The 115,343-nt window shown below is 61.4% G+C and carries 101 protein-coding genes, 3 tRNA genes and 3 pseudogenes (1 of these 107 cut by a window edge); 46 read left to right on the forward strand and 61 right to left on the reverse strand.

Going from position 1 to position 115,343, the window contains the following annotated elements; translation table 11 throughout:
- A protein-coding gene (locus FFS13_RS10925; RefSeq protein ID WP_137819128.1) for a LysR family transcriptional regulator crosses the window boundary here: on the forward strand, positions 1–780 show its 3' portion. It extends 141 nt beyond the left edge of the window; the window shows 780 of its 921 coding nt (coding positions 142–921); its start codon lies beyond the left edge, outside the window; the stop codon is at positions 778–780.
- Positions 781–799: 19 nt separating this feature from the next.
- Here FFS13_RS10925 and FFS13_RS10930 read toward each other — a convergent pair whose 3' ends face one another.
- Positions 800–1,183 (reverse strand): DOPA 4,5-dioxygenase family protein, encoded by a 384-nt coding sequence (locus FFS13_RS10930; protein WP_137819129.1) that lies wholly within the window; start codon positions 1,181–1,183, stop codon positions 800–802.
- A 181-nt stretch (positions 1,184–1,364) separates the two neighbouring features.
- Here FFS13_RS10930 and FFS13_RS10935 point away from each other — a divergent pair, with 181 nt between their 5' ends.
- Positions 1,365–1,646: a DUF2218 domain-containing protein gene (locus FFS13_RS10935; protein WP_137819130.1), complete on the forward strand. Its 282-nt coding sequence runs from the start codon at positions 1,365–1,367 to the stop codon at positions 1,644–1,646.
- Positions 1,647–1,651: 5 nt separating this feature from the next.
- Here the strand turns inward: FFS13_RS10935 and FFS13_RS10940 are convergent, their stop codons facing one another.
- The 6 genes and pseudogenes from FFS13_RS10940 to FFS13_RS10965 form a co-directional block, all read right to left on the reverse strand.
- Positions 1,652–2,428, reverse strand: coding sequence for an SDR family oxidoreductase (locus FFS13_RS10940; protein ID WP_137819131.1), 777 nt, complete (start codon positions 2,426–2,428; stop codon positions 1,652–1,654).
- Between the two features lie 66 nt (positions 2,429–2,494).
- Positions 2,495–3,865, reverse strand: a complete 1,371-nt coding sequence (locus tag FFS13_RS10945; RefSeq protein ID WP_137819132.1) for an aspartate aminotransferase family protein — start codon at positions 3,863–3,865, stop codon at positions 2,495–2,497.
- A gap of 12 nt (positions 3,866–3,877) precedes the next feature.
- Positions 3,878–4,693, reverse strand: a complete 816-nt coding sequence (locus FFS13_RS10950) for a molybdenum cofactor biosynthesis F family protein (protein WP_137819133.1) — start codon at positions 4,691–4,693, stop codon at positions 3,878–3,880.
- A 144-nt stretch (positions 4,694–4,837) separates the two neighbouring features.
- The gene (locus FFS13_RS10955) at positions 4,838–5,524 is read right to left on the reverse strand and encodes a helix-turn-helix transcriptional regulator (RefSeq protein WP_137819247.1); all 687 of its coding nucleotides are present in this window, start codon (positions 5,522–5,524) and stop codon (positions 4,838–4,840) included.
- A 216-nt stretch (positions 5,525–5,740) separates the two neighbouring features.
- A pseudogene (locus FFS13_RS10960) lies at positions 5,741–5,929 on the reverse strand (hypothetical protein); the annotation flags it as partial.
- 27 nt (positions 5,930–5,956) lie between these two features.
- Positions 5,957–7,294, reverse strand: coding sequence for an aspartate aminotransferase family protein (locus tag FFS13_RS10965; RefSeq protein WP_137819134.1), 1,338 nt, complete (start codon positions 7,292–7,294; stop codon positions 5,957–5,959).
- Positions 7,295–7,610: 316 nt separating this feature from the next.
- Between FFS13_RS10965 and FFS13_RS10970 the strand changes: the two genes are divergently transcribed.
- From FFS13_RS10970 to feaR, 4 genes are all read left to right on the forward strand, one after another.
- Complete coding sequence (locus FFS13_RS10970) at positions 7,611–9,098, forward strand: aldehyde dehydrogenase (RefSeq protein WP_137819135.1); 1,488 nt, start codon at positions 7,611–7,613, stop codon at positions 9,096–9,098.
- A 207-nt stretch (positions 9,099–9,305) separates the two neighbouring features.
- Positions 9,306–10,805, forward strand: a complete 1,500-nt coding sequence (locus FFS13_RS10975) for an APC family permease (RefSeq protein ID WP_137819136.1) — start codon at positions 9,306–9,308, stop codon at positions 10,803–10,805.
- A complete protein-coding gene (locus FFS13_RS10980; protein WP_256657872.1) occupies positions 10,786–11,370 on the forward strand; it encodes a DUF3156 family protein in 585 nt (194 codons plus the stop codon). Before FFS13_RS10975 ends, FFS13_RS10980 begins: the two co-directional genes overlap by 20 nt.
- 188 nt (positions 11,371–11,558) lie before the next feature.
- A complete protein-coding gene (gene feaR, locus FFS13_RS10985; protein ID WP_137819138.1) occupies positions 11,559–12,509 on the forward strand; it encodes a transcriptional regulator FeaR in 951 nt (316 codons plus the stop codon).
- A gap of 778 nt (positions 12,510–13,287) precedes the next feature.
- On the opposite strand, the gene FFS13_RS10990 is transcribed toward feaR, so the two are convergent.
- Positions 13,288–14,151, reverse strand: coding sequence for a competence protein CoiA family protein (locus tag FFS13_RS10990; protein ID WP_137819139.1), 864 nt, complete (start codon positions 14,149–14,151; stop codon positions 13,288–13,290).
- A gap of 105 nt (positions 14,152–14,256) precedes the next feature.
- Here FFS13_RS10990 and FFS13_RS10995 point away from each other — a divergent pair, with 105 nt between their 5' ends.
- Positions 14,257–14,766 carry a DUF1993 family protein gene (locus FFS13_RS10995; protein WP_137819140.1) on the forward strand — a complete coding sequence of 170 codons (510 nt, stop codon included), beginning with the start codon at positions 14,257–14,259 and terminating at the stop codon, positions 14,764–14,766.
- A 410-nt stretch (positions 14,767–15,176) separates the two neighbouring features.
- Here FFS13_RS10995 and FFS13_RS20355 read toward each other — a convergent pair whose 3' ends face one another.
- The 3 genes and pseudogenes from FFS13_RS20355 to FFS13_RS11005 all read right to left on the reverse strand — a co-directional run bounded on the left by FFS13_RS20355 (position 15,177) and on the right by FFS13_RS11005 (position 17,491).
- Complete coding sequence (locus tag FFS13_RS20355) at positions 15,177–15,488, reverse strand: hypothetical protein (RefSeq protein WP_371922949.1); 312 nt, start codon at positions 15,486–15,488, stop codon at positions 15,177–15,179.
- 133 nt (positions 15,489–15,621) lie between these two features.
- A pseudogene (locus tag FFS13_RS19775) lies at positions 15,622–16,737 on the reverse strand (hypothetical protein); the annotation flags it as partial.
- Positions 16,712–17,491, reverse strand: coding sequence for an insulinase family protein (locus FFS13_RS11005; RefSeq protein ID WP_137819141.1), 780 nt, complete (start codon positions 17,489–17,491; stop codon positions 16,712–16,714). The pseudogene FFS13_RS19775 and the gene FFS13_RS11005, both read right to left, overlap by 26 nt.
- 593 nt (positions 17,492–18,084) lie before the next feature.
- Between FFS13_RS11005 and FFS13_RS11010 the strand changes: the two genes are divergently transcribed.
- From FFS13_RS11010 to FFS13_RS11050, 8 genes are all read left to right on the forward strand, one after another.
- The gene (locus FFS13_RS11010; protein WP_137819142.1) at positions 18,085–19,287 is read left to right on the forward strand and encodes a site-specific integrase; all 1,203 of its coding nucleotides are present in this window, start codon (positions 18,085–18,087) and stop codon (positions 19,285–19,287) included.
- Positions 19,288–19,414: 127 nt separating this feature from the next.
- A complete protein-coding gene (locus FFS13_RS11015; protein ID WP_137819143.1) occupies positions 19,415–19,798 on the forward strand; it encodes a type II toxin-antitoxin system RelE/ParE family toxin in 384 nt (127 codons plus the stop codon).
- Positions 19,782–20,084 carry a DNA-binding transcriptional regulator gene (locus FFS13_RS11020; protein WP_137819144.1) on the forward strand — a complete coding sequence of 101 codons (303 nt, stop codon included), beginning with the start codon at positions 19,782–19,784 and terminating at the stop codon, positions 20,082–20,084. Before FFS13_RS11015 ends, FFS13_RS11020 begins: the two co-directional genes overlap by 17 nt.
- A 76-nt stretch (positions 20,085–20,160) precedes the next feature.
- Complete coding sequence (locus FFS13_RS20105) at positions 20,161–20,304, forward strand: hypothetical protein (protein WP_256657874.1); 144 nt, start codon at positions 20,161–20,163, stop codon at positions 20,302–20,304.
- Positions 20,305–20,780: 476 nt separating this feature from the next.
- On the forward strand, positions 20,781–22,328 hold the full coding sequence (locus tag FFS13_RS11035) for a TIGR02677 family protein (RefSeq protein ID WP_218568613.1): 1,548 nt from the start codon (positions 20,781–20,783) through the stop codon (positions 22,326–22,328).
- On the forward strand, positions 22,325–23,593 hold the full coding sequence (locus FFS13_RS11040; RefSeq protein WP_137819146.1) for a TIGR02678 family protein: 1,269 nt from the start codon (positions 22,325–22,327) through the stop codon (positions 23,591–23,593). Before FFS13_RS11035 ends, FFS13_RS11040 begins: the two co-directional genes overlap by 4 nt.
- The gene (locus FFS13_RS11045; protein WP_137819147.1) at positions 23,590–27,735 is read left to right on the forward strand and encodes a TIGR02680 family protein; all 4,146 of its coding nucleotides are present in this window, start codon (positions 23,590–23,592) and stop codon (positions 27,733–27,735) included. Before FFS13_RS11040 ends, FFS13_RS11045 begins: the two co-directional genes overlap by 4 nt.
- Positions 27,732–29,006 (forward strand): TIGR02679 family protein, encoded by a 1,275-nt coding sequence (locus FFS13_RS11050; protein WP_137819148.1) that lies wholly within the window; start codon positions 27,732–27,734, stop codon positions 29,004–29,006. The genes FFS13_RS11045 and FFS13_RS11050 overlap by 4 nt, the downstream gene beginning before the upstream one ends.
- Before the next feature lie 228 nt (positions 29,007–29,234).
- On the opposite strand, the gene FFS13_RS11055 is transcribed toward FFS13_RS11050, so the two are convergent.
- The 20 genes and pseudogenes from FFS13_RS11055 to FFS13_RS11150 form a co-directional block, all read right to left on the reverse strand.
- Positions 29,235–31,004, reverse strand: coding sequence for a hypothetical protein (locus FFS13_RS11055; protein WP_137819149.1), 1,770 nt, complete (start codon positions 31,002–31,004; stop codon positions 29,235–29,237).
- Positions 31,005–31,076: 72 nt separating this feature from the next.
- Complete coding sequence (locus FFS13_RS11060; protein WP_137819150.1) at positions 31,077–32,258, reverse strand: hypothetical protein; 1,182 nt, start codon at positions 32,256–32,258, stop codon at positions 31,077–31,079.
- Between the two features lie 133 nt (positions 32,259–32,391).
- Positions 32,392–32,605 (reverse strand): annotated as a pseudogene (locus tag FFS13_RS11065) (DUF2274 domain-containing protein).
- On the reverse strand, positions 32,602–33,882 hold the full coding sequence (locus FFS13_RS11070) for a TrbI/VirB10 family protein (RefSeq protein WP_137819151.1): 1,281 nt from the start codon (positions 33,880–33,882) through the stop codon (positions 32,602–32,604). The pseudogene FFS13_RS11065 and the gene FFS13_RS11070 overlap by 4 nt, the downstream one beginning before the upstream one ends.
- 2 nt (positions 33,883–33,884) lie before the next feature.
- Entirely contained in the window at positions 33,885–34,871 is a 987-nt protein-coding gene (gene trbG / locus FFS13_RS11075; protein ID WP_137819152.1) for a P-type conjugative transfer protein TrbG, read from the reverse strand.
- Positions 34,868–35,572 (reverse strand): conjugal transfer protein TrbF, encoded by a 705-nt coding sequence (trbF, locus tag FFS13_RS11080; RefSeq protein ID WP_137819153.1) that lies wholly within the window; start codon positions 35,570–35,572, stop codon positions 34,868–34,870. Before trbF ends, trbG begins: the two co-directional genes overlap by 4 nt.
- 12 nt (positions 35,573–35,584) lie before the next feature.
- Positions 35,585–36,769: a P-type conjugative transfer protein TrbL gene (gene trbL, locus FFS13_RS11085; protein ID WP_137819154.1), complete on the reverse strand. Its 1,185-nt coding sequence runs from the start codon at positions 36,767–36,769 to the stop codon at positions 35,585–35,587.
- Positions 36,766–37,089 carry a hypothetical protein gene (locus tag FFS13_RS11090; protein WP_137819155.1) on the reverse strand — a complete coding sequence of 108 codons (324 nt, stop codon included), beginning with the start codon at positions 37,087–37,089 and terminating at the stop codon, positions 36,766–36,768. Before FFS13_RS11090 ends, trbL begins: the two co-directional genes overlap by 4 nt.
- A gap of 11 nt (positions 37,090–37,100) precedes the next feature.
- Positions 37,101–37,865 (reverse strand): P-type conjugative transfer protein TrbJ, encoded by a 765-nt coding sequence (gene trbJ / locus FFS13_RS11095; protein WP_137819156.1) that lies wholly within the window; start codon positions 37,863–37,865, stop codon positions 37,101–37,103.
- Positions 37,862–40,312: a conjugal transfer protein TrbE gene (gene trbE, locus FFS13_RS11100; RefSeq protein WP_137819157.1), complete on the reverse strand. Its 2,451-nt coding sequence runs from the start codon at positions 40,310–40,312 to the stop codon at positions 37,862–37,864. Before trbE ends, trbJ begins: the two co-directional genes overlap by 4 nt.
- Before the next feature lie 15 nt (positions 40,313–40,327).
- Positions 40,328–40,597 (reverse strand): VirB3 family type IV secretion system protein, encoded by a 270-nt coding sequence (locus tag FFS13_RS11105; protein ID WP_137819158.1) that lies wholly within the window; start codon positions 40,595–40,597, stop codon positions 40,328–40,330.
- Complete coding sequence (locus FFS13_RS11110; protein WP_137819159.1) at positions 40,594–40,977, reverse strand: TrbC/VirB2 family protein; 384 nt, start codon at positions 40,975–40,977, stop codon at positions 40,594–40,596. The genes FFS13_RS11105 and FFS13_RS11110 overlap by 4 nt, the downstream gene beginning before the upstream one ends.
- Positions 40,974–42,002, reverse strand: a complete 1,029-nt coding sequence (gene trbB, locus FFS13_RS11115) for a P-type conjugative transfer ATPase TrbB (protein ID WP_137819160.1) — start codon at positions 42,000–42,002, stop codon at positions 40,974–40,976. The genes FFS13_RS11110 and trbB overlap by 4 nt, the downstream gene beginning before the upstream one ends.
- Positions 41,999–42,460, reverse strand: coding sequence for a ribbon-helix-helix protein, CopG family (locus FFS13_RS11120; RefSeq protein WP_137819161.1), 462 nt, complete (start codon positions 42,458–42,460; stop codon positions 41,999–42,001). Before FFS13_RS11120 ends, trbB begins: the two co-directional genes overlap by 4 nt.
- On the reverse strand, positions 42,457–44,463 hold the full coding sequence (locus FFS13_RS11125) for a conjugal transfer protein TraG (protein WP_137819162.1): 2,007 nt from the start codon (positions 44,461–44,463) through the stop codon (positions 42,457–42,459). The genes FFS13_RS11120 and FFS13_RS11125 overlap by 4 nt, the downstream gene beginning before the upstream one ends.
- A gap of 389 nt (positions 44,464–44,852) precedes the next feature.
- The gene (locus tag FFS13_RS11130) at positions 44,853–45,116 is read right to left on the reverse strand and encodes an EexN family lipoprotein (RefSeq protein WP_137819163.1); all 264 of its coding nucleotides are present in this window, start codon (positions 45,114–45,116) and stop codon (positions 44,853–44,855) included.
- A gap of 40 nt (positions 45,117–45,156) precedes the next feature.
- Complete coding sequence (locus FFS13_RS11135) at positions 45,157–46,038, reverse strand: LysR family transcriptional regulator (protein WP_137819164.1); 882 nt, start codon at positions 46,036–46,038, stop codon at positions 45,157–45,159.
- Positions 46,039–46,330: 292 nt separating this feature from the next.
- On the reverse strand, positions 46,331–47,701 hold the full coding sequence (locus tag FFS13_RS11140; protein WP_371922950.1) for a DUF1329 domain-containing protein: 1,371 nt from the start codon (positions 47,699–47,701) through the stop codon (positions 46,331–46,333).
- 217 nt (positions 47,702–47,918) lie between these two features.
- Positions 47,919–49,085, reverse strand: coding sequence for an alkane 1-monooxygenase (locus tag FFS13_RS11145; protein WP_137819166.1), 1,167 nt, complete (start codon positions 49,083–49,085; stop codon positions 47,919–47,921).
- A gap of 32 nt (positions 49,086–49,117) precedes the next feature.
- Positions 49,118–50,152, reverse strand: a complete 1,035-nt coding sequence (locus FFS13_RS11150) for a 2Fe-2S iron-sulfur cluster binding domain-containing protein (RefSeq protein ID WP_137819167.1) — start codon at positions 50,150–50,152, stop codon at positions 49,118–49,120.
- Positions 50,153–50,300: 148 nt separating this feature from the next.
- On the opposite strand from FFS13_RS11150, the gene FFS13_RS11155 reads away from it, so the two are divergent.
- From FFS13_RS11155 to FFS13_RS11175, 5 genes are all read left to right on the forward strand, one after another.
- On the forward strand, positions 50,301–51,311 hold the full coding sequence (locus FFS13_RS11155) for an AraC family transcriptional regulator (protein WP_137819168.1): 1,011 nt from the start codon (positions 50,301–50,303) through the stop codon (positions 51,309–51,311).
- 406 nt (positions 51,312–51,717) lie between these two features.
- The gene (locus tag FFS13_RS11160; protein ID WP_137819169.1) at positions 51,718–53,622 is read left to right on the forward strand and encodes a DUF1302 domain-containing protein; all 1,905 of its coding nucleotides are present in this window, start codon (positions 51,718–51,720) and stop codon (positions 53,620–53,622) included.
- Positions 53,623–53,653: 31 nt separating this feature from the next.
- Complete coding sequence (locus FFS13_RS11165) at positions 53,654–55,027, forward strand: DUF1329 domain-containing protein (RefSeq protein WP_137819170.1); 1,374 nt, start codon at positions 53,654–53,656, stop codon at positions 55,025–55,027.
- 284 nt (positions 55,028–55,311) lie between these two features.
- Positions 55,312–57,681, forward strand: a complete 2,370-nt coding sequence (locus tag FFS13_RS20260; protein ID WP_171006468.1) for a LuxR C-terminal-related transcriptional regulator — start codon at positions 55,312–55,314, stop codon at positions 57,679–57,681.
- Between the two features lie 180 nt (positions 57,682–57,861).
- Positions 57,862–59,442 (forward strand): GMC family oxidoreductase, encoded by a 1,581-nt coding sequence (locus tag FFS13_RS11175; RefSeq protein WP_137819172.1) that lies wholly within the window; start codon positions 57,862–57,864, stop codon positions 59,440–59,442.
- 48 nt (positions 59,443–59,490) lie between these two features.
- Here FFS13_RS11175 and FFS13_RS11180 read toward each other — a convergent pair whose 3' ends face one another.
- The 10 genes from FFS13_RS11180 to FFS13_RS11235 form a co-directional block, all read right to left on the reverse strand.
- The gene (locus tag FFS13_RS11180; protein WP_137819173.1) at positions 59,491–60,498 is read right to left on the reverse strand and encodes an AraC family transcriptional regulator; all 1,008 of its coding nucleotides are present in this window, start codon (positions 60,496–60,498) and stop codon (positions 59,491–59,493) included.
- A gap of 178 nt (positions 60,499–60,676) precedes the next feature.
- Positions 60,677–62,650 carry a relaxase/mobilization nuclease and DUF3363 domain-containing protein gene (locus FFS13_RS11185; protein ID WP_137819174.1) on the reverse strand — a complete coding sequence of 658 codons (1,974 nt, stop codon included), beginning with the start codon at positions 62,648–62,650 and terminating at the stop codon, positions 60,677–60,679.
- A 436-nt stretch (positions 62,651–63,086) separates the two neighbouring features.
- Positions 63,087–63,650 carry a S26 family signal peptidase gene (locus FFS13_RS11195; protein WP_137819176.1) on the reverse strand — a complete coding sequence of 188 codons (564 nt, stop codon included), beginning with the start codon at positions 63,648–63,650 and terminating at the stop codon, positions 63,087–63,089.
- Positions 63,647–64,180, reverse strand: a complete 534-nt coding sequence (locus FFS13_RS11200) for a DUF2840 domain-containing protein (protein ID WP_137819177.1) — start codon at positions 64,178–64,180, stop codon at positions 63,647–63,649. The genes FFS13_RS11195 and FFS13_RS11200 overlap by 4 nt, the downstream gene beginning before the upstream one ends.
- Complete coding sequence (locus FFS13_RS11205) at positions 64,177–64,428, reverse strand: chromosome partitioning protein ParB (protein WP_137819178.1); 252 nt, start codon at positions 64,426–64,428, stop codon at positions 64,177–64,179. Before FFS13_RS11205 ends, FFS13_RS11200 begins: the two co-directional genes overlap by 4 nt.
- Positions 64,425–65,063: a ParA family partition ATPase gene (parA, locus tag FFS13_RS11210; protein WP_137819179.1), complete on the reverse strand. Its 639-nt coding sequence runs from the start codon at positions 65,061–65,063 to the stop codon at positions 64,425–64,427. Before parA ends, FFS13_RS11205 begins: the two co-directional genes overlap by 4 nt.
- A 241-nt stretch (positions 65,064–65,304) precedes the next feature.
- Positions 65,305–66,138 (reverse strand): replication initiator protein A, encoded by an 834-nt coding sequence (locus FFS13_RS11220; protein ID WP_171006469.1) that lies wholly within the window; start codon positions 66,136–66,138, stop codon positions 65,305–65,307.
- 26 nt (positions 66,139–66,164) lie between these two features.
- Positions 66,165–66,461, reverse strand: a complete 297-nt coding sequence (locus FFS13_RS11225) for an AlpA family transcriptional regulator (RefSeq protein WP_137819182.1) — start codon at positions 66,459–66,461, stop codon at positions 66,165–66,167.
- 84 nt (positions 66,462–66,545) lie between these two features.
- Positions 66,546–67,331, reverse strand: coding sequence for a DUF2285 domain-containing protein (locus FFS13_RS11230; protein ID WP_137819183.1), 786 nt, complete (start codon positions 67,329–67,331; stop codon positions 66,546–66,548).
- Between the two features lie 338 nt (positions 67,332–67,669).
- A complete protein-coding gene (locus FFS13_RS11235) occupies positions 67,670–68,020 on the reverse strand; it encodes a DUF2958 domain-containing protein (RefSeq protein WP_137819248.1) in 351 nt (116 codons plus the stop codon).
- 316 nt (positions 68,021–68,336) lie between these two features.
- Here FFS13_RS11235 and FFS13_RS11240 point away from each other — a divergent pair, with 316 nt between their 5' ends.
- The gene (locus tag FFS13_RS11240; RefSeq protein WP_137819184.1) at positions 68,337–68,627 is read left to right on the forward strand and encodes a helix-turn-helix domain-containing protein; all 291 of its coding nucleotides are present in this window, start codon (positions 68,337–68,339) and stop codon (positions 68,625–68,627) included.
- A gap of 47 nt (positions 68,628–68,674) precedes the next feature.
- Here the strand turns inward: FFS13_RS11240 and FFS13_RS11245 are convergent, their stop codons facing one another.
- Positions 68,675–68,986 carry a DUF736 domain-containing protein gene (locus FFS13_RS11245; protein WP_137819185.1) on the reverse strand — a complete coding sequence of 104 codons (312 nt, stop codon included), beginning with the start codon at positions 68,984–68,986 and terminating at the stop codon, positions 68,675–68,677.
- Between the two features lie 661 nt (positions 68,987–69,647).
- Positions 69,648–70,952: a hypothetical protein gene (locus FFS13_RS11250; RefSeq protein ID WP_137819186.1), complete on the reverse strand. Its 1,305-nt coding sequence runs from the start codon at positions 70,950–70,952 to the stop codon at positions 69,648–69,650.
- A 300-nt stretch (positions 70,953–71,252) separates the two neighbouring features.
- Here FFS13_RS11250 and FFS13_RS11255 point away from each other — a divergent pair, with 300 nt between their 5' ends.
- Positions 71,253–71,450: a hypothetical protein gene (locus tag FFS13_RS11255; RefSeq protein ID WP_065985085.1), complete on the forward strand. Its 198-nt coding sequence runs from the start codon at positions 71,253–71,255 to the stop codon at positions 71,448–71,450.
- Between the two features lie 253 nt (positions 71,451–71,703).
- Here the strand turns inward: FFS13_RS11255 and FFS13_RS11260 are convergent, their stop codons facing one another.
- Positions 71,704–73,737 (reverse strand): ParB/RepB/Spo0J family partition protein, encoded by a 2,034-nt coding sequence (locus tag FFS13_RS11260; protein WP_137819187.1) that lies wholly within the window; start codon positions 73,735–73,737, stop codon positions 71,704–71,706.
- A gap of 80 nt (positions 73,738–73,817) precedes the next feature.
- Positions 73,818–74,648: a DUF932 domain-containing protein gene (locus FFS13_RS11265; RefSeq protein ID WP_137819188.1), complete on the reverse strand. Its 831-nt coding sequence runs from the start codon at positions 74,646–74,648 to the stop codon at positions 73,818–73,820.
- Between the two features lie 609 nt (positions 74,649–75,257).
- On the opposite strand from FFS13_RS11265, the gene FFS13_RS11275 reads away from it, so the two are divergent.
- The gene (locus tag FFS13_RS11275; protein WP_256657875.1) at positions 75,258–76,058 is read left to right on the forward strand and encodes a hypothetical protein; all 801 of its coding nucleotides are present in this window, start codon (positions 75,258–75,260) and stop codon (positions 76,056–76,058) included.
- A gap of 56 nt (positions 76,059–76,114) precedes the next feature.
- Here the strand turns inward: FFS13_RS11275 and radC are convergent, their stop codons facing one another.
- On the reverse strand, positions 76,115–76,624 hold the full coding sequence (gene radC, locus FFS13_RS11280; RefSeq protein WP_137819190.1) for a DNA repair protein RadC: 510 nt from the start codon (positions 76,622–76,624) through the stop codon (positions 76,115–76,117).
- Between the two features lie 447 nt (positions 76,625–77,071).
- On the opposite strand from radC, the gene FFS13_RS11285 reads away from it, so the two are divergent.
- Positions 77,072–79,738, forward strand: a complete 2,667-nt coding sequence (locus FFS13_RS11285) for an AAA family ATPase (protein ID WP_137819191.1) — start codon at positions 77,072–77,074, stop codon at positions 79,736–79,738.
- 882 nt (positions 79,739–80,620) lie between these two features.
- On the opposite strand, the gene FFS13_RS11290 is transcribed toward FFS13_RS11285, so the two are convergent.
- The 6 genes from FFS13_RS11290 to FFS13_RS11315 form a co-directional block, all read right to left on the reverse strand.
- Positions 80,621–80,694: transfer RNA gene (locus FFS13_RS11290), tRNA-Cys, on the reverse strand.
- Positions 80,695–80,737: 43 nt separating this feature from the next.
- Positions 80,738–80,813: transfer RNA gene (locus tag FFS13_RS11295), tRNA-Gly, on the reverse strand.
- Between the two features lie 65 nt (positions 80,814–80,878).
- Positions 80,879–81,439 carry a CDP-diacylglycerol--glycerol-3-phosphate 3-phosphatidyltransferase gene (gene pgsA / locus FFS13_RS11300; protein ID WP_137819192.1) on the reverse strand — a complete coding sequence of 187 codons (561 nt, stop codon included), beginning with the start codon at positions 81,437–81,439 and terminating at the stop codon, positions 80,879–80,881.
- Between the two features lie 33 nt (positions 81,440–81,472).
- On the reverse strand, positions 81,473–83,296 hold the full coding sequence (uvrC, locus tag FFS13_RS11305) for an excinuclease ABC subunit UvrC (RefSeq protein WP_137819193.1): 1,824 nt from the start codon (positions 83,294–83,296) through the stop codon (positions 81,473–81,475).
- Between the two features lies 1 nt (position 83,297).
- A complete protein-coding gene (gene uvrY / locus FFS13_RS11310; RefSeq protein ID WP_137819194.1) occupies positions 83,298–83,942 on the reverse strand; it encodes a UvrY/SirA/GacA family response regulator transcription factor in 645 nt (214 codons plus the stop codon).
- Positions 83,943–84,105: 163 nt separating this feature from the next.
- Positions 84,106–84,193, reverse strand: a tRNA-Ser gene (locus FFS13_RS11315).
- Positions 84,194–84,326: 133 nt separating this feature from the next.
- Between FFS13_RS11315 and FFS13_RS11320 the strand changes: the two genes are divergently transcribed.
- From FFS13_RS11320 to FFS13_RS11345, 6 genes are all read left to right on the forward strand, one after another.
- On the forward strand, positions 84,327–84,995 hold the full coding sequence (locus tag FFS13_RS11320; RefSeq protein WP_137819195.1) for a Bax inhibitor-1/YccA family protein: 669 nt from the start codon (positions 84,327–84,329) through the stop codon (positions 84,993–84,995).
- A 113-nt stretch (positions 84,996–85,108) separates the two neighbouring features.
- Entirely contained in the window at positions 85,109–85,501 is a 393-nt protein-coding gene (gene tusD, locus FFS13_RS11325) for a sulfurtransferase complex subunit TusD (protein WP_137819196.1), read from the forward strand.
- Position 85,502: 1 nt separating this feature from the next.
- Positions 85,503–85,862 (forward strand): sulfurtransferase complex subunit TusC, encoded by a 360-nt coding sequence (tusC, locus tag FFS13_RS11330; protein WP_137819197.1) that lies wholly within the window; start codon positions 85,503–85,505, stop codon positions 85,860–85,862.
- Complete coding sequence (gene tusB / locus FFS13_RS11335) at positions 85,862–86,161, forward strand: sulfurtransferase complex subunit TusB (RefSeq protein ID WP_137819198.1); 300 nt, start codon at positions 85,862–85,864, stop codon at positions 86,159–86,161. Before tusC ends, tusB begins: the two co-directional genes overlap by 1 nt.
- A complete protein-coding gene (locus tag FFS13_RS11340) occupies positions 86,158–86,493 on the forward strand; it encodes a TusE/DsrC/DsvC family sulfur relay protein (RefSeq protein WP_137819199.1) in 336 nt (111 codons plus the stop codon). Before tusB ends, FFS13_RS11340 begins: the two co-directional genes overlap by 4 nt.
- Before the next feature lie 11 nt (positions 86,494–86,504).
- A complete protein-coding gene (locus FFS13_RS11345) occupies positions 86,505–87,488 on the forward strand; it encodes a glycosyl transferase family protein (protein ID WP_371922951.1) in 984 nt (327 codons plus the stop codon).
- Positions 87,489–87,594: 106 nt separating this feature from the next.
- Here FFS13_RS11345 and cysG read toward each other — a convergent pair whose 3' ends face one another.
- The 6 genes from cysG to ftsK are packed head-to-tail and all read right to left on the reverse strand — an operon-like array spanning position 87,595 to position 95,106.
- Positions 87,595–88,989 (reverse strand): siroheme synthase CysG, encoded by a 1,395-nt coding sequence (cysG, locus tag FFS13_RS11350; protein ID WP_137819201.1) that lies wholly within the window; start codon positions 88,987–88,989, stop codon positions 87,595–87,597.
- Positions 88,990–90,270 carry a serine--tRNA ligase gene (gene serS / locus FFS13_RS11355; RefSeq protein ID WP_137819202.1) on the reverse strand — a complete coding sequence of 427 codons (1,281 nt, stop codon included), beginning with the start codon at positions 90,268–90,270 and terminating at the stop codon, positions 88,990–88,992.
- Positions 90,271–90,285: 15 nt separating this feature from the next.
- Positions 90,286–90,660 carry a fluoride efflux transporter CrcB gene (gene crcB, locus FFS13_RS11360; protein ID WP_137819203.1) on the reverse strand — a complete coding sequence of 125 codons (375 nt, stop codon included), beginning with the start codon at positions 90,658–90,660 and terminating at the stop codon, positions 90,286–90,288.
- The gene (locus FFS13_RS11365) at positions 90,657–91,982 is read right to left on the reverse strand and encodes a replication-associated recombination protein A (protein ID WP_137819204.1); all 1,326 of its coding nucleotides are present in this window, start codon (positions 91,980–91,982) and stop codon (positions 90,657–90,659) included. The genes crcB and FFS13_RS11365 overlap by 4 nt, the downstream gene beginning before the upstream one ends.
- Positions 91,983–92,001: 19 nt before the next feature.
- Positions 92,002–92,628 (reverse strand): outer membrane lipoprotein chaperone LolA, encoded by a 627-nt coding sequence (gene lolA / locus FFS13_RS11370; RefSeq protein WP_137819205.1) that lies wholly within the window; start codon positions 92,626–92,628, stop codon positions 92,002–92,004.
- 30 nt (positions 92,629–92,658) lie between these two features.
- Positions 92,659–95,106 (reverse strand): DNA translocase FtsK, encoded by a 2,448-nt coding sequence (gene ftsK, locus FFS13_RS11375; protein WP_171006471.1) that lies wholly within the window; start codon positions 95,104–95,106, stop codon positions 92,659–92,661.
- A 180-nt stretch (positions 95,107–95,286) separates the two neighbouring features.
- Here ftsK and trxB point away from each other — a divergent pair, with 180 nt between their 5' ends.
- The 4 genes from trxB to infA all read left to right on the forward strand — a co-directional run bounded on the left by trxB (position 95,287) and on the right by infA (position 98,072).
- Positions 95,287–96,240 carry a thioredoxin-disulfide reductase gene (gene trxB, locus FFS13_RS11380; RefSeq protein WP_137819207.1) on the forward strand — a complete coding sequence of 318 codons (954 nt, stop codon included), beginning with the start codon at positions 95,287–95,289 and terminating at the stop codon, positions 96,238–96,240.
- 58 nt (positions 96,241–96,298) lie between these two features.
- On the forward strand, positions 96,299–96,979 hold the full coding sequence (aat, locus tag FFS13_RS11385) for a leucyl/phenylalanyl-tRNA--protein transferase (protein WP_137819208.1): 681 nt from the start codon (positions 96,299–96,301) through the stop codon (positions 96,977–96,979).
- A 53-nt stretch (positions 96,980–97,032) separates the two neighbouring features.
- Complete coding sequence (locus FFS13_RS11390; RefSeq protein ID WP_137819209.1) at positions 97,033–97,740, forward strand: arginyltransferase; 708 nt, start codon at positions 97,033–97,035, stop codon at positions 97,738–97,740.
- 113 nt (positions 97,741–97,853) lie between these two features.
- Positions 97,854–98,072 (forward strand): translation initiation factor IF-1, encoded by a 219-nt coding sequence (gene infA / locus FFS13_RS11395; protein WP_002553999.1) that lies wholly within the window; start codon positions 97,854–97,856, stop codon positions 98,070–98,072.
- A 61-nt stretch (positions 98,073–98,133) separates the two neighbouring features.
- On the opposite strand, the gene clpA is transcribed toward infA, so the two are convergent.
- Both clpA and clpS read right to left on the reverse strand, forming a co-directional pair.
- On the reverse strand, positions 98,134–100,404 hold the full coding sequence (gene clpA, locus FFS13_RS11400) for an ATP-dependent Clp protease ATP-binding subunit ClpA (RefSeq protein ID WP_137819210.1): 2,271 nt from the start codon (positions 100,402–100,404) through the stop codon (positions 98,134–98,136).
- Between the two features lie 29 nt (positions 100,405–100,433).
- A complete protein-coding gene (gene clpS / locus FFS13_RS11405) occupies positions 100,434–100,796 on the reverse strand; it encodes an ATP-dependent Clp protease adapter ClpS (RefSeq protein ID WP_137819211.1) in 363 nt (120 codons plus the stop codon).
- Positions 100,797–101,028: 232 nt separating this feature from the next.
- Between clpS and cspD the strand changes: the two genes are divergently transcribed.
- Positions 101,029–101,292 carry a cold shock domain-containing protein CspD gene (gene cspD / locus FFS13_RS11410; protein ID WP_137819212.1) on the forward strand — a complete coding sequence of 88 codons (264 nt, stop codon included), beginning with the start codon at positions 101,029–101,031 and terminating at the stop codon, positions 101,290–101,292.
- Positions 101,293–101,363: 71 nt separating this feature from the next.
- Here cspD and icd read toward each other — a convergent pair whose 3' ends face one another.
- On the reverse strand, positions 101,364–102,620 hold the full coding sequence (icd, locus tag FFS13_RS11415; RefSeq protein ID WP_137819213.1) for an NADP-dependent isocitrate dehydrogenase: 1,257 nt from the start codon (positions 102,618–102,620) through the stop codon (positions 101,364–101,366).
- Between the two features lie 327 nt (positions 102,621–102,947).
- Between icd and FFS13_RS11420 the strand changes: the two genes are divergently transcribed.
- From FFS13_RS11420 to FFS13_RS11470, 11 genes are all read left to right on the forward strand, one after another.
- Entirely contained in the window at positions 102,948–103,394 is a 447-nt protein-coding gene (locus tag FFS13_RS11420; protein WP_137819214.1) for an NUDIX hydrolase, read from the forward strand.
- Between the two features lie 64 nt (positions 103,395–103,458).
- The gene (mnmA, locus tag FFS13_RS11425) at positions 103,459–104,577 is read left to right on the forward strand and encodes a tRNA 2-thiouridine(34) synthase MnmA (RefSeq protein ID WP_137819215.1); all 1,119 of its coding nucleotides are present in this window, start codon (positions 103,459–103,461) and stop codon (positions 104,575–104,577) included.
- The gene (gene hflD, locus FFS13_RS11430; RefSeq protein WP_137819216.1) at positions 104,574–105,194 is read left to right on the forward strand and encodes a high frequency lysogenization protein HflD; all 621 of its coding nucleotides are present in this window, start codon (positions 104,574–104,576) and stop codon (positions 105,192–105,194) included. The genes mnmA and hflD overlap by 4 nt, the downstream gene beginning before the upstream one ends.
- Before the next feature lie 3 nt (positions 105,195–105,197).
- Complete coding sequence (locus FFS13_RS11435; protein ID WP_137819217.1) at positions 105,198–106,067, forward strand: DMT family transporter; 870 nt, start codon at positions 105,198–105,200, stop codon at positions 106,065–106,067.
- 84 nt (positions 106,068–106,151) lie between these two features.
- Positions 106,152–107,522, forward strand: coding sequence for an adenylosuccinate lyase (gene purB, locus FFS13_RS11440; RefSeq protein WP_137819218.1), 1,371 nt, complete (start codon positions 106,152–106,154; stop codon positions 107,520–107,522).
- 78 nt (positions 107,523–107,600) lie between these two features.
- On the forward strand, positions 107,601–108,767 hold the full coding sequence (locus FFS13_RS11445) for a cupin domain-containing protein (RefSeq protein ID WP_137819219.1): 1,167 nt from the start codon (positions 107,601–107,603) through the stop codon (positions 108,765–108,767).
- The gene (locus FFS13_RS11450; RefSeq protein WP_137819220.1) at positions 108,760–109,188 is read left to right on the forward strand and encodes a GNAT family N-acetyltransferase; all 429 of its coding nucleotides are present in this window, start codon (positions 108,760–108,762) and stop codon (positions 109,186–109,188) included. Before FFS13_RS11445 ends, FFS13_RS11450 begins: the two co-directional genes overlap by 8 nt.
- A 7-nt stretch (positions 109,189–109,195) precedes the next feature.
- Positions 109,196–109,834: a histone acetyltransferase HPA2 gene (locus tag FFS13_RS11455; protein WP_137819221.1), complete on the forward strand. Its 639-nt coding sequence runs from the start codon at positions 109,196–109,198 to the stop codon at positions 109,832–109,834.
- Positions 109,831–110,640: a secretin N-terminal domain-containing protein gene (locus FFS13_RS11460; protein ID WP_137819222.1), complete on the forward strand. Its 810-nt coding sequence runs from the start codon at positions 109,831–109,833 to the stop codon at positions 110,638–110,640. Before FFS13_RS11455 ends, FFS13_RS11460 begins: the two co-directional genes overlap by 4 nt.
- A 515-nt stretch (positions 110,641–111,155) precedes the next feature.
- Entirely contained in the window at positions 111,156–112,751 is a 1,596-nt protein-coding gene (locus FFS13_RS11465; RefSeq protein ID WP_137819223.1) for an isocitrate lyase, read from the forward strand.
- 197 nt (positions 112,752–112,948) lie between these two features.
- Positions 112,949–114,955: a PhoX family phosphatase gene (locus FFS13_RS11470; protein WP_137819224.1), complete on the forward strand. Its 2,007-nt coding sequence runs from the start codon at positions 112,949–112,951 to the stop codon at positions 114,953–114,955.
- The last annotated feature ends 388 nt before the right edge of the window (positions 114,956–115,343 follow it).

Raw genomic sequence — 115,343 nt, forward strand, 5'->3', positions numbered from 1 at the left:
CTGCTGCACCGCAGCACGCGCAAACTGAGCCTGACCGGGATAGGCGAGGAGATCCTGCCGCGCTGCCGGCAGATGCTCGAACTGGCCGACGGCATGCAGGCCAGCGGCTTGAATGCCGCCGAGGCGCCGCGCGGCACCCTGCGCCTGACCTGCAGCCACTCCTTCGCCGTCAGCTGGCTGGCCGCCGCGGTCAGCGACTACCTGCGACGCTACCCCGGCACCGCCGTCGATCTGCTGCTGGGCAGCCAGGCGGTGAACCTGGTGGAAGAGCGCATCGACCTGGCGTTGCGCATCACCAATCAACTGGACCCGAATCTGATCGCGCGCAAATTGGCGGTGTGCCGCTCGGTGGTCTGCGCCGCGCCGGCCTATCTGCGCGCCCATGGCTCGCCGCAACGCGCGGAGGAGTTGGTCCGGCACAATTGCCTGACTTACTCCTATTTCGGCCGCAGCCTCTGGCAGTTCGAGAAGGACGGCGAGCCGGTCGCCGTGCCCGTGGGCGGCAATCTCAGCGCGAATGAATCCAGCGTGCTCTTGGAAGCCGCCGTGGCGGGGGCCGGCATCAGCCTGCAGCCGCTCTATTCGGCGGCACCCTTGCTGCGCAGTGGGCAACTGGTGAGCCTGCTCGACGACTATCGCGCAGAAGAGCTGGGCATCTACGCGCTGTACAGCTCGCGCCGACACATGACGCCGGCCCTGCGGGCGATGCTCGATTTTCTCATCGAACGCTTGGCGGGCGACCCGCATTGGGACGGGCAGCCGCACAGCGGGGCGGCTTGAGCCCGAGCAAGGCCGCCGGTCAAAGATCGTACTGGCCGGGTTCTTCCGTCAATGTCGAGAGGTCGAGCGGGCGGACCGCCCCCATCCACATGGCCCGGTCACGATGGTCGACCAGGTCGTTGCCGGTGACCGGGTGGATCAGCACCACCAGGCCATTGCGATTGAACGCCAGCCAGGGAATCAGCTCGCCGAACAGCTCGGGTTTGAACGCCAATTGGCAGCTCCAGTCCGGGTGCGGGCCGACCAATTGCTCGTGCATGCGTCCCATCTTCAGCGCAAACAGCCGCGCCGCGGTCTGGCACAGCGCCCGCGCCTGCTCCAGGGTCTGGGCATCGAAGTAGACATGGGCATGAAAACCCTTGATCCGGGGCAGGGTTTCGGCGGTTGCAATCGCGATATCCATAAACGCCAGGCTCCACTTTCTCGGGTTTTCTAGCCTATCCATGCCTGCTGGCAGGTAGCGAGTCAAGCAGTAGTGCGGTGCTTGGCTGGGGCCGAATGAGGGCTGACACAATCAATTAATATGTTAACGTTGGCAAGCCCAAAGGGCAGGTTTCCCACAATCTAGAAGCGCAGGATTCGCCATGTACAGTTCTCACACCGATGTCAGCACCGAATCGGCCAGCCGCTATATCAATCGTCTGTGTAAGCACTGGAGTCATAAGTTCGCGGTCGATTACGACGCGCAGCGGGGCGAAATCAAGTTTGATCCCGCGCGTTGCCTGTTGCAGGTCATCGATGCGGGCCTGCGGCTGACGCTGGAGACTCCCGACGAACAGGAACTGGCCCACCTGCAAGAGGTGGTAGCCGAGCATTTGCAGCGGATGGCCAGCAGCGAGCAGTTGGCTATCCAGTGGCGGCGTTGAGGGCTTCAGCCGTTTAGTTGGGCGTTTTCCGGCAGCAGGGCGCCGCCATCGACCACCAGGGTTTGCCCGGTGATATAACCGGCCTCGAGCGAGGCCAGGAAGCGCATGGCCTGGGCGATATCTTCCGGGCTGCCCAGGCGTTTCAGCGGGATATTCGCGGCCATTCGCGTCAGCGCCGTCGCGTCGCCGAAGTTGGCCATAGCCGGGGTGGCGATCAGGCCAGGCTCGACGCCGTTGACTGTGATGCCGTGTTGCGCCAGCTCCAGGGCGGCGGCGCGGATAAAACCGTTCACGCCGGCCTTCGACGCGGCGTAATGCGCCAACCCCGGAATCGCCGTGCGTGGGCCGGTCACCGAGGAGGTGATCAGAATCCGGCCGGCGCCTGTGGCGCGCAGCGAGGGCAGGGCCGCCTGGGTCAGCCAAAAGCAGCTCTTCAGGTTGACCGCGAGGGTCGCCTCGAGCATGTCGTCCGGCAGGCTGGCCAGGTCGTGCAGCGGGAAGAGCGCGGCGTTATGGATCAGGATGTCCAGGCGGCCGAAGGCCTCCAGTGCAGCGGCCACGGCCTGCTCGGCGGCGGCGCGGCTGCCGAGGTCGATGGCGATCAGCTCGGCCGTACCGCCGGCCTCACGAATCAGTCTCAGGGTTTCGGCGCCGCTGGCGGCGGTGCGGGTGGCCACCAGCACTTTGGCGCCTTGCTGCGCGAATAGCCGGGCGATGGCGCGACCAATACCCTGACCCGAGCCGGTCACCAGCGCGACACGGCCGGTAAAATCGAGTGTCATAGGAAAACCCTTCTTGTTTGCTGCGTAGGCGAGAGTTCTGCTCACGCCTACACAGCGCATTGGCTGTTAGCCGGTGACCTGCGTCAGGCACTCATCGAGCAGGCGGTTATGCAGGTCGACATTTTCCGCAGTCGCCGCCGGGCACATCAGCAGCATGTTGTGGAAGGGCGTCAGCAGCACGCCGCGGTTCAGTAGATAGAGGTGCAGGTACGCCTCGATCAGACCGTGACGGGCGTGGTGCGCCTCGCCGCCGTTGCGCGGGGCATGGGTCATGAACAGGTATTCGACGCGGGCGCCGATGCGGGTCACGTGCCAGGGCAGGCGGTGCTTGTCGATCAGCGCCTGCACGCCTTCGCGCAGGCGTTCGGCCAGGGCGGTCATGTGCGCGTAGTTGGCCGCGGTCATGACCTCGCCGAAGGTGGCGCGCATGGCGGCCATCTGCAGGGCGTTGCCGGCCAGGGTGCCGCCGAAGCCGAAGTGGTTGATCGCCTGGCCCGGCTGGAAGTGCGGCAGCACCTGCCAGATGCGCTCGGCCATGGCTTGGCTCGCGCCCCACACGGCGGTGGGAATGCCGCCGGCGATGCACTTGCCGAGCACGAAGAAGTCCGGCTCCAAGCCGTGTTCGCCGCTATAGCCGGACGGCCCGCAGGAGATGGTGTGGGTCTCGTCGATCACCAAGGGCACGTCGTAGCGCCGGGTCAGTTCGCGTAGGCCGGCGTGGAAGCCGTCCGCCGGCGGCACCATGCCAACGTTGGTCATAAAGGGTTCGGTGAGTACCGCGGCGATATCGCCATGGGCCAGCGCCGCCTCCAGGGCCGGCAGGTCGTTGAACTCGACCAGGCGGGTGGTGGCGTCATGCTTGAGGCCGTTGGCGTGCACGCCTTCGCGGGGAATCATCTGGCCCGCGGCGTCGAACTCAACCTGGGATTCGTCGACGCTGCCGTGGTAGTTGCAGTTGAACACCAGGATCTTTTCGCGCCCGCTGATCATCCGGCACAGACGCAGGACGAAGCGGTTGGCGTCGGTGGCCGAGGTGGTCACCTGCCAGTAGGGCAGGCCGAAGCGGCGTACCAGTTCCTTGCCGACCCACAGGCTGTCCTCGGTGGGCAGCATCAGGGTAGAACCGTGGCGGACCTGATGACTGATGGCAGCGGCCACCGCCGGCTGGGCGTGGCCGAACATGGCGCCGGTGTCGCCGAGGGCGAAGTCGACGTAGTTGTTGCCATCGACATCCGTCAGGGTCGCGCCCTGGGCGTCGGCCACCATGATCGGGTAGAGGCCGGGCCACTGCTGCATCCAGTGCAGCGGCGCGCCGTAGAGCCAATGCTTGAGGTTTTCCTGATACAGCTCAGCGGAGCGCGGGTGGCACTCGGCGAACAGCTGCAGTTCTGCTTGGTAGCGGGCAGAGACCCGCTCGAGATCCAGACCCAGAGTCATGCCGTTCCCCCCTTAGCGATAGTCGGTTTTATTGAGCACATAGGCGAGGGCGCCTACGGCGAAGTTCGAGGCGCGGCTGAAGTCCGCGCCTTGGTAGCCGAAGATCTTGCCGTCGGTCTTGCCCGCTGCCAGGTCGATCAGCACCAGGCCGAGGGTGGGAACTATCTTTTCCCGCCAGACGAACAGGTACAGCTGCTCGGCGATCTTGTAGTAGTGGCAGCGGTCGGTGTCCGCCAGGCCTTGCTCGACGCCTTGCAGGCACTGCCAGCTGTAGAAGTTTTCGTTCAGGTAGACGTGCTCGTAGGTCTCGGTCGCGCTGTAGACGTACTGATTGCGCAAGCCAAGCAGCTCACGGGTCAGGGCGTGCGGGCAGCAGTTTTCGCTGTAGGGCCGATCCAGGCTGCCGTGGAAGAACTCGGCCTTGACCGTGGTCAGTTCGGCGCCGGACAGGGCTCGGCTGAACAGGTCGCCGCTGCTTTCCTGTTGCGTCGGCAGCTTGCCGATTACCGCCGTGAACGCGGCATTGGCGATGTCCAACACCAGGCTGACGGACAGGCTGCGGCCGTCTTCCGGTTTGAGGAAGTCCACCAGATAAATGCCTGGGCGAACCGAGGTGGCGCGGTATTCGGCCTCACCCTCGGCGCTGCCGTCGGCCATCTTCCAGCTCAGACCTTTGGCCTCGAAGCGGTGCTCGATCTGCCAGCCATTGGCGAAGTGCAGGGTGAAGGATTTGCCGGCCAGGTCGTCGAGGCCGGGCAGGATATGGTTATCGGCGGCGAAGCCGTCGGCCAGGGCGCCGACGGTGATCCATTCGGGTTGTTTGCTCATGGGGTTCTCCTGGGTGAGTGAGAGATGCCCCATGTTCTGCCGACGACTAGTCCCTGCCTATCAACCGGATGGTTGAGTCCCTGCCGATACTGGCGGTGGCGTTCTCGGGCGGGTTCGCGCCCTGTGCTAGCTGAAAACGGCAGCTCAGAGGAAAAGCGCGCCGACCAGTTCGGTACGGTTACGCACACCGACCTTGCGAAATAGATTGATCAGGTGCGTCTTGACGGTTGGCAAACCGACTTCCAGGCGTTGGGCGAGGGTTTTATTGCAGACGCCGTCACGCAGCAGCAGGGCGATCTCGCGCTCGCGGCTGGTCAGGCCTTGCAGTCGTTCATCCGTGCTCCTGTCAGGGTGTTCGAACGGGCTGCGTGCGGCCAATTCCAGCAGCCCTTGCAAGGCATGCAGGGCGGCCAGCTCGTTGGGGTTGAAGCGGCCAAGACTGGCATCGCGCAGCATCGACAGCCCGGCGATGGGCCTATGGTTGTCGAGGGCGATGATCTCCACCACATCGCACACGCCGTTGCGTTGCAGGAAGCCCTGATACAGCTCGGTGTCGCGGCGCCCTTGTTGCGCGCTGCCCAGCTGCAAGGACACCACCGAGCGACCGCTGGCGGCGCAGTTGAGCGGCTTCAAGGGGTCCAGGTGGCGATAGTGCTCGAGGTAGGCGCGATGCATCTGCGCCGTCATCCGGTAGAGCAGGAAATCCTGAGCTTCCAGCCGTTCGTCAACCCGATAGAACGCGCACAGCGAGGCCGGCACCAGGCTGGTGAAGGCATGGATACAGCGCTGGCCGAGCTCGTTGGCCTGGGGCAGGAGGATGTGCTGATTCATAGGCATTCACTGTTTCTCTGGGCAAATAAAACAGGTCACGGCAAACGCAAAACTTGTAGGAGCTCGCTCCTACAAAAGCAAACGTCATGCCCGCGCAGGCGGGCATCCAGAAAGGTCGTCGCACCCTGAATTAGCGCCTTGTCCCGAGTCTCCTTAAGTCATTGAACTAGCCAAACAGGCCACTCGCTTCTGCGAGACAGAGCCTTGAACGCTGGATTAGAAAAAGGTTGCGACCGTCAGCTGGCTGTAGACGTTGGTGCCGTTGCCAGCGACCTGATTGCCGCCGTTGCTCGCATCCTTATCGGGCTGGTAGAGGACGATCAGCGGGCTGATCATCAGGTGTTCGCCAATCGCCCATTCGGCGTAGAGGTCGAGCTCGCGCGCATCGAGGTTAAGGCTGGAGCGCAGGGATCTGCGCTCCAGTGGTGGTGCTTAGAGGCGGGCTTCGCCGAAGCCTATGGCCAGGGCGTCGACTATGGCATCGACCTGCTCCTGCTGGATCACCAGCGGTGGCGACAGGATGATCTTGGTGCCGACCGGGCGCACCATGACGCCGTTGTCTCGGACGATCTGGGCCACGCGGTTGGCGTAGCCGCCCATGGGGTCGATGGGCTCGCGGCTGGTTTTGTCGCTGACCAGATCCAGCGCGATCATCAGGCCCTTGCCGCGGACTTCGCCTACCGCGGCGAAGCGCTCGGCGAAGGGCAGCAGGCTGCGCAGCATGTAGTCGCCCATCTTGGCGGCCTGGGCCGGCAGGTCTTCCTTGACGACGATATCGAGGCAGGCGAGGGCGGCGGCACAGGCGACCGGGTGGCCGGAGTAGGTGTAGCCGTGCATGATCGCGCCGGTGAAGTTGCTGTTCTTGTCGAAGGCCGCCTCGATACGTTCGTTGACCACGGTGGCGCCCAGGGGGATGTAACCCGAGGTGATGCCCTTGGCCAGGCACATGATGTCGGGTTTGACGCCCCACAGGCGGCTGCCGAACATCGAGCCGCTGCGGCCGAAGCCGGTGACCACTTCGTCGGCGATCAGCAGCACGCCGTACTTGTCGCAGACCTCGCGGATCAGCGGCCAGTAGTTGGCCGGCGGCACTATGACGCCACCGGCGCCCTGGATCGGCTCGGCGATGAAGGCCGCTACGGTATCGGGGCTCTGGAAGAGGATTTCGCGCTCGAGGATATCGGCGCAGATCTTGCCCAGCTCTTCCGGGTCCTGGCTGTAGGGGTTGCGGTACAGCCACGGGGTATCGACGTGGAAGCAACCCGGCAGCAGCGGCTCGTAGTTGCGGCGGAATACCGTGTTGCCGTTGACCGAGGCGCCGCCGAAGTGGGTGCCGTGGTAGCCCTGGCGCAGGGAGATGAACTTGGTGCGGTCTGCCTGGCCTTCCAGCTTCCAGTATTGGCGCGCCAGTTTCAGGGCGGTTTCGATCGAGTCGGAGCCGCCGGAACTGAACGCCACACGGCGCATGCCTTCCGGCTCCAGCAGGTCGATCACCTGGCGCGACAGCTCTTCGGCGCGCGGGTGACTGACGCCGTCGAATAGTTGGAAGTATTCCAACTCATCCAGCTGGGCGGTGATGGCGGCCTTCACTTCGGCGCGGTTATGGCCGACGTTGACGTTCCACAGGCCGGCAACCCCGTCTACCAGGCGGTGGCCTTTATCGTCGAATACGTAGCAGCCGTCACCGCGCACTATGCGGATGGGTTCGCGCTGCTTCATCTCGTTGGGGTGCAGCATGGGGTGCCAGAAACGGCTGGTTTGATCGCTCACGTTGGGTCTCCTCTAACGAACTGACAGCGTGGTGATATTAATGCCCGGATGGCAATCCAATTCTTGCATCTGGCTGCCACGGATTTTGATCGTCGCTGCCATCCGCCCAGTGCTTGGCAGGCCGGTACAAGTCTCAGGCGTGCACAGGCAAGCGGCTTCCCGCGTGTTGGCCATGAGTGAAATGCCGCGGGAAGCGCCCCCTGGGCTTTCTCCTTTGGCAGGCAGCAGCAAGAAACGCGGCAGCCAGAATCAAGACGGCAAGGGCTCGATGGCGCAAAGTCAATCTCGAATATCCGTTTTACCCTGAGGATTCGAGATGAGTGTTTCCGTTGACCCGCGGGCTACCGCCTTCATTCAGCGCCGCCACGGCTTGCTGATCAATGCAGAAGTCAGGCCTTCGCTATCCGGTGCAGAAATGCCGGTGTTCAATCCGGCCACTGGCGAAGAGCTGGCGCGTGTTGCGGCCGCGACTGCTGCGGATGTTGACCTGGCTGTAGCGGCCGCGCGCCAAGCCTTCGAAGGTAGCTGGTCGCAACTGCGGCCGGCCGACCGTGAACGCCTGCTGCTGAAGCTGGCCGATCTGTTGGAGGCCAATGGCGAAGAGCTGGCGCAGATCGAAACCCTCAACAATGGCAAGTCGATCCACCTGTCGCGGGCCCTGGAAGTGGGGGCCTCGGCGGAGTTCACCCGGTACATGGCCGGCTGGGCGACGAAGATCGAAGGCAAGAGCCTGGATGTGTCCATCGCCGCGGTGCCCGGCGCGAAATACCGAGCCTACACGGTGCCGGAGCCGGTAGGGGTGGTGGGTGCCATAGTGCCGTGGAACTTCCCGTTGCTGATGGCCATCTGGAAAATCGTACCGGCCTTGGCCTGTGGCTGCACCGTGGTGCTCAAGCCGGCCGATGAGACGCCACTGACGGCATTGCGCCTGGGGCAGCTCTGCCTGGAGGCCGGAATCCCGGCGGGCGTGGTGAACATAGTTACCGGCACGGGGGCTCAGGCCGGAGCTGCGCTCGCCGGCCACCCAGGGATAGATAAGGTGGCGTTCACCGGCTCGACGCAGATCGGCAAGGTGATCGGCCATGCCGCGGTGGACAACATGACCCGTTTCTCCCTCGAGCTGGGCGGCAAGTCGCCGGTAATAGTGCTTGACGACACCAGCCTGGACACCGCAGCCGCCGGCGCGGCGGGTGCCATCTTCTTCAACCAGGGACAGGTCTGCACGGCGGGCTCGCGCCTCTATGTGCATCGCTCGGCCTTCGATAAGGTGCTCGAACGCCTCGGCACTATCGCCAGCTCCCTGAGCATTGGCCCCGGCCTGGACCCGCAGGCGCAAATCAATCCGCTGATTTCGGCCAAGCAGCAGAATCGGGTGCTGGGCATGATCGAGCGCGGTGTCGCCGAAGGCGCAAGCGTCATCTGCGGTGGCGAGCGCTATGGCGAGAGCGGCTTCTATGTGCGGCCGACGGTGCTGGCCAATGTTCGCCCGGACATGCAGGTGGTGCGGGAGGAAATCTTCGGTCCGGTCGTGGTGGCAACGCCTTTCGACGACCTGGATGAGGTGGTGCATTTGGCCAATGACAGTGTTTACGGGCTGGGTGCCAGCATCTGGTCGAATGACCTGCGTCAGGTGATGAGCCTGATTCCGCGAATCAAGGCCGGCACCGTCTGGGTCAACACGCACAACATGCTCGACCCCTCGATGCCGTTCGGTGGTTACAAGCAGTCGGGCATCGGCCGCGAAATGGGCCATGCGGCGATCGAGGCGTACACCGAGAACAAGTCGGTCTGTATCGCCTACTGATGCCCCGACGCTATTGCTGCTCCTGCTGCCTTGCGGTCTGTTGGGGCAGCTTTTTTACCACGGCAGTGTCTGGTTTGAACGCTGTGACAATCTTGCTGGAACGCTCTAATAACGTAGTACTGCCCGAACCTGTCGCCGATGGGGCGGGCCCTTGAAATGCCAAAAAGCTACAACAAACGCCAACGCATGCTTTCGAGGTCAATAACCATGTCTTTCAACGATAAACTCACGCAGCATCTGAACCGCGGAACGGTCGGGTTTCCCACTGCACTCGCGAGCACCATTGGCCTGATCATGGCCAGCCCGGTCATCCTCACGGCGACTATGGGTTTCGGTATTGGTGGGAGCGCCTTTGCCGCCGCAATGCTGATCGCCCTCATCATGATGCTGGCGCAATCGACCACCTTCGCCGAGGCCGCGTCGATCCTCCCGACCAGCGGCTCGGTGTACGACTACATCTCCTGCGGCATGGGCCGCTTCTTCGCCATCACCGGAACCATCTCGGCCTACCTCATCGTGCATGTGTTCGCCGGTACCGCCGAAACCATCCTCTCCGGGGTCATGGCGCTGGTGAACTTCGAACACCTCAACACCCTGGCCGAGTCGGCCGGTGGTGCATGGCTGCTGGGCGTCGGTTTCGTGATCGTCTTTGGCATCCTCAACGCCTTCGGTATCACGGCGTTCAGCAAGGCCGAGGTGATCCTCACCTTTGGCATGTGGACCACGCTGATGGTCTTCGGCCTGGCCGGCCTGTTCGCCGCACCGAATGTCGAGTTGGAGGGCTGGTTCGGCGCCTCCATGGTCGGCACCGACCTGACCACCATCCTCTCGCTGGTGGGCATGGCCATGTTCATGTTCGTCGGTTGCGAGTTCGTCACCCCGCTGGCGCCCGACGTGCGCCGTTCCGCCTGGACTCTGCCGCGGGCCATGGCCCTGGGCCTGCTGGGCGTGGCTTCCTGCATGTTTATCTACGGCGCGGCGATGAAGCGCCAGGTGGAGAACGTACTCCTCGACGAGGCTACCGGCGTGCACCTGCTGGATACGCCGATGGCGATCCCGCAGTTCGCCGAGCAGGTGATGGGGCCGTTTGGCCGTATCTGGCTGGGCATCGGCTTTCTCTTCGCCGGCGCTGCCACCATCAACACCCTGATGGCCGGCCTGCCGCGCATCATGTACGGCATGGCCGTGGATGGCGCGCTGCCGAAGGCCTTCACCTATCTGCACCCACGCTTCAAGACTCCGCTGTTGTGCATTGCCGTGGCGGTACTGATTCCCTGCCTGCACGCCTGGTGGCTGGGTGGCAATACCGACAATATCTTCAACCTGGTGCTGGCCGCGGTCTGCGCCTGGAGCACGGCCTACCTGCTGGTGACTATCTCGGTGGTGATGCTGCGTATTCGCCGTCCCGACCTGCCGCGCGCCTACCGCTCGCCCTGGTTCCCGCTGCCACAGATAGTCTCCAGCGTCGGCATCCTCCTCGGCATGTGGTACATCACCCCGCCGGGCATGAACCCGAGCGACATCTACATTCCCTTCGGCGTGATGATCGGCCTGACCGCCACCTACGCGCTGTTCTGGACGCTCTTCGTGCAGAAGGTCAATCCCTTCCGTCCGGTGCCGGTCGAGGAGGTATTGGAGAAGGAGTTCAATAACGAACCTGGAGTCCATCTCGATGAGCAGTACAACCATGTTTCGAAGCCTGTCTGAGTTCTTTAGCCGGCAACGGCCACCCTCCGGCTATCGGCCGGGGGTGACCCTGGGGCACCTGCGGCGCGATCTGGCGCCGCTGGTTTTCGAGCCGCTGGAGGGGGGGCGGGCGCATGTCTCAACGCCCGACGGTGGGCTGGGTTTCGATGTGCGCGAACTGCCCCAGTCGCAGTTCCTCATGCACATCGTTGCCACCGAGTTCAGCTTCCATGCGCCCGGGCTTTCGCCGGGCGCAGCGAAGATCGACTTGCGGCATACCGGTACGATCCGCAGGCAGGGCATTGCTTGCAGGCTGCGATCAGGGGAGGGCGTCGAATTGGCGTCCTTGATCGGGCGCCTGCAAGGCGATGCCGAGCTCCTGACGGCCTTGATGCCGCTGGACTTCCGTCGTTTGCAGTTGGAGCGTGGCGAGGCCGGCTGGACCGTTCGGCTCGAGCATATCGGTGCCAGCGAAGTGGTTAACCGTATGCCGAGCTTTCGCCGCTACATTCGCCTCACGGCCGAGCAGCGTGCCCACTTGCTGAAGGCTTTCAGCGAACTGCGCGCCATCTTGTCCCGCTACTAAGCCTCAGGGCTTAGTAGCTTTTCTTCATTCCTCTCAGCCCTCCAAGAACGACTGGTGCTGGCACTGCGCGTGCTTAAGCCATAACGGTCTATCTATGCCCACGGCTGCCTTGCCGAACAAATAGATAACATGTTAATAATGTCGGCATAAAAACAAAGTCGGTATTAGCCGGCTTCTGGAGGTGCTCTGTGATTAGCCAAGCTTGTGCTTCGCGTGATTTCGACTCCTGGGTCCGCTCGATACAGAGTATCTGCGGCCGCTTCGATTCCCGTCCCGCGCTCAATAGATCGCTCTTTATCGGTGAGGTTGCGCGTCAGGATCTCGCCGGTCTAGAGGTCGCGCAGATCCGCACCAACGCCGGGCTGATTTCGCGCCAGGGCACCAGTGCCGACCATGATGACGATCGCCATTGCTTCCTCATCCTGCAGCGCAGCGGCCATGCACAGTTGCGCCAGTCAGGCCAGACGATCGAGCTTTCGCCAGGCGATATGGCCTTGATGGACTCGGCAGGGGCTTGCGAGATAGTCCCGCATGGCTTGATCGAGCACTCATCGTTCCATTTGTCTCGGGCAGAGGTCTATCGGCATTTGCCCGCCAATCAGCTTAAGTTCGGCAAGCTCTCACAGGACTGTGCCAGTGGCCGCTTGATGCGTATTTTGGTCGAGCAGATCTGTGCAGGGGAGCTCGATAGCTGTGCGGCCAAGCACGAAGGTGAGGCCTTGCAGGAGGCTCTTATCGCGCTGCTGGGGCCAACCCTCAAGCAGGCTGAAAGCAAGACGCTGGATGCTTATGACAGCCATCACGGAGCGAGCTTGCGCAGCTACGCACAGAGGCTGATCAACCAGTCACTGAACGAACCCACGCTCAATCCTGTATCCCTGGCCAACCAGTTGAACATCTCGGTACGCCAGTTATACCGGCTGTTCGAGGAGCAGGGGGATAGTGTCTGCCGCTTCATCCAGCGCTCCAGGCTCAATCGCAGCGCCGCCGACCTGAGCAACCCGCGGCTGCGCAATGAGTCGATCACCGATATCGCCTTCAAATGGGGCTTCACCGACTCGGCGCATTTCAGCCGCACATTTAAGAAGCATTTTGAGCAGTCCCCCAGGGACTACCGGGCCAGTTCACTCAGCGCGTAACTGTATTCACGGTTCTATCCGCGGGGGAGGATTATCCGACTCGTCGTTTAACATAATATACATTATGCGAAGCTATAGAGGCTGACAGGTGGGGACTGCGCGACAGGAGCGGCACCTGCGTTGGGAACGATACTGGAAGCCGACTGCTGGCCATTGGTGGCATGCTCCCCATCAGTCCTGGGCTATCAGAATCTCAATGATGGGTTTCAGTGATTCATATCGGAGACTTGGCTTTGAGTTGATGGAGGCGGCAGGCTTAGCGCTCGACCTCAGAATATTTTTGTTTTTTGCGATTCTATATTCCGTTATCTCTTCATCGACCAGACTCTCGGCGTAGCAGTAGGTGCATTCTTTAGTGGCAGGTGGGCTGACGAGATAACAATCATTGCAGCGTCGTCCCCGCCCACCATGCTGCTCGTAGGCCATCTGCTCTGAAGCCCTTATGGCATAGACACGCTCACCATAGCTTGCCGCCTGGATTTTCCTCTCTGCTTCTGCTTGGCGCCTGGCTGCCTCGGCCGCCCTCTGATCTCTCTCAAGCTGCTCTTGCCTTGCCTCCAGTATCTCTGCCTCTTTCTGGCGCTGACTCTGAAAGATGCACGAGGCAGTTGGCCCTGCGGCGCACAGCAAATCCTCCCGCTGGGCTTGGGCATATTGGATTACGCCGAGGGCAAGCAAGTGATCTAGGTATTGCACGACTGGTAAATACGGTGTGGGAACAGTCTTATTTTCCTGCTCACTGAAAAGGTAAGAACCGTATTCTCCGTAGCTTTTGCCCCTATCCCTGCCCTGCTGCTTGTGGCTTTGTTTTAGAAAGTTGAGGGTTTGAACGAATGGCCGCCTCTGCCTTTAAACGATTGGCTGCGCGTTTGTCTTCTTCAACCTTCAACCGAATAGCTTCGGCCAAGTGCTCTTCATAGGCCTCAAGCTCCTCGCGCAGTTGACTCATCATTTTCGAACGTTTCTGTTCGATCTTTTGCGAAAAGACCCAATGCCGGTTGAGCAGATCGAAACAAACGACATCATCGAAAGCTGCACGATCCTGCAGCATTTCTGGCTCAAGTTGACTCAGGTCAATCTCGATAACCGATACTCCGTGGTTTCGGATCTTGGTCTTCTTTTCGTCATCGACGGCGTGTGTCACCCGGATCTCGATAAATAGCTGGTGATCACCGACTTCGAAGATCACGTCAGGTTTGAAGCTGCCTTGCGCCTGCGACACCTCCGGGTAAGCCCGATCAGCAGTAATCACCTTGGAGGGCAAATAGACATTTTTTTGCAGATGCCTGTTGTCGCTGGTCGCCAGCTGGAGCAGTTCACTGTACTCAGGCAGCCCCAGTGTTAGGCGCCTAAGCAGGACATCCTTGGCCGCCATGTGAATTGCTGTCTCGTAGCCGCTGGCGCACTCCGCCCCGGAGCTATGACGGAAATGCGGTATTCGCTTCCGAACATTGTTTACAGCTATGAGTGATTCGCTACAGGCTGGGCATACGCACCCGCAAGCCTTGCCGTTAAGTACTTCAAGAACATGAAGCAGCGCCCCGTCTTTCAATCCAAACGGGATTTTGTGCTTGAGTTGTGGCGCGTTGCGCCTGGTTGGACCAAAACGATCTTCCATGGTAATGGCTTCGATCAGCTTCACAGAGCATCCACGTTATCAGGATTTTTTATGCTCCACGCGAACACGGCAAGGCCCAGCTTCGCGTAATCGTTATACTCCCGCCCACATTCAATCACGGAGAGTTCCATGAGCATTTCCCTGTACGCCGCATCCATTCCAGTTTTCAAGCAGATGCTGAACAGCTTGAGCGACATTTTGCTTAAGGCCGAAGCTCACGCTACGGCAAAGAGCATCGAGCCCAATGCGCTGCTGCAAGCCCGCCTGTTCCCCGACATGTTCCCGTTGACCCGCCAAGTGCAGATCGCCGCTGATTTCGCCCGTGGTGTATCGGCGCGTCTGGCGGGTGTAGAGGTGCCCAAGTATGAAGACAACGAGCAGACTTTCGCCGATCTGCAAGCCCTGCTGAGCAAGACCCTGGCGTTTGTCGACGGCTTCGCCCCTGCCCAGATCGATGGCAACGAAGCGCGTGAGATCGTTACCCGTCCGGGTACGCCGAAGGAGAAGAAATTCACTGGCCAAGCCTACTTGCTGAGCTATGGTCTGCCGCAGTTCTTCTTCCACGTCAGCACCAGCTACGCCATCCTGCGTCACAACGGTGTTGAAGTGGGTAAGCGCGACTATATGGGCGCCTACTGACAAGGGTTGCGGTGATGGAGCGCGGGACACCAATCCGCAGCCTCCCTCCTCCCCATCAGCTCGCCGACCTCTCCTGCTGGGGAGGTCCTCGCAATACCCCGCACTTATCCTCCCAGCCAACTCCGGCTTACCGCCGCATCATTCATGCCCTGCTGTTGGGCTCAGCCTGAGCCTTACATCTCCAGGTTGGTCTCCGGGCAACGCCCGCGCACTCTAAACTCCCACGCCGCGACAGCGACGATCACCAGCGTCGCACCGGCGTTCAGCAGCACTGGCGACAGCCAAGCCGCAACAGCATCAGCGCCAGCCGCACCGGGAGTTTTTCCGGGTCCAGCCAGTTGGCCCCCAGGTGGTGAAGATCCACACCCACCAGACGGCCAGCATCAGCAGCAGGGTTTGCAGGGCGCCGATCAGCGAAAAGTGTTCGATCCGTGAGTGGGAAAGCCGCGTTGTGCGGCCAAAAACGCCTCGATATGCCTGAGAATCTCGGCCGCATCGACCGTCGGTGACTGCACGGCAAACAACAGGCCCTGGCGCGTACCGACCTGACGAAATCCGCAAAACACCGCATAGCCGAGCTGCAACTCGCTGCGCAAGCGTTGGAAGAAGGCGCTCTCCAGCAGCAGCGCCACTAGGCGCCAAACCACTTCGCTGGCGGCACGCTGGTCGGGCAATGGACAAAAACAGCAGCAACGCCGACTCGCTCGCGGCAAGCCCTGCATTCAGCCAGTGATAACACCCCGCCGGCTGTAGTTGAGGCTCCGTACTAGTTCGGGCCTGCCCGGGCATACGCCAGAGCGCCGAGTCGAGCGCCGCGCGTGCCTCAATCGGCAGACCTACGGCAAGCCCCTGCAGAGAGGATTGCCGCCAGCACTCCACTAAGGCTTGCAGCGTCGGCATCGCCTTCGCGGCCTTCTCGTCAGCAGTCCCGAACAACTCTGGTAAGCGCTGCCAGAGTTGATGAATCAGCGCCTCACTTGCGCCTCTGCACGCCTGCTCGCGATGCAGCCGCAGGCCTTGGCTCCAGGCCCATTCAGGTGGCAATCGTAACAGTTCCGCCAACCCCGCCAGTACGCCCGGCAACGCTAGCGCCGCACCGCTCACCTGCAGTTGCCAAGCCTTGCCTTGTCGTTCGAACCGTACCTCTAGCCCTGCCTGCTGCGCCAGTTGCACGGTGGGGCGCAGCGCGACCTGCAACACCTCGAACAGGGCGCTTGGCGGCGCGTAAGCCGCGAAACTCCAGCGCAGGTAGACAGTGCCCTGCTCCCTCCCGGTGCCCGCGGCGCTTTCACGCGGCGCATTGAGCCAGCGCAGCGCATCGAAACGCGGTGGCGCCACCGCACTTGACGCTTGCGGCTGCAAGAATGGATTGGCAGCGGGCAATCGCCATGCCCACCGGTCTGAGCCAGCAGGCTCCTGGCGAGCCTCAGCCATCCGCAGGGTAAATCCCAACAGGCGCCGAGCGGCAATCTCCCGGGTGTCGCTAGTCAGTTCAATCAACCGCTGCGGCTGCAGCTGTGCCAGTAGCGACCGCAGCGCTCGCACACCTTCCTCGCCAAGCCCACAGTCGGCCTGTTGCCATTCACTCCAGTAACGAGCCAGGGCCAAAGGCGACAAGGTGCCCAGCCGATGCCGAACGATGGCGGCATATTCCCCACGCAATACCGACCAATCGTCCTGGCCGGCAAAGAACGCCAACCAGTCCAGCAACGCCGCGCGGATCGCGCCACGCTCACAGGCAACGCTTTCCGCCAGGCTGAAGTCGATGCTTAGCAACGCCTGTCCAGCGTGCCGATAAGGCAGGCGCACCTCTAGGGCATCGCACCAGCCACGTTTTCGCAGCGTGTCCAGCAAGCCACCGTCCGCCTCATGGCGGAGCCAGGTGCCGAGGAAATCGACTGCGCTGGTGAATGCCGTCGGCAAGCCCTCCAGGGCAAAACACACACTAAGCTGCGGCAACCCTGCCGGCACCTGTACACGAAGCCTGCGCGCGCAGCGGCAACAACGTTGGGGCAGCGTCCTGCGCCACGGCCTGGGTCGGACGCAGCAACGCCCCCTGGATTTGCGCCAGGCGACGCAACTCGGCCCGCGACTGCGGCCCGACCAGCACCAGTGAAATCTGCCCGGCGTGATAGAAACGCCGATGAAAATCCTGCAGCGTCTGCTGAAACTGCGGCTGCTCGACCGCCAGGGTGTCGCGATTGCCGGCATGAAACGCCGTGAAGGGATGCCCGCTGGCAACGGCCTGTCCCAGCGCCGCATCGCAGAGCGTATCGCGGTCTCGACCGCGCGCAACAAACTCCGCCTGCAACACCTCCCGCTCCCGCAACTGCGCCGCCGGCTCCAGAACGGGCCGCGCCAGCATGTCGCACAAACGCGCCAGCCCGCCCTCCAACCTGGCCGCTGGAACCTCGAAGAAATACTCGGTACTGCGCTCGCGGGTACTGGCATTGACCTGCCCGGAACAGGCCCGTACATAAGCCAGCAGGCCATTCTCAGCGGTAAATTGTGCGCTGCCGAGAAACAGCAAATGCTCGAGAAAATGTGCCAACCCCGGATAGTTTGACGGCGCATCGTGACTACCCGCCGAGACCCTGACCAAGGCCGCCGCCTGGGCACACCCCGGAACCTGCAGGAGTTTGACCTTGAGTCCATTGGCCAGCACCAAATACTCGGGCTCCGCCTGATGGCTATCCGCGCAGCTGGAACGGCTGTTAGTCGACATGAGTGGGCAAGACCGGCAGTTTTCCTCCTAGCATCTGGCGCAGGAACCGCCGGCGCAATGCTTCTTTGGAAGTAGCGCTCTATCCGTTGGGCACAGCTAGACGCTGCACCTGAAATGGCCGCAGAACGGCATGTGGAAGAAAGGATGCGGTCCGAGAGATGGGAAACTCGCTCGGTGTATTGAAGGGAACACGAAGCGAGGGGCTGGACGCCCAAAGGAGGCGCCTATCGTCGCTGCCCAAACTGCCGCCAATCCGCTGCTCTGTCTATCACCATTTCTAACGCGGTGATTGACCGGTGATTGACAGCATTTTTTTGGATCTCAGAAAAACAGGGATGCATCTCTGAAACCCGCATGAATAGTGGTGCCCGGAGCCGGGGTCGAACCGGCACGTCCTTACGAACGAGGGATTTTAAGTAACAACATGGCTCCTGCACCGGGCATTCTCTCGGCTTGGATACAGCTTGCTACAGCAGGTTTTCCGCAGGGCCAACGTTTTGGATCATATGCCGGTGCGCGACGCAAACCGCCCCGGTTCTCTTTCGCCTGGCTCCTAGCAGGCTCCTGGAATTGGGGCATTTCAGGAGCACCTCATGGCGAAGATCAAACTGACAAAAAGCGTTGTTAGCACTGCACAGGCACGCACCTACGACGTTGAACTCCGGGACACAATCATTCCGGGCTTCCTGTGCAAGGTTACACCAACAGGCCGCAAGGTATTCATGGTTCAGTACCGCACGAACTCCGGCGTGCGCCGAAAGCCGGCGCTTGGCCAGTTCGGTGAACTGACCGTCGAACAGGCCCGTTCGCTGGCGCAAGACTGGCTGGCTGAAGTCCGGCGCGGTGGCGATCCCGGACACGACAAAACCGAGGCCCGCAGAGCCCCGACGGTCAAGGAGCTGTGCAAGCGGTTCATGGAGGATCACTCCAAGGTGCGCAACAAGCCGAGTACGCAGGACTGCTACCAGTACCAAATCGACAAATACATCGTCCCAGCCTTCGGCACCAAGAAAGCCCATGAGGTCACGCGCCACGACATCATTGCGCTGATGAAGCATATGGAAAAATCCCCAACGCAAGCCAATCGAGTGCTGTCTTGTATACGTAAGATGTTCAATCTGGCAGAACTATGGGGCTCTCGCCCCGATGGCTCGAATCCATGCCGTCACGTATCCAAGTATCCGGAGAAAGGCTCGACCCGTCTCATCACTGACGGACAGATGGTCAAGCTGTTCACCTATCTGGACAAAGCGGAGGCCGAAGAACTGGAGCACCCGACCTACCTGCTGGCCATCCGCCTGCAATTCGAGTTCGCAGCTCGCATGTCGGAGATCCTGCTGCTGCAATGGGACTGGCTCGACCTGTCCAACAGCCGGGTCGTGTGGCCGGACAGCAAAACCGGCGATATGTCCAAGCCCTTGAGCATGGAAGCCCGCCGCTTGCTGGAGAGCGCACCTCGCTACGGCGAGTCGCCCTATGTCTGCCCGGCGACCCGTAACCACGACAAGCCGCTCAGCCCCCACGCCTATTACAGCGCTTGGCGGCGCATCCTCGATCGCGCCGGCGTGCCGAGGGTTGGCACCCACGGCATCCGTCATCGCTCGGCCACTGACATCGCCAACTCCGGCATTCCGGTCAAGGTCGGCATGGCGCTGACCGCGCACAAGACCGTGGCAATGTTCATGCGCTACGTCCACACCGAGGACGACCCGGTGCGCAAGGCAGCCGAACTGGTGGCAAACCGGCGCAAGACGGTTGTCAGTGCCCGCCAAAAACCGAAAGAGGTGACCATATGATCAGTGACCAGCACCCCGCCATGTCGCCCCCGGTCCGCGTGGTGCCGTCTCGCCGCCCCTCCCTGCCAGTGCAACGCGCCGGCACCTGGAAAAACATACCCGTTACGGGTATAGTTTGGAGGTGGAGATGACGCGCATCCTCAAGCGGAAGGACTTTGCGCGGTGGCAGGCGGACGAGAAGCTACCCGACGCCGCCTTGTGCAAGGCAGTCAAGGAGATGGAAGGCGGTCTGATCGACGCGGACCTGGGCGGCCACCTCTACAAGAAACGGGTGGCGCGTCCCGGCGGCGGCAAGAGTGGCGGCTACCGCACCCTGCTGTCGGCCCGAATCGGCAACCGCTATGTGTTCCTGCATGGGTTTCCCAAGAGCGACAAGGCGAACATCACACAGGACGAGAAGAAAGCGCTGCAATTCGCCGGCAAGGTGTTCCTGGAACTGTCCGCCGAAGCCTTGTCGAAGGCGTTGCAGTCAGGCGTGTTATTGGAGGTGCATTGTGAGCAAGATCATTGAATCCCTGCGTGGCGACCTAGCTGCGCTCCACGAAGCGGGAGCAATCAGCAAGGTAACGATGCGCGAGTTCGACGCTATCTGCCCGCCACCGGTACGGGAGTTCAGCGCTGCCGACATCAAACGCCTGCGCGAAGCCTTGAAGTTCAGCCAGCCGGTGTTCGCTCTTCATTTGCACACATCGGCCTCGACCGTACGCAAGTGGGAGCAAGGTGACACCCATCCCACCGGGCCTGCCCTCAAGCTGCTCAACGTCATCGCCGACAAGGGCCTGCAGGCCATCATCTGATGCCTGACGAGGGAGACGGGCATTAGCGACGCGAATTGACCCTTTCAGCTCACAGCATCTTGAAGCCACGTGCCGCGTGCTCGCCGATATCGAGCGCGGCCAGAGCGGCACGCAGATCGAGCGGCTGCTGCAAGAAATCGAGGTTACCGACACGTCGCCCGGCATGACCAAGTGGAAGCGATTGTTCAATGCGCTGGTCGGCGCACAGAACCGGCACTAGGTCGGCAACCATCTCATCATGTTCATCAATCGCGCGATGAACCCGGTGAACTACGCCCGCGATCGTTCTCCTGGCGGCGCGACGAACTCAATGTCGTCCTTGCCTTCTCCGGTTTCTACGTGCGCGAAGACGGCAAAGTCGGACGGCCATGACGCTCGATGCCGCGCGCCCTAGCTGGACGACTCAAGGCGGCCCTGGAAAGTCGGGCCGTGCACGCAGAAGTGCTGAACTACTGCCGCGCCAAAACCACCTCCATTAGCGCCAAGGCTCCCCTATCGCGCTCCTCATTGTTCGCAAGGGCCGTCGCAAAAAGCCATTTCAAGACCACGTTGCACCGACATATCTTCATCATCGACACGATGAGTAAACCATGTCGCCAACTCCAAAATCATTTGGCTTAAAGGGAAGCTTGGCAAATAGCGAAGATGACTGAAGAATGGCCTCATCGATCACGGAAGGTCACTGGGGAAAATTTGGTGATTCGCGATTCATCTTGGCCTGAGACTTCTGCGGACTTGTTCCGCCACGCCACTGCGGAAAAAGCGACCCTCTATCGCTCCATCATGGAGGTGTTCGCTGCCGCCAAGCGCCAGTACCGCCTGCAATTGCGACCCGACGAAGTATTGTCCGAGGCGAATTGGGGTAACAGAACGCCACCTGCTCAGGAAGAGATTGCCGCCGCACTGGCTCAGCTAGCTGCATGGGGCAATCTCGAATCACAACCGGACATGACGCGCGTATCCACGCTCAACGATTATTATCGAGCACGTTTTCTCTATCGGCTCTCGCGCGGCGGCGAAGCGGTAGAGGCCGGCCTGATAGCATTCGCGCAGAGCCTCCATCACCGTGCAGAACTGCAGACGGTTGCTCTAGAAGACATCGACAGCCGCTTGCGAGCCTTGCAGCGATTGATAGCTGAGGCGCAATCCGTCAACGACCTTGATACCGCCAAGGCGCATGAGATTCTACGCGACCTGGTGAGAGTGTTTGAGGGCCTCACCGAAAACGCCCAGGCGTTCATGGCTGGAGTGGCACGTAGCCTGGAACTGCAACAGGCTGACGCAACCACATTGATCGCTTACAAGCGACGGCTGATCGACTATCTCGAGCGTTTTATGGGCGATCTGATCCGCCGCTCCGATGCCATCGCCCGGACGCTGCATGAATTGTCCGCAGCCATCGACTACGTCTTACGCCAAGTCGCTGCACGTGAAGCGCGTGATGCCGCCCCCGACGGCACTGGCGAGCAGACGGAGGAAACACAGCGTCGCCAGGACATCTGGCGCGAGCGCTGGAAAGGATTACGCGGTTGGTTCCTGGCAACCGGCAACGAGCCGCCTCAAGCAGAACTGCTGCGTGCCCGGGCGCGCTCGGCGATTCCACAACTGTTAAGTGCCATCGCGGCAATCAATGAACGACGCAGCGGGCGCAGCGACCGCTCGGCCGATTTCCGAGTGTTGGCACAATGGTTCGCGGCATGCGACAGCGACGACGATGCCCACCGTCTCGCGCATGCAGCATTCGCGCTGCAGCCAGCACGCCACTTCTCGCTTGAGGTTGCTGATGCGGACGACGTGCCAGCAAGCACCTCTTGGCTAGATGCACCTCCGCTGATCATCAATCCCCGCCTGCGCGAGTACGGCGAAGCCGCGCCACGTGGTGCACTGGCGAAAGTGCGGGATCGTAGCCGGGATCGTGCGCTGATGGCTCAGCAATTAGCGGAGGAATCGCGTCAGGTCGAGGCCGCGCGCCGGCGATTGGCGACCGGCCGCCCGACTCGCCTATCGGAGCTGGGCGAGCTCGATGTGCATGCCTTCGGTCTCTTTCTGGGATTGCTTGGCGAGGCACTGGCCGAACAACACAATCCAAACCGTCCTGTCGAGCGTCAAACGGGCGACGGTCTGCTGCACATTCGCCTGGAACCTCTGACTGAAGACAGTCGCGCCCGAATCTGCACAGCAGTCGGGGTATTCTCCGGCCGGGATCATCTGCTGACGATCCGACTCACCGAGGACAGATCATGAACACGCCCTCGTCCCGCCGAGGCACCCGGCATGTCGGAGAAACACAGAAGGCGCAGCAGCAAGACGAATTCCGCCGGGCTCTACGCAGCCTGCTGATGTGTCCGCTCATGCCGCCAGGGCACGTTGATTTCCCCGCGGTACGACGCCAAGCCGAGCGCCTGCGCGAGTGGTTCGCCCGCGAGACCGGCTGGCCGCTGCATGTGGACCGCGAGGGTGCCCGCCTGTTCAAGCGTCCGGCCGACCTGTCCGACCCGACCCGCGGCCTGCCGGACTATGATCGGCGTCGCTATGTACTGCTGTGTCTGGCTGCTGCAGTGCTGGAGCGAGCCGATCCGCAGATTACTCTGCGACAAATCGGCGAACGGATCGTACAACAAGCTGCCGACCCAGCATTGCAGGCCTTGGGCTTCGCCTTCACTTTGCACGGCGCTACCGAAAGGCGCGAGCTGGTCATGGTGTGCCGCACATTGCTGGATCAAGGCATCCTCGAACGTGTCGCCGGCGAGGAAGAGAGCTTCGTTCAGGACGGTAGCGGGCCACAGTCCGACGCACTCTACGACATTCACCGTCGCCTGCTGTCTGGCCTGCTGGCGGCGGTGCGCGGCCCCTCGACCTGGAGCACAGAGGAGACTCCGGGAAATACCCAGGCACGGCTGCATGCACTGGTGGCCGGCTTTACGGTGGATAGCGAACAAGGTAGGCGCGATGCCATACGCCACCACCTAGCACGACGCCTGCTCAACGATCCTGTCCTGTATACCGACACACTGGACGAAGAGGTACGCAGCTATTTCGTCAATCAGCGCGGTGTTCTCGCCAACCGCCTGTGTGAAGCCACCGGAATGATCGCTGAGCAACGTGCCGAAGGCCTGGCGCTGATCGACGAGAGCGGGCAACTAACCGATGTGGCCATGCCCGCCGAAGGTACTGAGGCCCATGTGACATTGCTGGTAGCGGAGTACCTGGCCCGGCGTCTGCGGGAAAAACGTGCCCCGTTGCGAGTGGCCGAAAGCGGAATCACCCTGTTCCTGCGCGAGGCCGCAGGGCGGTATGGCCGCTATTGGCGCAAGTCGGCGCGCGCGCCAGGCGCCGAACACGAGCTAGTGGAAATAGCCATCGCGCGCCTATGCCGTCTGGGCCTGATGCTACGCGATGCGCACAGCGTGCTCCCGCTGCCCGCCATTGCCCGTTTTTCGCTCGGGCAGACCGAAGTGCGCAACGTCCAGAGTGCCGAATCCCTGTTTCTATCCGAGCCTGACGCATGACCAGCGACCTCTTCATCACCTCCTCTCGCCCCGCACTGCCCGAACCTCAGCGTGATCGCTGGCAACCCTTGCGTCTAGGCCTCGTCGAACTGTTCCACTATGACAGTGAGGAATTCTGGTTCCACGATGGTCATTTACTGCTGCGCGGCAATAACGGCACCGGCAAGTCCAAGGTGCTGTCGCTGACCTTACCGTTGCTGCTGGACGCACAATTGCGCTCGTCGCGCGTCGAGCCCGACGGCGATAGTGGCAAGAAGATGGCCTGGAACCTCCTGGTCGGCAGCTATCCCCGCCGTATCGGCTACAGCTGGATCGAGTTCGGCCGACGCGAGCGCGATGGCCGCCCCCGCTACCTGACCCTGGGGGTCGGTTTGTCAGCAGTCGATGGCCGGGCTCAGGTAGATAGCTGGTTTTTCATCGTCGAAGGTGACGGCACGACAGTAGACCCACGTATCGGCGAAGACCTGTGGCTGACCACTGCTGAGCGACAGGTCCTTACTCGCGAACGCCTGCGCGATGCACTTGGAGGACGAGGCCAGCTATTCGAGAACCATCAACTCTATCGCCGTGCCGTGGACGAGCGCCTGTTCCAGCTAGGGACACGGCGCTATGACGCTCTGATGGATACGCTGATCCAACTACGCCAGCCACAACTGTCGAAGAAACCCGACGAAACCGGCCTATCCAATGCCCTGAGCGAGTCACTGCCTCCGTTACCACCCGAACTGCTGGGTGATGTGGCCGAGGCGCTCAACCAGCTGGAAGAAGACCGCATTCAATTGGAGGAAACGCGCCTACTGGAGCAAACCGTCACCCAGTTCGAACGGCGCTACCGCATCTACACCGGTATGTTGGCGCGGCGCCAGGCACGCGAACTACGCCAAGCTCAAACCCACTTCGACAACGCCAGCGAGGCCCGCAATCAGGCGCAGGCTGAACTCGCTAGGGCAGAGAGCACGCAAGGTGAGGCCATTGCGGCGCATGAGGCTGCGAAGCTGACGTATTCAGCGGCCCGAGAGCTGGTGGATACGCTGCAGAGCGATCCCGCCAACCAGGACGCCAACCGTCTTGCCCTGGAAGAACGAAATGCGGCAGAGCGGCAACGCGCGGCTCACACGGCAAGCCAACAGCGCGATGAAGCGCGTAGCAAACTCAATAGCGAAGTAGAACTGAGCCAGCGACGAACCGCTGCGGCCACTCAGGCTCGCGATGAGCTGGACAAGGCGCGTACTCGCACGCATGACGCGGCCGAAGCACTCGCTATAACAGCAGACCTTGCGATCAGCCCGCTGCTCAGCCTTGAAGCCGAAGCGCTGGCGGCACATCCGCCCGAGTACAGGGCAGCTGAAGAAGCCCTGCGCGAGCTGGTGAGGAATCGGCGCCAGGACATCGCCCATCTGCGTCAGCGCCACGTAGAGGTCAGCCAGCGCCAGGCGGTACTGGCGGACAAGCAGGAAAACCTGCGGACCGTTCGCGGCGAACTGGACACAGCGCTGGAGCAACGCGAGCGGGCCGATCAGCAAGCCGAACAGGCAGGCAGCGCGTTGCTCGGAGCCTGGTCCGAGCACTGCATAAGCCTCGTCCAACTGCGCTTCGAAGCTGAGCAGCCCTTGCTGCAACTCGTCGAGTGGGCGGCCCACCCGGAAGGCGACAACCCAGCGCAAGCGGCACTGGGTAACGCCTGGCAGACGACGCTGCAACGACACGCAGCCCAACAGGCGGAGCTGGACAGTAACTTTGCAAGCCTGGACAAACAGCGCGCCGATATCGAGGACGAGCGCACCCGCCTGGCCGCCGGCGAAGATGCGCTGCCCGCCGAGCCGCCCACCCGGGCCAATGGTGTGCGTCTGCAACGGCACGGCGCGCCTCTCTGGCGCCTGGTGGACTTCCACCCGAGCCTGGATGCCGCGCAACGTGCTGGGCTGGAAGCCGCCCTGGAAGCCAGCGGCCTGCTCGACGCCTGGCTGTCACCAAATGGGGTATTGAGCGATAGCGACGGTACGCCGCTGCTGGATAGCAGCTGGCACCAGCGCGCGCGAGTGAACGGTGCCAACCTGAACGCTGCGCTGATTCCCGCATTGCCCGAGGCCTGCCCGATCGCACGAGCAACGCTGACTGCGCTGTTGGCGGGCGTGGCTTATGGCACGCAGGAGCCTAGCGATGCCGAAGCCTGGCTGTCGCCTGATGGCCGCTATCGTCTGGGGCCGCTGGCAGGCACCTGGCAAAAAACCGAGGCAGGCTACATCGGCCGCAGCGCACGGGAACTGGCGCGGCAACGACGGCTGGAAGCACTCGCCACCCTCCTCGCCGAACTCGACATGGCGCAAGCCAAGCTCGAACGACAATACGAAACCCTGACCGCCGAGCGCAGCCAAGCCGAACGGGAACGGAAAAGCGTACCCTCCGAGCGCCCACTGCACGATGCGATTGCTGCCGCGCTGCAGGCCGCTCGTGATGTCGATCGGATCCGGCAGCTGCTGGTGTTGGCCGAAACACGCAGCCAGGAAGCCAAAGACGCATGGCAATCGGCACGCGAGCAGTTACACCACGACGCGACCGACCTGCGCCTGCCGGCAGACCCCGAGCTGCTACCGGCAACCGAAGAGACCTTGGAACACTTCGCCAACGCCCAGGCGCATCTGGTCCAGGCGGCACGCGAGTGGCAACGCGCATGGCCCGATCAGTGCCAGCAGCGACAGCGCGAAGGCGAAGCGCGCAGGGTGCTGGAACAGGCCGAGGAAACCCTGATGGTCGCCGACGAGCAGGCCGAACAGGCCCGGGTCCGCTTCGAGACGCTACGCCAGTCCATCGGCCAGCAGGTGGAAGAATTGCTGGACAAACTGGCCACCGCGCGTGCCGGACGTGCCCAGGCAGAGCAGAACGCCGAAACACGCCGCACGGCGCTGGGCGAAGCGGAAAAGCGGCTGGCCGTGACCACAGCGCACGTCGAACGCACCGAGCAGACACTGAGCGAGCGTAGCGACGAGCGCGCTACGGCCGTCGAGCGCCTTCGCCATTTCAGCGCCAGCGGCCTGCTGGCAGCCGCATTGCCGGACCTGCAATTGCCTGAGCATTGGAGCATCGACCCGACACTGAACCTGGCCCGCCGCATCGAACAGGCGCTGGCTGACATCGCCGATGACGAGGCCACCTGGGCCCGCGTACAGAAACAGATCGCCGAAGACCTGAGCGAACTGCAGCGCGGGCTGAGCGCCTTGAACCACCGTGCCATCTCGGAACCCAACGACTGGGGCATCACCGTCACCATCCAGTACCAGAACCGTGCCGAGCGTCCCGACACGCTCGCATTATTGCTGGCCGAGGACATTGCCCAGCGCAGCGAACTGTTGTCGGCACGCGAACGCGAAGTGTTGGAAAACCACCTTCAGGCGGAAATCGCCGCCGAACTCCAGCGCCTGATGCGGGCTGCCGACGACCGCGTCAAGGCGATAAACCACGAACTGCACAAACGCCCAACCACCACGGGCGTGCGCTACCGCCTGCTATGGGAGCCGCTATCCACCGCGGAAGGCGCACCGGCTGACCTGGAGGCCGCCCGCAAGAGCCTGCTAAATACCAGCGCCGACCTCTGGTCGACCGAAGACCGGCGCGCAGTAGGCGTCATGCTGCAACAGCAGATCGCCGCCGAACGCTCCCTGGCCGACGCCGACAGCGCCGGCAGAAGCCTACTCGAGCAACTCGCACACGCTCTGGATTACCGCTATTGGCATCGTTTCCGCATCCAGCGCCAGCAGGATGGCCAGTGGCGTAAGCTGTCCGGTCCCGCCTCCAGCGGCGAACGCGCACTAGGCCTGACCGTACCATTGTTCGCCGCCATCGCCAGTTTCTACGGCCACGGTGGCAGTCCATTGGCGCCACGCTTGATGCTGCTCGACGAAGCCTTTGCCGGTATCGACGATACCGCTCGGGCACACTGCATGGGACTGGTGCGGGAATTCGACCTGGACTTCGTCATCACCAGCGAACGGGAGTGGGCCTGCTACGCGGAGCTACCTGGCGTGTCGATTTGCCAGTTGCAGCGCCGCGAAGGTATCGACGCGGTGTTCGTCTCGCGCTGGACCTGGGATGGTCGTGCCAAGCGACTCGAAGAAGATCCTGACCGCAGGTTCCCCCTGGTATGAAGACCACCCCTGACTCACGTCTACAACGTCTGCTCGGCGAACCAGCACTGGCTGCCTTACGTCAGCGCCTGCGCCGCCGTTTTGAACTGGCCGATGCAGAGGAGACGCTATCCTCGATTCACTTGAACAACCTTGACCCGGTGGAATACTCGGCTCTTTGCCAACTGACTGGCCGCCCCTCGCGCATAGCGCGCTCGATGACGCTGGACATCGCTGACCTCAATGGACGGTTGCGCGCCGCTGGGCTAGCTAACTCGCTACAAAATGCGCTGGAGCAGCTGGATGGCCCTATCGTTGCAAAAGCCAGTCTGCGCAAAACGCTATCAGCGCAATGGTCGGCGCTGACAAGCTCCGCGTCGGCCGCAGGTAGCCCTCTCCTACGCGCCTGGCTGCAAGATACCGCTACGTCCATGCCTCTGCTCAAGCGTCTGGGACGCGATCCCACGCGCGCCACACAGCTGCTGGCCGCAGTTGACCGCGTGCTCTGTCGCCTGCCCGTGGAGGGACTGCCTCGCTCGCAATTGGCCGCCGAAACCCTGGGCGATGCCCATGCACTGGATGCCGGTCGCCCTGTAGCGAGCCTGGTACTGTCGGCGTGGCGCCTGCATGAGCGCACGAGAGCCTCCCTGGAGGATGAAGCAGCAGCCGAGAGCGGTGGCGGCGCCGAAGAGCGGCTACGCGAAGTCTGGTCAAGAGCGGGAGTTCTCGTCAACGAGCTGGCCCGCCCTGCACTCTTTCTCAACCTACCTGCGGCACCGGATGCCCCTCGCACCTGGCTGCCAGGCGAACCCAGCTACCTCTCGCTGCGGCAACTGGTTCGCAAGCCGTATTCCTGGCAAGTAGACGGGCGAAATGTCTACGTGTGTGAGAACCCGAACATCGTGGCCATCGTCGCCGACCGTCTGGGTGCCGACAGTGCTCCATTGGTCTGCACCGATGGCATGCCCGCCGCTGCACAGCGAATCCTGCTCGACCAACTGATCACAGCTGGCGCACACCTGCACTACCACGGCGACTATGACTGGCCAGGGATCGCCATCGGCAACCATGTCATGCGCACTTGGCAGGCGGCCCCTTGGCGATTCGGGTGCAGAGACTACCTCGAGGCGGTGATGGTAGCGCCGACACGACCGCGCGATTTGGACATCTGCGGGGTCGAGGCTCTATGGGACAAAGAGCTGCACGCAGCTATGGACACCCAAGGACTCGCAATTCCAGAGGAAGCGGTTGTCAGCACTCTCTTAGGTGATCTGAGCCATGGGGTAAAATAACCCACTCGATCATCAACAAGCCACCTAAGCCCGCTTGGCTAAAGGGATTGGCTGTGATCGATATGGAGCCTTACCGTCGCTTTTACCGCCATAAGCCGCCACCTTTTGCTGGCGCGGGAGATAGAGCGATTTGCGGGGCGACGACGCTTGAGACACCATCATCAATCACCTCCAAGGATACAAGAAGCCAGCGCCCCTTACCTCCCCGCCGACGAACAATCGGTTCTCCTACGTTCGCCTTAAAAGATCCTCGATTGCGGTGGCCACTGTTCCCAAGGCGGTGATGACACCATCCATGACGAAATCGAGCGCCCGCCCATAACCCGCATTGACGTTCGCTGTGTCAAAGCCAAGCCGTTGCAGGGTCGTCAGGCACTGACCCATGGTCTCGTGCGCATCGGCAATTCTGAGGTCATTGTTCAAGAACAAAGGCGCCATAGTTTCACTGCTGTCGTTCCAGCCCTCAGGCTCAGTACTTGAGGCAAAGGTATCACTTGCCTCCTCATGAGCATTCAGCCTTTGGATGACGTTCAGAAGTGCCTGCAGAAGCTTGAGGCTTCCAAGATCCTTGACAGCCGCTCTCGGGCACCCGGCGCGCTCCAGCAATGACCTGAGATATCCGTTTGGAATGCGTTGCCACACTTCGTGCAAGCTCTTGCAGCGAGCCAGGAACATCTGTTGCGTCATGTCCAATGGCGCGACCTGGGCCAACCGACTGAGCGCCGGGTAGGCCAACCAACCATTGGCAGACACCTCTGCACGATCAAAGCCCGTTAGCTCTACTGCCGACTTGCTCAGCCCCACGGTTGCACCGAGTGCGGAAAGGCCGTCACCCAATCGCAGAAGCACATCGAGCAGCCGCTGTACCTTGGCGACCACATGCTCTTCATTCAGATCCATATGCGCCAAGTCGGCTGGATCAACCGCAAATGATCGGGCGTGCACGATCTCGCGATCCGGCTTCGGCTTGTACAGCTCACGCATCGGCACTTGGACCAGGTTTCTCCTGACCCGCCGGCACTCAGTGAAACTCCACTGCCCTCTATATGATGGACTGCAGTGCCACTGCCCCCAAGCATGAGCCGGCGTCGAGTCGTAGAAAGCGCTCTGTTCGTACTTTTGGAGAAACCGATCATCGAGATAGACCGGGTCATGCCCTACCAGGGCATTCGCACGTGCGTGGGTCATGGGCTGAGCGTCACCGGGCCACAGAATGCCATCGGCAGTCTGCTCTGGGCAGAGCTCCGGCATCACAGCCTCAACCGACGCATATAGCTGTAGAAGGAGCCCACCCTTGTGCTCACGGATGTCTAGTTCGTACCAGGCAGCCCCCTCGGTAGGCTTGCGGACCACATGAGACTCTCCTCCCATGATCGCGCGGACTTCCGGGACATCTGGTAACTGGGCTGAATAGTAGAAGACTCGCACACCCCGAGCACCACGTAGCCAAAGGTAGCGACGGAGGTATTCATTCGACATGCGCCAACGGACGGCTCTTTTCAAGCTCCAGTGGTAATCGCTCGACACCTCACCTTCGGCCACACCGAATTCTGGAAGTCCCAAGTCATCGTAAACCAGGCGTTGCTGATCGTTGCCGACGCAGCGGGGAGTCAGCCCCAGAGCCATCCATACCTTCTCTGCTAGATTGAAGGTGTAGAACGAGCCGTTACCCCACGCTGCGACAACGTAGTCATAACCCGATATTGACGGAGAGAACTCGGCCGAACAGCCGCGCGTGTCGCCGGCGGGAACGGAGTATTCGACTACGCCACCTCCTGCCTCAGATAGAACTTCGACAGGATCATCATCCACCCCGGGAACCACGGCCATCAGCAAATGCAGATGCTCGGCTTGCTCTCCATGCGGATCGAATTCCTGCATGGAGGCCACCTCCACGAATTGGCTTGGCGACAAACCGACAGGTTCCAACAAGCCGCGCAGCCTTGGTGGCATGACATGAACCGGGATGGGAAATGCTGCTAGATAGTCAAACGGCATGATTCTTCTCTTGTTCTTCCTTGCCATAGGCTTCCCCAATATGCGCGACCGTCAGCAGTCCCATAAGGAGAGCTAGCCTGGCGCTTTGGGAAGTGGAGCATCGAGAGGTCGATCCTTGGCTTTATTGAGTTGTCCGAGCAGGCTACTCCAGTTGATCAGACGATTGGCCTGGTCCTGCCAAGATTGCATTGCCTTGGGATGGACGGGATACCGAAGCCGTGGGGGCTTCCGGTCGACCTTGCTGCTGCGTCTGAGAAGGCATTGGCGGCTGTAGCGAGGCAGTTGGTGAAGGGTCGCACCTCGCAAACCTTCAGGGCACAGCAGCAGCACGTCGCCAAAGGCAAACAGTTGGAAAGCCTCAACTTCCACTCTATTGGCCGGAGCCAGGCGAGTTCGCCATTGCACATTATCAAGGTCTGCCAAACTGATTCGGTCATCCAGGACAAAGCGGGCGGAAAAGGTTTGCCGTATCTCCAGGTTGCCTGCCGCCACGTAGGCGATGCTGGACATGGCCCCGCGTGCGAGCAGCAAAAAAGCCAAGAACAGAACCACAACCATCGCACAACCAATAGCCAGCCGCCGGTAGGTACTGCCCTTGGTAGTGAAGAAAACAAAGGTCGGAGCCAGGCTCAATACCAGTGTGCCCATGGTGAACATGGCCACAAACCATACTGCTTCGTCTGTGTCCTCTCCCACATAGGTTTTGAGAATCCAGTATATGGAGAAAAGGGCCGAGAAGACCGTGCATACGAGCATGCTGGCAAGGGTAAACAGGAAGAAGAACTTATCTCCCTTGATCGAGCGGGATGTACTCAATGCAACCAATAGCCGAAAGCGCTTGAAAGGCAGGATCGCCACCAGCCCGATGACAGTGGCAAGGGCGACAATGACAACAGCAAGAGTCGCACCCAATCGATCGAAAAAGCAGAACACCAAAACGATACACGTACTGAAACCGATCACTAGCGGAAACAGCAGCCAGAGAGCGGCTCGATTGATCCTACTGCGGCATCGGGAAAACATCGAGACTGAAAACCCGTACAGCCAGGTAGTAGTCGTCAGGACACAGAGATAGGACACCATGATCGGCCCTACCAGCAGCAACCAGGCAGCCAAGGACGACTTGGCGTCGATGGCTACCATGAAAAGATCCGTTCGGCCGATGGCACGGGCATAGGTATACAGGGTAAGAATGCTAAGCCCTGTGGCGAGGAAGGCGAGGATGACGGTAATCGGCGTCCAGTGTTCCAGCACTCGCCTGAGGAACTGCTTGAAAAAAACGGGGTATGGGGTGGCTGGCGAACTTGGCATATGGCAGGAAACTCATCCGGGACTATTCGGGGCACCGAAATATATCCGAATGGCTTCCGCTTGAACCTCATGAAGCTCACTGCCCCTTCTTGAACCCCCTATCCCCGGCCATGAACGCCTCTAGCATATGCGGGACCAGCGTTAATGCATCGACTGTCACCATAAGCCTGCGCGTGCAGCACAGCGTAGCGGTCGAGGTCAGCTTTCAGACTGGCCGGGCACGCGAATGTCAGCTTAATGCTCTCGGTCTTGGGCAGCGGTCCCAGCCGCAGCTTGCGTGTGTGGCTCATCGTGAAGTCCCCCGATTGAAGAACAGCGGTTGATAGGGCCGCAGCACCAGATCCCGGTTGACGATGATGCGCACCGGCAGCCCCGGCCGCTCGGTCAATGTGGGCTGGATGTTCATGTTGCGCCGGGTCATCTCCTGACCGATCTGGTTCACGCTGTCCTGCAGGCCGTCACGGCCAGCGAGGATGATGCGATCGCCATCTTGGCGGTTCTCCGGCGCGGCCAGCTCGGCGCCGATGCCCAGTAGCGTCGTCAGAGCAGCACTGGCGAAAACTCGATCCCAGTGCCAATCGACACCGTCCTCCAGGCCGGAGTAGCCGGCTGGGTCGGTGCCCACGAGGTTGTCCAGCGTTAGCGAGGATGTGTCCGGCAGGATGATCCGGCTCCACACCACCTGTACGCGGCTCTGCCCGTAGCTGACCTGGCTGTTGTAGCGACCGAGAATGCGCGAGCCCTGCGGGATCAGCAGGTGCTTGCCGGTTGCCGTGTCGTAGACCGGTTCAGTCACCGTGCCTATCACGTCACCCGGAAGATCCGACTTGATACCCGTCACCAGCGCACCGGCGATCACCGTGCCAGCCATGACCTGGTAGGGCGACGCCGGCAGCTGCAGGTTCCCGGAATTGCGGGTTTCCGTGGCTCCGGTTTGCAAGAACGACTCTTTCTGCTCCTGCCGGTTCTGCGCGGCTGTCGGATCGACGGGGTTCGCCGCCGTCGAGGCGGGGCCGGCGGCCAGCGGATCGAAGCCGGTCAGTGTTGCTGCATCCGAGGCAGGCTGTGCAGGCGCAGCCACGGCTGGGCGCGGGCTGCCTGTGCGGAAAAACACCGATGAGGCGGCCGCTTCATCGGCCTCCTTCAGCCGAGCCAGCCGCTCGGCCTCGGCGGGGTCGTGGCCAGGCGGCGTGTAGCTTGGGGCCGCCGGCCGCTGCGACTGCACGATGGCCGGGCCAAGATCGCCCGGCAGAGGCGGTCCCAGCTCGGGTGGTTGCGGCGGCGGCAGCTTGGAATAATCAGAGGGCAGCCGGTCGAGCCCTTCGGAGCGAGAAACGCGATCAACATTATATAGCTCCGCCGGATCGCTCCCTCCCCGAGGCTTCGGCGGCTGCAAGGACCAGATGGTGGCACCCAACACCGCGACGGAGAGCCCACCGGCAAGCGCTGCCAGGGTGCGCCGGTTCAATCGCGTGACTGGGCGTGGCTGGGCGCGCAGCGCTACCGTTTCGGGCGGGACCTTGTCCGCCTGCGGCGCGGCAAGGTCGGGGGTATCGTCCTGGCTCATGCTCAGTTCCCCCGCGCCGCGCCATCCGTGCGTTCGATGCGCACCACGTCGCCCTTGTCGCCTCCCAGGCGCAGTTCAGCCGCGCCAAACAGCCGATCCACGATGTAGTACGGCGAACGGAAGCGGTAGTTGACCAACTGCCCATCGCCTTGCGCCCCAATCACGAACAGCGGTGGCAGCTCGCCCTGGGCGATGCCGGCGGGAAACTGGATGTAGACCTTCTCGCCGTCATCGAAGGCGCGCAACGGCTGCCACGACGAATTGCTGCCGCTGATCGCGTAGCGGAAGCGGAGATTCTCCAGCGAGAGACCGCTATCGACCGGCGCGCTCGCCTGCGCGGCCTGTGCTTGGCGCTGCAAGGCCAACATGCGGTCCTTCGGATAATCCCAGGACACCGAGGCCATCCAGGCTTTCTCAGTCGAGGTCAGCTCAATGAGATAAGTGCGCCGACTGGTGGTGATGACCAGATTGGTCTTGAGGCCCGAGCGGATGGGTTTGACCAGCACGTTGACACGCAGCGCGTCGCCGGAACCACTGGAGGTGTCGCCGACGATCCAGCGCACCGTGTCGCCAGCGGCCACCGTCACCAGTTCTTCACCGGCCTGCAGCGCGATCACGGTCACGCGCCCCGGCGCGGCATAGACCTGATAAAGCGCGCCGTCGCTGTAGGGCCAAACCTGGATCGCGTTGACGTAGCCCTCGCGCGTGGGCACCACCCTCGCTTCCTGGTTCGCGCGCGACACCCTCACTTTCTCGTCGGCCGGCTCCGGCGCAGGACCGGCTTCGTCTGGCAGTGGCTTCATCTGTGCCGGCATCGGCAGCACCTTGGGCACCTCTACCACTTCCACCGGCTTAGGTAGCTCGGGCAGCGGCCGCGCCTGCACCGGCTCGTCGAGCGAGATGCGCGGTGGTGGCGTGCCTTGGCTGGTACAGCCGGCCAAGGCCAGCAAGACTAGGGGGAGCGCGGATGTACGGAAAGACAGGTTCATGGCTTAGCTCCTTCGGACGCATCGAGCTCGCGACTCCACGACAGCCCGTTGACATAGATGCCCAGGGGGTTCTTGCGCAGGCGCTGTTCGGTACGCGGGGTTTGCAAGACGGTGGAGATCACCGCGTTCCAGCGCTCGGTGCCGGCAGGCGCACCGTTGACGAAGCGCTGCTCCGTCCAGCGCACGTTGAAAGAGGCGTCGCTGGCACGCACGACGCTGGTGACCTGCACCGTCACCGACTCCTTACCGACACGGGCGAACGGATCGTTGGTGCGCGCGTAGTCGTTGAGTACGCCCGCGCCGCGGTCGGTGGTGTAGTCGTATGCGTCGAGCCAGTTCTGCCGTACCACGATCGGGTCGATGGACAGCGAGCGCACCAGCGTAACGAAGCGCGCCAGGTGATAGGCGACTTGCGCATCGGCCGGCCGGTATGGTGTGGCTGCCTCGCCGACTGCGCGCACCTGGCCAGACCTGTCCACCTCCACCACGTAGGGCGTGACGATGGACTGGGCCGAGCGCCAGACCAGGCCGCCCGCCATCAGCAGTGCGAGCGCCAGACAGCCAAAGGCCATGAAGCGCCAGCTTCTCGCCTGCACGCGGGCCGAGCCGATGCGCTCGTCCCACGCCTGCGCAGCGGCCTGGTACGGGGTGGCGGGTTGCGGCGTCTCAGCGTAGCGCACCCGCGGTCGTTTGAAGCGCATGGTTCGTCCTCCTTATGAATCCGAATCTTGCAGGCTCGGGCCGCTGCCCGAACCGCCGCCGTCGCCACCGCGCAGTGTGTGTGCGACGGTGGTGGCGGCATGGCTGATCTGCTGGCGTCGCTGCAGACGCTTGGCCCATGCGGGTTGCGCCTTGGCTTCGGTGGCTACATGGGGCGCATTGCCCAGGGCGGCCTCGCCACCACCTGAGGAGCCTCCGCCTCCAGCAGCAAACCGGCCCTTCAGCGAGCGCATCCCGGCAGCCAGCTTCGTGGTTGGCGCCATACGCGCTCCTGCCGCAACCGCGGCGCCAACACCGGCCGCTGCGGCGCCGACGGCGACGGCCATGCCCGCTGTGCCGAGCGCGGCACCTGCCATCGCCCCAGCACCCAGTTGTGGGCCACCGGAAATCAGCCCGGTGGCGATGCCTGGGCCGAAGATGCCCAGGGCAAGCAACGCCAGCGAGGCCAGCATGATCACCAGCGCGTGGTCGATGGAGGGCTCGTCGGGATGCACCTGGAACTCAGCGAACAACCCCGAGCCGATGCCGACGATCACCGCCAGCACCAGCACCTTGACACCGGAGGACACCACGTTCCCCAACACCTTTTCGGCAAGGAACGCAGTCTTGTTCCACAGCGCGAATGGCACCAGCACGAACCCAGCAAGCGTGGTCAGCTTGAACTCGATCAGGGTGATGAACAGCTGTATCGCCAGTACGAAGAAGCAGACGATGACCACCAGGTAGGCCAGGAAAAGGATGACGATGGGGTCGAGGTTGACGAACACCTCGGGGAAGCCAGTCATCTCGCCGATCTGCTCCAGAATCGGTGCGCCGGCGTCGATGCCGGTTTTCGCCAGCCGTCCCGGCTGCAGGAAAGTCTCCATGCTGAGCGAGCCGGTCGCCGTCAGGCCCAGCCCGGCAAAGGAGCGGAAGACGATGCTGGCCAGCCAGTTGAAGTTACCGATGATGTAGGCGAAAGCGCCTACGTAGAGCACCTTGCGGATAAGCTTCGCCATCACGTCCTCGCCCTGGCCCGTGGCATGCCCAAGCGCCCAGTAGAGCCCGGCGAACGTCATGTCGATGGCGATCAGCGTGGCGGTCAGGAAAGCGACCTCGCCTTGCAGCAGTCCGAAGCCCGAGTCGATGTAGCGCGAGAACGTATCGAGGAAGCGGTCGATGACCGTCACGTCATTCATGGTGTGGTCTCCGAGGCAAAAGCAGCCGGCGCATCGCGCCCGGTCTCAGCCTCATCGTCGACGGGGCTGTCAAAAGTCGGTGGAATCGGCGGCAGCTCCTCCAGAGCCACGTACTCTTCCGGGCCGCCGTGGCCAGCGAAGAAGCGGCGTCGATACGCCTCGGCGGCGGCCCTACAGACGCCCTCGCCCACGCCCCTCCAATCCGCGACGCACTGGGCGCGCAGCGCCTTGAGCCGCACAGGGTCTGCGGCCAGGTCTTCGCTGGACTGCTCACCGCAGCCAGCCAGCAGCGCAACCGACAAAACGAGGGCGTATCGCATGGCGGTCTCCGTCAGTTCCCGTAGAACTGGACCGAGTACGGCGTGTACGGCATACCCTCACCCAGGAAGCGCCGCCGCACCTCGCGAGCACGCTCGCTGGCCGCAGCCTGTCGCGCCAGCTCCAACGAAACCGCGCGGTTCTGCGTGAGCTGAAGCTGTTGCGCCTGGATGAACTGCTTAGCCTGCAGGGCCAGCAACTGGTTGGTCGCCTGCATGGCCTGCAGGGCACCGGTGGCCGATTGGCTCTGGTCCACCAGATCAGTCAGCGCACTTTCGTCTTCGCTGAGGTTCCGCGACACCTGTGCCTGCATGCGCATCGCTGTGTGCAGGCCATCGAGTGTGTGCTCCCAGCGTTCGCGGGCATCCCGGTACATCTGGTCGCCGCTGACGGTGGTGGCGTACTCGTCGGGGTACAGCCGGGCGAACTCGCTGTCGAGGTTCTGCACGTCGTAGGCAAGTCCTTGGGCTTCTGCGATCAGTTGCTCGCTTCTGGCCAGCGACGCCCGCAGCCGATTGACGACGTTGAAGTCGAGACTGGCCAGATTGCGTGCCTGGTTGCTGAGCATCTGCGCCTCGTTCTGCAGTTGCTGCACCTGGTTGTTGATCTGCTCCAGGGTACGAACCGCCGTCAGCGTGTTCTGCACCAGGTTGGTAGGGTCGAGCACGATGTCACCGACACCGAACAGGGCGTATGCCGGCTGCGTGGCGGCCAAGGCCAGGACAGTGGCCACGGCAAGTGCGGCCAGCCTGGGTTTGCGCGGAGACTGGAGTTTCATGGCAGGTTCTCCTGTGGGCGGGTAGCGGGAAATGACGTGGTAACTGGCGCGGACGGCAGCAACTCGGCCGCCCAGTCGAGGCCGCGATAACGCAGCCAGGCAGCGGCGAAGCCCGGCACTCCGGCATCGCGGAGCACGCTGTCGATGGCGCGCTGGTCCTGGGGCCTCGAGGCACCAGCGAACGCAAGCGCGACTGGCCCCAGGTCGAGGTCGAACAGGCGATTGCCCGCACGGGATTGGTAGTAGTAATCGCGCTTGGGCTGCGCGGTGGCGACGATCTCGATCTGCCGCCCGCTGAGGCCGAAGCTCTCGTAGATCGCGCGGATTTGCGGCTCACTGGCCTGCGGGTTGGGCAGGAAGATGCGACTCGCGCAGCTTTCTACGATCGCCGGGGCGATGGTCGAGTCCTTGATGTCTGCCAGCGACTGCGTGGCGAAGATCACGCTGACATTCTTCTTGCGTAGCGTCTTGAGCCACTGGCGAATGCGCGCGGCGAACACCGGGTCGTCGAGGAACAGCCAGGATTCGTCGAGGATCAGCAGTGTCGGCGCGCCATCGAAGCGTTCCTCCAGGCGCGCGAACAGATAGCCCAGCACGGCCAGCACCGCAGCCTTGCTGGGCATCAGCTCCTCCATCTCGAAGCACTGCACATCGGCCATGCTCAGGTAGTCGAGGTCGGCATCGAGCAGCTTGCCGTGCGCGCCACCGAGCACATAGGGCGCCAGCGCCTGACGCAGCGTGTTCGACTGCAGCAGCACCGACAGGCCGGTGAGCGTGCGCTGTTCGACGGGAGCCCCTGCGAGGCTGCCGAGCGCGGACCAGATGGCCGCCTTCTCATCAGGGCCGACGGCCACGCCCTCGTGCAACAGACGCCCTTCGACCCACTCGGCTGCCCAGGCGCGGCAGCCCTCCTCGTCGATGCGTGCGAACGGCTGGAAGGCGATCGCGCCATCGGCGCCCAGGTCGTAGTGTTCACCGCCCAACCCCAGCACCGTTGCTCGCATGGAACGCCCCATGTCGAAGGCAAAGATGCGCGATCCGGGATAACGGCGGAACTGCAGCGCCAGCGTGGCGAGCAGGACGGACTTGCCCATGCCGGTAGGACCGACGACCAGCGTGTGCCCCACATCGCCGATATGTGTCACCAGCCTGAACGGCGTCGCGCCCTCGGTGCGGGTCACGATCAACGGCGGGCCGTCGAGGTGAGTGTTGCACTCCGGCCCGGCCCAGACCGCCGACAGCGGCATCAGGTGCGCGAGGTTCAGCGTCGAGACGATGGGCTGGCGCACATTGGCGTAGGCGTTACCCGGAATGGACGACAGCCACGCCTCCACCGAATTGAGGCTTTCCGGAATGGTGACGAAGCCTCGCCCCTGGATGACGCGCTCCACCCTGCGCAGCTTCTCATCGGCCAGATCGCCGTCACAATCGAGCACCGTCACGGTCGCGGTCAGGAAACCGAAGGCAACCTGGTCGCTGCCCAGCGCCTGCAGGGCGGCATCCGCATCCGCCGCCTTGTTGCTGGCGTCGGTATCGACCAACGGGCTTTCCTGCTGGAAAAGGGTCTCGCGCAGCAGCGCCAACACGCTCTTGCGCTTGGCGAACCATTGGCGGCGCAGGCGGCCGAGCTCCCTTTCCGCTTCGTCCTTGTCCAGACAAAGGAAGCGTGTACTCCAGCGATAGGCAAAGCCCAACCGGTTGAGGTCATCCAGGATCCCCGGCCAGGTCGAGGTCGGGAAACCGCGCACCGTCACCACACGCAGGTGCGCATCGCCCAACATCGGTGCCAGGCCACCGAGCAGTGGCACGTCGGCCAGCAGCATGTCGAGATGGAACGGCACCTCCGGAACCCCGAGGCGATATCGCCGGGTCGAGACGGTCGCATGCAGATAGCTCAGCGTCTCGCCGTCATCGAGCCAGTCGATCTCCGGCATCACGCCAACGAGCAGATCGAAGATGCGCTCGGTCTCCGCGATGAAGGCCGTGAGGCGCTCGCGCCAGTCCACGCCGGCCGCCGATGAGTTCTCATAGATCAGCTTCGCTGCGCGGGCGTGCGAATCTTCTGGCGGCAAGTATTGCAGCGTGAGGTGGTAGCCACTCTCGAAGTGGTTGCCGGACTCCTCGAACGTCGCGCGCCGTTCCTCGTCCACCAGCCACGACAGCGGCTCGGGAAAGTCCGAGTGCGGATAACCCGCCGCCGCCCTGCGCTCGGCCTCGACGAACAGCGCCCAGCCAGCGCCGAGTCGACGCAGCGCGTTGTTCAGGCGTGCCGTGGTGGCCACCAGTTCACCTTGCGTCGCGCTGTCGAGGTCAGGACCACGGAAACGCGCCGTGCGCTGGAACGAACCGTCCTTGTTCAGCACGACTCCGGGCGCGACCAGGCCGGCCCAGGGTAGCCAGTCGGCGAGCAGCGCTGGGCGCTGGCGGTATTCGGTGAGGTTCAGCATCGCGGCACCCTCCCCTCACACATCCAGCAGCGGCTTGTGTTTCAGGTGCCTGGCAAACACCTGCATGAACTGCGGATCGACGCGCGCGCCCCATACCGCAAGCGCGTGGCCGACCAGCCACAGCAACAGCCCCGGAAGCCAGAGCTGCAGACCTAGTCCGACGGCCGCGGCCAGCGTGCCGTTGGCGATGGCCACGGTGCGCGGCGCGCCACCTAGCAGGATCGGCTCGGTCAGCGAGCGATGCAGCGGCACCTCGAAGCCCGGCAGGTCGTTTCCCATGCTCATACGACCGCCCCGCCGGAGAAGCTGAAGAACGACAGGAAGAACGAAGACGCCGCGAAGGCGATGCTCAAGCCGAACACGATCTGGATCAGTTTTCGAAAGCCACCCGAGGTGTCGCCGAATGCTAGCGCCAGGCCTGTGGAGATGATGATAATGACGGCCACAATGCGCGCGACCGGCCCCTGGATCGATTCGAGGATGGATTCGAGCGGGCCTTCCCAAGGCATCGAGGAGCCGGCGGCCCTCGCCGTGCCAGTCGTCATCAGCATGACGAAGACCAGCAGCAGCTCCCTCCGCACACCCCCAACCAGATGGCTCAGGCGCACGCGGCACGAAGCCGGATTTACGGAATAGCGGGAAACAGGGGCGTGTGTCTGCGTCATGGCAGTTCTCCAGGCGTAGTCGGGGACAGGAAAAATGGAGTGAGCTGATCGCCAAGCGGATCTTCCAGCACATACACCAGGTGGTAGCCGGCATCGTCGAAGCCGGTCACGCGAGCGATGCTCTCGATACGACGCAGGCGGCCTCGGCCGGCGATGAAGATCACCACGTTGATCGCCTCGGCGATCAGCGCACGCGGCGGATTCAAGGCCACTTCGAGCACCAGTTGCTCCAGGCGTAGCAGCGCGCCCAGAGCGGAGCCGGCATGGATGGTGGCGATGCCGCCCGGATGGCCGGTGCCCCAGACCTTGATGAGATCCAGCGCCTCGCCGCCGCGCACCTCGCCAACGACCACGCGGTCGGGGCGCAGCCGCATCGTGGCGCGCACCAGCTCACGCATGGACACCACGCCCGCACGCGTGCGCAGCGGCACGTGGTCGCGCGCGGCGCATTGCAGTTCGATGGTGTCTTCGAGCACCAGCACGCGGTCGCCGGTGGCGGCGATCTCCGCGAGCAAGGCATTGGCGAGCGTGGTCTTGCCGGTGCTGGTGCCGCCGGCGATCAGGATGTTCTGCCGCTCGCGCACCGCGCCACGCAGGAACTCGGCCTGCGCGGCGGTCATCATCCCGTCGGCCACGTAGCGCTCCAGCGGGATGACGCCCACGGCCCGCTTGCGCAAGGCGAAGGCCGGCCCCGGTGCCGCCGGCGGCAGGACGCCCTCGAAGCGCTCGCCCGTTTCCGGCAGCTCGGCGCTCAGCAGCGGCTGGCCACGATGCACCTCCGCGCCGACGTGCGCAGCGACTAGGCGGATGATGCGCTCGCCGTCCGTCTCTGACAGCTCCGCGCCCAGCGGCGCACGCCCCGACGACAGGCGATCCACCCACAGCGTCCGGTCGGGGTTGAGCATGATCTCCACCACGTCCGGATCTTCAAGCGCGGCGGCGATAATCGGCCCCATCGCCGTGCGCAGCATACGGATGCGCCGATCCAGCGATGTCGCGCTGAAGGATTGCGGCGCGGCGCTCATGAAACACGCTCCCGCGCTTCTTTCAACGCGGCTTCATCCATGCGCAGACTGTCCGGGTTCAGCTCCTCCACTACGTCGCGCACCAGGCTGCGCCCACGTAGCAAGTGGCGACCGAGCTGCTCGACGAACTGCTCGAAGCGCGCCTTGCCTTGGGCCTTGGCCGCTTCTTGATGAGCCTCGGGCACCGGTGTGCTGACGGTCAGGAAGTAGCGGACGAACAGCGCCAACGTCTCGATCTCGATGGACTGGTCGCGCTCCAGACGCTCGAACTGGCGCGACAGGCGATCCAGCCGCTTGGCGATGGCTGCCTCGCGCTGATCAGCCGCGTCTGGCGACAGCCAGGACGCCAGGGCCGCCGCGACAATGGATGACTTGGACACACCCTTCTTGGCGGCCAGCTCGTCCAGGCGGCGGGCATGTTCGGGCTGGATGAACAGATTGAGGCGGTACTGGCTCATAACCGGATTCCGTCGTCGGGGTCGAGGGACGCCAGCCGGGCGACGCGCTGCATGGCCGGGTTGAGCTGGCTAGGGAGAACGGGCTGCAGGTCGTCGTCATCGAGCAGTGCCAGATCGTTGCATGCCGGATCTTGCTCGGGGCTGTAGACGACGGTCTCGGAGAGTTCGGGCTGACGACGTGGGCCGCCTTCGTCGGCAGCGGTAGCAACCGAGTCATCGCCGAGTCCCACGTTCGTAGGTGCAGCCGGTACGGCTGGCATGGCCAGGCCGCTCCAGTCATCCGCGCGCGACGGCGGTGCATCGGCATAGCGCCCGGCCACGAGGACTGGTGGAGGCAGCACGCGCCGCTTGAAGTTGGCATCGCTGTAGTAGCGCAGCTTCCGGGCCTTGATCGGCGCGACGCCGGACACCATCACCACGGCCTCGTCGGGCGGCAGCTGCATCACCTCGCCCGGCGTCAGCAGCGGCCGCGCCGTTTCCTGGCGCGACACCATCAGGTGCCCCAGCCACGGCGCGAGCCGATGGCCCGCGTAGTTGCGCTGCGCGCGCAATTCCGTAGCAGTGCCCAGCGTCTCGGAAATGCGCTTGGCCGTGCGCTCGTCGTTGGTGGCAAAGGTCACACGTACATGGCAGTTGTCGAGGATGGAATGGTTCTGCCCATAGGCCTTGTCGATCTGGTTGAGCGACTGCGATATTAGGAATGCCCTCAGGCCGTAGCCCGCCATGAACGCCAGGGCCGACTCGAAGAAGTCCAGCCGTCCCAGTGCGGGAAACTCATCGAGCATCAGCAGCAGCGTGTGGCGGCGCTCCACGCCATCGCTGCCGTCGAGTGATTCGGTCAGGCGCCGGCCGATCTGGTTGAGGATAAGGCGGATCAGCGGCTTGGTGCGGCTGATGTCAGAGGGCGGCACCACCAGGTACAACGACACCGGATGCTCGGCGGCGATCAGGTCGGCGATGCGCCAGTCGCAGCGCGAGGTGACCTCGGCCACCGTGGGGTCGCGGTACAGCCCCAGGAACGACATTGCGGTGCTCAACACACCCGAGCGCTCGTTGTCGCTCTTGTTGAGCACTTCGCGGGCCGCGGACGCCACCACCGGATGCGTCCCATCGCCCAGGTGCCGCGTCGTCATCATCCGGTGCAGCGTCACCTCGAACGGGCACGCCGGATCGCTCAGAAAGTTGGCGACGCCGCGTAGCGTCTTGTCCTCGCCCGCGTAAAGCACATGCAGGATGGCGCCGACCAGCAGCGCGTGTGAAGTCTTCTCCCAATGGTTGCGGCGCTCCAGCGCGCCCTCTGGGTCCACCAGGATGTCGGCGATGTTCTGCACATCGCGCACTTCATGCACGCCCCGCCGTACCTCCAGCAGCGGATTGTAGGCAGCCGAATGCGGATCAGTTGGGTTGAACAGCAGGCAGTGGGAGAAACGCGAGCGCCAGCCGGCGGTCAGGTTCCAGTTCTCGCCCTTGATGTCGTGGATGACAGCCGAAGCCGGCCAGCTCAGGAGCGTCGGGATAACCAGGCCGACGCCCTTGCCGGAGCGAGTCGGCGCGAAGGCCAGGACATGCTCCGGCCCTTCGTGGCGCAGGTACTGGTCGTCATACAGCCCGAGGAAGACACCGGCCGGCCGGTTCAGGCCCGCCTTGTGGATGTCGACCGCCTCCGCCCAGCGCGCCGAGCCATAGGTCGTGACCAGTCGGGATTGGCGCGCGCGCCAGACCGACATGGCGATGGCGACGCCCACGGCAACCATGCCGCTTGCGGCGGCGATGGCACCACCGATATCGAAAACCTGCGGTGCATAGGCGCCGAAGAAGAACCACCAGTCGAACAGTCTCCAGGGGTGATAGACCGGCGTTCCGAAGCACTCGAACCAGGGCGTGCCCAGGCGTACCTGATATCCCAGGGCGGCGGCTGTCCATTGCGTGGCCCCCCACACGCCCGCGATCACGATGCCGAATACGGTGGCGATCTGTCCGAACAGCACGTTCGTCCCTTGCATACCCCAGCTCCGTTTTCCCCCTGGAATGCGGCCGGAAATGCTGGCTGCATGGTCGAGGTTCGGTGCCGAAGCTGTTCCGGTCAAAGACCTTTATCGGGACAAAACTGGACTGGAACGCATCAATTCATGCGAGAGCAAATGAAGGAGAACCACCGCAAGTGCGGGCGAATTTTGACCTACAGGAAGAGACAGCTGGAATCTGCATCTGTGCCAGCCCTCTCGCTTTCAACGTGCGGCCTGAGTCGCAGGCCATAATGACTTGACCTCGCTCAACGATGCGCTAGGGTGTTGGATACGGTCTTCCCTGAGACCTCCCCTGCGGCAAGGATGCCGCTGCCCCTTCGGGGGCCTCAGAAGCCTCGCCACCCGGCGGGGCTTTTTCACATCAGTCAGAACTTGGGGGGTTCTTTCGACGGTGTATAGGGCACTTTCCCGTCTCCATAAAACCGCTTGCGTGTGGCTTCGGCAACGCGATTGCACAACTCGTCACCGAGCCTTACGCGATCCAGTTTGCACTGCTGGCGCAAACTTTTCAGCCGTTCAGGGGCGGCTGCGAGTTCATCAACCGTGGGCAGCGTAGACAGCGTCTGTGCATCTGGCTCACCGCAGGCCGTGAGGGCCAAAACACAAAGAATCGGCATGATCAGTTGCATGACTCGAGTTTCTCCAGCTTTCGGTGACAGATCAATAGCGCTAGGTATTGGACTGTACCCGTTCGATGATGCGGCTCAACGTTAACGGCGGCTCACGGGTCGAGTGCAATAGGTAGGTAGTCAGCAGCGGACACACCCCAGCCAGGGAACGACCTATTACCCCAGTTTCCCTGCAGGTCGAGATGCTCGACTCTCCCGCCAAACCCAACGCAAACCCCGCAGCCACCAACGCCATCATCAGATCGCAAGAGGTCACTTGTTCCGCGATCAGAGGCTCCGAGCCAGTTTGGCGCAAAAATCGTTCGACTTGCCGCGCATGCCCCTCGCAGGCCTGTGGATCACACAGCACCAGGGGATAGCGCAACAACTCTTCAACCGGGATTCGCTTGTACGACAGGATGGGGTGTCGCGCAGGCACTGCCACCATCAGTGGGTCACTCCAGACAGGAGTGGCAACGATGCCATCGCCAACCTCATCAGACTGCGCAAAACCTGCGTCATACAGATCCTCGTGCAGCCCCTTGATTTGCTGGGCCAGTGGCACTTCAAACAAACGGATCTCGACCTCCGGTTCCTCTTGCCGACAGAGCGCCAAGAAAGAGGAGAAACGCGACGGAGAAATTCCATCCGAGAGTGCCATCCGCAGTTGGCTACGAAACCCATTGGCTGCGGCCTTCACGCTGTCCCGCGCCTGTTCTAACGCAGTGAATACGCGCGGTACACACTCCAAAAACAGCCGTCCAGCGTGTGTGAGCCTTGTACTCCTTGTAGTTCTCAAGAAAAGCGGTGCCCCCAACTCTTCTTCCAGTTCTTTAATTGCACGCGACAGAGGCGATTGCTCAATATGTAGCCTCTCAGCAGCACGCGCGAAGTGCAGTTCCTCGGCGACAGCAAGAAAACAGCGAAGATGTCGAAGTTCCATTGCTCCATCCTCTCCATCGGCGCGCAATCAGGCCGTGCCTCCATACGGCTCGGCGCTGAAGAACACTGCACAGCTGTTCGCCCTGTCAAACCTGTGGATGGCGAATCGGCATTTTCTGACCTCCACAGGTGAGACGCGTCTGTAATGCGAGAAATGGCCGCAGCGAGGTGCTCACGGCAGCGAAAAAGATACGGAAACGCGGATGATCTGAATGTTTTTGGTCAATTAGCCACTTCCAAAAAATGGCTGGAGCTGAAGTCAGCCAGAAATAAATGAATACTTCAGACCACCTCTAACGGACCCCCACCCGCCGGAGCGACGCAGGGGTATATCGCGCCGCAGCAGCCTGAGCACCAAAGACAATACTCTGTGCCTCTTCATTCTTAAGGCCCATGACCGAATAGCGACCAGAAGAAATATCGTACAACACCTCAGCAGTATATCCAGGAGCCTGCTTGTGGTAGTACTGCTGCATATGGCCCTCACCGACACGCCACAACTGGCCACGATTGTCATAGTGATCCACTAACGCCAACTGCCAGCTATCCTCATCGAAGTACATGTGGCGGACAGCATAGATATGACGTTCACCATGCCTAAGAGTCGCAACCACCTCCCATACGCGATGCAACTCGTAGCGTGTCAGACTCTGATTGATGTGGCCTGCCCTAATGATATCCTCATATTTCAAGCCAGGAGAGTCCAACCTGTAGCTATTATAAGGAATATACATATCTCGCTTGCCAATTAACTTCCAACTGTAGCGATCAGGCGCCCCGTTAAACATGTCATAGTTATCCATAGTAGCCAGATTATCGGCGGCTGGAGCCGGAGCATCGTAAGCTACCTGCGGTGCACGACGAACACGACGCTGCCCGGCATTATAAAGCCAGGCCATACGCGGCTCTTTGACTTGATCAATGGTCTCGTGCACCAGCAACACATCACCGGATAAACGCGATGGCGACTTCACCTTCTGGATAAAATAATAGAGTATGTTTTCGCCCCTGCCCTTATCCAGATCAGGGAGATACATAGGGTAAGAAATTTCATCATCAAACGACACAACGTTAAATGTGCCATTTTCCAGAGGCTGCATTCTCGTTATCTGACGAATTATATTCCCACCCCGATAACGAGTAGCATGATTCCACACCACCTCAACGCCGCTCTGGGGGATTGGGAAGGCGTAGTAGCGGCTGTCACCGAAACCCTTGAGGCCGTTGCCACCGTCGACACCTTCGGTATTGAGGGCGCTAATCTTGGCCGCTTTATAGATTTCGTCCGGCAGCGCCGCGCTACGGTGGGTCGGGTACACCGGAATCTTGTAGGTCTCCGGATAACGTTTAAACATCGCTAACTGTCCGGCGGACAGTTTATCTTTGTACTGGTTGGCGTTGGCCGCAGTGATGGTGAACAGCGGCTGCTCGCTGGCGAAGGGATCGGAGAGGAAACCTTTGGCGTCTACCGTAGCGGCGTCGGTCGGCAGGCCGCCGGCCCATTCGGGAATACTGCCGTCGGCATTTCCGGCCTTCTCGGCGCCTATCGGGGTCAAGCTGGCGCCCAACTTATTAGCCTCATCTACAGAAACCTTTGCCACTGCACTACTGGTCAAAAAAAGTCCAAGAAATGCCGTAAGCAAACCAAATGCAGCCTTACCAATAGTCACATCAGTCTCCATTTATTTTTGTCTTGAAATACATCATCAACCGTACATTTCCATGAGAAAGCGACAGTTTCAGACGAGCATCCTGAGCAGTACTAGAAAGCCTTCAGATCTGCGTAGCTTTCAGTTCAGGCTGGAGAGTTTAAGGAGGGAGCCCCAGAGGCTTTGAGGCTCAACCACCCTCTATAGCTATGGTTATTTTCGATATGTGGCTCTATTTATTTTCTGCCATTAGCTCTCGAACGCCACTTCGTGCATTTGCCTCGCGAGCCAGTACACACTCTTCAGCACTTGCGTAGTCACGATCCCAAGCCAACACTTTCGGAGTCATCAACTTGTGCCACAACGGTGGAATCATGGCAGCTATGATGGTGGTCAGATAACCACCAACCATCATTGGCGCATCCGGGAACGGCTTAAGATCTTGATAGGGAACTTCGCCTTGAGCATGGTGGTGCGAATGGCGGGTCAGGTTGAACATGGCCCAAGAGCTAATACTTTTATTTGTATTCCAAGAGTGGCGCGGCTGCACAGGAGTGGCCGGGTTGCGCACCATGCCGTAGTGCTCCATGTAGTTGACAATTTCCAGCAACGCCTTACCCGCGAGAGCACAGGCGAGAAAGAATAGTGCTGCGTCCACGCCCCCGATGGCATAGGCAACAGCGACCAGAAGAACACTCATCAGGTGACCGCGAATAACCGCATTGTGCCAACCGAAGCGACTCTGCCCTTTACGCATTAGGCGCTTGCTCTCGATCGTCCAAGCGCTGATATTGCCTCTGATAGTCGAAGCCAAAACGTGCCAGTAAACATTCCGACCACGCGGGGCGGTAGCCGGGTCCTCGGTGGTCGAGACATAGCGGTGATGACCGTAGACGTGCTCAATCGAAAACACCGTATCGAAGCTAAAGGCCAGCAACCAACGACCAACTAGCATCGATACAGGATCCCAAGTGCGATGAGTTAGCTCATGCGCAGGAATAGTGCCGGTCATACCTATCATCAGCCATGTTAGTGCCCAAGTAGACACATAATGGCCGGCAAAGGTGGCGTCGCGAGCTGCGATCAGGTCGTACCCAGTTAGGCGACTCAGAGTTGTGCCGAAGCCTAGGAAATCACCACTACCAACACTCCATACCGCCGCGAAGACGATAAATGCCAATAACGGCAGAGCCAGCCACAACTGAAAGGTCAGGATGGCGGGGTATTTAAAACTAGGGGTGCTAGTGTCATCCCCGGCGATTGCATCGCCGATAACGTAGACAGATACCACGGCGATCAGACCTATGGTGATCCAAATACCGCCGGCCAAGATTGCTGCTGCCGACAATAAGCCAACAGCATGAAAGAGAAAGTACTTTAGGTAATGCAGTGCGTTCATGGTCGTCTCTCTTGTTATTAACTGAGGAATAATCAGGCAGTGGCCGCGAGCAAGTCATGGTTAGCAGTAAATCGATCAGCACGGATGTGCTCAGAAGCCACTCCGCAGCTGCGCAGCATCGATACTGCGCTATCGATCATGGCAGGGGGCCCACACAGATAGGCGTGGGCACCATCCTCCAGAAGCGTGGATATGAGTTCAGTCACCAGCCCTCTGGCACCCTGCCAACTAGCATTGCTAGCTGCCTCGGAAAGAACTGGTACAAAACGAAACGATGCACGCCACTGAGCAGCCAAAGCATTAATCGCATCAAGCGCATAAAGGTCACGCTCTTCGCGGGCACCGAATAGCAAAGTGACCGGGCGCTGGCCACCCGCGACAAGCGCCTCTTCGAGCAAAGCCAGAATTGGGGCAAGACCACTTCCACCTGCCACTAATAGCAGTGGGGCTGCGGCCGGACGCAAGTAAAACTCGCCCATAGGCCCTTGAACTACCGCACCCTGCCCCAGCAGCGATTGGTCGTTGACTAGACCAGTCACGCGACCATTGGGTACCTTACGAATGAAGAAGATCACCTTGCCGTCGGGCTGCGGCCTACTCGCGAAAGAGAAACTGCGGGAATACTGCGGCAAAACGTCGAGGCAGATATCCGCATACTGGCCAGCCTTGTAGGGCAGACTCTCTTCCAACTGGATCACTAGCTTGATGATGTCGTGGGTGAGCTTTTCTTGCGCTACCACCTTACCCCGAACCTTTCGACGGGCCTGAAAAGCAGCAAGATCCACTTCAATGCTCACCTCACCCTTGGGAACACTCTGACAGGCCAGGATGTAGCCGGCATCCAGCTCCTCATCACTGAGGATGTAGCCGGTTTCAGTCAACTCCTTCACCTGACCCGATATCAGCTTGCACTTGCAACTGGCACAGCCGCCCACACGGCAGCTATGGGGGAAATCAATGCCTTGGCGCAGAGCCGCGTGCAGCAGGGTTTCACCTGGCTTGACGTCTACCCCAATACCATTGATAAGCGCTGCTGAAGCTTTGCGCTTAGCGAAAAATGAAAACATGCGTCCTCCGGGAATCATTATTGGAATAGGAGCTGCGGACGTTCACATCCTAACGACGACTCAGGGCGAGCAAGAGGTTCAGGATTGACAAATAGAGGTCATTTATTGACAATTTACCCAGCACTGAATCATCGCGGGAGTGATAGCCATGCTCGACTTCGTCTTGCCTGTGCAGTACTTACGGCAAATCGCCGAGCTGGTTCGGGTCTTTGGCGTAAATCCAGAAGATTGGCTAGCACGCAGCCAACTGACCCTAAACCAGATAGGCGAAGCTAGCTTCCAACCCAGCTTCGACGTGTTCCGCCAACTAACTGAAGACGCCTTGATACTGACCGACGAACCGGCGCTCGGCTTGTTACTGGGTGAGCGGCTGGTTATCAACACGCATGGAATTCTCGGTTTCGCTGCGCAGCAGAGCGAATCGCTTAGCCAGGCCATTCAATTGGTACAGCGCTATCTAGCGTTACGCACCACCCTGTTTGACCTTGAGCACGAGCACGACGAGACAACCCAGCTAGAGCACCTCCGCTTCCGGGCAAACTTCACTCTGGGTGCCTGCGAGCGAACACTGTTTGAAGCAGTGATGCTGGCGGTAAAGAATATTTTCGACGCGATCACCTTGGGTTGCGCCAGACCTCGACAAGTCAGCTTCCCCTTCCCAGAACCAACTTATGCCAACCTGGCAATCGACATGTTCGGTTGCGAAATAGCCTATGGGCAGAGTTGGGCTGGCTTCACTCTGGACACCGAGCTACTTGGACAGCCTCTCAAAATGGCCGACCCGGCAGCCTTCCGAGAAGCCGAAAAAATCTGTCAGCAAGAGCTGGGAAAGCTGGCAGCCAAGACATCAACCAGCGCAGGCGTGCGAAGGATAATGCTGGAGAAACAACACGGTTTCCCAAGCCTGAACGTTACCGCACGGCTGTTCCACCTAACGCCACGCACTCTCCATCGCCGACTACTTGAAGAGGGCACGTCCTTCAAAGAGATCCTCGAGGAGGTACGCCATACACTGGCGGTTGAACATCTCAAAGCTGGTCATTTAACGATGGGGGAGATCGCCTATACATTGGGCTACACAGATCTCGCAAACTTCCGTAGAGCCTTCAAACGGTGGACGGGCACACCTCCCTCTCATTACCTCAGGCACCGAAGGTAAAGCAGGTAAAGCAGGTAAAGCAGCAGAATAAACAGCGGACTACCCCCACACTCGCAGCCATTATCAAAACATGTGAAACGCCCCATTACCCTAGGCCCATCAGAGGCCAACCAAGCCGTCTCAAGTGAGCAATCTGCACAGTAGCTAATGCTGGATTCTCATAGTCCGAGAGAAATTTATACAGCAGCTCCCCACTGTTACCACCCCACCGTTACCACTTCACACACGCCGCGCGTAGCCAGACTAAAAAGCCTATTTTCCCTGTAGTTCTGGATCCTCAAAACCCGCAAAAAACCGCAGGCTCATTACAAAGCATGAGCTTAAAGACCACTCTTTCATCCGTTACCCGCCCCGTGACGATTGATTACTTTTGCCGTCGTTCAACCACCACACACAGGGGTAGCGCATGATTACAACAATAAGGCGCGCGAGCTTTCGACCGCATGCACTGGCGGCGGCAATCGCACTGGGTCTCTCAAGCGGAGTACAAGCAGTAACCTTCAACATTGGCGAGGTTGAGGGCCAGCTCGACTCCTCGCTTTCTGTCGGAGCCAGTTGGTCGATGCGCGGTGCCGATCCGGAGCTGATCGGCGGCCACAACGGCGGCGAGGGACTGTCGCAGACATCCGACGACGGCCGTCTGAACTTCAAGAAGGGCGAGACCTTCTCCAAAATCTTCAAGGGCATCCACGATCTCGAACTGAGATACGGTGATAGCGGTGCCTTCATCCGCGGCAAGTATTGGTACGACTTTGAACTGAAGGATGAGCAACGCCTATTCAAGGATATCGACGACCACAACCGCAAGGAGGCCGCGAAGGCGTCCGGCGCACAGTTCCTCGACGCCTTCGTCTACCATAACTACTTCATCGGCGAGCAACCTGGCTCCGTACGCTTGGGCAAGCAGGTAGTTAGCTGGGGCGAGAGCACCTTCATCCTCAACTCGATCAACTCGATCAACCCAATCGACGCGGCAGCCTTCCGCCGACCGGGGGCGGAGATCAAGGAAGGCCTGATCCCGGTAAACATGTTCTATGTCTCGCAGAGCCTGACCGAGAACCTGTCCGCCGAGGTCTTCTACCAGTTGGAGTGGGATCAGACTGTCGTCGACAACTGCGGAACCTTCTTCGCTCAGTTCGACAGTGTGGCCGATGGGTGCGACGGCAATCTGAATGTTCTGACACCAGCATTGGCACCCTTCGGCAATGCGCTCGGTTATCAGGCAACATCGGAAGGCGTAATCGTGCCACGCAGCGGTGATCGCGACGCACGCGACGACGGCCAATGGGGTCTGGCGCTGCGCTATACCTTCGAGCCGCTGGATACCGAGTTCGGCGCTTATGCAATGAACTATCACAGCCGCACGCCGTTCTACAGCACCAGAGCAGCAGGTCAGGCTGAGTATCTGGAGTCCCTCGACGTGGTGCTGGGCAATGTCCCCGGGGTTCCAGGTGGCGTGCCAGGAATAGCCATCGCCAATGTGGCCGGCGGCAGCCAGTACTTCATGGAGTATCCAGAAGACATCCGCCTGTATGGCCTGAGCTTCGCCACCACGTTGCCTACCGGCACCGCATGGTCTGGCGAGGTCAGCTACCGCCCGAATGCTCCAGTGCAGCTCAACTCCACCGATGTGACCTACGCACCGGTTCGCGGTTTGGCGCAATTCGATCCCTCGTTCAGCCAGTTCTCACTGCTGGGCGGCGATCCTTCCTCGATTCCCGGCAGTACCCTGCATGGCTACAACCGCAAGGAAATCACCCAATTCCAGACCACCTTTGTCCACTTCCTCGATCAAGTGATGGGCGCCGCGCGCGTGACCCTAATCGGCGAAGTCGGCGTGGTACATGTCGGCGGACTGGAAAAGACCTCCGAGGCACGGTATGGCCGCGACGCGGTGTTTGGTCCAGGCGAGTTGCCGGGCGTCCTGACCGGGGGCCTGCCAAGCTGCACGGCGATCAACGCAGACATCTTCTCCGGCACACCGGCTTCGGCCAATGCCAGCGCGCATTGCAACGATGACGGCTTCGTCACCAGCACGGCTTGGGGTTATCGCACCCGCGCCATCTGGGACTACAACGACGTGTTCGCCGGGGTGAACCTCAAGCCGAGCGTAGCCTTCTCGCATGACGTCGACGGCAATGGCCCCAACGGCCTGTTCACCGAAGGTTCCAAAGCCATCAGCCTGGCTCTGGATGCCGACTACGAGAACACTTACACCACCAGTCTGTCCTACACGGATTTCTTCGGTGGTGATTACAACACTTCGATTGACCGCGACTTCCTGGCGCTCAGCTTCGGCATGAGCTTCTAAGCCCAGAGCGGAATTAAGAATGGATAAAACGATGATCACAACCAAATCCCTTATGCAAACCGGTGCCCTTGCACTGTCTCTGTTGGCCGCCAGTGTGATGGCCAAGGTTTCTCCGGACGAAGCAGCCAAGCTGGGCGCCAGCCTGACCCCGATCGGAGCAGAGAAGGCCGGAAATGTCGATGGCAGTATTCCCGAATGGGCCGGCGGCCTGCCGACCAACGCCGGTACAGTAGACGCCAAAGGTTTCCTCTCTGATCCCTTCGCCAGCGAGCAGCCGCTGTTCACCATCACAGCGGCCAATGCAGAGCAGTACAAGGACAAGCTGTCCGCCGGACAGTTAGCGATGCTCAAACGCTACCCGGAGACCTACAAGATTCCGGTGTATCCGACCCACCGTAGCGCGGTGCTGCCGGACGCAATGTACGCGGCGGCCAAGACTAGCGCCCTCAATACCGAAGGCGTCGACGGTGGCAACGGCCTCAAGGGTTTCGGTGACAGCCGCTACTACGCCTTCCCGATCCCCAAAAGCGGTGTCGAGGTGGTGTGGAACCATACCAGCCGTTACCGCGGCGGTAACATCAAGCGTTACATGACCCGTGTGCAACCGCAGGCCAACGGTAGCTTCACCATGGTGCAGTTCACCGACGAAGTGTCTTACCCGGGTAACCTGCCGGATCAGGACAAGAGCAAGGCAGAGAACATCTTGTTCTACTTCATCCAGAAGGTAACTGCCCCGGCGCGCCTAGCCGGTGACGTACTGCTGGTACACGAGACCATCGACCAGGTCAAAGAGCCTCGCATGGCCTGGGTTTACAACTCCGGTCAGCGCCGCGTTCGCCGCGCCCCGCAGGTAGCCTACGACGGCCCAGCTCCTGCTTCCGAAAACCTGGCCACTTCGGACAACTACGATATGTTTAACGGAGCGCCAGATCGCTACACTTGGGAGCTAGTCGGCAAGAAGGAGATGTACATCCCCTACAACAGCTACAAGCTGGATTCGCCGAGTCTGAAGTACAAAGACATCCTCCAGGCTGGACATATCAACCAAGATCTGACCCGTTATGAGCTGCATCGGGTCTGGGAAGTGGTAGCCAAAGTTAAGCCGGGCGAACGTCATATTTACGCCACCCGCCACATGTACTTCGATGAAGACAGCTGGCAGCTGGCGCTAGTAGATCACTACGATGGCCGAGGCCAACTATGGCGCGTGGGAGAGGGGCATATACAGCAGTACTACCACAAGCAAGTACCCGGCTATACCGCCGAAACACTGTATGACCTGATTTCCGGCCGATACTCGGTGCTTGGTCTGAAGAACGAAGAGAAACAGAGCTTTGAATTCGGCGCCAAGGCCACTGCCTCTAGCTATACCCCAGCGGCGCTACGCCAAACTGGTGTACGCTGACATAATTCTGCAACGCCGCTCCATCACTTCATACGGCCCTCTTGGGCCGTTTTTTGTTGCTAACGTATTTGCGCACATCCATCACCCTCTGTAAGGATGAAATGACCTCTTACTGGCTTCCGAGCAAAATCATGGCATCGCCACCTCTTTCTAGCCTGCCCCGGTCTCCTTCCAACCATCTGCCCCGTCCGCGCTTGCGTGATGCCTTGCTGCAGGCCAGCTGCCGCCTACGCCTGCTATGCGCCCCAGCCGGCAGCGGTAAGAGTGTATTACTCGGCGAGTGTATGCGGCTAAAGCCAGAAGACACCGGCACAGTGCATCTCGACCTACGCGGTCAACCACTGGGTACCGAGTCTTTTGTGCAACGCCTGGGAGCGGCTCTGGGCCTTGGCGAGGCATCTCAGGCCGCCATTGGGCGTCGCCTGCAGGAGCAAGCGCAGCCGCTCTGGCTGGTGCTCGACGACTACCCGCGCCTCCCCGACGCCTCGCTCGACCTGCTCTTGAACGAGCTGATCCTTGGCTCGTCGGCCCAGGTGCACTGGTGGATCACCAGCCGCCGCCGACCGCAACTGCAGCTAGCCAGACTGCTACTAGATGGAGAGCTATTCGAGCTGGGCAGCCAGGAGCTAGCATTCAGCGAAAACGAACTGGGAGAGCTACTGCAGCTCGCAGGCCATCAATGGTCGCGATCAACCCAGTTGGAGCTACTGGAGCAGACCCAAGGCTGGTGCGTGGGCCTGCGTGTGCGCCTACATGGCATCAAGCCTGGTCAGTTCTTGGCGGCAGACGGTAGCGGTACGCTGCTTCTGGACTACCTCAAGCGCGAAGTGCTGAATGAGCTGCCTGATGATTGGCAGCAGGCCCTCTACACTCTGGCCCAGTTCCCCACCTTTGAGCGCGAGATGTGCGATCACTTGCTCGGTGCCGGCGAAGGAGTGCAACTTCTGGAGCATTTGCGCGAAGCTGGCCTGTTCATTGAGGCCGCAGACCAAGACGGCAGACGGCTACGCGTACAGCCAGCCATAGCCCCCCTCCTGGCAGGGCAGTTGCCGAGCGGCATGACCAAGGCTCTATTCCGCAAGGCGTGCCAGTGGTACATCAGCCGCGAGCAAATACGCCCAGCGCTGGAGTACGCGCTTAAAGCTGATCAGCCAGAAGTGGCCGCCAGCCTGATGCAACGCTACACCCAGGATCGCCTGCTCCAAGGCCGCGGCCTTGCCCTGCTGCTGGAGTGGCGCCGTGAGCTTCCGGCCTCCCTGCTCAGCAGCACCCCGCGCCTGGCCCTGCTCAACGCCTGGGCCCTGCTACTCAGCGGCCGGCTCGACGAAGTCCCGGACTACCTGGTGGCGCTAGAGCGATTCCTGCCACAGCCCGACGCGCGACACCAACAGGAACTGATCGCTGAGTGGAAGGCTCTAGCCGGCAAACTGGCCTTTCACAGCGGCGATGCCGAACGAGCCCGCATTCTACTGGCCGAGGCTGTCGCCGAACTGCCTGAAAGATCCTGGGGCCAGCGCCTCCTCTGCCATCTGGCACAGATCGATCAAGCACTTATTGAGGGTCACTTCGATCTGGCCCAAGAGCTCAACCGCGTGTCCATCAAGCAGGCCCGTGAGCACGCCAACCTGGCCTTCGAAAGTCTAGTGGCACTGGAGCACGCCAAGCTGCTGGAAATCCGCGGCGAGCTGCTACGCGCAGAAACCTTGCTCAGCCGCCTGTATACCGAGCTGTCCGACGCCAGGGACGACACCGAGCCAAGCCCAATGCGCGGACGTACACAACTGCTGCGCGCGGGTCTGCTGTTGCAACGTGGTTGCTACCAAGAAGCCGAAGCTGCTTTTGCTTCAGGCCTGCAGGAATGTCAGGCTTGTGCCGACCCGGCCGCCGTCTGGGGCCACCTGGGTTTGGCTGAGCTGAGCGCCCTGCACGGCGATCTTGCCGACGCCTTCACTCGTATCGCCGATGCCGAGCGTCTGATGCAATACAGCCACATCAACGCGCAGCTGTATCAAGGCTTACTGTTGCTGACCAAGGCCCGACTATGGCTCAGTCAGGGCCGCCACGCCCAGGCCGAAAAAGCCCTGCGCGCCCTGCTAGTGAAGGGTCCCCGACTACCACCGTTCGGCGCTCCTGAACTCAACCTGCGCCTGCGCCTGGCACTGACCCAGGCGCAGCTCGCCAGCGAACAGCCGGAGCTGGCACTGGCCGACCTGCACGCACTGCTCAATCAGGCAATTGACACGGGCCGCCGACCGCTGGCCTGTGAGATCGGCTTCAGCCTGGCCGAGGGCCTCCACGCCAGCAACAGGCAAGCGCAAGCCAAGCAAGCTCTGCTTGATGCCCTAGCACTGGCCCGGCAGATGGGCTTGGCCAGCGTCGAGCGAGCCTTTGCCCAGCGTAACCCGGCGATGATGCGCTGGGCCGCCGAGAGCAGCGGGGCTGGTGACGGCAGCCCAGCCGCCCTGCTAAGCCGACGCGAGCTGGACGTGCTCAAACTGATCGCCCAAGGCTGCTCCAACCAGCAGATCGCCGAGAGCCTGTTCATCTCTCTGCACACAGTGAAGACTCACGCCCAGAACATAAACTTCAAACTCGGCGTGGCGCGCCGAACCCAGGCTGTGGCGCGCGCCAAGGAGCTTGGCCTGGCGGGCTGAACCAGGCTTTGGTCTCCCCAGAACTACGCATTACCTAGCGCACCCAAGCGACGATCGATGTATCACCTCGCCATCATAGTCACCAAAAGTCAAAAAACAGTCGTAAAAAGCCAATAAAACCCCACCCAAAACCACCAAGAATTCCACTGTTCTCCTCGCCACCAATTGAGACCCGCACAGATGGAATTCGACTACATTATCGTCGGCGCCGGCTCTGCCGGCTGCGTCTTGGCCAACCGACTGAGCGCCAACCCGGACACTCGCGTCTGCCTGCTGGAGGCTGGGCCGGAAGATACCTCTCCACTGATCCACACGCCGGTGGGCGTCGCCGCGATCCTGCCAACCCGTCACGTCAATTGGGCCTTCGATACTGTGGTGCAGCCTGGTCTGAATGGTCGCATCGGCTATCAGCCACGCGGCAAGGTGTTGGGGGGAAGCAGTTCGATCAACGGAATGATCTACATCCGTGGCCACCAAAGCGACTTCGACGACTGGCAAGCCTTGGGCAACCCCGGCTGGTCCTTCGCCGATGTGCTGCCGTTCTTTCGCAAAAGCGAGATGCACCACAGCGGTAACAGTGAATTCCATGGCGGCGAAGGTGAACTGTACGTCGGTCGAGCCCACCGTCATGCCGCCACCGAAGCTTTCGTCGAAGCCGCAATTCAGGCTGGCCACTCCTACACCTCGGACTTCAATGGTGTGCAGCAGGAAGGCGTCGGCTACTACGACGTAACCATCCGCGACGGGCGCCGCTGGAGCACCGCCACCGCCTTCCTCAAGCCGATCCGCCACCGCGAAAACCTCACCGTACTCACTGGTGCCCACGTCGAGCGCATACTGCTGCAAGGCAAGCAGGCCGTTGGCGTGCAAGCTCTGATCAAGGGTCGGCGCCTGCAACTGAAGGCGCACAAGGAAGTGCTGCTGGCCGCTGGCGCTTTCGGCAGCCCGCACCTGCTAATGCTATCTGGCATAGGCCCGGAGGCCGAGTTCAAACCACTGGGTATCGCTGTGCAACACGAACTGCCGGGCGTCGGCCAGAACCTGCAGGATCATCCGGACATCGTGCTCTGCTACAAAAGCCGCGACACCTCGCTGCTGGGCTTCTCTCTCGGCGGTAGCATGAAGATGGGCAAGGCACTGATCGACTATCTGCGCAACCAAAAAGGCCCATTGGGTAGCAATTGTGCCGAAGGAGGCGGTTTCCTCAAAACAGCCCCCGACTTGGCGCGCCCAGATATCCAGTTGCACTCGGTGATCGGCACAGTCGATGACCACAACCGCAAGCTTCACTGGGGCCACGGTTTCAGCTGTCATGTCTGCGTACTGCGGCCCAAAAGCATCGGTAGCGTCGGCCTGACATCCGCGGACCCAAGCGCAGCACCGCGCATCGACCCCAACTTCCTTGGCCACGACGACGATGTGCAGACTCTTCTCAAGGGCTATCGTATGGCTCGCGAGATAGTAGCTCAGGCCCCCATGGCGCGCTTCGGCCTCAAGGACATGTACAGCCAGAACCTACACAGTGATGAACAGTTGATTGAATTGCTACGCCGCCGCACCGACTCTATCTATCATCCAATCGGCACCTGCAAGATGGGGCAGGACGAGATGGCCGTGGTCGACAGCCAACTGCGAGTGCACGGCATTGAGGGTCTGCGAGTGATAGACGCCTCCATCATGCCGACCTTAGTCGGTGGCAACACCAACGCAGCCTCAATCATGATCGCCGAGCGCGGTGCCGAATGGGTAGCCTCTGCCTGAGGCAGATAACAAGACAGAAAGGGCTCTCCAACGCACGTAGGCTGGAACTTACTGCCTTTCCAACAACTGGCGGCGCCGCGCCCGTGGCGCCATGCTGAACCAACGTCGGCAAGCACGGTTGAACACACTCTGTTCGCTATAACCGAGCAAGCCGGCGACCTGTGACATCGGCATGTCTCGCTCGGCTAGGTAACAGTCGGCACGCTCCCGGCGCACTGCCTCCAAAAGGTCCTCGAATCCACTGCCCTGCTCAGCTAAGCGCCGCTGCAACACCCTCTCGTGCAACCCCAGCTGTTCGGCCACCAGCGGCAGGCGACAGCGCTGGGTCGGCAACATGCGCAGGATGAGAAACTCCACCTGAGACCGCAAATCTTGAGGCCGCGCCGCATAGGCACTGAGGTACTGGACCAAGGTACGGTATAGCAGCGGATCCCTAAGCTCGATGGCCTGCTCCAGCTGATCACGGTGAAGGACCAGAGCATTGCAATCCTGCCCTTTGAAGACGTTAGTGTTGAAGTAACGGCGATAACGGGCAACGGGTAGTGGACTGATGCCGCTGAAAAGAACGGCCTGAGCTCTGAAGCTTGAGCCACACAGCAGCTTCATAGTGTTATGGGCAACCCCGAGGGCCAACTCCTGTAGCTGCCGCGGCTGTAAAGCACCCGGTAAACGAATATCGATGCGCAATCGCGATGTCTCTGGCTCGCCGCTTTCTAGCTCAAGACGAATCCCTGGGCTGTGATAACCGATGAAACGGACTATTTCCTCCAGAGCCTGCCCCACAGTTGCAGCACTGCGCGCGATCAGAGCGATCGGACCAAGTACATGCACGTCCTGATACTGGGCCATACGTAAACCGAAGTCGGGGCAGTCCAGAACCAATGCAACGTGCTCCAGCACCTCAATAAACGAGCGAAGCGGAACGCGTGCCTCCTCATCCCCAAGCAACCGGGGGTCAATGTGGTACTGCCGCAACAAGGACTCAGACTGGCCACCCAACTGGCTCACCAGTTCGCTGAATCCCCAAAAGGAAGTGGTACGAATAAGAGTAGTCATGCTGACTGGAGTCCAATCACCATCAGAGCAGCCTCACAAGCCGTAAACAGCCCCTTCGTCAAAGACGCACCACCTGGCTGCAAATGGGCATGCCTACGAGACGCGCTTTGTCGAAGCCTCTTAGCATACCCGCCACCATCAAGTATGAACTACCCCCGCTCCGGTAGGCATCCCCGGCCTATACACCCCGCGACCGACTGATTTCCCAGGACACGCCGCCACCGTGCACGGTGGCGGTAATCTGCTGCCCCAGGCGCTGTTCGATCACCGGTCTCCATGGCACCAGACTGAATCCTTTGCCATCATCCAGCACAGCGTAACGTCCACTGGCGAGCATGACGCTGCGCCGATAGATGCCGGCCATACGCTGCCCGTCGTCCATAGGCCGATGCTCCAACCCGGTTTCGGCTGCGATGCCCCGAGCGGCCTGGGCCAGCTCCCGGCCGCGCAGCGTCGCCAGCAGGTTACGCGCCAGGATCACGCGCTGACCTTGTCTCTCGGCCAGCCCCTGCTCGACCAGGAAGTCGGCACGCTGCTGCATGGCCTGCCTCACCTCACCAGCAAATCCGAGATCACCCAACCCTCGCCCGCCGCCGATCAGTTGCTGGTCCAGCCAGGTGGCTCCGATCATACGGGCCTGTCGCTCAATAGGTAGATGCGATTTCAGCTCCACAGACACTCCACCTAGACGCTGCGCGTCGTACTGGCGGCCACGCTCGGGCAGATCGTCAGGTACCTTCCAAAGCCCCTCAGCTATGCGTTCCACGATGCCGGCACGTCGCAGGGCTTCCAGACGGCGGACGTGGGCCGCGACGATTTCCTGCGGGGCACAGCCATCCTTAGCCTGCCCTTGGGCAATCGCAAGGTGATGATCTGTGCGGTACAGGCCGTCACTCGACAGCGCGACGATGGTACGGTCGGCCACGCGTATCTCGGCCGAGGCACGCACCTCCACCACCGATCCTGCGGGATAGTTCGCCAGTTCGTCGCGGGCATTGAGAGAAACGTAGTGGGCCTTGCCGTCGGCCCCATCTATGACCAGGTAAGCCCGGTCACGCAGCTCGTCGGCCAGCCCCTTGGCGGCCACCCGGCCGATCACCGCACGCGCCCCCTCACCCGGCTCGAACACCGCCAAATCACGCGACTGGCCGCTCATGGCGCGCTGCAGGGTGCGGATGATGTCACCCCGCTCGCCCAGCACACGCAAGGTCTTCTCCGCATCGTCCTGAACGATCCAGATGCCGGGCCGAACCTCATCGGCCAAGCCCATACGCTGCAAGCACTGCAGGCGGCCGATCAGCAACAGCCGCTGGCGCTGCAGCCGCGGTTCGTTGAGGCGTTCGATCTGCAGCAGGCCCTCGCCACCAGCCTCACGCTGCAGGGTGCGATCCAGGCTCGTCCAGCGCTCCTGTTCTACTTCGCGCTGCAGGGTCTGTTGGATCTCCAGCTCGGTGCGCGGCCCCAGCCATTCGGTAGTGAGTTCAGCGGCCCGGTGACGGAAGCCATGGGCGATGTAATCGCTCGCGATGATGAGGTCCTTGCCGGTATCGTCACGCCCGCGCAATACGATATGGGTATGCGGGCTATCGGTGTTCCAATGATCCACCGCCACCCAATCCAGCCTCGTGCCCAGGTCAGCCTCCATGCGCCCCATCAGTTGCCGGGTGTAGGTACGCAAGTCGTCCAGCTCGGCACCATCCTCGGGTGCGACGATGAAGCGGAAATGGTGTCTGTCGTCGGTGCAGCGCTCCCTGAAGGCGCCGAGGTCGGCATCGTCCGCCTGCGGCCCGTAGGCCCTCCCCGGTTCGCCATCACGACCGGCGCCGTCGCGCTCGATGTAGCGCAGATGCTTGACCAGCGATTGCGGGCTGGCCTGGCGCTGATTGACCAGCAAAGTCTTGATGGTCACCCGGCGCGAGAATGGCGTGAGCGAGGCGCCGGCGAAACGTGCCGCCGTGTACCCTCGCCCCAGCCGCGAGCCGGGCCGCTGGCCGGCGTGTTGCCCCTTGCTGCAGGCCAGTGCCGGCCGGCGCACAGCCGACTTGCCGCCGGCCTTGCCGACCTGCTTGAGCACCTTGGACACGAAGCACTTGTCGCGGTTTTTCGGCGCGCTGGGGCGCACGCGGAAATCGTCATCGCGTCGGTCGGTCATGACTGCTCCCTCGGTAAGCCAGGGCGTGTTCTGGCGTGCGAAGCACGCGGACATGCCGGCATCTGCGCGTGCTGCATGCACCACACGGCACGGCGGCGAAACCGCACCGTGCCGCTCCTCCCCCACGTGCAGACTGAAGTTGCGGGAGGCCATGTGCCGCCCCCTTTTGTCTTGCCTTCCGCCCTTGCCTCTCGCATGCGCTCCAGGCGTCGTCGGCCCGGAGGCGTTACGCTGCTCGAAGCCAGTCCACCGGCGAACGCTGTGACGGCCACGGGCCGCGTGCGCTCGAGGCAAGACGCCTGCACATTGGACGAATGCGCCGGAGGTTGCGCGAAGCGCGGTGCGAACGCACCTGTACGGCACGCGCAACGACACGGCGACAGCCAGCAGGGCGACACGCCGGATGGCACGACGAAGTGCAGCAAGTCGGTACCCATCATCGGCCCGTCTCCAGCCAGAGCGAATGCGCGACGCCGAGCACGGCGGAGGCGGCAATTGGCCCAAAATAGCGACTGTCGAACGACGCCGGATTGGTCGTACTCAGCAGGAACAGCTCTCCGGGCCGAAGTCGGCGACAACCCGGCCAGGCCCGCAATGACCGGCCCATTCGATCGGTATGCAATGCGACGGCCACGGGCACGCCGTCGATGCGCACGGCTCCGTCAGTGACGCACACCTCCTGCGGTGCCACCGCACCCACGCGTTTGAGCAGCGGGATGCCCGTCGGCAGGTAGCCGCGCTGCGCGGCAAACAATGCGACGGCGTCCGGTAGCCGGGTCAGCACGATGCTGCCAACCGGCAGCGAGTCGGTCCGTCGTCCTGATGAATCGACGCGATACCAGCCGACCGCCACGCTGTCCGAAGGGTTGTAGATGACGCGGGCATCGGGCTGCATGAAGGACACCCAGGCGAGCGCGGCGAGGCCGCAGGCGGACAGGCCTGCCAGCACGATGCGAGCACGCAGAAGCGAGCGAGGACGCGGGGCGGCGCCGATGGTCATGACAGCAGCCTCCCCGTCAGCCAGGCAGCATGCCGCTCGGCCGTGTACGCCGGCAGCGGCAGGCGCGCGGCGAGCCGGTTGCCCAATGTGCGCCAGTACGCGGGCGAAACGGCGCCCGGCGCGATGCCCAAGGCCTCAATGGCGTCGATCTGTGGAAGCACGGCGCGCACGGCTGACTCGCTCTCGGCGTGCAGCAGCAGTCGCGCGCCCGGCAGCACGCCGGGGATGCGCTGTGCCGCGTCCAGCGACGTGCAAGCCTGCATCACCATGAGCTGCCAGCGGATCGTGCCGTAGTCGTTGGCCTGCCAGCGGATACGGCAGAAGACGACACCCGGCAGGAACATCGCGACACGTCGCCAATGGTCCAGGCGGGTGATACGCGCCGGCTCGCCGAAGCGCAGGTAGAGCTTGATGCGCTGCTCCACGTAGGCGAGCGAGACGCGAGTCAGTTGCGCGGCATCGGTCTGGCCAGGGAGCACCATGTGCAACGGCAGCGGCGCAGGCATTGCCACCGAGGGCTGGGTATTCATGGGGCTTTCTCCGGGAACTCGCGTTCCAGCAGCGCGCGCAGCAGATCGGCCACCGTCACCCCCTGGGTGAACGCCGAGACCTTGATGCGGGCGCGCATGGCGGGCGTGATGTCGAGGGTCAGGCGCGCGGTGTAGAGGTCGCCCTTCTGCAGGCCGCCGAAGTCGCCCTGGCGAACCCACGCCTCGGCGTGCGGATTCGCTGGCGGACGCGCGCCGATGGCCATGCGCTTGCCGTGTTCGCTGGTCATACCGTCCACCGCAGCAACTCGTCGACCAGCGCGGCAATTTCGCGCGCGGCAGCGCTGTCCGGTGCTGTCTCGCGGGCGAGCCGTCCGGCGGCCACGCTGTCTGCGAAGACAATGCGCTGACGCACCTCGGCGCGCAGCGCCGGCAGCGGCTGGTCGGCCAATGCCTGGCGCGCCTCGCGGCCGATGATGGTGGTACTGACGCGCCGGTTGATGACGAAGGCCGCGCGCAGCGCAGGCCGGAACATCTGCGCCTCGCGGATCAGCGCGACCATTTCGGCGCTGGCCCACAGATCATAAGGGCTGGGCTGCACGGGGATCAGCACGCAATCGGCCGCCAGCAGTGCGGAACGCGCCAGGGCGGCGATGCGCGGCGGGCCGTCGATGACCAGGTGATCGGCGCGACGCGCCAGATCGGGTGCCTCTAGGTGCAGGGTCTCGCGAGCGAGACCCACAGCACCGAACAAGCGTGGTAGGCCCTGCTGGGCGCGCCGCTGCGTCCAGTCTAGCGCCGAGCCCTGCGGGTCGGAATCCAGCAGGACCACATGCTGGCCGCGCATCGCCAGTTCGCCCGCGATGTGGGTGGCGAGCGTGGTCTTGCCGACGCCGCCTTTCTGATTGAGCAAGGCAATGATCATGGCGCGGCCCTCCCTGCAGAGAGGCCGACCTGGCCGTGCCGTTTTGCGGTTGTCCACCGAAACGGCGCGCCTCTATAAAAAGTTAGAGCTTTTAAGTTAGAGAAGTTAAGGGAGCCTGGAGCCCGCGCAGGTTCTGGCTTCCAGGCGATTTCGCACGCCTGATAGCACGATAGGGGCACGCCCGATAGCACGATACCCCTTACGCCTGATAGCACGAGCCCGTCCACAGGTTTTCCCGCACTTACCCCCGTGCTGTGGGCGACACGGGGCGGAAGGTCAGCAACTCCGTGCTGGTCTCCGATATCCGCTCGATGCCAAGCACGTAGCCGGGCAGCGACTGCCGCGCCACCAAGGCGCGCAAGTCGCAGGCGAAGTCGCATGGCCTCGCCGTGCTGCCCGACTTGCGGTGCAGGTGTCGGAAGTCGAACTGCCATCCACCCGGCTGCTTGCCGCCATGCTTGCGCACCAGGCGGTACAGCCAGCGCTCTATACCACCGGTGAGCCGGAAGTACGCCGGGTCGATGGTCAGCACTAAGGCGGCGTCCATCACACCCGCGTAGAACCAGTCCGGCAGAATCAGCTCGATGCCCAGCGGCGTGCCGCAGGCGTCGGCCAGCTCCTTCCACTCGTTGATCCAGGAGAAGCGATGCAGTCGCCGCCCGGTGGTCTCGCGGATGGAGGTCGCCACCGTGGTCGACTGCAGGCGATCTAGGGCGGCCTTGAGGCGCTGGTAGTCGCGCAGCGACACCCCCCGCCCGATGAAGCGTAGGATTTCGTAGGGCGTGGCGCGCATCAGGCGCGACGGGGGCAAACCCGCGTCGCGCGCCTCGACGATCTGACTGGCAGCCCAGATCAGCACGTCGGCATCCCAGATCGTGGCAATGCCATGCTCCAGTGTGCCCTCCACGCGCACGGTGACGCCGCTGGCGCGGAAGTCGATCGGCGTCGTGCGCCGCGACTTGGCCAGCGAGAAGAACGGATAGGCCATCAGGTCCTGACTGTCGCGCGGCGCCATGTCGCCCGGCAAGGCGCGAAACAGGTCGAGCTGTTCCCGCTCCGACGAAGAGCTGGACATGGCGATGGCCACCGGCGAGCCGTGGATCAGCGCGCACGACTGTCGGCCGAGTGATGCTCGGCATATTCGGGATCGGACGTAACCTCGAAGCTGCGCTGGTCAGCCCAGCTGTCGAGATCGGCAACGGCATACATGACGCGCCGACCGAATTTGCGAAAACGCGGGCCGCCACCAATTACACGCTGTTTCTCCAGCGTACGCGGTGACAGACGCAAGTATTCGGCCGCCTCGTCGTTGGTCAGGTAGCGCTGCGGCTGAGCAGTGGCAACGGGGTGCAGGGGCGTGGAGTGGGCGGCAGCAGGTCGCACGGGAGCAGGTCGCATGGGGTGAGCCTCCATCGGTCAGGACAGCACGGCCGCACCAGCGCGGCCGGATGGAGGCAGTCTCAGGAATGGTGGGCGGCCTGCTCAGGGTCGTTTTGCGGGCTGCGCGGAACGACCCTCCCCACACTCGTCGAGCTGTGCCAGGCAGCGATAGCCGCCTTGCATCAGCGTCCGGCCGCGCCGCACCAGGCGACGCACCTTCGAGCGCAGGCCGCCGTCAGCGTGCCAGCCGCCGACCACCGCATCCGCGCCAAACAGCCCTTCGGCAACCTGGCGCAAGGACGCCCCCGCCAGGGTGGCGTCGAGCGCTTGAAGGGTATGCAGCTCCAGCAGCGCGGCGGAACTGGGCCGGCACCGTGCCGCCGCGAGCGGCGTAACATCGGCCGCGACAGTTAGCTTGTTCAGCCCGGCCGCGATTGCACAGTAGCGTGCGCAGGCCCGGACGGCATGGACATAGGCCATTCCGTCCTCCAGCCCGGGAGCGACGGCCAGCCGCAGGCAGCAGCCCGGCCAGCGCGTCGTTAGCAGCAAGCGCCGGCCGTCATGGACCAGGCATTTGCTACCAGGGATGTTCCAGAAATCGAAGGCTGCAGCATCGGGCATGGGATCGACATCGGGGTAAAGCTGTATCAGCTCCGGGTGGTCGGGGAACCAGGTCGGATGCGCGTCCCGCGCATCCAGGGCCGGGTCTTCCAGCAGGCGCAGCCCCCAGCAATGCGCAGCCTCGGGCCGGCGCCGCCGATGCATCCAGTCGCAGCGGTACTCCGGGTTCCTGCGCAGGTACTCCCAGGCCAGGGCGAGGTCATCCAGGTGCAGGACGTAGAGATAGGCCGCAGTGGGATACCACTGCTCGGCGTCGCGATCAGCCATGAGGCAACCTCCCTTTGCACAGGGTCCGTCGCCACGGGCTCGCAACGTGAAGTCAGGGCCTCCTCGACACAGCGTCATGTGGAAATACGTCAAGCGACTGCATCAAGACCGATTGACTCCGAAGCGTTGCACGGATCGTCCGAGTGCGACAGCGCCACCGTCCTTCAATGGTGCAGCGCCAGGCATATCCTGCAGCCTTGAGCGGTAGCCATCATGACCAATTCGGTCAGGCTTACATCGCCTGACTGCAACAGTGCCGATTGAGACCGGCACGGTCTGGACTCGGACCGAGTCGATCACAGTGCGCCCTGGACGACCTGGGCGGGATAGATGCGCGGTCAGTCCATGATCGAGCCGTTGAGGTGCGCCAGCCGCGTGTACTCCGACAGCGTGCGCGTCGCCCGGAAGTACAGGTCGCGCATGACCGGACGCTTGAGCGGCCCGACGATGGACGCCAGCTCGGACAGTTTCACGGTGCCCAGCGCGGGCATGCCGATACCCACGTCGCACAGGCCATAGGCCGTGTCCTCGTCGGCCGGATCGAGATCGGTCAGGAGCCAGGTCGCATGCGCGTCTGGGGTAAACAGCCGCACCACTGGTAACGGGTCGATGGCCTGGCCCGCCGCCCGGGCGCGGCCGTTCGCCAGCAACTGCTCGCGCTCCGCCTCGGTGATAAGCGGTAAGGTCATGGCAGCACGCCAGAAGGTGGGCGCGCCTTGCACGTAAGCGTTGATACACGGATGTGCATCCGCACGGAATCGCCAATCCGCCGATTCGGATTCGTGCATTCGTTCAGAGGCACGGATACGCATGCCAGCGAAACCGTGAAGGGACCAAGGCGTGGAATCGGCATTGCGCAAGTCAGGAAAGACACGGAGGTGCCTCTGCAGTTCTGATGAAATCCGCCGGTACGGGTTTCCGTAAAAGCACGAAAGCGCCGGAAATCCCGCCAATGAGTTAAAGATAACGTGGTTTTGATTCTCTCTCGACCCGACGCTTCTGTCCATGCAGAAGCGATCCGTACAGCCCGGCCGTCCGGCCGGCTCCACCACCTTCGATGCCGAGCTGGCACAAGCTTTCGGCACGGCGGTGCGTACGCTGCGAATGGAGCACGGCATCGCGCAGGAGTCGCTGGCGAACTTGGCCGGCATCGAGCGCTCGCACATGGGCAAGGTCGAGCGTGGCGAGCACATGCCCACGCTGGCGATCATCTTCAAGATCGCCAGCGCGCTCGATTGCAGTACGGCGGTGCTGATGGCGGCAACGGAAAGCCAGCTCGCCACTTCCCGGGCATAGCCCCGCGACAGCGTCCCGCCGCAACGGGCGGGACGTCGAGGTGGCCGTCAGGCCACCGACTTGCTGCGCGACCAGATCAGGTTGTGCGTACCGTCCTCTTCCTCGATCAGCCGGGCGTAGATCGTTGCCGGGAACGACGGGTCGTCGAGGGTCACGGACAGGTAGGGCCGTTCGGCCTGGCTGACTTTCTTCCAGGCCGCGCCGATGTCGTAGCCGCCGACCGCCTGGATGCGGTAGTCGGGGGCGCTCTCGCTGCTCCTGTCGTTGGGGACGAACTTGACCTTGACGTTAAGCGTCAGGGTACGAACCGTGCCGGTGAAGCCGTCGTTCTGAGCGGTGAAGGTGCCGATGTTGGCCATGATGATGTCTCCTTTCGGGGTAACCAAGGTCGCGCCCATCGCGTCCTTGTTGTGATCCGGCCGGCGGGGGACGGGCTGGCCGCACCGCGTAGCGGCCGCAACAGCGTGGAGGACCAGGAGGCGCACAGAATTTGTGGGCAAGGAATCCGCGCCGCGGAGGGGAAATTGTTTGCGCCGGACGGTTGCGGTCATAAAGCCCGAGGCTCAGCCGTGCCACCGCCAGGATTCACGACAAGCCAAGGACGCAACGGGCCGAACTCCCCCGAAAGGAAACAGGGCCGACTCGGTATCCCTGCGTGACGGCTTCACCGGCTTGCACTCTGACGCGGGCAAGGCCAACACCCCGACGACGGGCAAGAACGCCCTTGCCGCAGCCTGCGGCAACAGGCTGAGGCGTGGGCTGGAAGCGCCATAGCAAGGCCGTGCGGCATGTCCGTGGCCCATCCTTCGTGACCTGGCACAACGAACCACCAGCGTCGAGGGCGGTGCGCGCACGCACAACCTGTCGCAGCAAACCGAAGCGTGCCTCCATCGCGCCCCGTCCGTTGCGGCGGGACGCCATCAAAAGCCCTGCGCTAGCGGGCACCGATTGCCGTGCCGCGCCAGGCACTGGCGCGCCACCTCGTGTGTGGCTCAGCAGAAAACGGTCAAAGAGAGACACTCAGCAAGATAACCAAACATCAATTAGCTTCTGAGCTTTCTGTTTATCAACCAATGGCGATGAGTGAGGCCGAGCCGTGATAATAGAGCGCAGCTGATCTGGCGTTATACAATCGAATGTAGCCCCCACATCCAATCCATATCCATTTTCTAGCTCAAATTTCATAGCTCTCACAACGCTAGAACATTCGATGCATGCTTTTCTTATACCTTTCCAAGCAGCGCTAGCTTGGGTTGGCGGGTAAGTTTGAAAGGCAACCTTCCCCTTCATAAATTTAACGACCTCAAACTTTGACCGTTCGCAAACCGGGCATTCCCAAGAGCCCTCTAGCTCGCTCCACATCTGCGCACACCCTGGCAACGACAATAACATCGCCAAGTAATTCTCCGGAGGGACGCTCCCTACAGGTTTACTTTCCGTACGCCATCGACTCCAGTTAGCCTGGTGAACAATGTTGTTTCTCGCCATCTCGCGACTGAATGCCTCAGCGTCCACCAATTCCAAGCCACCATATCTATGATGCCCATTTGACAGTGTTGGAACAGCAGCTATTCCGACTGGATATCTTTCATACCAATAATCTTGTAGAACCGCCGCTTCGGCAACTTGGTAAACCAGTTTCATCCTCGCCACATAAGCTGGCCGAACGAGCTGCCACAGCGCCATCACCTTTGACTCATCCACACCATGTGAAACATGTTTGCCCACGTTAATAAATTGCCGAATTTGCCCAATGGAGAAGGATTGCCACTCAACGCGGCACCCTTTGTCCGACAGAATTTTTTTTGCCGCCGCATCAGAGTTATTACAATCCTCACAAATTAAAATCCGAGCATAAGATGAAAATGCTGGAGCCATTCGCTCAATCATCGCCAGCCCAGTACTTGTTGGATTTTCAGCACCACTCACAACAAAAACCTTATTAAACGCAGCCTTAAGCGCATCTTCCATGTGATCGTGATGCTCAACTAACTTCGCAAGTATTTGGCCTTTACTTCCAACCCTAGATATATCAAATTTGCCCCTTTCACAACATGGACACTTCCAGTACTGAGAGGTTTCTACCCAATTTCTATTCATCTCAAAAAGCTCTGCCCCATGGCGCTTTTTTATTTCACAAGACAAAGGCGACTCAACACCATCAAGCAAATCGAGCGTTCCATCATTTATACATTTGACTGCCAAACTCAACGCAGTAGCTCTTTCTTCCCGAACGCGCTCATGATAATCCTCGCTCTTTTCTGCCCAGGCCGCTAAAGCGTTAGGCTGCCTACCTAGACTGGCCCTTTCTTCGATTTCCGCCACGCCTATACTCTCCTTCAAGAATTAATCCGCCACACTCAAATGCCATTTTATCGATTGATTTTCGCGTTTAGCCTATTGATACCGCTCACGGATAACCGCCCTGTCGAAAGCGGCAACATATGTGCCTTATCGGGCCCCTTGCATACCAACCTGCGTCAGGGCTCTGCAGCTTTCTGCACGCTGCTATCGCAGCATTATGGGATAGACCATGATCACCATCGCTCAGGCCGCCAATCCTTTTGAGACGAACATATCTACCGTAGAATGCTGCCGCCCTTCCCCCTGCTCAATGAGACGCCTGTGAACCTCACTGACGCGACGATAGCGCTACTGCTCGCAGCCAAGATTCATGGCACGGATGCGGCGGTGCAAGCCACCGCCAAGCGTTGTTCCCAGCGCCTCTCCCGCAGCAAACGCGACCTCATGTTTACTGTCGTAAACAGTCGCGAGCCTCTGAAGCTCGTCGAGCACATCGCCCAGAATCTGGATCTGGAATAGCACCCAGAATCCGCGTCAGACGGCTGATGGCCTCGGTGCAGTTGCCTGCGCTTGGATGAAACCGGGTGAGGCAGAACCGCCGTGCACGGTTTGAGGCGGCCCCGGCGCAGCGCGTCGGGGCCGCCGGCGAGCCTACTGCCTAGCCCACCCCACCAGCCAGGGTAGCGGCTGGCGTCGGGCGGTCTTGTCGTTCATCGGGGAGACTCCGCTTGCGCAGCAGCGCCCCGGCTTTCTTGCCGGGGCACCGAGCGCATCAGGCAGCCAACGTGTGACCGTGTGCCCCGTCGTCGGCATCCACCGGCTCCAGTTCCGCCGCCACTTCCTGGACTGCCTGCGGCTGCGCACCCTGCTCTGTCCCGAAGACTGCCGGCATCCAGCCAGTGCCTTCGACCAGACGTTCAGCCTCGCTGGCAATGTCGGTCTTCTTGAGCTTGACCAACTGGTTGACGTACTTCGGCGCGAACTCGCCCACGGCCTCCAGAATCGCCGCCTTGGTGATGTGCTGGAAGTAGCCCTCAGCGGTCGGCTTCCACCATGCACCCATCTCTAGTCCCACGGCCTGGGCCAGCTCGATTCCGGGTTGGTACTGCGTAGCCCGAGGCGTGACCACATCGACGGTCACCGCCACGCACACCGCAAGCAACCGCACCAACTCGTCCTGGGGCATCGCCAGCAGCGCGGCAAACAGCTCAGCGCCGTCCTGCGGCAGCTGCTCGCTCCAAGCCTGGCGCAGCTCGTGCAGCGCCATGGCGGCGGGCGACTCCGACCAGTCCGGAGCCAGGCTGTCGAGCCGATCACAGAGGCTCAAGCGCACCCCGAGCGGCATGCCGTCGCGGTGCGGCCCAGCCTGCAGGACGGCTTGCACCATCCCATGTACCAGCGCCGCCAGCGCGACCTGCGGGTGCCGGGCCACCTCGATCTGCAGCGCCGCCGTACGATGGGCACTCAAACGTTGCGCCAGCCGGTCGGACAGGTTCGCAGCCTTGGGTGGCTCGGCGACCTCGTCGGCATCGTCGCTCACGCCTTCGCTGCCACCTTGCCCCTGGCGCAACCGCTCCAGGGTACGCAGCGCGTTGGCCTCGGCCTCGCGCAACAAACCGCGATGAATCAAGACCTCGCCGCTGCGGTCGATCGTAACCACGGCGCCGGCCACGTTGAGCACTTCCGGGGCGTAGCCCTGCAAAGACTCGCCCAGTGCATGCAGCTCAGCGGTCACCTGCTCGCGGCGCCGCTCCAGACCCGGCACCTTGTCTTCGTCGTCGGCGTCGTAGGCGTCCTCCAGTTCGGCATCGACCTTTTCCAGCCGGGTTTGCAGTGAGGCGATGCGACTCGCTTCGCGAGCGGTCGGTTCGTGGCGAGTACGCGGCGCGTTTTGGAAGGCTTGCCGATCCGCGTAGCTGAACTGCGGCACCGCCTCCACCCAGGCCCATCCCTCGGTGCGTACGTCCTCGGCCAGTGATTCAAGCTTGTCGCGCACCAGCGTCTCCAGCAGCGTGGCATCGGTGAGGTAGGTGCCGCTGTCATCGTCAGCGAACAGGTCGCGGCGGATGCCGCCGCCCGCCGCCGTATAGGCCTCCAGCCCGACGAAGCTCACCAGCGGATGACGCACATCGATTTCACGCTCCGTCAGGCGCGCCCGCAACGCCGACGCGCCGCGCTGCCAGTCTGGTGCGCCATAGAACGCGGCCTCCTGAGCGGCATGGTCGTCGGTAATGGTCAGGGCCATCAGTTGCTCCAGGGTGACGCTGCCGGCCCGGTAGTCCGCCATTAAGCGCGGCGAGACGTTCGCCAACCTCAAGCGGCGCTGCACCACCAGCGGGGTGACGCCGAAGTCGGCGGCGATGTCCTCCACGGGACGGCCTTCCTTGACCAGCGCGGCAAAGGCCTCGAACTGGTCGGCCGGGTGCATCTGCTCGCGCAGCAGGTTTTCGGCGAGGCTGACGGTACGGGCCGAGGCGTCAGGCACCAGCAGGCACGGCACCTCGAAATCGGCGGCCAGGCATTTCTTCTTCGCCAGTAGCTTCAAGGCGGTCAGGCGGCGGTCGCCGGCCACCACCTCGTAATGCTCGCCATCGGCGGCGAGGATGACGACGAGGTTTTGCAGCAGGCCAATACGGGAAATGCTCGCGGCCAGCTCGTCGATGGACAGGCGCGGCGTGGTGCGCGCATTGCGTTTGGAGCGACGCGGCAGCAACTGCGCGAGCGGCAGCAACAGCAGGTTCTTGGTCGGGTCGGCCACTTGCAGGGCGGACACGCTGACAGCTTCGGTGGGGATGATCGCGTTCATGGTGGTAGCTCCATTCAAGGGATAACGACTGCGGTTGAAATGGAGGGGCCGTACAGCTGACAGCCACCTCCGGATGGGGGTCAGGCTTTCAACTGGCGCAGGCCATCGGCCAGCAGCCACAGGGCGCGGTTCAGGCGCAGGTCTTGGTCGATGCCCTGCACGGGGCGGGTGCGCTGGCGGCGCCCGTTGCCGCCGCGCCCGGCCAGACCGCCGCGAATGAGGTTTTCCTGGGTGCGGTTGAACACGCTCCACAGGTCGGCCCGGTTGTCGTCGAGGCGGCGTGCGGCCAGCACCTGCCGTTCGGTGATCGGTGCCGGCTTGCCGGGGTCGTCGTACTTGAGGGCGAGTGCGGCACGGGCAAAGACTTCGGCCTCGCCGCCGTCCAGGGTGACAGCGCGCATGGCCTCGCGGGACGCCTGCGCCTGCTCGAAACCGTGCAGCACCTCGTAGGCGCCCTCGATCACCTGGGCGGCTACGTCGCCCTTGTGCGGCGCGCGCACGTCCGCCACGGTGTCACCGCAAACCAGACCGTTCTGGCAGACAAAGCGGAACATGCCGGCCAGCATCTGGTAGCTGCTGGTGCCGTCGTGCGAATTCAGCAGGATGATTTCGTTGGCCTCGCCCCGGGCGTCGATCTGGCTGGAGTGGCGCAGGCGGATCATGTGCTTGGTAAAGTCTCGCCGGTCGTCCCGGCGCACCCGGGTCTGGCACACCATGAAGGGCTCGAAGCCCTCGCCACGCAGCTCCTGCAACACGGTCGCAGTCGGGATGTAGCTGTAGCGCTCGGAGCGACTTTCGTGTGGCGCCTCGGCGAAGATGGACGGGGCCACGGCGCGAATCTGCACATCCGACAAGGGAGATTCCGAGCGCAGCACCGGGGAGCGGTACGAAAAGTTGGAAGCAAGTTGCATGGTCGTTCTCCTGACAAGGATTGGCTGTCGAAAACCACCACCGGATTCCTAGATTCGGAGCCCGCTTTCGGCTCTTCCGGTGGGGGCGGCGCGAAGACCTGGGCTAGCCTCGTTGCCACCGTCTTTCCTGAGTTCATCGCCCGCGACGGTCAGGAGCGCGCGGACAGGCGCCGTCAAGGAGGCAAGCGCCGGGTGGGTGCGGCCCGCAGGCGCAGCCGAGGACACGGCCCGGCGCGCCTTGATGGCCCAAGACCGCGCGCTACAGTCGCGACAAGGTGATGAAGTCAGGGAAAGGCGGATCGACAGGCAATGGCCGCAGCATGGGCGACGGCCCCACGCAAGCGCAGCGCGCAGGCCCAGATTCACGAAGCCGGGCCGTAGGCATCAGCCGAGCACAGCGAGGGAACGATGGAAGCCCAAGGGGGCGAGACTCTCGCAGCGAGGCTCGCTGCACAGCACGACAGCGCGCCCGGCCACGGGCTGGGGATGCCCAAACAACAGGAAGTACCTGAGAGCCGGTCAAGCAATGTGGTCTGGGGTACCGACACACCCGCCGGGGTCAAATAGGCTGCAAAGCGCCTTCAACATAAGGGACGACACATGCGTACCATGCATACCACCAACCCGCAGCAAGCCTGCGAGAACATCCTGAGCGACGAAAAGCGCTACAACACCGAGCACAACATCCTGCCCAGCGAGAATGCTGTTATCGATCGCCTGCTCGCTCGCAACCTCGAGCTGAAACAGGCCTACGACGAACTGCACGAAAAGCTGTCCCCGCAGCCGCCGGCACTCAGGGTGTTCCTGGGCCTTTTGCTGAGTACCGCAGCCTTTTGGAACCCGGAGAAGATCGCCAAGTCCCGCGACCAACGGAGCGAACTCGCAGATACCAACCGAGAGATCGCGCAGAAGGCCGAAGAGTTGGCGCAGCTGCTGGAGCACCGCTCCCGACTGCATGACACATCTGGGTTCCGCAGCCACACCCACTACCACGTTTGCGACGTGATCGAGGCGGCGGCCAGGAGCCACCCTCTCTTCAATACCTTTGTGAAGGAACACCTGGACGCCCTCTGTGGCCAGTTCGACCTGAAATACTGGCCCTCGCTGGATCAGCTCTTTCGGGCGGTGGCCACGGACGCGGTAAGTGCCACCCTGGTAGCCACGGACCCGCTGACCCTGGCTGCGACGGCAGCAGCGCGTCCATCGCGGGCCGACTTCTTCAAGGCACTGTTCGCCGCCATCGAGGAGAACAGCGCGTCTCACCATGGACAGTTGCCCGAAGGTTTCCGGCTCACCGATGGCACGTTGGCCTCATTGGCGAACTGCGCGCTGGACCTGGGGCCGGACGAACTGACAGACAGCGCCTATGTGAAACGACTTCGCCAGCGCGAACGCCATGGCGACAAGTGATGCCGTGCCGGCCGCATTCGGCGGCGCAGCAAAAAGGGGGCCGAAGCCCCCTGCGGCTAGAGCAGCCCCTGCTCCGCAAATGACGTAGTGGCCTCACCGCCCACGATGATGTGGTCCAGCGTGCGCACCTCCACTAGCGCCAGGGCCTCCTTGAGGCGCTGGGTCAGCACCTTGTCCGCCTGGCTTGGCTCTGGATTTCCGCTCGGATGGTTGTGCGAGAAGATCACCGCCGCTGCGTTGACTCGCAATGCCTCCTTCACCACTTCGCGCGGATACACCGAAGCCTGGTCGATGGTGCCGCGAAACAACTCCACGTACTCGAGCAGCCGATGCTGACTGTCGAGGAACAGTGCCGCGAACACCTCGTGCTCGAAACCGACCAGCTTGGTGCGCAGGTAGTCCTTGACCAGCTCCGGCGCAGTGAACAGCGCCCCGCGGGAGTGTTTCTGGTCGATGACCTGGCGCGCCACGCTCAGAATCTGATCCACGGACGCTGGCAGGTAGCGTCCCTGTGCGTCACGCACCAGCAGCATGGAATCGAACGAGGAAAAGGAAAGTTGCGACATGGTCGTGCTCCGGTTACTCGGGCGGAATTGCCCGGAACCGGCGCCAGCACGGCGCAGCGCAGCTGTCAGGGGTCAACGACGGCCGCCAGGACGCCAGCGCGCCATGCACGCGCAGCCCTTGACGGCGAGAACGCCGTGATACGGTGAAGGGAACAGCAAGACCGCCCCCACTCCACCCATGCCACGGATCGGCAAGCGGAGCGCGCAGTCCCTCAAGGGCCGGAGACGTCAGCGATGGAAGCCGAAGGGGCGAGACGCCAACGGCGGCTCGATGCAAAGCACGACAGCGCGACCGGCCATTTCACAGCCGGGGACGCCCTGATCGCCGGAGGTATCTGAGAACCCGAAGGGCATCAACAGCTAGGGTACCGACAGATGCGTCTTGCCCGGGGGACCCTCGCTTACGCTACGCTTAGCGCCAAATAGCCAACAACAAGGAGGGGGTGAATGGCATCTGCAAGGCAGGACTTCGAACGCTACGTGCGGTGGCTTTATCAGCCGGACAAGCAGGTGCCCGAGGACGTGCGGCGCCTAGCTACCCTAGCACTGCGAAATTTCGATGAGCTGGCGGGGACATCACGTCAACGCAACCAGCGATCCACTTACCTCGTAGGATTGGTTTGCACTGACCTTGCGAACACAGTCGCTGCAGCACCGGCTGCGGCCGTCGAAGCCGATGCCGGCACTTGGCCGTGGGCCAAGCTTCGGCATCTAACACTAGGCCCATTCCGAGGGTTTCGGGTACCTGAGCCGTTCGACCTTTCGAAGCAGATCATCCTCTTCTATGGTCCCAACGGCAGTGGCAAGACCAGCTTGTGCGAAGGGCTGGAATACGCCCTCCTCGGAGATGTCGAAGAGGCTGGCAACAAGCGCATTGCCGCACGCACCTATCTTGCCAATGTTCACGACAGGCGATTCGACCCTCCAGTACTGAAGGCCACAGATCAACACGGGCGAGAAGTCGACGTTGTTGCCAGTCTCGACACCTATCGCTTCTGTTTCATTGAGAAGAACCGGATAGATGCATTCTCAAGGATCGCAGCTCGGCCCAATGCACAACGAGCAGAACTGATTGCCACCCTCTTCGGCATGGATCAGTTCAATGAGTTCGTCAGCCACTTCAACGAGTCGATTGACGGGCAACTCGTCTTGATCGGCGAGCGGCAGAATACCTTGGCTGCACGCCGCAATGCATTGGCTGCGGACCGTGCGACTATCGAGAGCGAAGCAGCATCTCAGCAGGTGCTTTCCGATGAGGAGGCAGCGTTAGCGAGAGAGTATGCAGCCGACACTACCTACGAAGCACTCAAGAACCTAATAGGTACCGCCGATGCTCCTGGTCGGCTGCAGGAGCTTGACGGCATTCTGGAAGCTGTGCCGCCAAATGTGCTTGGCGTAATCCGTCAAGGCCTCCTAGATGCGCTAGACAAGGCTCGGCAATGCGGCGAGGGACTCGATGCCATCATCGCCGCACTTCGCGCAAAGAGCGACCAAGTCTCTTTCAAAGCGCTGTATGACTCCGTGCTCGCTCTCCGGGATGTTGTCGGAGATCGCTGCCCTGCATGCGACACACCGCTCGACGGTCAGCCCCACGTCGAGACAAATCCCTATCAGAAGGCAACGGACGGCCTGAGGCAACTCGAAGAGTTGGGAGTCCTACAAGATCAGCAGCAGACTGCAGAAACCGCACTCGGCCAGGCATCTCGCGAACTACGCCAGATGTTCGCCCCCATCGCCACGTTCCTTACAGCACAAGCCGAGGAAGGTGGCGCGATCGGTCGTTGGATCGCGCAGCTTCCAGGGGAACCCGTGGGCCGCTGGTGGTCAGTCATTCACCCACAAGCTGCTGCCACTGAAGCAGAGATTCCATCGATGGACGAGATCCTTGCAGTCGTCGATCGCATGGCTGCACAAGACGATGCATCACGGCAGGCGCAACATGACCGGCAGCCACACGTTGCTGAACGTCGGCGACTCAGCGAGTTTCAGTTGCGGGTTCAGGCCCAGGACCTCAAGCGACAGCAGTTGAAGGAAAACGTCGAAGCCGCAAATAACCGTATCAAGGCATTTGACGAAACAAACGCTGAACTCATTACCCAAGCAGAGCAAGAGAAGCTAGACATAGCACGAGATACGCCCTTCAAGATAGCGTATGACCGATTCTTGGAAGAGCTGCGGGCGTATAGAGACCAGCTTCCAGAGCAATTGATGGCCGGTCTTAACGACGCAGCTAAGGATCTCTACAACGCGTTCAATCGCAATGACCGGGATGAAGACAAGCTTTCCGCACTACATCTTCCATTGGCTGGTGATGGAAAGATTGAAATCAGCTTCCGCAGTAATCCTGATGCTCGCATGGATGCTCTGCACGTCCTTAGCGAAGGCCATATCCGCTGCCTCGGGCTGGCTATTCTCATGGCCAAGGCAAAGAGCATAGGCTGCCCCGTCATCGTTTTCGATGACGCCATCAATGCGATCGACCATGACCATCGAGGCGGCATCCGCGAGGCCATATTTGAAAGCGATCAGTTCGCACAAACTCAGTTAATCGTAACCTGCCACAGCAATGAGTTCATCAAGGACATCCAGCAGCATCTTCCCGCCCAGCGGCGAGGTTCGTGCCAGGTCTACTTGTTCCGCCATCACGACGGAAACTATCAACCTAGAGTGGCGGGCAACATTCCAACTGCGAACTACATCGCCAAGGCCCGAGCGGCACGGGAAGCACTGAATGATAGAGAGGCTTTAGCTGCATCACGCCAAGCTCTCGAAATGCTCTCAGAAAAAACTTGGCGCTGGCTGGGAAGTCATGATCAAGGCCTTCTCAATCTCCTGCTCGCGGGTGTTGGAGCTGAGCCCGCACTTCGCAACCTGTGCGAAGCACTAGTGAAGAAGTTGCGCGACGCACAGACCTTCAACCATGCCAACAAAGACCCGCTTTTGACCGCCTACGGCCGAGTTCTCGGAATCCCCATGAATAACCTTGTGTGGACCTATCTCAACAAGGGCACCCATGAGGAGGCCGAACGGGATGATTTTGATGGTGAGCTCGTCGAGACCGTGGTCCAAACGCTAGAAGAACTTGACCGCCTCGATCTACGACCTGGCCGCTAGCGGATCAGTTGATCGCGTTGTGTATTACCCTGCCGATCTCGCCGGCAGGGCAGCCAGAAAGCTCTTCTGAGCAAGCCGAGTGACCATGGACGAGAACAAGAAATTTGAGTTGGACGAAGCAGCGAGCCGTAAATAAAAAGCCGCCCTTGCAGAGGCAAGGACGGCTTCCAAATTGGTGCCCGAGGCCGGAATCGAACCGGCACGCCTTTCGGCGGGGGATTTTCGTCCCACTTCGGCTTTCGCCGCCGTCCTGCAAGTCGCGGGACGTTCGTGGGCTGGAGCACGCCTTCACCATAGCCTTGCGGCCGTAGGTGCCCGCCGTCTGCTCTCTACACCTTCCCAAGCGGGGCTTGGGCTTGGCTCGGCGTTGGCTCGGACACCGAAGTATCCAGGGCTTTCGCCGAATTTGACGGGCTTCACTTCGGACGTTTCCCTCCGAAGGCTCAAATTGTTTAAGTCCCCTGTGTCTACCGATTTCACCACTCGGGCGTAGTGCACAACGCGCAAAAACACTTACCGCTATCTACCGGCGCCTAGCTGGCCCCTAGTTCGCCAAGACTAACTACGAAGTTACGTCCTGGCTACTCGCAAGCTCTTGTCACCATTGACTTTTTAGCCGAGCTGGACAAGCTGAAAAAGCTTGACAAGTCGGATTTTAAGTCCCTTGCGTCTACCAATTTCGCCATCCGGGCGGTAGAACGGTAAATCTTGGCTATGGGTGCTTGCGGCAGAATCGACATCCGCGCCCCATGGCGAGCGCAGGAATATATACAGCCCTACCCTGCGACGCAAGTTTCAACAGCTACAAATTGAGCGCGGAAGGAACATCCACCTCAATAGAAAAAGCCCCGTAGATCAAAGATCTACGGGGCTTTCCTATAATGGAGGCCGAGGTCGGAATCGAACCGGCATAGACGGATTTGCAATCCGCAGCATAACCACTCTGCCACCCGGCCTCAAACGAAGACGCCGCAAACTGCGGCGTCAACGTCAACAAATTGGAGCGGGAAACGAGACTCGAACTCGCGACCCCGACCTTGGCAAGGTCGTGCTCTACCAACTGAGCTATTCCCGCGTCTTGGTGACGGGCGCCATTCTATAGAATCCAAACACCCAGTCAACCCCTTGATTCAAAAAAGCTTATTTATTTTTCGCGGTTGGGCTGAGGTGCGGCCAGGCGGCGATCAGGTACTGCACCATGGACCACAGCGTCAACGCCGCCGCGACAATCAGCAGTACATAACCGAGCACCACCCAGACCGTCAGCAATGGCGGATTAGCCAACAAGATCACCAGCGCCACCATCTGCGCAGCAGTCTTCCATTTGCCCAGGTTAGATACCGCCACATGCGCCCGCGCACCCAGTTCAGCCATCCACTCACGCAATGCCGAGATGACAATCTCTCGGCCAATGATGATGGCCGCCGGCAAGGTCAGCCAGAGAGTGGCGTGCTCCTCCACCAGTAACACCAGTGCTACAGCCACCATCAGCTTGTCCGCCACCGGATCGAGAAAAGCCCCAAACGGCGTGCTTTGCTCCAGGCGGCGAGCCAGATAGCCATCGAGCCAGTCAGTGATGGCGGCAAAACCAAACACCGCACTGGCGGCCAGATAGCTCCACGAGAACGGTAGATAGAACAGCAAAATAAAGATCGGGATCAGCAGGACGCGCAGTATGGTGATCAGGTTGGGGATATTCATCGGCACGACTAGGCTGCGAGGTGAGCCGGCATTCTACTCGCTGTGCAGGGCGGCATAAATCAGCTCGGCGAGCTTTTTACTGATCCCGGGTGCTTTGGCGATTTCTTCGGTGCTGGCGCGCGCCAGCTCTTGCAGGCCGCCGAAATGATTGAGCAACTCACGCCGGCGCTTCGGCCCTACTCCGGCGACCTCTTCCAGGCTGGAAGTACGGCGCGCCTTACCACGCCGCGCACGGTGCCCGGTAATGGCAAAACGGTGCGATTCATCGCGAATCTGCTGGATCAGGTGCAGCGCGGGTGAATTGCCCGGCAAGGTGAACTCGTGGGCCGCATCATTCAGGTAAAGAGTTTCCAGCCCAGGCTTGCGGGTTGTGCCCTTGGCCACCCCGAGCAAGATTAGATCCGGCACCGCCAACTCTTGCAGCACCTCCCGCGCCATCGCCAACTGCCCTTTACCACCGTCCACCAGAAGGATATCCGGCAGCTTGCCCTCGCCATCCTTAACCTTGCTGAAGCGACGAGTAAGCGCCTGGTGCATGGCGGCGTAGTCATCGCCCGCCGTGACTCCTTCGATGTTGTAGCGGCGGTAATCGGATTTAAGCGGCCCTTCTGGGCCGAACACCACGCAGGAGGCAACAGTCGCCTCACCGCTGGAGTGGCTGATATCGAAGCACTCCATCCGCTGCGGTGGCTCATCCAGATCCAACGCTTGCGCCAAAGCATCGAAACGCGCGGCGAGGTGCTGACGATTGGCCAGGCGCGACGCGAGCGCCTGCTCGGCATTGGTCACCGCCAACTGCTGCCAGCGCGCCCGGGTGCCACGCACACGGTGACTGATACTCAGCTCCCGCCCCCGCAACGCTGAAATCGCCTCGATCAACGCCGGGAAATCGTCGTGGGCGGCATTGACGATGAGCTCGCTAGGCAGATCGCGCTCATGACTGCTCAGGTAGTACTGCGCCAGAAACGCTGCCAGCACTTCACTGACATCTTCTTCAATGGCCACCTGCGGGTAGAAGTTCTTGCTCCCCAGCACGCGCCCGCCGCGCACGCTGATCAGGTGTACGCAAGCCCCCCCCGGGTTGACCATGGCCGCGACAACGTCCACATCGCCTGTGCCGCCCTCCATGCTTTGTTGATCTTGTACGCGCCGCAGCAGGGAAATTTGATCGCGCAGTTCGGCGGCACGTTCAAACTCGAGATTCATGGCCGCCTGCTCCATGCCGCTGGACAACTCGTCGGTCAGGGCATTGCTGCGCCCCTCGAGGAACATGACCGAGTGCCGCACATCCTCGGCGTACTCGGCGGGATCGACCAAACCGACGCAGGGGCCTTTGCAGCGCTTGATTTGATATTGCAGGCAAGGCCGGGTGCGGTTTTTGAAGTAGCTGTCTTCGCACTGACGAACCAAAAAGGTCTTCTGCAATAAACTGAGGCTTTCACGAATGGCCCCGGCACTCGGGTAAGGCCCGAAGTAGCGCCCCTTCTGCTTTTTGGCGCCACGATGAATGCTCAGGCGCGGATAGTGACCGTCGGACAGAAACACGTAGGGGTAGGACTTATCGTCCCGCAGCAGGATGTTGTAGGGCGGTCGCCATTCCTTGATCAGCGTCTGCTCAAGTAGCAGCGCCTCGGTCTCGTTGGCGGTGATGGTGGTTTCAACCTGGGCGATCTTGACCACTAATGCGGCGGTCTTGGGCGCCAGCCCGGTCTTGCGGAAATAGCTGGCGAGGCGTTTCTTCAGGTTTTTCGCTTTGCCCACATAGAGCAGCTTGGCGTCCGCATCGAACATGCGATACACGCCAGGCCGCCCACTGCAGGTGGCGAGGAAGGCGCTGGAGTCGAACGGTTCAGCCATCTCAGCTGGAGGCATCGACCATGCCATGGCGCACGGCCAACAAGGCCAATTCCACGTCACTGGTAATCGCGAGCTTGTCGAAAATGCGATAGCGGTAGGTATTCACCGTCTTCGGCGATAGGCAGAGCTTGTCGGAGATGCTCTGCACCTTCTGGCAGCCGGCGATCATCAGGGCAATCTGGATTTCACGCTCAGACAGCAAATCGAAGGGCGAGCCATTGGTCTGCGGCTGGAAGGACTTCAGCGCCAGCTGCTGGGCAATCTGCGGGCTGATATAACGCTGGCCGGCGAACACCAGCCGAATGGCTTGAACCATCTCCTCCAGCGCGGCGCCCTTAGTCAGGTAACCGGCCGCACCGGCCTGTAGCAGGCGCGTGGGAAACGGATCATCTTCACAGACGGTCACTGCAACGACTTTCAGATCGGGGTGACTACGCAGGAGTTTACGGGTGGCTTCGAGGCCGCCGATGCCGGGCATCTTGATGTCCATCAGCACGACATCCGGCTTTAGTTCGCGGGCTTTTTTCAGCGATTCTTCACCGGAGTCAGCCTGCCCCACCACTTGCAAGCCATCGATATCGGCCAACATGCGGGTGATGCCTGTTCGAACCAAATCGTGGTCATCGACCACTAGCACCCTAATCAAGCGACACCTCGTTGTGCGTCAAAAGCCGCTCATTGCAGCGGTCTTATCGGATGCTGGCCACCTTAGCAAAAAAGCTTCGGCTAAACCTAGCTTGGCGCATAACCGTCAAATAGCGAGCGCCAGGATTTGGGTTGTGGCGCTGCTGATTTGAGCGAAGAGAAGATGGCGGAGGCGGTGGGATTCGAACTCACGGACCTGTTACAGTCGACGGTTTTCAAGACCGTTGCCTTAAACCACTCGGCCACACCTCCGCAAAAGTGCGGGCGGCAATAATACCGGAACGAAACACACTGTCAAACTCTCGAGATTGGCAGTGGCAAGGTCTCTGTTATGATCCCTTACGACCTTGGTCACGGAACCCTAAGTCCTTTCAGGAGTGTTGCCATGCACGAACAAGATTACGCAGTCAGCCACGCGCAGGTCGAGCAGCTGGAAGTCAGCCGCGTTCTGCGCAACACCTATGGCCTGCTGGCCATGACGCTGGCCTTCAGCGGCCTGGTGGCCTATGTAGCGCAGCAGATGCGTGTCCCTTACCCAAGCTTCTTCGTGGTGCTGATCGGCTTTTACGGCCTGTTCTTTCTGGCTGCCAAGCTGCGCAACTCGCCTTGGGGCCTGGTGGCGACATTCGCCCTGACCGGTTTCATGGGTTACACCCTCGGCCCGATCCTCAACCGCTACCTGGGCATGCCCAATGGCGGCGAAGTCGTCAGCTCGGCGTTTGCCATGACTGCCCTGGTGTTCTGTGGCCTGTCGGCCTATGTGTTGACCACGCGCAAGGACATGAGCTTCCTGGCGGGTTTTATCACCGCCGGTTTCTTTGTGCTGATCGGCGCCACGCTGGCGAGCCTGTTCTTCCAGATCAGCGGCCTGCAACTGGCGATCAGCGCTGGCTTCGTGCTGTTCTCCTCGGTCTGCATCCTGTTCCAGACCAGCGCCATCATTCATGGCGGCGAACGTAACTACATCATGGCCACCATCAGCCTGTACGTGTCCATCTACAACCTGTTCGTCAGCCTGCTGCAGTTGCTGGGTATCGCTGGCAGCGACGATTGATAGCTTGCATGCTGTAGAAAAGCCCGCTTCGGCGGGCTTTTTCATGCCTGCGGCGAGCAACTTGCGCGTTCAGGCCGTATCATTCCGGCAGAATTTCCCTTGCCGGGTATGCCATGAAGTTTGCCATCGCCCTCTTCTCCCCACCGTACGCACCCTCCTCGCGGCGCGCATTGCGCTTTGCCCAGGCCGCATTGGCGGGTGGGCATGAAATCGTGCGGCTGTTTTTCTATCAGGATGGCGTGTACAGCGCCTCGAATAATGTTGTGACACCCCAGGATGAGCTGGACTTACCTGGCGAATGGGCGGCCTTCGTCCGCGAGCAACAACTCGATGGCGTGGTGTGTATCGCCGCCGCCTTGCGGCGTGGCGTGCTGAATGAGGAGGAGGCGCAACGCTACCAACGCGGCGCCGCCAACCTGGCCCAGCCCTGGGAGCTCTCCGGCCTGGGGCAACTGCATGAGGCGGTGCAGCTGGCCGATCGCCTGGTCTGTTTTGGAGGCCCTTGAGATGGCCAAATCACTCCTGATCATCTGCCGCCAGGCGCCCTGGTCCGGCCCCGCTGCCCGCGAGGCACTGGATATCGCCCTGGCCGGCGGCGCCTTCGACCTGCCTGTCGGCCTGCTATTTCTCGACGACGGGGTTTTCCAGCTAGCCCAAGTCCAGCAACCCAGCGCATTGCAGCAGAAAGACCTGACCGCCAACCTCCAGGCCCTGCCACTGTTCGGCGTGGAATCGCTCTATGCCAGCACGCGCAGCCTGCAGGAGCGTGGCCTGGCTGCCCAACCCCTGAATTTACCGGTGCAAAGCCTGGATGATGCGGCGCTGGCCACCCTTATCGACCATTACGACCAGGTGATCACCCTCTGATGGCCACCCTGCATATCCTCTCCCATTCACCGTTCAGCGACAGCCGCCTGAGCAGTTGCCTGCGCCTGCTCGGCTCCGCGGATGCGCTGCTGCTGACGGGCGATGCGACCTACGCCCTGCAGCCCGGCAGCGCCCACCTGCAAGCGCTGGAACTGATGCCCGCCAGCATCGCGTTGTTTGCCCTCGACGAAGACCTGCACGCCCGCGCCCTAAGTGGCCCGGCCCGCCTGCAGGCGCTCGACTACCCGGGCTTTGTCGACATCTGCACGCGCTTTGCCAAGGTCAACAGCTGGCTATGAGGGCATTGATAGTCGATCGGCGCAGTATCGCGCTGGACAAAGACGGCTACCTGCTCGAGCTGAGCGACTGGTCGCCGGCTGTCGCCGAAGCCCTGGCCGCGCAGGAAGCATTGCCGCTGAGCGCCGAGCACTGGGAAGTCCTGCAACTGCTGCGGGCTTTCTATGGCGAATTCCAGCTTTCTCCGGCCACCCGCCCGCTGATCAAGTATGTGGCGCTGAAACTCGGACCGGAAAAAGGCAACAGCCTGCATCTCAACCGCCTGTTCAAGGGCACCCCAGCCAAACTCGCCGCCAAACTGGCGGGCCTGCCGAAGCCGACCAATTGCCTATGAATCCGCAGCCTCTGACTCTGACCACCCCAGCCGAGCACCCTTTCGCCCATTACGTGCGTATCCTCGGTAAAGGCAAGCGTGGCGCCCGTAACATGACCCAGGACGAAGCCCGCGAGGCGATGGGCATGCTGCTCGATGGCACAGTCGAAGACACCCAACTGGGCGCCTTTCTGATGCTGATGCGCTACAAGGAGGAAAGCCCCGAGGAGTTGGCCGGCTTCACCCAGGCCGTTCGCGCGCGTCTGGGCGCCCCGGCCCTCGCCGTTGACCTGGACTGGCCGACCTACGCTGGCAAGAAACGCCACCTGCCCTGGTACCTGCTGGCCGCCAAGTGCCTGGCCAACAACGGTGTGCGCATCCTGATGCATGGCGGCGGCGCGCACACTGCCGGACGGCTGTACAGCGAGCAGTTGCTCGAATTGCTGGGCATCCCGCTTTGCCGCGACTGGCCGTCGGTCGGCCAGGCGCTCGAGCGGCAGAACCTCGCGTTCAGCCCGCTGGCAGACTGGATGCCGCAACTGCAACGGATGATCGACCTGCGCAACACCCTGGGCCTGCGTTCGCCGATCCACTCCCTAACCCGCGTGCTCAACCCACTCAACGCGCGCTGCGGCCTGCAGAGCATCTTCCATCCGGGCTATCAGGCGGCGCACCGCGAGGCCTGCCAGTTGCTCGGCGACCACAGCATCGTGATCAAAGGTGATGGCGGCGAGATCGAAATCAATCCGGATGTCGGCTCGCACCTGTACGGCACGACCGGCGGCAGCAACTGGGATGAGGAATGGCCGGCGCTTTCGGCGCAGCGCCACGTCAAACCGGAAAGGCTTGATCCGGAACATCTGCGCGCCTTCTGGAAGGGCGAAGTCGAAGACGACTATGGCCGCCTGGCGGTGCAAGCCACGATGGCGCTGGCTCTACGCGGGCTAGGCAGGCCGCGCGAAGAGGCGTTCGCGCAAGCTCAGCAGTACTGGGATGCGCGCAATCAACCGATTTAATCGATCCTGAAGGCGTAGAGTTTGCGCCATTCGTTCGAATTCTTAACGCGGTAGCCTGGACGCCCCATGGTGGAAAACCGCTATGCGGATTTTCCACCCCACTCAACTACACCTGTTCTTGAGCGCCTTCGAACCAGGCCAGCTTGTCCCGCAAGGTCACCACTTCACCGACTATTACCAGCGTCGGCGCATGCACCTCATGCTGCGCCACCAGTTCCGGCAGATTCGCCAAGGTACCGGTGAACACGCGCTGCTTGGCAGTGGTGCCCTGCTGGATCAGCGCGGCCGGAGTCGTGCTGGCGCGTCCGTGCCTGATCAGTTGCTCGCAGATAATCGGCAACCCGACCAAGCCCATGTAGAACACCAGGGTTTGCCCCGGCGCAACGAGGTCGCCCCAAGGCAAATCGCAACTGCCATCCTTCAAATGACCAGTGACAAAGCGCACCGACTGGGCATAGTCGCGGTGGGTCAGCGGAATACCGGCATAGGCCGCGCAACCGCTGGCGGCGGTGATGCCCGGCACCACCTGGAAGGGGATGCCGTTGGCGGCCAACTCCTCGATCTCTTCACCACCACGGCCAAAAATAAAGGGATCGCCGCCCTTCAAGCGCAATACGCGCTTGCCTTGCTGCGCCAGCTCGACCAACTGTTGGTTGAGCTCCTCTTGCGGCAGGGCATGTTCGGCGCGCTGCTTACCGACATAGATGCGCTCGGCATCCCGTCGGCACAGCTCGATGATCGCCGGCGCGACCAAACGGTCGTACAGCACTACGTCGGCCTGCTGCATCAAACGCAAGGCGCGGAAGGTCAGGAGATCGGGATCGCCAGGCCCGGCACCGACCAGATAGACCTCACCGAGCCCCGTGGGGGCGGCGCCACTGAGTTTGGCTTGCAGCAGTTTCTCGGCTTCGGCGCCCTGCCCGGCCAACATGCGCTCGGCGATCGGGCCCTGGAATACATCTTCCCAGAACACCCGGCGCTGCTGCAGATTGGGAAACCGATCTTTGGCCTGGCTACGGAAACGCTTGGCCAACCCTGCCAGCTGGCCATAGCTGGCGGGAATCCAGGTTTCCAGCTTGGCGCGAATCAGGCGTGCCAGCACCGGCGCATCGCCGCCGCTGGAGACCGCCATCAGCAATGGCGAACGGTCGACAATGGCCGGAAAAATAACGCTGCACAGGGCCGGCGCATCGACCACATTGACCGGTAGGCCACGGCCGCGAGCATCGTGCGACACCCTGGCATTCAATGGCTCGTCATCGGTGGCGGCGATAACCAACACGCAGCCCTCCAGATCGCTTGCCACATAGCCGCGCTCATGCAGCTCACCGCCACCCTGCTCGACCAGCTCGGCCAGCTGCGTCTCGATCTGCGGCGCCACAACGCGCAAAACCGCACCGGTGTCGGCTAGCAGGCGCGATTTGCGCAAGGCAATTTCGCCGCCACCAACCACCAATACGCGCTGTCCGCGCAGGTTATGAAACAGCGGCAAAAAATCCATTTAACCTATTACCTCGATGCCGCCCATATAGGGCTTGAGCACTTCCGGTACACGGATCGAGCCGTCGGCTTGCTGGTAGTTTTCCAGCACGGCGACCAAGGTCCGGCCAACCGCCAGACCCGAGCCGTTCAGTGTGTGTACCAGCTCCGGTTTGCCGGTTTCCGGGTTACGCCAGCGCGCCTGCATGCGCCGGGCCTGGAAGTCGCCACAGTTGGAGCAGGAGGAAATCTCGCGATACTTGTCCTGGCTCGGCACCCAGACTTCCAGGTCATAGGTTTTGCTGGCGCTGAAGCCCATGTCGCCGGTGCACAGCGCCAGCACACGGTACGGCAGCTCGAGCAGCTGCAAGACTTTCTCGGCGTTGCCGGTCAGGCTTTCCAGCGCCTCATAGGATTTGCTCGGCTCAACGATCTGCACCATCTCGACCTTGTCGAACTGGTGCTGACGGATCATGCCACGGGTATCGCGGCCAGAAGCCCCCGCTTCGCTACGGAAACACGGGGTGTGCGCGACAAATTTCAGCGGTAGCTGCTTAACGTCGAGAATCTCGTCGCTGACGATATTGGTCAGCGAAACCTCGGCCGTCGGGATCAGGTACAGGTCGGCTTCGCCGTCGCGGCTGATCTTGAACAGGTCTTCTTCGAACTTCGGCAGCTGACCCGTGCCCTGCAACGCTGGCGCCTGCACCAGGTAAGGCGTGTAAGCCTCTTCGTAGCCATGCTCGCCGGTGTGCAGGTTGATCATGAACTGCGACAGTGCGCGGTGCAGACGGGCAATGGGGCCGCGCAGCAGCGCGAAACGCGCGCCGGAGAGCTTGGCGGCGCGCTCAAAGTCCAACCAGCCGTGCAGTTCGCCCAGGGCCACATGGTCTTTGATCTCGAAGTCGAACACCTTCGGCGTGCCCCAGCTGCGTACCTCGAGGTTGCTTTCCTCATCGTCGCCGACCGGCACCGACTCGTGCGGCAGGTTGGGAATGCCCAGCAGAATGGAGTCGAGCTCGACCTGGATCGCATCCAGCTCTTGCTTGCCGCTGCTCAGCTCGTTGGCCATGCGATCGACGTCGGCCATCAGCGGGCCGATATCCTCACCGCGGGCCTTGGCCTGACCGATGGATTTGGAACGCGCATTGCGCTCGGCCTGCAGTTGCTCGGTGCGGCTCTGTACGCTTTTGCGCTGGGCTTCCAGCCCTTCGATACGCGCCACATCCAGTTGATAACCGCGGGCAGCCAGACGCTCGGCGATGGCCTGCAGTTCAGTACGTATCAGTTTGGGATCAAGCATGTTCGTCTCTCATCATCAGAGTTTGGTCAGGGACAAGCCCGCCCAGGTGGCGAGCAGGCCGCCGAGCACGCTGAGTGCCACATAGCCAAGAGCTAGCGGCAACTGCCCGCTTTCCAGCAAGCGCAGCGTGTCGAGGGAAAAGGAGGAAAAGGTCGTCAGCCCACCGAGAAAGCCGACGATCAAACCGGCGCGCAACTCCAGCGGTATATCCGGGCGGAGCAAGAGCAGGCCATAGAGGTAGCCGATCAGCAGACAACCGACAAGATTGACCAGCAGCGTGCCGACATTGAAGTGCTGCGGCCAATGGGCGCTGATCCAATTGGCGGTGGCAAAACGCAACAGGGTGCCCGCTGTACCGCCTACGGCGACCGCAAGAATCACTCGGATCATGGCTTTCTCCGTTGCCGCGGACTGGCGCGATCCTGCGCCGCGAGATGATTCAGCTTGTCACGGATCTTCAGCTCCAGGCCGCGTGGCACCGGCTGGTAGTAACTGCGCGGCTCAAGGTTGTCCGGGAAGTAATCTTCGCCAGCGGCGTAGGCTTCCGGCTCATCGTGGGCATAGCGATATTCGTCGCCATAGCCCAGTTGCTTCATCAATTTGGTCGGGGCATTGCGCAGATGCAGCGGCACTTCCAGCGAACCATGCTCAGCAGCATCCCGCAGCGCGGCGTTGAAGGCGTTGTAGACCGCGTTGCTCTTCGGCGCGCAGGCCAGATAGACGATGGCTTGCGCCACCGCCAGCTCGCCTTCCGGGCTGCCCAGGCGCTCTTGCACGTCCCAGGCGGACAGGCACAGGCTCAGCGCCCGCGGGTCGGCGTTGCCAATATCTTCACTGGCCATACGCACCACGCGGCGGGCGATATACAGCGGGTCGCAGCCACCGTCGAGCATGCGCGCGAACCAATACAAGGCGCCGTCCGGGCTGGAGCCGCGGACCGACTTATGCAATGCGGAAATCTGGTCATAGAAGGCTTCGCCGCCCTTATCGAAACGACGACGGCTGTCACCCAGCAGGTTCTGCAACAGCTCGACGCTGATCTCGCTGTCGTCTTCGGCCAGATCAGCGGCGTTCTCGAGGAAGTTCAGCAACCGTCGACCATCGCCATCGGCGGCCGCCAGGAGAATCTTGAAGCTGTCTTCCGGCAAGCTCAAGCGGCGATCGCCCAAGCCTTTCGGCTCGTTCAGGGCGCGCGCTACCAGTTTGCGCAGCGCCTGTTCATCCAGGCTTTTCAGCACATAGACGCGAGCGCGGGAAAGCAGCGCGTTGTTCAGCTCGAACGAGGGGTTCTCGGTGGTCGCGCCGATGAAGATCAGCGTGCCGTCTTCCACGTAGGGGAGAAAGGCATCCTGCTGCGACTTGTTGAAGCGATGCACTTCATCGACGAAGAGAATGGTTCGCCGGCCGTACTGCGCGGCATGCTGCTGGGCGATCTCCACTGCCTGACGGATTTCCTTCACCCCGGACAGCACCGCCGAGAGCGTTTCGAAATGCGCATCGGAAACCTGCGCCAGCAACCGCGCCAGCGTGGTCTTGCCGACACCCGGCGGCCCCCAGAAGATCATCGAGTGCAGCGCGCCCTGCTCCAGCGCCTCGCGCAGCGGCTTGCCACGGGCCAGCAGGTGTTCCTGACCGACGTACTCGTCCAAGCTGGCTGCACGCAGGCGGGCGGCCAGGGGTTGAGCGACGGGGGTATTACGGAACAGGTCCATGGGCTGCGGTCGGCACCTCTTACTCTTGAATCACATCAGCGCCGGCCGGGATATCGAAAGTGAACTGGCCGGCATCCAGCGCCGCGTTCATCTTCACCCCGAGGAACAGAATATTGGTGCGCTGGCCGACACTGTCGATCAACTGCATGTCGTTGATCACGCCTTTGCGGAAGGACAGGCGCAGGTTATCGAACAGCGTGTCCTTGGCTTTCGGCTTGAGGGTGAAGTCCACCACATCGCCGGCTTCCTTGAAGCTGATGTCGAAGTTCTGGCGAATCTGCGAAACATCCCCGGAGAGCAGCAAGGCCGGCGTGTGAGTCAAACGCTGGTCGAGCTTTTGAATCGTCACCTGCTGCAGATCCGGGTCATACAACCAGACCTTCTGGCCATTGGATACCAGTAACTGCTCTTGGGGAGCGTCGGTATGCCAACGGAACAAGCCCGGACGCTTCAAGGCCAGTTCACCAGCCGTTTCCTGCAGCTGCGTGCCGGTACCGTCCAGGGTCAGCTGGGAGAAACGCGCAGTGATGGTCTGCGCCTGGCTGAGCAGTTGGGTCAGGCGCTGAACGGCGGCCTCGTCGTCGGCCTGGGCTGGGATGACGGCAAAAGCCATGGCTGCCAGCAACAGCATGCGGATCAGGCGCATGTAAATCCTCATTGAATCCATGGGTAGGCGTTAATCGCGAGTCGGGCCCGGAGCAATCACTTCACGGGAGCCGTTGGTGTTCATAGATGTCACTACGCCGGCCATCTCCATGGCTTCGACCATTCGCGCGGCGCGGTTGTAGCCAATTTTCAGCTTGCGCTGTACGGCGGAGATCGAAGCTCGACGGCTCTCGGTCACGAAGCGCACGGCTTCGTCATACAGCGGATCATCCTCACTGCCTTCGCTGCCACCTTCGCCACTGCCGCCGTCGAAGCCGCTGCCAGCCTCTTCCACGCCGGCGAGAATGTCCTCGATGTAATCGGGCGCGCCGCGCAGTTTCCAGGCCTCGACCACCCGATGAACCTCTTCGTCGGAAACGAAGGCGCCATGCACGCGGATCGGCAGGCCGGTGCCCGGCGGCAGATAGAGCATGTCACCGTGGCCGAGTAGCTGTTCCGCGCCGCCCTGGTCGAGAATGGTCCGCGAGTCGATCTTGCTGGAGACCTGGAACGCCATGCGCGTCGGGATGTTGGCTTTGATCAGGCCGGTGATCACATCCACCGACGGCCGCTGAGTGGCGAGAATCAGGTGAATACCCGCGGCCCGTGCCTTCTGGGCGATACGCGCGATCAGCTCTTCGACCTTCTTGCCAACGATCATCATCATGTCGGCGAATTCGTCGACCACCACCACTATGGTTGGCAGGGTCTTCAGCAGTGGCGCTTCGTCGTGGATGCTTTCGCGCTTATACAGCGGATCGACCAGCGGTTCACCCGCCTCTTCGGCATCCTTCACCTTGCGGTTGAAGCCGGCAAGGTTGCGCACCCCCATTTTCGACATCAGCTTATAGCGCCGCTCCATCTCGGCAACGCTCCAGCGCAGGGCGTTGGCAGCCTCTTTCATGTCGGTCACGACTGGGCAGAGCAAGTGCGGAATGCCTTCGTAGATCGACAGCTCAAGCATTTTTGGGTCGATCATGATCAGCCGGGCATCTTCTGGCCCGGACTTGAACAGAATCGACAGGATCATGGCATTCACGCCCACCGACTTACCGGAACCGGTGGTACCGGCGACCAGCAGGTGTGGCATCCGCGCCAGGTCGGTAATCACCGGGCGGCCGCCGATGTCATGCCCCAGCGCCAGGGTCACCGGCGACTTGGCTTCGTCGTACTCGGGGGAGGACAGCACCTCCGAGAAACGCACGATCTGGCGGTCTTCGTTAGGTATCTCGATACCCACAGTGGTTTTACCTGGGATAACTTCCACCACCCGCACGCTGATCACCGCCAGCGAGCGCGCCAGATCCTTGGCCAGACCGGAGATGCGGCTGACTTTGATCCCAGCGGCCGGCTGGATTTCGAAACGGGTAATCACCGGGCCCGGATGCACGGACTCGACGATAACCTCGACACCGAACTCTTTGAGCTTGATCTCCAGCAGACGCGACATGGCCTCCAGGGACTCCGGGGAATACTTCTTCTGCTTCTTCTCGGCCGCATCGAGGATGGATATCGGTGGCAAGGTGCCCTCGACCGCGCTATCGACGAACAGCGGCGCCTGCTTCTCTTTCTGCACGCGCTTGCTCGGCTCAACTGCTTTAGGCACAGCGGGCGGGGTAATCACCGGTGCGGGGCGCTTCTCACGCTCGCTCATGTGCTTGCTCAGGGCTTCTTCGCGCTCGATCAGGCGCTCTTTGACCTTCGCCTGTTCACGCCGGTCATGCACCATAGGTGCGGCCACTTCGCTGACGCGAGCATCGACTTCGCGCAACTGGGCGACCAACTGCTTACGCTCGACCCGCGCACTCCACCAATTGTTGGTGGCGTTTTGGATCAGCTCGAACAGATCGAGGGTGATCTTGCCGGTCAGATCCATGACTTTGAACCAGGACAGGTCGCTAAACACCGTCAGACCGAACAGAAACAAGGCGATAAACAGCAAGGTGCTGCCCTGCACATTCAGCGCCGAAACCGCCAACTGCCCCAGGCTCTCACCCAAGGCACCGCCAGCCGAAGCAGGCATGCTGGGGCCCGAATGAAAGTGGATATAGGCCAAGGCCGCTCCGGACAAAACCAGGAACACCAGACCAATCAACCGCCAAGAAAACAACCAGCCACTCCACTGCCAGGGCTGGTGACGGTGGCGAAAGACCTGGAGGGTCTTCACCGCCAACAGCAGTGGAAACAGATAGGCGAAATAACCGAGGGCCATGAACAGGATATCGGCAAACCATGCACCGGCGCGGCCAGCGGCGTTCTGAACCTGCACGACATTGCTGGTATGGGTCCAACCCGGATCGTTCTGATCGTAGGTCAGCAGCGCCATCCAAAGATAAAGGCAGAGCGCACCCAGCGCGATCAGCGCACCTTCCTTGAGACGGTAGTGCAGTTGCTGACGCCAAACTGCTGCTTGAGCGGTGGTGGTGGAATTCTTCAAAACGCGTCTTTTCCTGCGCCTACGGCGCGCCCAACAATCGATTGACGGCGAAAACTTGGCCTATTGTACGGGTTTGCCCGCCTGATGCCACGCCGCGCGGCAGGCTTATGGCGCGTTTTGCCGGCCTCTCCCGCTTCGGTGTAGCATAGCCAACAGCACTTTCCGTGTGGCTCAATTTGAGCACGCATTCTCTTTTGTGACAAAGGCTTATGAGGTGTTTATATGAGCGAAGTCAAGCATTCACGCCTGATCATCCTGGGCTCCGGCCCCGCCGGCTACAGCGCTGCCGTATACGCCGCCCGTGCCAACCTCAAGCCCCTGATGATCACCGGCATCCAGCCCGGCGGCCAGCTCACCACCACCATCGAGGTGGACAACTGGCCAGGTGACATCGAAGGCCTGACCGGCCCGGTGCTGATGGAGCGCATGCAGAAGCATGCCGAGCGCTTCGACACCGAGATCGTCTACGACCACATTCATACCGCCGAGTTGCAGCAGCGCCCCTTCATCCTCAAGGGCGACAGCGGCACCTACAGCTGCGACGCACTGATCATCGCCACCGGCGCCTCCGCCCAGTACCTCGGCCTGCCGTCGGAAGAAGCCTTTGCCGGCAAGGGCGTTTCCGCCTGCGCCACCTGTGACGGCTTCTTCTATCGCAATCAGGTAGTCGCGGTGATCGGCGGCGGCAACACCGCCGTGGAAGAGGCGCTGTACCTGGCCAATATCGCCAAGGAAGTGCACCTGGTGCATCGTCGCGACAAGCTGCGCTCCGAGAAAATACTGCAGGATAAGCTGTTCGAGAAAGCCGCCAACGGCAATATCCGCCTGCACTGGAACCAAAACCTGGATGAAATACTGGGCGACGCCAGCGGCGTAACCGGTGCCCGCTTGCGAGACAGCAACACCGACGAGACCACAGAGCTAGCGCTGACCGGCGTGTTTATCGCCATCGGCCACAAACCCAACACCGATCTGTTCCAGGGCCAACTGGAGATGCGTAACGGCTACCTGCTGATCAAGGGCGGCAGCGAAGGCAATGCCACGGCTACCAGCATCGAAGGTGTCTTCGCCGCCGGGGACGTCGCCGACCACGTCTACCGCCAGGCCATCACCTCGGCAGGTGCGGGCTGCATGGCCGCACTGGATGTCGAGAAGTTCCTCGACATCGGCAACTGAGCCCTGTAGGTGGGCGCCCCGCGCCCACCTCAGCCCTACCCTCTCGGCCATAGCCTCTATGCTGACCTGGCTCCAGCGCGACGCCCTGGACTTCCCTTCTCTCGACAAGGCCCTGCGCGAGCCCAACGGCCTGCTCGCGGCCGGCGGTGACTTGAGCGCCGACCGCCTGATCCAAGCCTACCGTCACGGCTGCTTTCCCTGGTACCAGGAAGGGCAGCCAATTCTCTGGTGGTCGCCGGATCCACGCACCGTGCTATTTCCGGGTGAGCTGCACATTTCCCGCAGCCTGAACAAGATCCTGCGCCAAGCCCGCTATCAGGTGACCTTCGATCGGGATTTCGCAGCCGTGATCCAGGCCTGCGCAGCTCCGCGCACCCATGCCGACGGCACCTGGATCACCTCCAGCATGCAAGCGGCGTATCTGGAATTGCATCGGCGCGGCATTGCCCACTCGGTCGAAGTCAGGCTCGACGGGGAGCTGGTCGGCGGGCTTTATGGGTTAGCGATGGGCCAGCTGTTTTTCGGTGAATCCATGTTCAGTCGAGCCGATAACGCCTCCAAGCTGGGCTTTGCCACGCTGATCGAGCACCTGAGGGACTGGGGTTTCGTGCTGATCGACTGCCAAATGCCCACTCAGCACCTGCAGAACTTTGGCGCCCGCGCCATTCCTCGCATCGAGTTCGCCGGCTACCTGACCCGCCACCTGAGTCAAGCGAATACGGCTGACTGGCTTGCCTAGGCGAGTTCGGCAGCCTGGCATACACTTACTTAAGGCTCCCCTGAGAGTTCACCATGACCGAGCTGGCTCGCCTTAAGTTTTACGCCACTCAGCCACATCCCTGCAGCTATCTGCCCGAGGAACAGGCCACAACGCTGTTTCTTGACCCCAGCCAGCCAATGGACGTGGAGGTCTATGCTGAGCTTTCGGAAATGGGCTTTCGCCGCAGCGGCGATCACTTGTACCGCCCACATTGCCAGCGCTGCACAGCCTGCGTGCCAGCGCGCATTCCTGCGGTGCACTTCGCCCCTACCCGCCAGCAACGACGAATCCTCAAGCGCAACGAAGAGCTTCAGGTTCGCGCCGTGCGCCCAGCCTTCAATGAAGAGTATTACGCGCTCTACGCGCGCTATATCGAGCAGCGCCACGCCGATGGCGACATGTATCCACCCAACCGCGATCAATTCACCACTTTCTTGGTGCGCGATCTGCCTTTTTCCCGCTTTTACGAGTTCCGCCTGTCCGGTCGCTTGCTCGCGGTCGCCGTAACCGACGTACTGCCCAATGGCCTTTCCGCGGTTTACACCTTCTACGATCCCGACGAGGAGCGCCGCAGCCTGGGCCGTTACGCCATCCTCTGGCAGATCGGCGAAACCGTTCGTCTAGGCTTGCAGGCGGTCTATCTTGGCTATTGGATCAAGAGCTGCCGGAAGATGAACTACAAGACCCAATACCGCCCCATCGAGCTGTTCGTCAATCAGCGCTGGATAACCCTCTCCTAGGCCCTGAGCCTAATTACCTTGGCGGCCAGACCTATTTTCGGGCACAATGCACGCCGCTTTTGCCTGGCGCCAGTTGCACCGGGCCACTCATTGGATACCGAGGGCTTTACTGCATGTCGAAAGAAGACAGCTTCGAAATGGAAGGCACTGTCGTCGACACCCTGCCCAACACCATGTTCCGTGTGGAGTTGGAAAATGGGCACGTCGTAACCGCGCACATTTCCGGCAAGATGCGCAAGAACTACATCCGCATCCTGACCGGCGACAAAGTACGTGTTGAATTGACGCCCTACGACTTGAGCAAGGGCCGCATTACCTACCGCGCGCGCTAAGCCAGCCCCAATGAAAACGCCCGGCAATTGCCGGGCGTTTTCATTTCTTGCTAGTTAATGGCTACGCCAGTTCAGCCGTGGTCTCGAAGTCGAAAGTCAGTTCGCCGTCCTTCACATCGATGTGCACGACACCGCCATGCTCAGCCAATTCGCCGAAGAGAATTTCCTCGGCTAGTGGACGCTTGATCTTATCCTGAATCAGGCGAGCCATTGGTCGAGCGCCCATCTGCGCATCATAGCCGCCAGCCGCCAGCCAACTGCGCGCCGCATCACTGACCTCAAGCGTGACGTGCTTATCCTCCAGTTGCGCCTGCAACTCGGTGAGGAACTTGTCGACCACGCTCTTAATCACTTCGTGACTCAGGCGACCAAACTGGATAATGGTGTCCAGGCGGTTACGGAACTCCGGCGAAAAACTCTTCTTGATCACCTCCATGGCATCCGTGGAGTGATCCTGATGAGTAAAACCAATAGAGGCTCGCGCCGCAGTTTCCGCACCAGCATTGGTGGTCATGATCACGATGACGTTGCGAAAATCCGCCTTGCGTCCGTTGTTGTCGGTGAGGGTGCCGTGATCCATCACTTGCAACAGCAAGTTAAAGACCTCCGGATGCGCCTTCTCGATCTCATCCAGGAGCAGCACGCAATGCGGCATCTTGGTGATGGCCTCGGTCAGCAAACCGCCCTGATCGAATCCGACATAGCCAGGCGGCGCACCGATCAGGCGCGACACCGTATGGCGCTCCATGTACTCGGACATGTCGAAACGCACCAACTCGATCCCCATCGCCTTGGCCAACTGCCGAGCAGCCTCTGTCTTGCCCACGCCCGTAGGACCGGCGAAGAGGAACGAACCCACCGGCTTGTCCGGTGACTTCAACCCCGCGCGGGACAACTTGATAGCCGTGGACAGCGAGTCGATCGCAGCATCCTGGCCGAACACCGTCAACTTGAGGTCGCGCTCCAGATTACGCAGCAACTCCTTATCCGAGCTGGTGACATGCTTAGGTGGAATACGGGCGATTTTCGCGACTATATCCTCCACATGCGCCACTTCGATGCGTTTAACCCGTCTCTCTAACGGCTGTAGACGCTGATAGGCGCCCGCCTCATCGATCACGTCGATAGCCTTGTCCGGCATATGGCGATCGTTGATATAGCGCGATGCCAGTTCAGCCGCGGCTCGCAGCGACTCATCGCTGTACTCGATGCTGTGATGCTGCTCAAAACGGGCCTTGAGACCACGGAGGATGCCAATGGTGTCTTCCACCGACGGCTCGGTCACATCCACTTTCTGGAAGCGCCGCGCCAGCGCGCGGTCCTTCTCGAAGATTCCGCGAAACTCTTGGAACGTAGTCGAACCGATGCAACGGATTTCCCCGGAAGACAACATCGGCTTGAGCAGATTGGACGCATCCATCACGCCGCCAGACGCCGCTCCAGCACCGATGATGGTGTGAATCTCATCGATGAACAGAATCGCATGCGGCCGTTTGCGCAATTCGTTGAGCAAGGCCTTGAAACGCTTCTCGAAGTCACCGCGATACTTGGTGCCGGCCAATAAAGCGCCGAGATCAAGGGAATACACCACGCTGTCCGCCAACAGATCCGGCACTTGGTTGTCGACGATGCGCTTAGCCAGGCCTTCGGCGATGGCCGTCTTACCGACACCCGCCTCGCCCACCAACAGCGGATTATTCTTACGCCGCCGCGCGAGAATCTGCGCGACGCGCTCGACCTCCAGCTCACGCCCGACCAGAGGATCTATACGGCCCAGGCGCGCCAGCTCATTCAGGTTGCTGGCGTAGGCATCCAGCGGATTGCTTGAGGAGGAAGACTCGCCACCCTCATCATCCTGCAATTCCTGATCGCTTTCCGAATGGTCGGCATGCCCTGGAACTTTGGAGATACCGTGCGCGATGAAGTTGACCACATCGATACGGGCAACACTTTGCTGCTTGAGCAGGAATACGGCCTGGCTCTCCTGCTCGCTAAAGATCGCCACCAATACATTGGCGCCGGTTACTTCGCGCTTGCCTGAACTCTGCACATGGAAAACCGCGCGCTGCAGTACGCGCTGAAAGCCCAGTGTTGGCTGAGTTTCGCGCTCCTCGTCATGCTGAGGAATCAATGGCGTGGTGGAGTCGATGAATTCCTGCAGATCATGCCGCAGCTTATCCAGGTTGGCGCCGCAAGCGCGCAGGACACTGGCAGCGGCTTCGTTGTCCAATAGCGCCAACAGAAGGTGCTCAACCGTCATGAACTCATGGCGCTTGGTACGGGCCTCCTTGAAGGCCAGATTGAGGGTGACTTCGAGCTCTCGATTTAACATAGCTTCACCTCATACCCAAGCAGTCGGAATTAACCGTCCTTCTCGATCTCACAGAGTAGTGGATGCTGGCTTTCTCTCGCGTATTGGTTGACCTGCATAGCCTTGGTCTCGGCGATATCGCGGGTAAACACTCCGCACACTGCACGCCCCTCTGTGTGGACGGTCAGCATGATCTTGGTCGCCAGTTCCCGATTCAGGTTGAAAAACACCTCGAGCACTTCGACCACGAAATCCATTGGCGTGTAGTCATCGTTAAACAAAACCACCTTATACATAGGTGGCGCCTGCAGCGCCGGCTTGGCTTCCTGCACAGCCAAGCCAGTGGATTCATCCTCATGTGATGCAGGATGATCCTGATTGAATGTTAGTCGAATCTGGCTACTTACACGCATGCTGGTAATGAAAGGTTCGTAGTTGAATGACTGGGATGCTAGACAGATTTTGACCGACTTCTCAGGCGGTCACAGCATTGCCTTGACTATCAGCAAAACGGTGTTACAAACAGAAGATACCCATTATCGGGTATTTAGGGGTTCCGCGCCCTCGCCAAAATCGGTTGATTCGCGCGCGGAGTCGAAATGGATGATACCCCAGTGATGGGGTTCTTTGCAGAGGGATATCAGCATGCTTAGCGGTAAGGTCAAGTGGTTCAACAACGCCAAGGGCTATGGATTTATCCTGGCTGACGGCCGAGATGAGGACCTGTTCGCCCACTACTCGGCTATCCAGATGGACGGCTATAAGACGCTTAAAGCTGGCCAACCGGTAAGCTTCGATATTATTCAGGGCCCCAAGGGGCTACACGCCGTCAATATCTGTTCGATCTCGCTATCGACTGAAATCCCTACCGCTGTCAGCCAGTCACAAGGCACCACGACTGAAGCCTGACCTCAGGTAGAGCTCAAAAACATAAAAAAGGCCGGTCAAATGACCGGCCTTTTTCGTTGCCGCTAATCAGCTCACATGTGAGAGATCATGGCATCGCCGAACTGCGAGCAAGACTGCAGCTTGGCGCCTTCCATCAAACGCTCGAAGTCGTAAGTCACGGTCTTGGCCGAGATCGCGCCATTGACGCCCTTGATGATCAGGTCGGCAGCTTCGAGCCAACCCATGTGGCGCAGCATCATTTCCGCGGAAAGGATCAGCGAACCCGGGTTCACCTGGTCTTTGCCTGCGTACTTCGGTGCGGTGCCGTGGGTGGCTTCGAACATCGCGATATTGTCGGACAGGTTGGCACCCGGAGCGATGCCGATACCGCCCACTTCGGCCGCCAGAGCGTCGGAGAGGTAGTCACCGTTGAGGTTCAGGGTAGCGATCACATCGTATTCAGCCGGACGCAGCAGAATCTGCTGCAGCATGGCGTCGGCGATGGCGTCCTTGACTACGATGTTCTTGCCGGTGTTCGGGTTCTTGAACTGCATCCAAGGTCCGCCATCCAGCAACTCCGCGCCAAATTCGTTCTTGGCGATTTCGTAGCCCCAATCCTTGAAGGCACCTTCGGTGAACTTCATGATGTTGCCTTTGTGCACGATGGTCAGCGAGTCGCGATTGTTATCGACCACATACTGCAGCGCCTTGCGGACCAGACGCTGGGTGCCCTGTTTGGACACCGGCTTGATGCCGATACCGCAATCCGTATCGAAGCGGATCTTCTTGACGCCCATTTCCTCCTTGAGGAACTTGATGACCTTTTCCGCTTCCGGCGAACCGGCTTTCCACTCGATGCCGGCGTAAATATCTTCAGAGTTCTCGCGGAAGATGGTCATGTCGACGTCTTGCGGCTTCTTGACCGGGCTGGGCACGCCGGTGAACCAACGCACCGGGCGCAGGCAAACGTACAGGTCGAGTTCTTGGCGCAGAGCCACGTTCAACGAACGAATACCACCGCCAACAGGCGTGGTCAGCGGGCCCTTGATGGACACCACGTAATCGCGGACGGCCTCCAGAGTTTCCTTTGGCAACCAAGTGTCTTGATCGTAAACCTGGGTAGCCTTCTCGCCGGCGTAGACTTCCATCCAGGAGATCTTGCGCTTGCCGCCGTAAGCCTTGCTCACTGCAGCATCTACCACTTTGATCATGACTGGGCTGATATCAACGCCAATGCCGTCACCCTCGATGTAAGGGATGATCGGATTGTTCGGTACGTTCAGGGACATATCGGCATTTACGGTGATTTTGTCACCGGTTGCTGGCACCTGGATCTTTTGGTATCCCATGCTGGACTCCGTTGCTCTCGTGGTCTGACATCCCGCCGCGCGGATGGCGCGCCGGATCGATCTTTATGGGTCTCGGAAAGGCGGGCCATTCTTGTAGTTTTTCTACAGAAAGTCACGCACTTTTCCATATTCTGGCGGAGTGAATACCCACCACAGGCCGCATCAAACCGGCCCTCAGTGCAGTCTTGTAGTCAAACTACAAAAACGCTACACAAGCCCTTCGCGAAGGGCGCAATTCATCCTAGCAGCTCAGCCCTGGATTGCCTTTTTCTCGCCGTTCGCCAGCGCTCTCGTTAACATTGCACACCGTTTTTTTAGGAGCTTCGCATGCGCTTCACCCCCCACGTCACTGTCGCGACAGTGGTCGAAGATCAAGGGCGCTTTCTGCTGGTAGAGGAAATGGCCAACGGCCGCGCTGTATTTAATCAGCCTGCCGGCCACTTGGAAGCCGACGAAAGTCTGATGCAGGCGGCCCTGCGCGAAACCCTCGAAGAAACCGGTTGGGACATAGAGCTGACGGCGGTGACCGGCATCTACCTGTACACCGCCCCGAGCAATGGCGTGACCTACCAGCGCATTTGCTTCGCCGGGCGGCCGCTGCAGCAGCACCCCGAGCATCCGCTGGATGACGGCATCATCGGCCCACGCTGGCTGACCCGTGCAGAACTCGCCGCCCAGCCGGAGCGCTGGCGCAGCGAGCTGGTGTTGCGCTGTATCGACGACTACCTGACTGGCGAATGCTTCCCGCTCACGCTGCTGCGCGGTTCGGCTTAGATCGCCGCTTGACGACCTCGCCTGATAGAATTGCGTTTTCTCGAAGTCACTCGTCTAAATCCCTATGCGTGATTCAACTCAAAAGCGCGTGATCGTCGGCATGTCCGGCGGCGTCGACTCTTCCGTTTCCGCCCTTCTGCTCCTGGAGCAGGGTTATCAGGTGGAAGGCCTGTTCATGAAGAACTGGGAAGAGGACGACGGCACCGACTACTGCACCGCCATGGACGATATGGCCGACGCCCAGGCCGTCTGCGACAAGATTGGTATCAAGCTGCACACCGCCAACTTCGCCGCCGAATACTGGGACAATGTGTTCGAACACTTCCTCGCCGAATACAAGGCCGGACGCACGCCGAACCCGGACATCCTGTGTAACCGCGAGATCAAGTTCAAGGCCTTCCTCGATTACGCCCTGATACTCGGCGCCGACCTGATCGCCACCGGTCACTATGTGCGCCGCCGCGATATCGACGGCCGTACCGAACTGCTCAAAGGACTCGACCCGAACAAGGACCAAAGTTACTTCCTGCACGCGGTCGGTGGCGAGCAGCTCGCCAAGACCCTGTTCCCAGTCGGCGAGCTGGAGAAGCCCGCAGTCCGCGCCATCGCCGAGAAGCACGAGTTGGCCACCGCGAAGAAGAAGGACTCCACCGGCATCTGCTTTATCGGTGAGCGCCGCTTCAGCGACTTCCTCAAGCAATACCTACCGGCCCAGCCCGGCAACATCGAGACCACCGAAGGCGAAGTCATCGGTCGCCACCACGGCTTGATGTACCACACCATAGGCCAGCGCCAGGGCCTCGGCATCGGCGGCCTCAAGGACGCCGGCGAAGAGCCCTGGTATGTGCTGATCAAGGATCTCGAGCGTAACGTGCTGATCGTCGGTCAAGGCAACGAGCATCCGTGGCTGTTCTCCAGCGCGCTGCTGTGTTCGGAAATCTACTGGGTCAACCCCCTCGACTTGAGCAACCCCCGCCAGCTGACGGCCAAGGTGCGCTACAGGCAAGGCGATCAGGCCTGTACGCTGGAAAGAACCGCGAACGGCTATCGCGCCGTATTTGCCATGCCCCAACGCGCCGTTACACCCGGTCAGTCCGTGGTGTTCTACGACGGCGAAATCTGCCTCGGTGGCGGCGTGATCGAAACCGCCGAGCCCTGGAGCAGTAAGGATAAGCGCGCATGACGCCGACACAGGAACAACTGGTCGCCCTCGGCGGCGTGTTCGAAGCCGCCTTTCTGGTGGACCAGATTGCTCGCACCGGCCAGATCAGCGAGGCCTCGCTCGGCTGCATGCTGGGCAGCCTGATGGTGCGCGACCCAAAGGACACCCTGGAGGTCTATGGTGGCGACGATCTCAACCTGCGTAATGGCTACCGCGCACTGATCAGCGCCCTGGAGCGTGACCCCGCCAGCCTGCAGCGCGGACCACTGCGTTACGCCCTGGCAATGCTCGGCCTCGAGCGACAATTAGCCAAGCGCGATGACCTGCTACAGATTATCGGCAGCCGTCTCGATCAGATCCAACAACAGGTGCAGCATTTCGGCCTGGTGCACGAGAACGTCATCGCCGCTAGCGGCGGCCTCTACCAAGACACATTAAGCACCTTCCGTCAGCGCATTCAGGTACATGGCGACATGCGCAACCTGCAACAACCAAGCAACGCCTCGAAAATTCGCGCGTTGCTGCTCGCCGGCATCCGCTCCGCACGCCTGTGGCGCCAGCTCGGTGGTCATCGCTGGCAGCTGGTTTTCAGCCGACGCAAGCTACTCAAAGACCTCTATCCACTGCTGCGCGGCTGACGCATGGCCAGCCCAATCGCCGGCCGCGCGGTCAAGCCCGCACAGGGCGCTGCGCTACTGGCGCTGTCGGCGTTGCTGTTTTCCTTGATGGGCGTCGGCATCCGTGAAGTCTCCAGCAGCGTCAACAACGAGTCAGTGGTGTTCTTCCGCAACCTGATCGGCGTGCTGTTCTTCCTGCCGCTGATCCTGTTTCGCGGAATTCGCCCACTGAAGACCCAACGCCTGAAGTCGCATCTGTGGCGCACCGGCTACGGCCTCGCGGCGATGTACTGCTTCTTCTATGCCATCGCCCATCTACCGTTGGCAGACGCCATGCTCTTCACCTACTCGGCCCCGGTATTTACCCCGTTGATCGCCTGGTGGTGGCTGAAAGAACCGTTAACCAAGCGCATGCTACTGACCACCGGCATCGGTTTGCTCGGCGTCCTGCTGGTGGCAAAACCTTCCGCAGCGCTGCTCGACAGCCAGGCGCTGATCGGTATCGCCGCAAGCATTCTGGCCGCGCTCGCTTTTGTCTCGATCCGCGAGATGAGCGACACCGAACCCGCCTTTCGCATCGTGTTCTACTTTTCGTTGTTCAGCGCCCTGATCTCCGCACTTCCGCTGACCTGGTCCTGGCAACCCTTGCAGCCCCATGACCTATGGCTGCTGCTGATCATCGGGCTACTCGCCACCACCAGCCAGATCATCATGTCGAAAGCCTACGGCCTGGCGCCACCAGGCCTGATTGGACCCTTTGCCTACCTGGCCATCGTCTTCGCCGGAATCATCGCCTGGCTACGCTGGGGCGAAACGCCGGATCTGACCTCGTTGCTCGGCGCCAGCCTGATTTTTACCGCTAGCCTGCTAGCGCTCCCTCGACGACGCGCCTGACGCTGATCGGCCAGCACAAGTCTGAGCCTTTTTTCATGTATAATTCGCGCCCCTTTTCGTCGCCCGACTGTCCGAGAACGCCCCATGCAGCTCTCCTCGCTCACCGCGGTATCCCCCGTTGATGGCCGCTACGCCAGCAAAACCAGCGCTCTGCGCCCAATCTTCAGCGAATACGGCCTAATCCGTTTTCGCGTCATGGTCGAAGTCCGTTGGCTGCAACGCCTGGCCGCGCATGCCGGCATCCCGGAAGTCGCGCCCTTCTCCGCCGAAGCCAACGCCCTGCTCAACACGCTGGCCGAAGACTTCCAACTGGAGCACGCCGCGCGCGTCAAGGAAATCGAGCGCACCACCAACCACGACGTCAAAGCCGTGGAATACCTGCTCAAGGAACAAGCGGCGAAGCTGCCGGAACTGGCCAACGTCAGCGAATTCATTCACTTCGCCTGCACCAGCGAGGACATCAACAACCTGTCCCACGCCCTGATGCTGCGTGAAGGCCGCGACAGCGTACTGCTGCCACTGATGCGTCAGATTGCAAATTCGATCCGTGAGCTGGCCGTGCGCTTCGCCGAGGTGCCGATGCTGTCGCGCACCCACGGCCAGCCGGCCTCGCCGACCACCCTCGGCAAAGAGCTGGCCAACGTCGTCTATCGCCTGGAGCGGCAAATCGCTCAGGTCGCCGGCGTACCGCTGCTGGGCAAGATCAATGGCGCCGTCGGCAACTACAACGCGCACCTGTCGGCCTACCCGGACGTCGACTGGGAAGCCAACGCCCGCGAATTCATCGAACAGGAGTTGGGCCTGGGCTTCAACCCCTACACCACGCAGATCGAGCCGCACGACTACATCGCCGAGCTGTTCGACGCGGTAGCCCGCTTCAACACCATCCTGATCGACTTCGACCGCGATATCTGGGGCTACATCTCCCTCGGCTATTTCAAGCAGCGCACCATCGCCGGCGAGATCGGCTCGTCGACCATGCCGCACAAGGTCAACCCGATCGACTTCGAGAACTCCGAAGGCAACCTGGGTATCGCCAACGCACTGCTCCAGCACCTGGCCAGCAAGCTGCCGATCTCGCGCTGGCAGCGCGACCTGACCGACTCCACCGTGCTGCGCAACCTCGGCGTCGGTTTCGCCCACAGCGTCATCGCTTACGAAGCCAGCCTCAAAGGAATCAGCAAGTTGGAGCTCAATGCTCAACGCATTGCTGATGACTTGGACGCCTGCTGGGAAGTACTGGCCGAGCCGATCCAGACCGTGATGCGCCGCTACGGCGTGGAAAACGCCTACGAGAAGCTCAAAGAATTGACCCGCGGCAAAGGCATCAGCGCCGAAGCCCTGCAAAGCTTCATCGACGGCCTGGCCATTCCAGCCGCAGCCAAGGTGCAACTCAGAGCGCTGACTCCTGCCGGCTACGCGGGCAATGCCGCGGCTCAGGCCAAGCGTATCTGACCGCTACCGCCCTTGTGCACGCCCGGCTGTGCCGGGCGTTTTTATTTAAGGGCTTAGATCTATTTCAAGGGCTTAGACATGAATCCTGATATTCCTCTTCAACTTCTAGGTGGCATCACCGCGCGCGAGTTCCTGCGCGACTACTGGCAGAAGAAGCCGCTGCTGATTCGCCAAGCGCTGCCGGACTTTGAAAGCCCGATTTCCGCAGACGAGCTGGCCGGCCTGTCCCTGGAGGAGGAAGTCGAATCGCGCCTGGTCATCGAACACGGCGAGCGCCCCTGGGAGTTGCGTCGCGGCCCCTTCAACGAAGACGACTTCAAGACCCTGCCCGAGCGCGACTGGACCCTGCTGGTGCAAGCGGTCGACCAGTTTGTGCCGGACGTTGCCGAGTTGCTGCAGCATTTTCGCTTTCTGCCGAGCTGGCGCATCGACGATGTGATGATCAGCTTCGCCACGCCCGGCGGCGGCGTCGGCCCGCATTTCGACAACTACGACGTATTTCTGCTTCAGGGCCAAGGACAACGGCGCTGGAAAATCGGCCAGATGTGCGATGCCGACAGTCCGCTGCTGGCGCACGCCGATCTGCGCATCCTGGCCAACTTTGAACAGACCGACGAATGGGTGTTGGAGCCCGGCGACATGCTCTATCTGCCGCCACGTTTGGCTCACTACGGCACTGCCGAGGACGACTGCATGACTTACTCCGTGGGCTTCCGCGCACCTAGCGCCGCCGAAGTACTGACCCATTTCACCGATTTCCTCGGCCAGTTCTTGCCCGATGAAGAACGCTACAGCGATGCCGGCGCCGCGCCGACCAGCGACCCACACCAGATTCAACGCGACTCGCTGGATCGCCTGAAGGCCCTGCTCGCCGAACACATGGGCGATGAGCGCCTGCTGATGACCTGGTTTGGCCAGTTCATGACCGAACCGCGCTATCCCGAGCTGGTCGCCGGCACTGAGCTGAGCGAAGAAGAACTGCTCGGCAGCCTGGAAGATGGCGCCGTCCTGGTGCGCAACCCCAGCGCTCGCTTGGCCTGGTCCGAAGTGGGTGAGGACCTGGTGCTGTTCGCCAGCGGCCAGAGCCGCCTCTTGTCGGCCAGCCTGCGAGAGCTGCTCAAGCTGATCTGCGCCGCCGAAGCCTTGCATATCGACAACCTCGGGCAATGGCTGGCCGACGACGAGGGGCGTAATCTGTTGGTGGAATTAGTCAAACAAGGAAGTCTGGAGTTTGCCGATGAGTAGTCAAATCCACGTGCGGGTTGCCAACTGGCAGAAGGACAATGCCGATCTGCGCCGCATCCGTGAAACGGTGTTTATCGCCGAACAAGCCGTACCACCGGAGCTCGAGTGGGATGCCGAAGATGCCAGCGCCGTACACTTTCTGGCGCTGGATGGCGACTATGCCATAGGCGCGGCGCGCCTGCTGCCGGACGGCCACATCGGCCGAGTCTCGGTCCTGAAAGACTGGCGCGGCTTGAAGGTTGGCGATGCATTGATGAATGCCGTGATTGCCGAGGCCGAACGCCGCGGCCTGAAACAGCAAATGCTCAGTGCCCAAGTGCACGCCTCACCCTTCTATGAGCGTCTAGGCTTTGCCATTGTCAGTGGCGAATTTCTCGACGCCGGCATTCCCCATGTGGACATGGTGCGCCACAGCAGCTGAGGTCACGATGAACGACGAAAACGCCCCGTCACCTGAAAACGACGCCGAACCAGCAGAGCTGCCGGCCATCGAGTTCCAGTCAGCGGGGCGTTTTACTGTGCATAACCCGCAAGCGGCGTCGCCTGAGGCCGAGCGCTGGGAGCCCGCCCCCTTCATCCTCGGCAGCCACCAGTCACTGGAACGCTTTAGCCAGCCGACAGAAGCCCGCGCCCATGCCCTGGCGCTATTTCAACAGGCCCAGCGCAGCCTGTGCCTCTACAGTGCCGATCTCGAGCCCTGGCTCTACCACCACAGCAGCGTGCAGGAAGCCTGCGCACACTTTCTCCTCGCGCACCCGAAAAACCGTCTGCGCATCCTTTTGCGCGATTCCACTCGCGCCGTGAAAGAAGGCCACCGCTTGCTGCAACTTGCCCGCCGGCTACCCAGCAGCCTGCAGATCCGCAAGCTGCACCCGGGCCACCCAAGCGAAGAGATCGCCTTCCTGCTGGCTGACGGCAACGGCCTGCTACTGCTCCCAGAACTCGGCCAATACGCCGGCTACGCGCTCTACCATGACCCCGCTCGCGTCCGCCTGCGCCAAACGCAATTCGACCAAGCCTGGGACACCAGCGTCACCGACCCCGATCTACAGAGCTTTCTGCTATGACCCCACGCGCCCTACTCGCCGCCCTGCTGTTTGCCTTCAGCCTGCCGCTGCTGGCCGCGACCGAGGTCATTGCACTGAGCTACCGCAGCGCCGAAGAGGTTTTGTCCGTGGTGCAGTCGGTACTCGGCAATGAAGGCCGGGTCAGCGCCTATGGCAACCAACTGGTCGTCAACGCACCAGCGGCAAAGATCCAGGAGGTGCGGGACCTGCTCCAGCAATTGGATACCCAGCCTCGGCGACTGCTGATCAGCGTCGATACCAGCGAGTCGAACTACCAGAATGACCGCGGCTATGCCGTCAATGGCTCGGCCAGCGCCGGCGGTGTAGACATCCAGGCCGGCCAAGGCGAAATCAACGGCCGCGACCAGGTCCGCATCATTCGCCGCAGCACCCAGAGCCGTGGCGGCGGCACCCAGCAGGTACAGGTCACCGAGGGCTATCCGGCGCTGATTCAGGTCGGCCAAAGCGTGCCGCTGACCACTACCACTAGCGACCCTTACGGGCGCGTCTACAGCAACACCGAATACCGCGATGTCACTCGTGGCTTTTACGTCACCGCCAGCCTGACCGGTGATCTGGTGCACGTCAGCATCAGCAACAACAATGACCGCCTCAGCCAAACCCAGCCCGGCGCGATCAACGTGCAAAGCACCGATACCCGGGTCACCGGCCGCCTCGGCGAATGGATCACCATTGGTGGCGTCAACGAGGACTCACAGGCCGATCGGAGCGGGTTTCTACAGCATCGTTCGACCCAAGATCGCGAAGACATGACCCTACGGCTGAAGGTCGAAGCCTTGGATTAGCGACACCCCGCACCTGACCGTACAGTCACCTTTCGACATTATGTAGTAGTGAAAAAAAAGCACTACAAAACGTTTGACGAAGCTGTTTGCTGAGGGCATCATTGCCCTGCTCCCGCTAATCAGGGGCCCTAGCATGGGCCTCCGGGTCGCGCTCTACTTACCGTAGAGCCGATTCGTGTTTTACCGCCCACAAGGCAGTTCGACGAGATTGCGACTGGAACGAAGTTGTCCTGAGGGACGGGGAAGCGTTTTAGCGTATCAGCCAGATAGACAGATTCAGCCTACTGAGTCGCCCAACGGCATCCACGAGCCGGCAAGCGTCAAGTGACTCCGGTCATCCACAGCAGCTGTCGTCATCGAACTGTTCGTCTCTTCACCCCCCTCCCTGGTTTCAATCTCGTCTCAGTCGATATTTCGGCGTCTGCGGTATACCGCCCGCGACAAAACTTTTCTGCACTTAGGTTTTGGGCGGGAAGTTTCGTGCTCAACGAATCATCAACTTTGAAGGATTGACCATGTCAGCTTATCAAAACGACATCAAAGCAGTTGCCGCCCTGAAAGAAGTCGCAGGCAGCAGCTGGAGCGCTATCAACCCTGAGTCCGTCGCTCGTATGCGCGCTCAGAACCGCTTCAAAACCGGTCTGGATATCGCCAAGTACACTGCAGCCATCATGCGCAAAGACATGGCTGAGTACGATGCCGACACTTCTGTGTACACCCAGTCCCTGGGCTGCTGGCACGGCTTCATCGGTCAGCAGAAGATGATTTCCATCAAGAAGCACCTGAAGACCACCGACAAGCGCTACCTCTACCTGTCCGGCTGGATGGTTGCCGCGCTGCGTTCCGACTTCGGCCCGCTGCCCGACCAGTCCATGCACGAGAAAACTGCCGTTTCCGGCCTGATCGAAGAGCTGTACACCTTCCTGCGTCAAGCTGACGCTCGCGAACTGGACCTGCTGTTCACCGCACTGGACGCCGCCCGCGCCGCTGGCGACAACGCCAAAGCCGCTGAAATCCAGGCTCAGGTCGACAACTTCGAAACTCACGTAGTACCGATCATCGCCGACATCGACGCTGGTTTCGGTAACCCGGAAGCCACCTACCTGCTGGCTAAGAAGATGATCGAAGCGGGTGCTTGCTGCATCCAGATCGAAAACCAGGTTTCCGACGAGAAGCAGTGCGGCCACCAAGACGGCAAAGTGACCGTTCCGCACGAAGACTTCCTGGCCAAGATCAACGCTGTTCGTTACGCGTTCCTCGAGCTGGGTGTTGACGACGGCGTGATCGTTGCCCGTACCGATTCCCTGGGTGCCGGCCTGACCAAGCAAATCGCCGTGACCAAGCAGCCGGGCGACCTGGGCGACCAGTACAACTCGTTCCTGGATTGCGAAGAAGTGTCCGCTGCCGACCTGGGCAATGGCGACGTCGTGATCAACCGTGGCGGCAAACTGCTGCGTCCGAAGCGTCTGCCGAGCAACCTGTTCCAGTTCCGCGCCGGCACCGGTGAAGCGCGCTGCGTATTGGACTGCATCACTTCGCTGCAGAACGGTGCCGACCTGCTATGGATCGAAACCGAGAAGCCGCACGTTGGCCAGATCGCCGCCATGGTTAACGAGATCCGCAAAGTGATCCCGAACGCCAAGCTGGTGTACAACAACAGCCCGTCCTTCAACTGGACCCTGAACTTCCGTCAGCAAATGTTTGACATCATGGTTGGCGAAGGCAAAGACGTTTCTGCCTACGACCGCGCCAAGCTGATGAGCATCGACTACGACGAAACCGAACTGGCTGTTCGTGCTGACGAAATGATCCGTACCTTCCAGCGCGATGGTTCCCGCGAAGCGGGCATCTTCCACCACCTGATCACCCTGCCGACCTACCACACCGCCGCGCTGTCCACCGACAACCTGGCCAAAGGGTACTTCGCAGACCAGGGCATGCTGGCCTACGTGAAAGGCGTTCAGCGTCAAGAGCTGCGTCAGGGCATCGCTTGCGTGAAGCACCAGAACATGGCTGGTTCCGACCTGGGCGACAACCACAAAGAGTACTTCGCTGGCGAAGCGGCTCTGAAGGCCAGCGGTAAAGACAACACCATGAACCAGTTCCACTGATTCGTTTCTGAACCAGTTTGGATCGATTCATCAAGCTTCGGCTTGAGGTGTCAGAAAAAGGCGAGCCTCGGCTCGCCTTTTTTGTGCCTGGCAGTTGCGGTTTTTCTTTTTCTGCGGAAACGCACAGCCACTGTCATTACTTCGTCGCTTTCCATCGTTAGCGTCAAGGCCGTCGATTAGCCCTGAGGAGCCGAATCTTGAGCCCTGACAACAAAGACACCGCGCTGTTTGGTAACGGTGATGAGTTACCCAGCAACCACTCCAGCAACCCACATATCAACGAGCTGATCGCCGACCTCGGTCGTCGCCAGGTACTAGCCGGTGGCGCCGCGCTCGGTGCACTGGCCTTCCTCGGCGTCGCCCTACCGGATGCGGCACAGGCCGCAGAGCCAGCCAGCGCAGCCTTAGGTCTTCCTTTCAAGCGCCGTAGCCGCTTGCCTTTCACTCCCGTAGCGGTAACCCGCGCCGACAGCATCACGGTGCCGCAAGGTTACAAGGTCAGCGCTTTTATTCCCTGGGGCACACCGATCACCGGCCACTATCCGGCGTTCCTCGAGGACGCCAGCAACAGCGCCCAGGACCAGGCGGAACAAACCGGCATGCACCACGACGGCATGCACTTCTTCCCCATCGACGCCCAGCGCAGCTACGGCCACGGGCACCGCTCTGATCACGGCCTGCTGGTGCTCAACCATGAATACGTGGACGCACCGCTGCTGCATCCGAACGGCCCGACCGTGGTGAACGGCAAGCGCGTCAATGCCGAGGAAGTCCGCAAGGAAATCAACGCTCACGGCGTCTCGGTGGTGGAAATCCGCCGCAATGTACGCGGCGACTGGGAAGTGCTGCCCAGCGCACGCAACCGCCGCATCACCGCCGCCACGCCGATGCAGATCAGCGGCCCGGCGCGCGGTCATGCCCTGCTCAAGACCCGCCACAGCCCGGACGGCACGGCCGCCCGCGGTACCCAGAACAACTGCTCGAACGGCTTCACCCCTTGGGGCACCTACCTGACCTGCGAGGAAAACTGGGCCGGTTACTTCGCCAGCCGTGACACCGACTTGCCGCGCGAGCTGAAGCGCTATGGCCTGCGCAACAGCAGTCGCTTCGGCTGGGACACCCTCCCGGGCGACGAATTCGAACGCTTCGACGCCACCCGCAAGGCCGCCGAGGCCAGCGGCGATTATCGCAACGAACCGAATCACTTCGGCTGGATAGTAGAGATCGACCCCTTCAACCCCGACTCGCTACCCGTCAAGCACACCGCCCTGGGTCGTTTCGCCCATGAGGGGTTGATCTTCGCCCCGGTGAAACCGGGCAAGCCCGTAGTCTGCTACTCCGGCGACGACTCGCAGAACGAATACATCTACAAGTACGTCAGCCGCGACAAATATCGTCCCGGCCGCAGCGATGGCCGCCTGCTGGATGAGGGCACGCTCTATGTGGCGCGCTTCAACGCCGATAGCAGCGGCGAATGGCTGCCGCTGGACATCGCCGATGCCGCCTTCCAGGCCGCCTGCGTCAGCGCCGGCGTGAGTTTCGCCGACCAGGGCGAAGTCTTGATCAACACCCGTCTGGCCGCCGATATCCTCGGCGCGACCAAGATGGATCGTCCGGAATGGGGAGCCGTGAATCCGGATACCGGTGAAGTCTACTTCACCCTGACCAACAACACCGCCCGCACCGCGCCAGACGCCGCCAACCCACGCCCAGCCAACGCCTACGGGCAGATCATTCGCTGGCGGGAACAATCCCGCGACCATGCCGGCCAGCGCTTCAACTGGGGCCTGTTCTTGCTCGCCGGCCCGCAAAGCGACAGCCGCGGACCAAAGGGTACGCCACTGGATGCCTCGAACATCCTCGCCAGCCCAGACGGCCTCTGGTTTGACGATGAGGGCCGACTGTGGATTCAAACCGACATGAGCGGCAGCCAGTTGAGCACCGGCCCCTTCGGCAATAACCAGATGCTGGTGGCCGACCCCAAAAGTGGCGAGATAAAGCGTTTTCTGGTCGGCCCACTAGGTGCCGAAATTACCGGCATTGCCGCCACTCCGGACTTCCGCACGCTGTTCATCAACATCCAGCACCCCGGTGAAGGTTCGACCGCCAATAACCTGCTCAGCACCTGGCCGGACGGCCCAGGCAAACGACCACGCTCAGCAACGGTAATCATCACCCGCGAGGACAACCGCCGCCTGCTCTAACAGACTGGCCGAAATGCCAGGCGCACGTGACCGGCCAGCCCTGGTCGGTCACTTTTCCCCTACACAACCCTGGCCTTTCATTTGATCGCGACATAGGAGTGATCACGCCCGCCACGGTTGGCCACAGGGTGGTTTTGCCTGATTAAGGGCAAAGGCTCAGCGCCAAGCCAGAACATCTACTTGCAACGCGGATATAAGCCAGCAACTCGAGACCTGCAGCAAGATATTCAAGGCCATTAATGATAATGAATATTATCCTCATTAAAAGCCTTCTTCATAAGCTCACAACTCATGGATAAAAACCCAAGGCCGTAGACTGCCGCACAAGCCCGCCCTCTCTAGCCTAGAGCCGAACAAAGAGGCCATAACCTGGCCGCTAAGTTAATTT

It is taken from the genome of Pseudomonas sp. 2FG (assembly GCF_005502935.1).
Lineage (GTDB): Bacteria > Pseudomonadota > Gammaproteobacteria > Pseudomonadales > Pseudomonadaceae > Aquipseudomonas.

Bases quoted from the DNA above. Each gene is read 5' to 3' on its own strand.
- FFS13_RS11150 (WP_137819167.1), bottom strand. From the start codon at position 50,152: ATGTTTTCATTTTTCGCTAAGCGCAAAGCTTCAGCAGCGCTTATCAAT.
- FFS13_RS11130 (WP_137819163.1), bottom strand. From the start codon at position 45,116: ATGCAACTGATCATGCCGATTCTTTGTGTTTTGGCCCTCACGGCCTGC.
- lolA (WP_137819205.1), bottom strand. From the start codon at position 92,628: ATGCGCCTGATCCGCATGCTGTTGCTGGCAGCCATGGCTTTTGCCGTC.
- FFS13_RS11205 (WP_137819178.1), bottom strand. From the start codon at position 64,428: ATGACCAGCGAACACGGCAAGCGCATGGCCATCGGCGCGCGTCCGCCA.
- trbB (WP_137819160.1), bottom strand. From the start codon at position 42,002: ATGAGCGCCGCGCCGCAATCCTTCAGCGCGACATCGCTGGATCGGCGC.
- FFS13_RS10935 (WP_137819130.1), top strand. From the start codon at position 1,365: ATGTACAGTTCTCACACCGATGTCAGCACCGAATCGGCCAGCCGCTAT.
- FFS13_RS10970 (WP_137819135.1), top strand. From the start codon at position 7,611: ATGAGTGTTTCCGTTGACCCGCGGGCTACCGCCTTCATTCAGCGCCGC.
- FFS13_RS10945 (WP_137819132.1), bottom strand. From the start codon at position 3,865: ATGACTCTGGGTCTGGATCTCGAGCGGGTCTCTGCCCGCTACCAAGCA.
- FFS13_RS11235 (WP_137819248.1), bottom strand. From the start codon at position 68,020: ATGACCTTACCGCTTATCACCGAGGCGGAGCGCGAGCAGTTGCTGGCG.
- FFS13_RS11245 (WP_137819185.1), bottom strand. From the start codon at position 68,986: ATGGCCAACATCGGCACCTTCACCGCTCAGAACGACGGCTTCACCGGC.
- tusB (WP_137819198.1), top strand. From the start codon at position 85,862: ATGGCCACCCTGCATATCCTCTCCCATTCACCGTTCAGCGACAGCCGC.
- FFS13_RS11260 (WP_137819187.1), bottom strand. From the start codon at position 73,737: ATGAACGCGATCATCCCCACCGAAGCTGTCAGCGTGTCCGCCCTGCAA.
- FFS13_RS11265 (WP_137819188.1), bottom strand. From the start codon at position 74,648: ATGCAACTTGCTTCCAACTTTTCGTACCGCTCCCCGGTGCTGCGCTCG.
- FFS13_RS11165 (WP_137819170.1), top strand. From the start codon at position 53,654: ATGATCACAACCAAATCCCTTATGCAAACCGGTGCCCTTGCACTGTCT.
- FFS13_RS11015 (WP_137819143.1), top strand. From the start codon at position 19,415: ATGACGCGCATCCTCAAGCGGAAGGACTTTGCGCGGTGGCAGGCGGAC.
- purB (WP_137819218.1), top strand. From the start codon at position 106,152: ATGCAGCTCTCCTCGCTCACCGCGGTATCCCCCGTTGATGGCCGCTAC.
- trxB (WP_137819207.1), top strand. From the start codon at position 95,287: ATGAGCGAAGTCAAGCATTCACGCCTGATCATCCTGGGCTCCGGCCCC.
- icd (WP_137819213.1), bottom strand. From the start codon at position 102,620: ATGGGATACCAAAAGATCCAGGTGCCAGCAACCGGTGACAAAATCACC.
- uvrC (WP_137819193.1), bottom strand. From the start codon at position 83,296: ATGGCTGAACCGTTCGACTCCAGCGCCTTCCTCGCCACCTGCAGTGGG.
- FFS13_RS11240 (WP_137819184.1), top strand. From the start codon at position 68,337: ATGCAGAAGCGATCCGTACAGCCCGGCCGTCCGGCCGGCTCCACCACC.
- crcB (WP_137819203.1), bottom strand. From the start codon at position 90,660: ATGATCCGAGTGATTCTTGCGGTCGCCGTAGGCGGTACAGCGGGCACC.
- pgsA (WP_137819192.1), bottom strand. From the start codon at position 81,439: ATGAATATCCCCAACCTGATCACCATACTGCGCGTCCTGCTGATCCCG.
- FFS13_RS10950 (WP_137819133.1), bottom strand. From the start codon at position 4,693: ATGAGCAAACAACCCGAATGGATCACCGTCGGCGCCCTGGCCGACGGC.
- FFS13_RS11225 (WP_137819182.1), bottom strand. From the start codon at position 66,461: ATGCGACCTGCTCCCGTGCGACCTGCTGCCGCCCACTCCACGCCCCTG.
- FFS13_RS10955 (WP_137819247.1), bottom strand. From the start codon at position 5,524: ATGAATCAGCACATCCTCCTGCCCCAGGCCAACGAGCTCGGCCAGCGC.
- FFS13_RS11120 (WP_137819161.1), bottom strand. From the start codon at position 42,460: ATGAGCCAGTACCGCCTCAATCTGTTCATCCAGCCCGAACATGCCCGC.
- radC (WP_137819190.1), bottom strand. From the start codon at position 76,624: ATGTCGCAACTTTCCTTTTCCTCGTTCGATTCCATGCTGCTGGTGCGT.
- FFS13_RS11145 (WP_137819166.1), bottom strand. From the start codon at position 49,085: ATGAACGCACTGCATTACCTAAAGTACTTTCTCTTTCATGCTGTTGGC.
- FFS13_RS11045 (WP_137819147.1), top strand. From the start codon at position 23,590: ATGACCAGCGACCTCTTCATCACCTCCTCTCGCCCCGCACTGCCCGAA.
- FFS13_RS11180 (WP_137819173.1), bottom strand. From the start codon at position 60,498: ATGACTACTCTTATTCGTACCACTTCCTTTTGGGGATTCAGCGAACTG.
- FFS13_RS11320 (WP_137819195.1), top strand. From the start codon at position 84,327: ATGCACGAACAAGATTACGCAGTCAGCCACGCGCAGGTCGAGCAGCTG.
- FFS13_RS11040 (WP_137819146.1), top strand. From the start codon at position 22,325: ATGAACACGCCCTCGTCCCGCCGAGGCACCCGGCATGTCGGAGAAACA.
- trbG (WP_137819152.1), bottom strand. From the start codon at position 34,871: ATGAACCTGTCTTTCCGTACATCCGCGCTCCCCCTAGTCTTGCTGGCC.
- FFS13_RS11455 (WP_137819221.1), top strand. From the start codon at position 109,196: ATGAACGACGAAAACGCCCCGTCACCTGAAAACGACGCCGAACCAGCA.
- FFS13_RS10930 (WP_137819129.1), bottom strand. From the start codon at position 1,183: ATGGATATCGCGATTGCAACCGCCGAAACCCTGCCCCGGATCAAGGGT.
- FFS13_RS11175 (WP_137819172.1), top strand. From the start codon at position 57,862: ATGGAATTCGACTACATTATCGTCGGCGCCGGCTCTGCCGGCTGCGTC.
- tusC (WP_137819197.1), top strand. From the start codon at position 85,503: ATGGCCAAATCACTCCTGATCATCTGCCGCCAGGCGCCCTGGTCCGGC.
- FFS13_RS11010 (WP_137819142.1), top strand. From the start codon at position 18,085: ATGGCGAAGATCAAACTGACAAAAAGCGTTGTTAGCACTGCACAGGCA.
- trbE (WP_137819157.1), bottom strand. From the start codon at position 40,312: ATGCTGAACCTCACCGAATACCGCCAGCGCCCAGCGCTGCTCGCCGAC.
- FFS13_RS11445 (WP_137819219.1), top strand. From the start codon at position 107,601: ATGAATCCTGATATTCCTCTTCAACTTCTAGGTGGCATCACCGCGCGC.
- FFS13_RS11135 (WP_137819164.1), bottom strand. From the start codon at position 46,038: ATGGAACTTCGACATCTTCGCTGTTTTCTTGCTGTCGCCGAGGAACTG.
- FFS13_RS11390 (WP_137819209.1), top strand. From the start codon at position 97,033: ATGACCGAGCTGGCTCGCCTTAAGTTTTACGCCACTCAGCCACATCCC.
- FFS13_RS11090 (WP_137819155.1), bottom strand. From the start codon at position 37,089: ATGCGATACGCCCTCGTTTTGTCGGTTGCGCTGCTGGCTGGCTGCGGT.
- FFS13_RS11185 (WP_137819174.1), bottom strand. From the start codon at position 62,650: ATGACCGACCGACGCGATGACGATTTCCGCGTGCGCCCCAGCGCGCCG.
- FFS13_RS11340 (WP_137819199.1), top strand. From the start codon at position 86,158: ATGAGGGCATTGATAGTCGATCGGCGCAGTATCGCGCTGGACAAAGAC.
- parA (WP_137819179.1), bottom strand. From the start codon at position 65,063: ATGATCATTGCCTTGCTCAATCAGAAAGGCGGCGTCGGCAAGACCACG.
- serS (WP_137819202.1), bottom strand. From the start codon at position 90,270: ATGCTTGATCCCAAACTGATACGTACTGAACTGCAGGCCATCGCCGAG.
- FFS13_RS11220 (WP_171006469.1), bottom strand. From the start codon at position 66,138: ATGTCCAGCTCTTCGTCGGAGCGGGAACAGCTCGACCTGTTTCGCGCC.
- cspD (WP_137819212.1), top strand. From the start codon at position 101,029: ATGCTTAGCGGTAAGGTCAAGTGGTTCAACAACGCCAAGGGCTATGGA.
- FFS13_RS10995 (WP_137819140.1), top strand. From the start codon at position 14,257: ATGAGCATTTCCCTGTACGCCGCATCCATTCCAGTTTTCAAGCAGATG.
- hflD (WP_137819216.1), top strand. From the start codon at position 104,574: ATGACGCCGACACAGGAACAACTGGTCGCCCTCGGCGGCGTGTTCGAA.
- FFS13_RS11200 (WP_137819177.1), bottom strand. From the start codon at position 64,180: ATGAATACCCAGCCCTCGGTGGCAATGCCTGCGCCGCTGCCGTTGCAC.
- FFS13_RS11125 (WP_137819162.1), bottom strand. From the start codon at position 44,463: ATGCAAGGGACGAACGTGCTGTTCGGACAGATCGCCACCGTATTCGGC.
- trbJ (WP_137819156.1), bottom strand. From the start codon at position 37,865: ATGAAACTCCAGTCTCCGCGCAAACCCAGGCTGGCCGCACTTGCCGTG.
- FFS13_RS11465 (WP_137819223.1), top strand. From the start codon at position 111,156: ATGTCAGCTTATCAAAACGACATCAAAGCAGTTGCCGCCCTGAAAGAA.
- trbL (WP_137819154.1), bottom strand. From the start codon at position 36,769: ATGAATGACGTGACGGTCATCGACCGCTTCCTCGATACGTTCTCGCGC.
- mnmA (WP_137819215.1), top strand. From the start codon at position 103,459: ATGCGTGATTCAACTCAAAAGCGCGTGATCGTCGGCATGTCCGGCGGC.
- FFS13_RS11055 (WP_137819149.1), bottom strand. From the start codon at position 31,004: ATGCCGTTTGACTATCTAGCAGCATTTCCCATCCCGGTTCATGTCATG.
- clpA (WP_137819210.1), bottom strand. From the start codon at position 100,404: ATGTTAAATCGAGAGCTCGAAGTCACCCTCAATCTGGCCTTCAAGGAG.
- FFS13_RS10940 (WP_137819131.1), bottom strand. From the start codon at position 2,428: ATGACACTCGATTTTACCGGCCGTGTCGCGCTGGTGACCGGCTCGGGT.
- FFS13_RS11110 (WP_137819159.1), bottom strand. From the start codon at position 40,977: ATGACGCAGACACACGCCCCTGTTTCCCGCTATTCCGTAAATCCGGCT.
- FFS13_RS20260 (WP_171006468.1), top strand. From the start codon at position 55,312: ATGCGGCTAAAGCCAGAAGACACCGGCACAGTGCATCTCGACCTACGC.
- infA (WP_002553999.1), top strand. From the start codon at position 97,854: ATGTCGAAAGAAGACAGCTTCGAAATGGAAGGCACTGTCGTCGACACC.
- FFS13_RS11230 (WP_137819183.1), bottom strand. From the start codon at position 67,331: ATGGCTGATCGCGACGCCGAGCAGTGGTATCCCACTGCGGCCTATCTC.
- FFS13_RS11460 (WP_137819222.1), top strand. From the start codon at position 109,831: ATGACCCCACGCGCCCTACTCGCCGCCCTGCTGTTTGCCTTCAGCCTG.
- cysG (WP_137819201.1), bottom strand. From the start codon at position 88,989: ATGGATTTTTTGCCGCTGTTTCATAACCTGCGCGGACAGCGCGTATTG.
- aat (WP_137819208.1), top strand. From the start codon at position 96,299: ATGCTGACCTGGCTCCAGCGCGACGCCCTGGACTTCCCTTCTCTCGAC.
- FFS13_RS11155 (WP_137819168.1), top strand. From the start codon at position 50,301: ATGCTCGACTTCGTCTTGCCTGTGCAGTACTTACGGCAAATCGCCGAG.
- FFS13_RS20355 (WP_371922949.1), bottom strand. From the start codon at position 15,488: ATGCAGGGCTTGCCGCGAGCGAGTCGGCGTTGCTGCTGTTTTTGTCCA.
- FFS13_RS10975 (WP_137819136.1), top strand. From the start codon at position 9,306: ATGTCTTTCAACGATAAACTCACGCAGCATCTGAACCGCGGAACGGTC.
- FFS13_RS11435 (WP_137819217.1), top strand. From the start codon at position 105,198: ATGGCCAGCCCAATCGCCGGCCGCGCGGTCAAGCCCGCACAGGGCGCT.
- FFS13_RS11365 (WP_137819204.1), bottom strand. From the start codon at position 91,982: ATGGACCTGTTCCGTAATACCCCCGTCGCTCAACCCCTGGCCGCCCGC.
- tusD (WP_137819196.1), top strand. From the start codon at position 85,109: ATGAAGTTTGCCATCGCCCTCTTCTCCCCACCGTACGCACCCTCCTCG.
- FFS13_RS11050 (WP_137819148.1), top strand. From the start codon at position 27,732: ATGAAGACCACCCCTGACTCACGTCTACAACGTCTGCTCGGCGAACCA.
- FFS13_RS10980 (WP_256657872.1), top strand. From the start codon at position 10,786: ATGTTTCGAAGCCTGTCTGAGTTCTTTAGCCGGCAACGGCCACCCTCC.
- FFS13_RS11105 (WP_137819158.1), bottom strand. From the start codon at position 40,597: ATGAGCATGGGAAACGACCTGCCGGGCTTCGAGGTGCCGCTGCATCGC.
- clpS (WP_137819211.1), bottom strand. From the start codon at position 100,796: ATGCGTGTAAGTAGCCAGATTCGACTAACATTCAATCAGGATCATCCT.
- FFS13_RS11275 (WP_256657875.1), top strand. From the start codon at position 75,258: ATGCATACCACCAACCCGCAGCAAGCCTGCGAGAACATCCTGAGCGAC.
- FFS13_RS11160 (WP_137819169.1), top strand. From the start codon at position 51,718: ATGATTACAACAATAAGGCGCGCGAGCTTTCGACCGCATGCACTGGCG.
- FFS13_RS11005 (WP_137819141.1), bottom strand. From the start codon at position 17,491: ATGTCGACTAACAGCCGTTCCAGCTGCGCGGATAGCCATCAGGCGGAG.
- FFS13_RS11285 (WP_137819191.1), top strand. From the start codon at position 77,072: ATGGCATCTGCAAGGCAGGACTTCGAACGCTACGTGCGGTGGCTTTAT.
- FFS13_RS11450 (WP_137819220.1), top strand. From the start codon at position 108,760: ATGAGTAGTCAAATCCACGTGCGGGTTGCCAACTGGCAGAAGGACAAT.
- trbF (WP_137819153.1), bottom strand. From the start codon at position 35,572: ATGCGCTTCAAACGACCGCGGGTGCGCTACGCTGAGACGCCGCAACCC.
- FFS13_RS11420 (WP_137819214.1), top strand. From the start codon at position 102,948: ATGCGCTTCACCCCCCACGTCACTGTCGCGACAGTGGTCGAAGATCAA.
- FFS13_RS11070 (WP_137819151.1), bottom strand. From the start codon at position 33,882: ATGAGCCAGGACGATACCCCCGACCTTGCCGCGCCGCAGGCGGACAAG.
- FFS13_RS11195 (WP_137819176.1), bottom strand. From the start codon at position 63,650: ATGACCATCGGCGCCGCCCCGCGTCCTCGCTCGCTTCTGCGTGCTCGC.